Origin of the sequence: Citrobacter sp. TBCS-15, assembly GCF_005280815.1 — a bacterium.
GTDB classification, from domain to species: Bacteria; Pseudomonadota; Gammaproteobacteria; order Enterobacterales; family Enterobacteriaceae; genus Citrobacter; species Citrobacter werkmanii.
In genome coordinates, this window is record NZ_SZWK01000289.1 from 228221 (window position 1) to 343563 (window position 115343).

At 49.7% G+C, this 115343-nt stretch carries 96 protein-coding genes, 1 pseudogene and 1 riboswitch (2 of these 98 running past the window's edge); of the genes and pseudogenes, 33 read left to right on the forward strand and 64 right to left on the reverse strand.

The window, feature by feature from the left end:
• From gndA to FDW96_RS17110, 38 genes and pseudogenes are all read right to left on the reverse strand, one after another.
• Positions 1-1190: the 5' portion of an NADP-dependent phosphogluconate dehydrogenase gene (gene gndA / locus FDW96_RS16925; protein WP_048224404.1), read on the reverse strand. 217 nt of this gene lie to the left of the window's left edge; the window shows 1190 of its 1407 coding nt (coding positions 1-1190); its start codon is at positions 1188-1190; the stop codon falls past the left edge of the window.
• Between the two features lie 107 nt (positions 1191-1297).
• A pseudogene (locus FDW96_RS16930) lies at positions 1298-3214 on the reverse strand (polysaccharide biosynthesis protein).
• Between the two features lie 83 nt (positions 3215-3297).
• The gene (locus FDW96_RS16935) at positions 3298-4473 is read right to left on the reverse strand and encodes a DegT/DnrJ/EryC1/StrS aminotransferase family protein (protein ID WP_137365992.1); all 1176 of its coding nucleotides are present in this window, start codon (positions 4471-4473) and stop codon (positions 3298-3300) included.
• Positions 4474-4477: 4 nt separating this feature from the next.
• The gene (locus FDW96_RS16940) at positions 4478-5113 is read right to left on the reverse strand and encodes an acetyltransferase (RefSeq protein WP_137365993.1); all 636 of its coding nucleotides are present in this window, start codon (positions 5111-5113) and stop codon (positions 4478-4480) included.
• Positions 5100-5696, reverse strand: a complete 597-nt coding sequence (locus tag FDW96_RS16945) for a sugar transferase (RefSeq protein ID WP_137365994.1) — start codon at positions 5694-5696, stop codon at positions 5100-5102. Before FDW96_RS16945 ends, FDW96_RS16940 begins: the two co-directional genes overlap by 14 nt.
• Positions 5697-5915: 219 nt before the next feature.
• On the reverse strand, positions 5916-7133 hold the full coding sequence (locus FDW96_RS16950) for a glycosyltransferase family 4 protein (RefSeq protein ID WP_170974726.1): 1218 nt from the start codon (positions 7131-7133) through the stop codon (positions 5916-5918).
• Positions 7126-8955: a glucosamine 6-phosphate synthetase gene (locus tag FDW96_RS16955; RefSeq protein ID WP_137365996.1), complete on the reverse strand. Its 1830-nt coding sequence runs from the start codon at positions 8953-8955 to the stop codon at positions 7126-7128. Before FDW96_RS16955 ends, FDW96_RS16950 begins: the two co-directional genes overlap by 8 nt.
• A gap of 12 nt (positions 8956-8967) precedes the next feature.
• Positions 8968-10026: a non-hydrolyzing UDP-N-acetylglucosamine 2-epimerase gene (wecB, locus tag FDW96_RS16960; RefSeq protein ID WP_137365997.1), complete on the reverse strand. Its 1059-nt coding sequence runs from the start codon at positions 10024-10026 to the stop codon at positions 8968-8970.
• On the reverse strand, positions 10019-11137 hold the full coding sequence (locus FDW96_RS16965; protein WP_137365998.1) for a glycosyltransferase: 1119 nt from the start codon (positions 11135-11137) through the stop codon (positions 10019-10021). The genes wecB and FDW96_RS16965 overlap by 8 nt, the downstream gene beginning before the upstream one ends.
• Before the next feature lie 194 nt (positions 11138-11331).
• A complete protein-coding gene (locus tag FDW96_RS16970; protein WP_137365999.1) occupies positions 11332-12321 on the reverse strand; it encodes a glycosyltransferase family 4 protein in 990 nt (329 codons plus the stop codon).
• Between the two features lie 48 nt (positions 12322-12369).
• A complete protein-coding gene (locus FDW96_RS16975; protein WP_137366000.1) occupies positions 12370-13653 on the reverse strand; it encodes an O-antigen ligase in 1284 nt (427 codons plus the stop codon).
• Between the two features lie 13 nt (positions 13654-13666).
• Positions 13667-15082, reverse strand: a complete 1416-nt coding sequence (locus FDW96_RS16980) for a lipopolysaccharide biosynthesis protein (RefSeq protein ID WP_137366001.1) — start codon at positions 15080-15082, stop codon at positions 13667-13669.
• On the reverse strand, positions 15075-16259 hold the full coding sequence (locus tag FDW96_RS16985; RefSeq protein WP_212732923.1) for a glycosyltransferase: 1185 nt from the start codon (positions 16257-16259) through the stop codon (positions 15075-15077). The genes FDW96_RS16980 and FDW96_RS16985 overlap by 8 nt, the downstream gene beginning before the upstream one ends.
• Positions 16260-16313: 54 nt before the next feature.
• Positions 16314-17399, reverse strand: a complete 1086-nt coding sequence (locus tag FDW96_RS16990) for a DegT/DnrJ/EryC1/StrS aminotransferase family protein (RefSeq protein ID WP_137366003.1) — start codon at positions 17397-17399, stop codon at positions 16314-16316.
• 24 nt (positions 17400-17423) lie between these two features.
• Positions 17424-17999 carry an acyltransferase gene (locus tag FDW96_RS16995; RefSeq protein WP_137366004.1) on the reverse strand — a complete coding sequence of 192 codons (576 nt, stop codon included), beginning with the start codon at positions 17997-17999 and terminating at the stop codon, positions 17424-17426.
• An 80-nt stretch (positions 18000-18079) separates the two neighbouring features.
• Positions 18080-19354: a Vi polysaccharide biosynthesis UDP-N-acetylglucosamine C-6 dehydrogenase TviB gene (tviB, locus tag FDW96_RS17000; RefSeq protein ID WP_137366005.1), complete on the reverse strand. Its 1275-nt coding sequence runs from the start codon at positions 19352-19354 to the stop codon at positions 18080-18082.
• Positions 19355-19364: 10 nt separating this feature from the next.
• Positions 19365-20405: a Gfo/Idh/MocA family protein gene (locus tag FDW96_RS17005; RefSeq protein ID WP_137366006.1), complete on the reverse strand. Its 1041-nt coding sequence runs from the start codon at positions 20403-20405 to the stop codon at positions 19365-19367.
• A 625-nt stretch (positions 20406-21030) separates the two neighbouring features.
• A complete protein-coding gene (gene galF / locus FDW96_RS17010; RefSeq protein ID WP_137366007.1) occupies positions 21031-21924 on the reverse strand; it encodes a UTP--glucose-1-phosphate uridylyltransferase GalF in 894 nt (297 codons plus the stop codon).
• A 165-nt stretch (positions 21925-22089) separates the two neighbouring features.
• Positions 22090-23484: a colanic acid biosynthesis protein WcaM gene (gene wcaM / locus FDW96_RS17015; RefSeq protein ID WP_137366008.1), complete on the reverse strand. Its 1395-nt coding sequence runs from the start codon at positions 23482-23484 to the stop codon at positions 22090-22092.
• A gap of 11 nt (positions 23485-23495) precedes the next feature.
• Positions 23496-24716, reverse strand: a complete 1221-nt coding sequence (gene wcaL / locus FDW96_RS17020) for a colanic acid biosynthesis glycosyltransferase WcaL (RefSeq protein ID WP_061382014.1) — start codon at positions 24714-24716, stop codon at positions 23496-23498.
• The gene (wcaK, locus tag FDW96_RS17025; protein WP_079223545.1) at positions 24713-25993 is read right to left on the reverse strand and encodes a colanic acid biosynthesis pyruvyl transferase WcaK; all 1281 of its coding nucleotides are present in this window, start codon (positions 25991-25993) and stop codon (positions 24713-24715) included. Before wcaK ends, wcaL begins: the two co-directional genes overlap by 4 nt.
• Before the next feature lie 23 nt (positions 25994-26016).
• Positions 26017-27495 carry an MOP flippase family protein gene (locus FDW96_RS17030; protein ID WP_137366009.1) on the reverse strand — a complete coding sequence of 493 codons (1479 nt, stop codon included), beginning with the start codon at positions 27493-27495 and terminating at the stop codon, positions 26017-26019.
• A gap of 1 nt (position 27496) precedes the next feature.
• Entirely contained in the window at positions 27497-28891 is a 1395-nt protein-coding gene (gene wcaJ / locus FDW96_RS17035) for an undecaprenyl-phosphate glucose phosphotransferase (protein WP_042307472.1), read from the reverse strand.
• Between the two features lie 54 nt (positions 28892-28945).
• On the reverse strand, positions 28946-30316 hold the full coding sequence (cpsG, locus tag FDW96_RS17040; protein WP_137349939.1) for a colanic acid biosynthesis phosphomannomutase CpsG: 1371 nt from the start codon (positions 30314-30316) through the stop codon (positions 28946-28948).
• A gap of 105 nt (positions 30317-30421) precedes the next feature.
• Complete coding sequence (cpsB, locus tag FDW96_RS17045; protein ID WP_079223538.1) at positions 30422-31858, reverse strand: mannose-1-phosphate guanyltransferase; 1437 nt, start codon at positions 31856-31858, stop codon at positions 30422-30424.
• Positions 31858-33084, reverse strand: a complete 1227-nt coding sequence (wcaI, locus tag FDW96_RS17050) for a colanic acid biosynthesis fucosyltransferase WcaI (RefSeq protein ID WP_079223536.1) — start codon at positions 33082-33084, stop codon at positions 31858-31860. The genes cpsB and wcaI overlap by 1 nt, the downstream gene beginning before the upstream one ends.
• Positions 33081-33560 carry a GDP-mannose mannosyl hydrolase gene (locus FDW96_RS17055; protein WP_042307464.1) on the reverse strand — a complete coding sequence of 160 codons (480 nt, stop codon included), beginning with the start codon at positions 33558-33560 and terminating at the stop codon, positions 33081-33083. Before FDW96_RS17055 ends, wcaI begins: the two co-directional genes overlap by 4 nt.
• Positions 33561-33562: 2 nt before the next feature.
• Positions 33563-34528 carry a GDP-L-fucose synthase gene (locus FDW96_RS17060; RefSeq protein WP_137366010.1) on the reverse strand — a complete coding sequence of 322 codons (966 nt, stop codon included), beginning with the start codon at positions 34526-34528 and terminating at the stop codon, positions 33563-33565.
• 2 nt (positions 34529-34530) lie between these two features.
• Positions 34531-35652 (reverse strand): GDP-mannose 4,6-dehydratase, encoded by a 1122-nt coding sequence (gene gmd, locus FDW96_RS17065; protein WP_038641779.1) that lies wholly within the window; start codon positions 35650-35652, stop codon positions 34531-34533.
• Positions 35653-35676: 24 nt separating this feature from the next.
• Positions 35677-36231 (reverse strand): colanic acid biosynthesis acetyltransferase WcaF, encoded by a 555-nt coding sequence (gene wcaF / locus FDW96_RS17070; RefSeq protein WP_042307461.1) that lies wholly within the window; start codon positions 36229-36231, stop codon positions 35677-35679.
• A 9-nt stretch (positions 36232-36240) separates the two neighbouring features.
• Positions 36241-36987 carry a colanic acid biosynthesis glycosyltransferase WcaE gene (gene wcaE / locus FDW96_RS17075; protein WP_042307459.1) on the reverse strand — a complete coding sequence of 249 codons (747 nt, stop codon included), beginning with the start codon at positions 36985-36987 and terminating at the stop codon, positions 36241-36243.
• Between the two features lie 5 nt (positions 36988-36992).
• Positions 36993-38210: a colanic acid polymerase WcaD gene (wcaD, locus tag FDW96_RS17080; protein WP_042307457.1), complete on the reverse strand. Its 1218-nt coding sequence runs from the start codon at positions 38208-38210 to the stop codon at positions 36993-36995.
• The gene (wcaC, locus tag FDW96_RS17085) at positions 38185-39402 is read right to left on the reverse strand and encodes a colanic acid biosynthesis glycosyltransferase WcaC (RefSeq protein WP_137366011.1); all 1218 of its coding nucleotides are present in this window, start codon (positions 39400-39402) and stop codon (positions 38185-38187) included. Before wcaC ends, wcaD begins: the two co-directional genes overlap by 26 nt.
• Positions 39399-39887 carry a colanic acid biosynthesis acetyltransferase WcaB gene (wcaB, locus tag FDW96_RS17090; RefSeq protein ID WP_137366012.1) on the reverse strand — a complete coding sequence of 163 codons (489 nt, stop codon included), beginning with the start codon at positions 39885-39887 and terminating at the stop codon, positions 39399-39401. The genes wcaC and wcaB overlap by 4 nt, the downstream gene beginning before the upstream one ends.
• A gap of 2 nt (positions 39888-39889) precedes the next feature.
• Positions 39890-40732: a colanic acid biosynthesis glycosyltransferase WcaA gene (wcaA, locus tag FDW96_RS17095; protein ID WP_137366013.1), complete on the reverse strand. Its 843-nt coding sequence runs from the start codon at positions 40730-40732 to the stop codon at positions 39890-39892.
• Between the two features lie 77 nt (positions 40733-40809).
• Positions 40810-42972 carry a tyrosine-protein kinase Wzc gene (gene wzc / locus FDW96_RS17100; RefSeq protein ID WP_137366014.1) on the reverse strand — a complete coding sequence of 721 codons (2163 nt, stop codon included), beginning with the start codon at positions 42970-42972 and terminating at the stop codon, positions 40810-40812.
• Positions 42969-43418, reverse strand: coding sequence for a low molecular weight protein-tyrosine-phosphatase Wzb (gene wzb, locus FDW96_RS17105; RefSeq protein WP_038641798.1), 450 nt, complete (start codon positions 43416-43418; stop codon positions 42969-42971). Before wzb ends, wzc begins: the two co-directional genes overlap by 4 nt.
• 5 nt (positions 43419-43423) lie before the next feature.
• Positions 43424-44563: a polysaccharide export protein gene (locus tag FDW96_RS17110; protein ID WP_042307444.1), complete on the reverse strand. Its 1140-nt coding sequence runs from the start codon at positions 44561-44563 to the stop codon at positions 43424-43426.
• Between the two features lie 655 nt (positions 44564-45218).
• Here FDW96_RS17110 and FDW96_RS17115 point away from each other — a divergent pair.
• Positions 45219-46802 carry a TerC family protein gene (locus FDW96_RS17115; protein ID WP_137366015.1) on the forward strand — a complete coding sequence of 528 codons (1584 nt, stop codon included), beginning with the start codon at positions 45219-45221 and terminating at the stop codon, positions 46800-46802.
• 44 nt (positions 46803-46846) lie between these two features.
• Here the strand turns inward: FDW96_RS17115 and asmA are convergent, their stop codons facing one another.
• From asmA to udk, 3 genes are all read right to left on the reverse strand, one after another.
• Positions 46847-48700 (reverse strand): outer membrane assembly protein AsmA, encoded by a 1854-nt coding sequence (gene asmA / locus FDW96_RS17120; protein WP_137366016.1) that lies wholly within the window; start codon positions 48698-48700, stop codon positions 46847-46849.
• A 25-nt stretch (positions 48701-48725) separates the two neighbouring features.
• Positions 48726-49307: a dCTP deaminase gene (gene dcd, locus FDW96_RS17125; protein WP_003834269.1), complete on the reverse strand. Its 582-nt coding sequence runs from the start codon at positions 49305-49307 to the stop codon at positions 48726-48728.
• Between the two features lie 91 nt (positions 49308-49398).
• Entirely contained in the window at positions 49399-50040 is a 642-nt protein-coding gene (udk, locus tag FDW96_RS17130) for a uridine kinase (protein ID WP_003036776.1), read from the reverse strand.
• A gap of 315 nt (positions 50041-50355) precedes the next feature.
• Between udk and FDW96_RS17135 the strand changes: the two genes are divergently transcribed.
• Positions 50356-53685 carry a diguanylate cyclase gene (locus tag FDW96_RS17135; protein WP_042307987.1) on the forward strand — a complete coding sequence of 1110 codons (3330 nt, stop codon included), beginning with the start codon at positions 50356-50358 and terminating at the stop codon, positions 53683-53685.
• Here the strand turns inward: FDW96_RS17135 and alkA are convergent.
• A complete protein-coding gene (gene alkA / locus FDW96_RS17140) occupies positions 53653-54522 on the reverse strand; it encodes a DNA-3-methyladenine glycosylase 2 (RefSeq protein WP_042307985.1) in 870 nt (289 codons plus the stop codon). The two genes, FDW96_RS17135 and alkA, sit on opposite strands and share 33 nt — an antisense overlap.
• 136 nt (positions 54523-54658) lie before the next feature.
• Between alkA and yegD the strand changes: the two genes are divergently transcribed.
• Positions 54659-56011: a molecular chaperone gene (gene yegD, locus FDW96_RS17145; protein WP_137366017.1), complete on the forward strand. Its 1353-nt coding sequence runs from the start codon at positions 54659-54661 to the stop codon at positions 56009-56011.
• Positions 56012-56110: 99 nt separating this feature from the next.
• Here the strand turns inward: yegD and FDW96_RS17150 are convergent, their stop codons facing one another.
• A complete protein-coding gene (locus FDW96_RS17150; RefSeq protein ID WP_137350000.1) occupies positions 56111-56170 on the reverse strand; it encodes a type I toxin-antitoxin system Ibs family toxin in 60 nt (19 codons plus the stop codon).
• A gap of 279 nt (positions 56171-56449) precedes the next feature.
• On the opposite strand from FDW96_RS17150, the gene FDW96_RS17155 reads away from it, so the two are divergent.
• The 7 genes from FDW96_RS17155 (at position 56450) to yegQ (ending at position 68958) form a co-directional block, all read left to right on the forward strand.
• Complete coding sequence (locus FDW96_RS17155) at positions 56450-57697, forward strand: MdtA/MuxA family multidrug efflux RND transporter periplasmic adaptor subunit (RefSeq protein ID WP_137366018.1); 1248 nt, start codon at positions 56450-56452, stop codon at positions 57695-57697.
• A complete protein-coding gene (locus FDW96_RS17160) occupies positions 57697-60819 on the forward strand; it encodes an MdtB/MuxB family multidrug efflux RND transporter permease subunit (RefSeq protein ID WP_137366019.1) in 3123 nt (1040 codons plus the stop codon). The genes FDW96_RS17155 and FDW96_RS17160 overlap by 1 nt, the downstream gene beginning before the upstream one ends.
• Positions 60820-63900, forward strand: a complete 3081-nt coding sequence (gene mdtC / locus FDW96_RS17165; RefSeq protein ID WP_137366020.1) for a multidrug efflux RND transporter permease subunit MdtC — start codon at positions 60820-60822, stop codon at positions 63898-63900.
• Complete coding sequence (locus FDW96_RS17170) at positions 63897-65309, forward strand: MFS transporter (protein ID WP_042307431.1); 1413 nt, start codon at positions 63897-63899, stop codon at positions 65307-65309. Before mdtC ends, FDW96_RS17170 begins: the two co-directional genes overlap by 4 nt.
• The gene (gene baeS, locus FDW96_RS17175; RefSeq protein WP_137366021.1) at positions 65309-66712 is read left to right on the forward strand and encodes a two-component system sensor histidine kinase BaeS; all 1404 of its coding nucleotides are present in this window, start codon (positions 65309-65311) and stop codon (positions 66710-66712) included. Before FDW96_RS17170 ends, baeS begins: the two co-directional genes overlap by 1 nt.
• A complete protein-coding gene (gene baeR, locus FDW96_RS17180; protein WP_019077149.1) occupies positions 66709-67431 on the forward strand; it encodes a two-component system response regulator BaeR in 723 nt (240 codons plus the stop codon). The genes baeS and baeR overlap by 4 nt, the downstream gene beginning before the upstream one ends.
• Positions 67432-67596: 165 nt before the next feature.
• Positions 67597-68958, forward strand: coding sequence for a tRNA 5-hydroxyuridine modification protein YegQ (gene yegQ / locus FDW96_RS17185; RefSeq protein ID WP_042307426.1), 1362 nt, complete (start codon positions 67597-67599; stop codon positions 68956-68958).
• Between the two features lie 269 nt (positions 68959-69227).
• Here the strand turns inward: yegQ and clpA are convergent, their stop codons facing one another.
• On the reverse strand, positions 69228-71504 hold the full coding sequence (clpA, locus tag FDW96_RS17190) for an ATP-dependent Clp protease ATP-binding subunit ClpA (RefSeq protein ID WP_042307424.1): 2277 nt from the start codon (positions 71502-71504) through the stop codon (positions 69228-69230).
• Positions 71505-71534: 30 nt separating this feature from the next.
• Entirely contained in the window at positions 71535-71855 is a 321-nt protein-coding gene (gene clpS, locus FDW96_RS17195; protein ID WP_042307420.1) for an ATP-dependent Clp protease adapter ClpS, read from the reverse strand.
• 323 nt (positions 71856-72178) lie between these two features.
• Between clpS and cspD the strand changes: the two genes are divergently transcribed.
• Entirely contained in the window at positions 72179-72403 is a 225-nt protein-coding gene (gene cspD, locus FDW96_RS17200) for a cold shock-like protein CspD (RefSeq protein WP_003036813.1), read from the forward strand.
• 74 nt (positions 72404-72477) lie between these two features.
• Here cspD and macB read toward each other — a convergent pair whose 3' ends face one another.
• Both macB and macA read right to left on the reverse strand, forming a co-directional pair.
• Positions 72478-74424 carry a macrolide ABC transporter ATP-binding protein/permease MacB gene (gene macB / locus FDW96_RS17205; RefSeq protein WP_137366022.1) on the reverse strand — a complete coding sequence of 649 codons (1947 nt, stop codon included), beginning with the start codon at positions 74422-74424 and terminating at the stop codon, positions 72478-72480.
• Positions 74421-75536: a macrolide transporter subunit MacA gene (gene macA, locus FDW96_RS17210; RefSeq protein WP_042307415.1), complete on the reverse strand. Its 1116-nt coding sequence runs from the start codon at positions 75534-75536 to the stop codon at positions 74421-74423. The genes macB and macA overlap by 4 nt, the downstream gene beginning before the upstream one ends.
• 160 nt (positions 75537-75696) lie before the next feature.
• Between macA and FDW96_RS17215 the strand changes: the two genes are divergently transcribed.
• Positions 75697-76644, forward strand: coding sequence for a VirK/YbjX family protein (locus tag FDW96_RS17215; RefSeq protein ID WP_137366023.1), 948 nt, complete (start codon positions 75697-75699; stop codon positions 76642-76644).
• On the opposite strand, the gene FDW96_RS17220 is transcribed toward FDW96_RS17215, so the two are convergent.
• On the reverse strand, positions 76641-78299 hold the full coding sequence (locus tag FDW96_RS17220) for an ATP-dependent endonuclease (RefSeq protein WP_042307412.1): 1659 nt from the start codon (positions 78297-78299) through the stop codon (positions 76641-76643). The genes FDW96_RS17215 and FDW96_RS17220 overlap by 4 nt on opposite strands.
• Before the next feature lie 371 nt (positions 78300-78670).
• On the opposite strand from FDW96_RS17220, the gene aqpZ reads away from it, so the two are divergent.
• The 4 genes from aqpZ (at position 78671) to hcr (ending at position 83196) form a co-directional block, all read left to right on the forward strand.
• On the forward strand, positions 78671-79366 hold the full coding sequence (gene aqpZ, locus FDW96_RS17225) for an aquaporin Z (RefSeq protein ID WP_042307410.1): 696 nt from the start codon (positions 78671-78673) through the stop codon (positions 79364-79366).
• 143 nt (positions 79367-79509) lie between these two features.
• On the forward strand, positions 79510-80409 hold the full coding sequence (locus FDW96_RS17230) for a lysine exporter LysO family protein (RefSeq protein WP_042307409.1): 900 nt from the start codon (positions 79510-79512) through the stop codon (positions 80407-80409).
• Positions 80410-80564: 155 nt separating this feature from the next.
• Positions 80565-82217: a hydroxylamine reductase gene (hcp, locus tag FDW96_RS17235; RefSeq protein WP_042307407.1), complete on the forward strand. Its 1653-nt coding sequence runs from the start codon at positions 80565-80567 to the stop codon at positions 82215-82217.
• Positions 82218-82227: 10 nt separating this feature from the next.
• Positions 82228-83196, forward strand: coding sequence for an NADH oxidoreductase (hcr, locus tag FDW96_RS17240; protein ID WP_042307404.1), 969 nt, complete (start codon positions 82228-82230; stop codon positions 83194-83196).
• A 67-nt stretch (positions 83197-83263) separates the two neighbouring features.
• Here the strand turns inward: hcr and FDW96_RS17245 are convergent, their stop codons facing one another.
• Positions 83264-83698, reverse strand: a complete 435-nt coding sequence (locus tag FDW96_RS17245; protein WP_042307402.1) for a DoxX family protein — start codon at positions 83696-83698, stop codon at positions 83264-83266.
• Between the two features lie 153 nt (positions 83699-83851).
• On the opposite strand from FDW96_RS17245, the gene poxB reads away from it, so the two are divergent.
• The 4 genes from poxB to FDW96_RS17265 all read left to right on the forward strand — a co-directional run bounded on the left by poxB (position 83852) and on the right by FDW96_RS17265 (position 89160).
• Positions 83852-85570: a ubiquinone-dependent pyruvate dehydrogenase gene (gene poxB / locus FDW96_RS17250; RefSeq protein ID WP_042307401.1), complete on the forward strand. Its 1719-nt coding sequence runs from the start codon at positions 83852-83854 to the stop codon at positions 85568-85570.
• 36 nt (positions 85571-85606) lie between these two features.
• Entirely contained in the window at positions 85607-86608 is a 1002-nt protein-coding gene (ltaE, locus tag FDW96_RS17255) for a low-specificity L-threonine aldolase (protein WP_038641868.1), read from the forward strand.
• Positions 86609-86618: 10 nt separating this feature from the next.
• The gene (locus FDW96_RS17260) at positions 86619-88049 is read left to right on the forward strand and encodes an SDR family oxidoreductase (protein ID WP_137366024.1); all 1431 of its coding nucleotides are present in this window, start codon (positions 86619-86621) and stop codon (positions 88047-88049) included.
• Positions 88050-88146: 97 nt separating this feature from the next.
• A complete protein-coding gene (locus tag FDW96_RS17265) occupies positions 88147-89160 on the forward strand; it encodes an NAD(P)-dependent oxidoreductase (protein WP_079223497.1) in 1014 nt (337 codons plus the stop codon).
• Here the strand turns inward: FDW96_RS17265 and FDW96_RS17270 are convergent.
• Both FDW96_RS17270 and FDW96_RS17275 read right to left on the reverse strand, forming a co-directional pair.
• Positions 89157-89987, reverse strand: a complete 831-nt coding sequence (locus FDW96_RS17270; RefSeq protein WP_061382039.1) for an N-acetylmuramoyl-L-alanine amidase — start codon at positions 89985-89987, stop codon at positions 89157-89159. The genes FDW96_RS17265 and FDW96_RS17270 overlap by 4 nt on opposite strands.
• On the reverse strand, positions 89984-90307 hold the full coding sequence (locus FDW96_RS17275; protein ID WP_001160725.1) for a heavy metal-binding domain-containing protein: 324 nt from the start codon (positions 90305-90307) through the stop codon (positions 89984-89986). Before FDW96_RS17275 ends, FDW96_RS17270 begins: the two co-directional genes overlap by 4 nt.
• Positions 90308-90433: 126 nt before the next feature.
• Between FDW96_RS17275 and FDW96_RS17280 the strand changes: the two genes are divergently transcribed.
• From FDW96_RS17280 to yegS, 7 genes are all read left to right on the forward strand, one after another.
• Positions 90434-90949 carry a lipoprotein gene (locus FDW96_RS17280; protein WP_137366025.1) on the forward strand — a complete coding sequence of 172 codons (516 nt, stop codon included), beginning with the start codon at positions 90434-90436 and terminating at the stop codon, positions 90947-90949.
• Between the two features lie 227 nt (positions 90950-91176).
• A complete protein-coding gene (gene artP / locus FDW96_RS17285; protein WP_003027295.1) occupies positions 91177-91905 on the forward strand; it encodes an arginine ABC transporter ATP-binding protein ArtP in 729 nt (242 codons plus the stop codon).
• A gap of 16 nt (positions 91906-91921) precedes the next feature.
• Positions 91922-92653: an arginine ABC transporter substrate-binding protein ArtI gene (gene artI / locus FDW96_RS17290; RefSeq protein ID WP_003027298.1), complete on the forward strand. Its 732-nt coding sequence runs from the start codon at positions 91922-91924 to the stop codon at positions 92651-92653.
• Between the two features lie 6 nt (positions 92654-92659).
• Positions 92660-93376, forward strand: coding sequence for an arginine ABC transporter permease ArtQ (gene artQ, locus FDW96_RS17295; RefSeq protein WP_042307396.1), 717 nt, complete (start codon positions 92660-92662; stop codon positions 93374-93376).
• Positions 93376-94044 carry an arginine ABC transporter permease ArtM gene (artM, locus tag FDW96_RS17300; protein WP_003844364.1) on the forward strand — a complete coding sequence of 223 codons (669 nt, stop codon included), beginning with the start codon at positions 93376-93378 and terminating at the stop codon, positions 94042-94044. Before artQ ends, artM begins: the two co-directional genes overlap by 1 nt.
• A 178-nt stretch (positions 94045-94222) precedes the next feature.
• The gene (gene artJ / locus FDW96_RS17305; RefSeq protein WP_042307394.1) at positions 94223-94954 is read left to right on the forward strand and encodes an arginine ABC transporter substrate-binding protein ArtJ; all 732 of its coding nucleotides are present in this window, start codon (positions 94223-94225) and stop codon (positions 94952-94954) included.
• A gap of 129 nt (positions 94955-95083) precedes the next feature.
• The gene (gene yegS / locus FDW96_RS17310) at positions 95084-95983 is read left to right on the forward strand and encodes a lipid kinase YegS (protein WP_042307392.1); all 900 of its coding nucleotides are present in this window, start codon (positions 95084-95086) and stop codon (positions 95981-95983) included.
• Between the two features lie 21 nt (positions 95984-96004).
• Here the strand turns inward: yegS and fbaB are convergent, their stop codons facing one another.
• Positions 96005-97057 carry a class I fructose-bisphosphate aldolase gene (fbaB, locus tag FDW96_RS17315; RefSeq protein WP_006683855.1) on the reverse strand — a complete coding sequence of 351 codons (1053 nt, stop codon included), beginning with the start codon at positions 97055-97057 and terminating at the stop codon, positions 96005-96007.
• Between the two features lie 251 nt (positions 97058-97308).
• Between fbaB and FDW96_RS17325 the strand changes: the two genes are divergently transcribed.
• The 3 genes from FDW96_RS17325 to FDW96_RS17335 are packed head-to-tail and all read left to right on the forward strand — an operon-like array spanning position 97309 to position 100552.
• Positions 97309-98586 (forward strand): nucleoside permease, encoded by a 1278-nt coding sequence (locus FDW96_RS17325; RefSeq protein ID WP_042307390.1) that lies wholly within the window; start codon positions 97309-97311, stop codon positions 98584-98586.
• Complete coding sequence (locus tag FDW96_RS17330) at positions 98583-99587, forward strand: ADP-ribosylglycohydrolase family protein (protein ID WP_137366027.1); 1005 nt, start codon at positions 98583-98585, stop codon at positions 99585-99587. The genes FDW96_RS17325 and FDW96_RS17330 overlap by 4 nt, the downstream gene beginning before the upstream one ends.
• On the forward strand, positions 99584-100552 hold the full coding sequence (locus FDW96_RS17335; protein WP_137349912.1) for a PfkB family carbohydrate kinase: 969 nt from the start codon (positions 99584-99586) through the stop codon (positions 100550-100552). The genes FDW96_RS17330 and FDW96_RS17335 overlap by 4 nt, the downstream gene beginning before the upstream one ends.
• On the opposite strand, the gene FDW96_RS17340 is transcribed toward FDW96_RS17335, so the two are convergent.
• Genes FDW96_RS17340 through thiM form a run of 3 tightly spaced genes read right to left on the reverse strand, consistent with a single transcriptional unit; the run spans position 100526 to position 102899 of the window.
• The gene (locus FDW96_RS17340) at positions 100526-101272 is read right to left on the reverse strand and encodes a GntR family transcriptional regulator (RefSeq protein ID WP_042307383.1); all 747 of its coding nucleotides are present in this window, start codon (positions 101270-101272) and stop codon (positions 100526-100528) included. The genes FDW96_RS17335 and FDW96_RS17340 overlap by 27 nt on opposite strands.
• Positions 101273-101313: 41 nt before the next feature.
• Entirely contained in the window at positions 101314-102114 is an 801-nt protein-coding gene (gene thiD / locus FDW96_RS17345; protein WP_137366028.1) for a bifunctional hydroxymethylpyrimidine kinase/phosphomethylpyrimidine kinase, read from the reverse strand.
• Entirely contained in the window at positions 102111-102899 is a 789-nt protein-coding gene (gene thiM / locus FDW96_RS17350; RefSeq protein WP_042307380.1) for a hydroxyethylthiazole kinase, read from the reverse strand. The genes thiD and thiM overlap by 4 nt, the downstream gene beginning before the upstream one ends.
• 31 nt (positions 102900-102930) lie before the next feature.
• Positions 102931-103027: riboswitch (TPP riboswitch) on the reverse strand.
• 243 nt (positions 103028-103270) lie between these two features.
• Between thiM and FDW96_RS17355 the strand changes: the two genes are divergently transcribed.
• The gene (locus tag FDW96_RS17355) at positions 103271-103597 is read left to right on the forward strand and encodes an RcnB family protein (protein WP_032941982.1); all 327 of its coding nucleotides are present in this window, start codon (positions 103271-103273) and stop codon (positions 103595-103597) included.
• A 69-nt stretch (positions 103598-103666) separates the two neighbouring features.
• On the opposite strand, the gene FDW96_RS17360 is transcribed toward FDW96_RS17355, so the two are convergent.
• The 6 genes from FDW96_RS17360 to apbC form a co-directional block, all read right to left on the reverse strand.
• Positions 103667-104647: a fimbrial protein gene (locus tag FDW96_RS17360; protein WP_137360800.1), complete on the reverse strand. Its 981-nt coding sequence runs from the start codon at positions 104645-104647 to the stop codon at positions 103667-103669.
• An 8-nt stretch (positions 104648-104655) separates the two neighbouring features.
• Positions 104656-107133 carry a fimbrial biogenesis outer membrane usher protein gene (locus tag FDW96_RS17365; protein ID WP_137366029.1) on the reverse strand — a complete coding sequence of 826 codons (2478 nt, stop codon included), beginning with the start codon at positions 107131-107133 and terminating at the stop codon, positions 104656-104658.
• A gap of 12 nt (positions 107134-107145) precedes the next feature.
• Positions 107146-107829 (reverse strand): fimbria/pilus periplasmic chaperone, encoded by a 684-nt coding sequence (locus tag FDW96_RS17370; protein ID WP_042307377.1) that lies wholly within the window; start codon positions 107827-107829, stop codon positions 107146-107148.
• Between the two features lie 47 nt (positions 107830-107876).
• The gene (locus tag FDW96_RS17375; RefSeq protein ID WP_042307376.1) at positions 107877-108431 is read right to left on the reverse strand and encodes a fimbrial protein; all 555 of its coding nucleotides are present in this window, start codon (positions 108429-108431) and stop codon (positions 107877-107879) included.
• A gap of 277 nt (positions 108432-108708) precedes the next feature.
• Positions 108709-108990, reverse strand: a complete 282-nt coding sequence (locus tag FDW96_RS17380; RefSeq protein ID WP_042307374.1) for a DUF2574 family protein — start codon at positions 108988-108990, stop codon at positions 108709-108711.
• Between the two features lie 265 nt (positions 108991-109255).
• Positions 109256-110365 carry an iron-sulfur cluster carrier protein ApbC gene (gene apbC, locus FDW96_RS17385; protein WP_042307372.1) on the reverse strand — a complete coding sequence of 370 codons (1110 nt, stop codon included), beginning with the start codon at positions 110363-110365 and terminating at the stop codon, positions 109256-109258.
• 164 nt (positions 110366-110529) lie between these two features.
• Between apbC and metG the strand changes: the two genes are divergently transcribed.
• A complete protein-coding gene (metG, locus tag FDW96_RS17390) occupies positions 110530-112563 on the forward strand; it encodes a methionine--tRNA ligase (RefSeq protein ID WP_079223487.1) in 2034 nt (677 codons plus the stop codon).
• Positions 112564-112768: 205 nt separating this feature from the next.
• Positions 112769-113227, forward strand: coding sequence for a YehR family lipoprotein (locus FDW96_RS17395; RefSeq protein WP_061382051.1), 459 nt, complete (start codon positions 112769-112771; stop codon positions 113225-113227).
• Between the two features lie 44 nt (positions 113228-113271).
• Here FDW96_RS17395 and FDW96_RS17400 read toward each other — a convergent pair whose 3' ends face one another.
• The 3 genes in view from FDW96_RS17400 to FDW96_RS17410 are tightly spaced (at most 46 nt apart) and all read right to left on the reverse strand, a layout consistent with a single transcriptional unit that may run on beyond the window.
• A complete protein-coding gene (locus tag FDW96_RS17400) occupies positions 113272-113742 on the reverse strand; it encodes a DUF1456 family protein (protein ID WP_042307978.1) in 471 nt (156 codons plus the stop codon).
• 46 nt (positions 113743-113788) lie between these two features.
• Positions 113789-114508 (reverse strand): two-component system response regulator BtsR, encoded by a 720-nt coding sequence (gene btsR / locus FDW96_RS17405; RefSeq protein ID WP_137366030.1) that lies wholly within the window; start codon positions 114506-114508, stop codon positions 113789-113791.
• On the reverse strand, positions 114505-115343 hold the end of the coding sequence (locus FDW96_RS17410) for a sensor histidine kinase (protein WP_137366031.1). 847 nt of this gene lie beyond the right edge of the window; only the last 839 of its 1686 coding nucleotides appear in the window; its start codon lies beyond the right edge, outside the window — the gene reads right to left on this strand; the stop codon is at positions 114505-114507. Before FDW96_RS17410 ends, btsR begins: the two co-directional genes overlap by 4 nt.

Here is a 115343-nt window from a genome sequence, read left to right on the forward strand (position 1 = left end):
GCGATGTTTTTAAAGTACGGAGCCAGCAGCAGGTTGGCGATGCCTTTGTTTTCAGCATACGCGTCAGTGATTTTCTGCAGGAACTGTGCACGAATGATGCATCCTGCGCGGAAGATCTTCGCGATTTCGCCGTAGTTCAGATCCCAGTTGTACTCATCTGACGCAGCACGCAGTTGAGAGAAGCCCTGCGCGTAGGAGACGATTTTGCCCAGATACAGTGCGCGACGTACTTTCTCAACAAACTCAGCCTTATCGCCAGCCAGTTTAGCCTGCGGGCCGGACAGCACTTTAGATGCCGCCACGCGCTGGTCTTTCAGGGAGGAGATGTAGCGCGCGAATACAGACTCGGTGATCAGCGACAGTGGTTCGCCCAGATCCAGAGAGCTTTGGCTGGTCCATTTACCGGTGCCTTTGTTCGCTGCTTCATCCAAAATCACGTCAACCAGGTATTTACCGTCTTCATCTTTTTTAGTGAAGATGTCTTTGGTGATGTCGATCAGGTAGCTGCTCAGCTCGCCTTCGTTCCACTCGGTGAAGGTGGTGGCCAACTCTTCGTTAGACAGGTTCAGACCGCCTTTCAGCAGAGAATAGGCTTCAGCAATCAGCTGCATATCGCCGTATTCGATACCGTTGTGGACCATCTTCACGTAATGGCCCGCACCGTCAGCGCCAATATAGGTCACGCACGGTTCGCCATCTTCCGCCACTGCGGCAATTTTAGTCAGAATCGGAGCAACCAGTTCGTAGGCTTCTTTCTGGCCACCAGGCATGATAGACGGGCCTTTCAGTGCCCCCTCTTCACCACCGGATACGCCGGTACCGATGAAGTTAAAGCCTTCTGCGGAGAGTTCACGATTACGACGAATAGTGTCCTGGAAGAAGGTGTTACCACCATCAATGATGATGTCGCCTTTATCCAGGTACGGCTTCAGGGAATCGATGGCAGCATCGGTGCCAGCGCCCGCTTTCACCATTAACAGGATACGACGCGGGGTTTCAAGCGACTCGACGAACTCTTTCACCGTGTAATAAGGAACCAGTTTCTTACCCGGGTTCTCGGCAACAACTTCTTCAGTTTTTTCGCGGGAACGGTTGAAGATGGAGACGGTATAACCACGGCTTTCGATGTTGAGCGCCAGGTTGCGCCCCATCACTGCCATACCGACGACGCCGATCTGTTGCTTAGACATTACATACTCCTGTCAGGTGTGGTCACCACACGACTTGTGTGCGGCTTGAATGTGGTTTAGATGTTAACTCAGGATACTTGAAAGTAGTTAGCAGTTGATATGCTGATTCAGCATGTAACGTTAAAATGACTTTCCAATGCATTGTTTTTAGCATGCCAAACTAAATCACAAATCCCATCAGTTGGTTGAAATCCGGTTGGTATCTTGAGTAAAAGCTCGCGGATTTTATCGTGTTCAAAATTATTACACGCCTCATCCATCTGTTTCAGATAGATCTCAAGCTCTTGCCAGCTAAGCATATCTTCATGAGCAGTCATAATGCGCGGATGCGTTGTAGCTCAGACCTGCTCACCAATAAGCAACTCCTCATATAATTTTTCCCCCGGACGTAACCCTGTAATACAAATCTCAATATCACCATTAGGGTTAGATTCATCTTTAATTGTTAGACCACTTAGCTTAACCATTCGGGTAGCAAGATCATAAATGCGGACTGGATCTCCCATATCTAACACAAAAACATCACCGCCTCTCGCCATAGCGCCTGCCTGGATGACAAGTTGTGATGCCTCAGGGATAGTCATGAAATAACGAATGATATCTTTATGCGTTAAGGTTACTGGCCCACCTTGTTCAATTTGTTTTTCAAATAGCGGGACTACAGATCCTGACGACCCCAAAACATTACCAAATCTAACCATGCTGAAACATGTAACTGATTGTTCTTTAGCTAATGCTTGCAAAACTAATTCAGCGACACGCTTTGTTGCTCCCATCGTATTCGTAGGCCTCACAGCTTTATCAGTGGAAACCAAGATAAAAGTCTCAACCTGAGAAGAAATTGCTGCTTTCGCACAATAAAAAGTGCCATAGATATTATTACGCACACCTTCAACGACATTATATTCGACTAGCGGCACATGTTTATAAGCTGCTGCATGATATACAGTGTTAACATTAAAGACTCGCATAATAGTTTCCAGGCGGTGCAACTTTTGGACAGAACCCATAAGCGGAATGATCACAATATCATTATCACTTTTATTGACCGCCATTGAGAGCTCTTTTTCGATTGAATACAATGCGAACTCAGAGACCTCAAACAAAATTAAAATCTTTGGTTTTTGCGTAATAATTTGACGACAAATTTCCGAGCCAATTGATCCCCCAGCGCCTGTTACCATAACAACTTTACCACGAATATTTTTTGCTAAAAGTTGTTCGCTAGGCGCTACGGGTTCTCGACCAAGTAAATCGTCTATAGAGACTTTTTTCAAGGACATAATCTGAGCTTTGCCTTCTACCAAGTCGACCATTCCCGGTATAGACAAAACTTCACAAGGAAAATTTTCTAGATTTGTAATAACTTCTCTTCGTTTTTCAACGGATATCGACGGCATTGCCAGGAGAATTTTCTTTATCCCATAGCGAGGAATTAATTTCTCCAGACTCTTACGGGGATAAACTGTTACTCCATGAATAACTACTTTATTCAACAAAGGATTATCATCGACAAAGGCCACAGGGAAATACTCATCTACTTGTCTTAAAGCAGTTAGCAATTGTCTACCTGAAGCACCTGCGCCATAAATAATTACAGGTACTCTTCCGCGTACTGCGTAGGTGAGCATCATACGAAAGAAGAGTCTAGAACCACAAATAAACAACAAAGAAAACGCAAAGTAAATAATAGGGACAGCACGAGGAAGAAAAATATCAAAAAAATAAGCCATTGTTATTAAGAACAATGTTGAAATACACATACCAAACAAGACAGTAACAAATATTTTTGCCGTTACATATCTTAAGACTGTCCTATAAAGGCCCATTTTTATAAAGATAAAAACAGTAATGGCTATTAGACAAGCAAGTAACTTCCAGTGCTCGTAACTTGTATATGGTGCAGAAACATCCATCCGGATCCAAAAGGCACCCCAGAAAGCAATTAGCAATAAAACAAAATCTATTGCCACCATGATTATGCGTTTTATATTACGAGGCAAACTGAGCAGTTGCGTTAACATTCTTTACCACATCTAAATAGATACGAGGTGGTCAGGGAACCACCTCAAGAAGTTTATCCTATATCAACTATGAATCGTTGATGTTAGATTAATGCGTCACACAATACCTTACGTGCGACTTTACATGTTAATTCTATTTCTTCTGGCGTTAATGTCGGATGAACCAAAAACATCAAGCTGGTTTCGCCAAGCTCAACTGCGTTAACAAGCGGTGTTTGCGGGCGCCATGGGGTATTATCAAATGCTTTTTCAAGATAAATTTCTGAGCAACTACCTTGATAGCAAGGTACACCAGCAGTATTGATTTCTTCAATAATACGATCTCTACTCCACCCATTTTTCAGGCAAGACGGTTTGATGAAGATGTAATGCTTGTATTCCGCATGTTCAATGTACTCAGGTACATTAACAATCCTAACACCGGACAGATCTGCAAGCGCACTATCAATAGCTTTACCATTTTCCTGACGACGCTGAGTCCAGTCTTTCATTTTTCTAAGCTGAATGCGACCTATTGCGCCTTGCATTTCAAGCATGCGCCAGTTAGTACCGAATGATTCATGCAACCAACGAAATCCCGGTTTATGGTCCCGGTTATAAACGGCGTCATAACTTTTGCCATGATCCTTATAACTCCACATAGCAGACCACAACGTTTTATCATTCGTTGTCACCATTCCACCTTCACCGCCCGTAGTCATGATCTTATCCTGACAAAACGACCAGGCTGCAATATGCCCAATACTACCTACACTCTTACCTTTATAGCGGGCACCATGAGCCTGGGCACAGTCTTCAATAACATACAAGTTATGCTTCTGAGCCAGTTCCATAATGGGATCCATTTCAGCAGGCATACCTGCTAAATGAACAACAATAATAGCCTTTGTTTCTGGCGTCAGCACTGCGGCAATGCTTTCTGCCGTAATACATTGACTATTGAGATCTACATCGGCAAATATTGGGTTGGCACCCGCAGTTACAATGCATGAAGCAGAGGCCAGGAAGGTACGCGATGTTACGATAACATCATCTCCAGCCCCAATGTCTAAAGCCTTTAAAGCAACATCCAGTGCCAGTGTTCCATTACTCAAAGCAACGGCATACTTCGTGCCAACCCATTCAGCAAACTCTGTTTCAAAGTGACGACATTCATTACCGGTCCAATAGTTTACTTTATTGGATAATAAAACAGAGGAAACAGCTTCTGCTTCTTCCTGAGTAAATGATGGCCATGGAGAAAACAATGTATTAAGCACAATCTCATCCTTTCTTCTGTATTAATTTAGCGGGATTACCCACAACGATTGTATTAGGCTCAACATCAAATATTACATTCGTACCTGCACCAACGACGGCGTCATCTCCGATATTAATGCACTGAACTACTTGTGCCCCTACACCGATCATCACGCTCTCTCCCACTTTAACAGCACCTGATAAGTGTACTCCCGGGCATATATGCGAACCATTACTTACAACTGAATCATGATCAATGGTTGCTGCAGTGTTAACAATAACTGCATCGCCAATAGTCACAAAAGGGTTAATTGCAGCATGAGCCATAATTACGGAACCAATGCCTATTTGACTATAACGACTGATACAAGCAGTTGGATGAATAAATGATTGAAGTGGAGCATTTATCCTTTTCAATTCGTTAAACACATTAACTCTGATTTTATTATTACCTATTGCGACAATAACACCATCATAGCTATTTATATTTTCAATTAACGTAGCTAAATTTCCATTAAGTGGCCAATGTTCGTTTTTAAGCACAGAGGGCCACTGTTCATCAAAGAAAAAAACTTCATTATTACCAGATAATTCGATAATTTCTGCGACAACCTTTCCATGGCCTCCACCACCATAGACAGCAATTTTATTTTTCATCATTTCCCCTGAATGGTTCTACAGTTACGTGCCCTTCAGCAGATATACCATCTCTTTTATATGCTTTTTGAATTGTCAAAAAAAGTATCTTCAAGTCTAATAGTAATGAATGGTTATCTATATACCAAACATCTAAATCAAATTTTTCTTGCCAACTAATCGAATTACGACCATTAACTTGAGCCCATCCTGTAATACCAGGGCGAACTTCATGTCTACGCATTTGCTTTGTATTATACAAACTAAGATACTGCATTAGCAATGGACGGGGGCCAACCAAACTCATATCCCCACGCAGTACATTCCATAGCTCGGGAAGTTCGTCCAGACTCATATTTCTTAGCTTAGTACCAAAAACAGTCATCCGTTCATTATCTGGAAGTGGATTTCCATCTTTATCATAAGCATCACGCATCGTCCGAAATTTAATCATATTAAATGGTTTGCCATTTAGTCCAGGACGTTGCTGCTGAAACAGAACGGGATAACCTATTCTAGCTTTTATTTTATATGCAAGATATAATAATAACGGAGATAAAACAATTAATGCACAAAAGGAAATAATAATATCTAACAAACGTTTCATACATTAAAGCCTATTTGATATAATTCTGCTATTTGGTTGTGGAGTTATTACTGCTATCGCCATGTTTTCTAACTTAACTTTCAGCAAACCCAATGGCATTAATAATGATAAACCCAACATAATCAACCTGCATCTCATTTTTAATATTTTAAAACCGAAGACAGCAGGTTGATTACAAAACAAATGAGTTATAAGATTGGAAAATATTGATACTGACAACTATTCAAAAATAATATCAGCATAATAACGAGCTAGCTTATCATAATTTCTATTATGCAAGATCCATTCCCGACCGCTTTCCCCCATAGCATCTCTATCTTGTTTCGACATGTTTTTTAATAAAAGTATTTTCTCAACGACAGCATTTGCATTTTCAGAAGGAACGAAGAATCCTGACTCCGCTTCATTAATCATTGACTGATAACCACTGTAAGATGCGATGATTGGTCTTGCCACAACCATGTAGTCAATAATTTTATTCAATGACTGTCCATACTGCCAAACCTTAGAATCGAATGCCGATAAATAAAGAACATCAGCATTTTTTAGAACAGACTGGACCATAAGTCTTGAAACCTTTGGCATAAAACTTATATTATTGCAATGAGCATAACGCCTCATGTAATCGGATTTTAATGCGCCTTCACCTAAAATCACAAAATGGATGCTTTGATTATCCATTAGTTTTTCCGCCGCTTCGAATAAAGTATCCAAAGCATTGGTAATACCAATAGTTCCAGCATAAACCACATGGAACTTTCCATTTTTGAAATACTGCTTAACTATTTCTTCATCAACTTTTTCTTGAATAGAGAGTACATTTGGATCGAAACCCATTGGTACACAATATGTTGGTTTTTGAAAGCCTAAGATGTTATGAACATGTTCGCCCAAATTTGGCATTGTACCAACAATGACATCAGCAGTTTTGTATGCAAAACGTTCAAGTCTGGCCAGAAGCATAACAAAAGGATGTTTAGGGCTAAATCCACCTTCCTCAACTATCGTCAACGGCCAAATATCTCTGACTTCAAGTACTAGTTTACACCCATATTTTCGACGCAGCAGATATCCATTTATGATGCTAAAAAGAGATAAACTTGAAGCTATAACAACATCTGGGCGATGAAGTTCACTTTTATTAAGTTTAAACAGCAACCATTCAAAATGAAACCAACTTAATACTCTTTTAGCTGATTTTGGAATCGTGTATTTGTATGTTTTAAGCCAATAAATAACCAAATTATCTCTTTGATCTTTTTGAACAGCAGATGAGATTACTGGTACCTCACTGGCAGTATTAGAATCCGAGGCAATAACTGTGACATCAAAACCTAATTTGCCAAGTTCATTCATTAAAAACCAATCTCGACCACCGGCCGAGTTTTTGGTTTTAGCCGAAAAATACTTTGATATATACCAAATACTTTTACTCATGAAGACCTTCATATAAGCGAGGGATATTATTAATTACTTTAATAACATCAGAGAAATCCATTCCCAAAGCATCTAAATACCATCGGATATTCTCATATCTTGGCTGGTTCTCATCTTCCACAAGGGCAAGGGCTTCTTCTCTTGTAATTTGACCTTCTCTAATCTGATTGCTGCGGAATGTATCATGCTCAGTAAAGCCCGCAACTATATAATATATATAATTGTAAAATGCCGCTGTACCATCGCCAATTCGCCATGTAGTGCTTGTATCAACTGCCGTTTCCCAGTCATATTGGTTAATTAACGTATCATCAATTAATTTTTCATCCCAGCGCCAATAGTCAAAGATATGATAGTAATCTTTTTTCTCAGTAAAACTACGATAATATTCACCTGACAGCGTATCCCATAAGGAACTATTGAAATAGCCAGGACTTTGTAACATCGCTTTAAATCTAAGCTTTTGGTATTCAAGCTGCTTTTGCCAACCATGACTATAAACACGCTCTTCTGCAAAATCTGGAGGAACACCTAAAAAGCCGGATTTAAAATGCGTTACTTCGAGTGGGTTTACCCCCCAAAGATTAAGGTTAATTCCCGTTTGTCTCTTCACTGATTCAACATGACGGAAAAAATGCTTATCGCCAGCGGTAAGGATGCTGATCATACCAAGATGAGGGGATTTCAACCATGCTTTCAGGTTCATTGCTATATTACGTCTTTTTTTAGCAATATCATCAGCAACAATGATGTTTTCGACACCTAACTCAGCGCACATTCGGCTGATGTTTCGCCGTCCTAAATCAGTGACCATTCCCCAGTCGTAAGTATAAGTCACTGGTTTCATCTCCAGTTCTTTTACTATTAGATGTAAACCATAGCAACTATCACGCCCGCCCGAGAAAGGAACGATGCAATCTAACTTGCCATTACGGCGATATGGCTTAACTAATTCAAATAACTCTTCTTTTGGTTTTGGGTTATTTCTTGGCTTGTAACTGCGACAATAGTTACATACCCCATGCTCATCGAATGAAATGTAAGGCATAGTTTCAGGCAGAATACACTTCGTACAGCGGCGTAATTGCGGGTGAGGATACTCTAATAAATTAATCTCTGATTGTATTTTTACAAATTTTGGTATCAGGTTAAATTTTCGAGAGTTATCATCCTTAACAAGGATATGTTCTTCTGAAGGGATATCTAATATCACTTCCTCATTAATGATTTGTTTGATTTCATTACAGCCAAGATTAGTTAATGGGTATTGTTCAGAAGAGAAGTAAAAAGTATTGCCTTTGCTACCAACATACAGGCTACCGTTATTAGAAAACAAAATCATTTTCCCTAACTTAGGGACAACAATTGCAGTGGCCACTACCCCTTTGCATAGAGAAAGGACTTTATTTGATAAGCCTTCAAGTGAGAATTTTTCATTTATGTATTGTTCTGTGACTGCCGCGATAATCTCTGTATCAATTTCTTGACGACGATCTAATTTAAGATCTTCCCACAGAGATTCATAATTTACAACAATGCCGTTGTGGATAACGCATACGTCACCGCGAATAACTGGTTGATTATCAGAAAGGCCATTAGTAATCAGACGACTATGTCCCAGTGCAATCGTCGAGTCGGACACATTAATTCCTGACATTAATTTCTTAATATCATAGTCCGCTCGATAAACATTGTATTTATCAGCGGAATCAATTATAAGACCGCTGGAATCACGTCCTCGTTGCCTTGCATGTTCTGCGAGTAACTTAAGCTCTGATAAGATAACTTTTTGTTTTGAAATAATGCCAAAAATACCACACATATATAAACCCTATTAAACTAACGCCTGAACTATACTCACAGAAGCCTGACCACCGCCATATAATTGGTGTGGGTCTTGCACTTTCCGTCCAATGTTTCGAGTAACAGATGCGATAATTTTATCTTCATCAGCACCCACCAATTCATTGGCACCTATATTGACTAGCTCAATCCATTCTGTCTGATCACGCATTGTTACACAGGCTTTACCAAAGAAAAATGCCTCTTTCTGTACGCCGCCACTATCAGTAACAACCAGACTGCATGACTTGAGAAGCCATACCATCTCGAAATAGCCAACAGGGTCAATAATTTGAACATCAAGTCGTAAGTCTTGTTCCGCAATCAGCTTTCGAGTTCTCGGGTGCAGCGGTAAAACCACTGGTGCGATTGATGAATGCATTTTGTTTAATGCCGAAACTATTTGTGCTAAACGTTGAGGCCTATCTGTATTTTCAGCACGATGCAGCGTAGCCAGAATAAACTGTTTTGGTAAGTCAATATTGGGTTCAAGCGCATTTTGTGAAAAAAAGATTGCTGCATCTTGCATCACATCCCCTACCTGCAGGACTGTGGCTGGTTTATTTACAAAACCCTCATTATGCAAATTTTTTACTGCTGTATCCGTTGGACAAAAAAGTAAATCACTAATTTGGTCTGTAAGAATTCTATTTATTTCTTCCGGCATCTGCATATTAAAACTACGCAACCCTGCCTCGACGTGAGCTACCGGTATATGGAGTTTTGCGGCAGCCAGCGCACCTGCTAAAGTAGAGTTTGTATCTCCGAAAACTAACACTCTATCAGGTTTATTCTCTATTAATGCACGCTCAATTTCAGTCAACATCCGCCCTGTCATTTCCCCATGACAACCGCCATGTATATCAAGCTGAATATCTGGTTTTGAGATCCCTAGCTGTTTGAAAAAGATGTCAGACATATTTGCATCAAAATGCTGACCAGTGTGCAGTATAATTTCATTAAGACCCGAGGTTTGCGCAATTGCACGCGATACAACGCTAGCCTTTATAAACTGAGGGCGAGCTCCAATGATCGTCAATATTTTACTCATTTAAATTCCTTGAATATTTTGAAACTGTAGTATTGTAGACTTCAAGCATAGTCTTTATACAAGCGCTCCATGAGTAATTTTCAGCAACATGAATTTTTCCTGCATAACCCATTTCTTTACGTAAATTAGAATCCAATACCAACTTTTCTAGTGCAGCAGCAGCTGCGGAAGGATTTTCACGAGGAACGACCAGACCAGTAACACCGTTGATGGTTACTTCGGGTAAGCCTCCTGCATCCGAAACCACCACCGGTCGACCTGCAGCCCCCGCTTCAATAATTGCCACACCAAAACTCTCACTGTCCATGCGACTCAAGGCGACATAAATATCAAGGCGAGCAAGTTCTTGAGGTACATATGTATGGGGTACTTGCCCTATAAATTTGACGCTATCAGCAATCCCTAACTTTTCACTGAGCGCAATTAATTCTGTTGTTTGTTCACCGCCACCAACTAATCGTAACTCTAATTTTTTAGTATCTATTTCAGATTTAGATTGTAATGAATTTATTAAAATCGCAAAAGCCTCAATTAATGTATCTATCCCATACTTTGGCTTCATAGTTTTAACTGTGCCAATTATAATTTTATCAGTTTGTTTTTCGCCCCCAATATCAATAAATTGATAGGCGCTTAAATCAACCCCAAATGGAGTTATAGTGATATCTTTCAATTCAGGAGTTAACGTGCGGGTTTGCTCAGCCATGCAATGACTTGTAGAGACTACTCTATCAGCCGCGCGTAAATTCTTTTTTACTAACCACTTATGCAAAGGGGATTTATGCGGGAAATCATAAACATCACTTCCCCATACAGATAATATCCACGGGTGATGCCCCACTAGTCTTGCTGTAGTTCCATAGCCGCTAGCATAATGCGCATTAACAATATCAGGTTGTATTTTTTTTAATAGTTTACGGACTGCAGGCACTATGGTGAAATAACCTAACACCCCCCGAAATGGAAGAGTATATACTGAAACGGAAGGTAGAAAAGGATCAATATTTTCATGTTGAGAAATCACAAAAACTTCATGGCCAGCTTCACTTAGACCGTTTGCCCAGCGAACAGTATGGATAGATGATGCTGCTGAGAGTAATACTATCTTCATTTTTTCCCCGGTCTTGTTCTAGTGCTTAATTCGTAAATTAAATGTATAAGATATATTAAAATTGAGATTGCGAAACACCACATTTATTCTTTTAGTTAAATAACACTAAGTTAAGAACAATATTCACCTGCTTTTTGTATGTGCTTCAACATACAATATGGAAGAACAAACCCTGTAGTTTTAGAATTGTTGCATCACATAATAATTGAATTAAAATCACTCTCTTCCAGGATCTTCTCTCTTACGATTTGAATCATTTCTTTCTCTCCATGATATATGTCTGAATATTGATAGAAATAATCCTGAAAATTATTAGACTCATCGAAATAATCTAAATATTTTAGTTCTAAGGCCAGATAATCATATATTTTCGTTCCAAAATCATAATCTGGATCACGAATAATTGTGATGGCACAGAATGCGTTGTGCATTACATTATACATTTCGTATTTTGATAGTCTTCCTAGTAACTCAACATCGATATTCAGTAACTGTTTTTCTTTTAAATACCCTGCAATCCATTTATTTTCATTTACATCAGAACCTATGAGTTGAATGAGACATTTTTTGTCACCATAGCGTTCATTGATTATAGACAGTATTTTTTTAACTTTATCTTTACCATATTCAGAAAACTTGCCGGCACAAATAAATCTTCTGATATTTTCATTACTAGATAATGATTCGTTAACAAGAAGACTTTGAGCCATTAAATAGTCATCCTGTGATAACCCATTTCTCACCAAGTAAATTTTCTTCTTTGTTAATGAACTCAAATACTGTACCAAACCAGGCGTACAAGTAATAGTTGCATAACTTTTTTTAATGGCAAAGTATTCTATAAACTTAGCAAGTTTAGCCTTCTTTTTATTTGGCTCAAATACGCCGCCATAACCACTTTCAATCGCAATAGACCAACCATCCCTGAGATCTAAAATTATTTTAGCAAAGGGTAATAGAAAAATACTCCAGTTGCGAAACGGTGGCATAGTAATGAAAATATACGTCGGGTTACAGCGCACAATAGTAATTATTAGCTTTAAAAGATCTAATATTCCATCAGGCGACGCAATAATATTGACATGAAATCCTTTTCTTTTAAAGTAGTCAGAAAAGGAATTACTTCTCTCATATACAGGACTTCCTTCTGGACTTTCCGGTCTAATAATGATTATTTTCTTCATGATTACCTATGGTTTGGAGTATATATTGTGGCAAAAATAAAACATGGATTACATAATATTATTTACAGAACCCGTCTCAGTATTTACACTCTCTTTGTATATTAGGGCACAACAGAAGAAACAAAAGAATAAAAGAAAGTTAGAAATTACTGAAGAACTAATCATAGTAATCAATATGAAAGAAACGAAAACAAAAAAATTCAACATTGTACACTTTTTAATAAATAAGGAGATCATGAACATTAAAAATAAAGATAGGCCTAACCATCCCATCCAATAGCCTATCTCAACAATGAATGAGTGGGGGTTAACAGCCAATAGACTAAATTTCGCACCTAAGTGATTTACGAAAATGCCATAATCTCGAAATTTCATCGTCCCATACCCCAGACTATCCAGGTTATCGATAAAGTTGAGATACGATTCAAATCTGATACTCATTGAATTATCAGAAGAAATTCCGTTATTAAGTATGATAAATATCGTATCAACTCTTTGTTTAACCCGATTTAGAGCCTCAAAGCTATTACTGTAGTTATCGATAAGGTTATAAATTGATGCCAGGATCAATATAACAACCGGTAACAGTAATAGTACTTTCTTTTTCTTAACTTTTTTATTACAGAACCAGAAAACAATTATACTCATTGCAAATAGTAAAATTGACATTCGTGAAGCAGTTAATATTAGAATTACAAAAACCGCTATTAAGCCCAATCCTACTTTATAACCACGATAATGTTTTAGTAATAAGAAGAAAACGGCGATCATAGCAACTAAACTCGCTAGATCATTCGAATTCAAAAATGTTCCAGAAAGCATATTTTCATAATCAGCTTGATCAATGCCTGCAGTGTACTCTGCCGGAGTATTAAACCCTATTCCAGTTAACATTTTCATACTTTGCCCAATTATCACGAATAATTGGAAATAGATAAAGTAAAGGAAGAATTTATACGTAAAATTCAACCCTTCTTCGTTGTTTAAACGTCCCGCAACAATAAAGAAAAGAGGTAAGGAAAGGAAAAAGAAATTTTCCATTGAAAGTATACTAAGAACCCCCTTATCCCAAATCAAATATATTGAGGCAAGCAAACAAAAATAGGTAAGGAAAATTAATGGAACTAATTCATCTTTTTTAAGCTTTGTATTAATAAAAAGAAAATAAGCAATATACACAACTACACCAACAACTAATGGTGAAATTCGTATTATAAACATACTCGGCTGTGGAATAATAAAACTCAAAACATAAAAACAAAAAAAACAAAGCAAAAAAAACTTTGATATTAGAATATTATCCTTTAAGGGCGAATTATTATAGCGACCCACACACTTCTCCCAATTATCTAAATGCAACAGTGCGCACACTGTTCCATAAACTAGTAATTGTATTTTTAAACATATAAATACCTAGTAGCAGTAGGCATAGTGAAATCAAGACTTCAATCATGCTCCCTTTCAGACTCCATACATTAGTTAAGACATGTATGGTTAATATTGTCAGTATCAAGTAAGTTTTTCTTGTTGCAATGCCTCGCCAGACACGCTTGGAAAACTCTGTTCGCAGGACATAAAAGACAATAAAAGCCAACAGTGTAGACGTTGCAGCCCCTGACGCGCCGTAGAGAGGTACCAGTAAGTAGTTCCCTGCTAAATTGCATAACATTGCCACGACAGATGCCAACATTGAAAAGATAGTTCTTCTTGATATTGCAATTCCTACAGCTGTAACTTCAGATAGGGTATATAACAGTGGGGCAAAAAGACATATTGGTAGCAAGTATTCAATAGCTTTATATTGTGGCGGTAGCAGATATGGAACTATCCATGCAACAGCGCTACAGCCAACAATAGCAAAATATATCGCTGCCAGAACATGTTCGCCTATCTCGTCAATTTTTTCATTATCTATTTTATCTTCACTGAGCCATTTATAAACTAAAGGTGCCCAAATGGTATTAAAAATACCGGCAAAAAGTGTCGCTACAGCGGCAACGCTCATTGTTACTGAATAGATACCGAGTTCTGAAAAGCTAGAGTAATAACGCAGGAAAAATCTATCTGCTACATTCAAACCCCAAGAGGCTAAGCTGCCAAATACCAAAGGAAGTCCAAATTTAAAAAGTGAACTCATTTGATTTTTATCTACTTTTGTATTGATTGCGGGTAGCCAGTCTCGCCTTGTATTAACTAAATATACAATAAAGACTAAGCACGCTGATAATACATAAGCACTCAGAAGTTGATGTAGTGTTTTGTCTTTTCCTAATGCAACCCCTAACAGCAAAAATAAAAGAAAGAAAACTTTAGGTAATAATTGGCTCATCGAATATGCCATCGCACGTTCTTGCATACGAAGAATAAGTGATAAGAATCGAGCGATGTATTGAACAAAAAAACAGACAATCACCATAATACTAAGAAATTGACTTGATTGATCAAATATAAGTATTGAGAGCAATCTTGTATCGTATGCGGTAGCCAGTATGACTAATGCAGTCATTAATATGATGCCTGGCAGAACAACTTGCTTCAGTAGCCCTGGTTTATTCGCGCTACCATGATATTCACGAACAAAGGCCTGATCAAGTCCCAGACAAAAAACTAAGGTAGCAAGACTGGCGACGGCATTAAATATTGATATCTTTCCGACATCTTCAACCGAATAAAACCACGCTATTAAAGGAAGGCTTGCAAAACTAACTATTGCTGAGCCAATTGGCCCAATTGCATAGGCGACAATTGTTTTTTTATTCATAGGTTTTAGATCGCAAGATAGTATGGTAAATATGTAATAATTTGTCTGTCACTGCATCCTCTGAAAAATTTTGCTGGCAATACGTTCTTATTTTATTGGCATCAAGATTTTCACGATTGGCATATATCATTTCCATGCCATTACATAGTGCCGATACGGAATTTTTTTCTACCAATACGCCACTCTCATCGGTAACTATAGATTCTGGACCGCCGCATCGAGTTGCAACTACCGGCTTGCCTAAGGCTAGTGCCTCTATCAGAACTACACCAAATGTTTCATATTCACTCGATAAAACAAATGCATCAGCTTGGTTTATTTGAGTAAATACTTCATCGCGCGTGAGTGCACCTAAAAATTCAACTTTATTATCTGCATTCAGTTCAATGGCTAGTTCTTCCAACTCATTGCGACAGACGCCATCACCACCTATTTTTAACCGTATATTGTTATATTTTTTATTAAGTAGTGAAAACGCCTTAATCAGATTATCTACTCTTTTTTTCTCCGTAAGCATACATATATTTATAAAGGTAAAAATATTATCATTTTTCTCTTTTACCTCTGACGCTTCCAGAAACTTGTCAGAAACTATATTTGGCAAATAAACCCAGCTTGAGTTTGGGAAAGTACTATTTAGTAGCTCAGAAAATGGTTGACTAACAGCTAATTGTTTTCTAGCGGAACTTACCACATTCAAAAGCCTTTTCCTTTTCGATTCACTTATGAGAGATCTCGCAAAGGCTGTACTATGCTCAGTAACTATATAAGGTATATTATACTTTTTAGAAATCGCGTAGGCGAGAAAACCTGCCCTGTCGAGGGAGTGAACATGCATAACATCTGGCAGACCATACACTTTCTTGTATTCAAGAAAGAGTTTCATTCCTAACATTACCCACATTTTCTCGAACAGCCTTTCCATTCGTGGGATAACGTTTATTGCATGATATCTAAAGGTCGGTATACCTTCATCAATATTAGTATGTATGCCAAAAGGCTGTTGGAACACTTTTGCTGTTCGTAATGAACGGATGCATGGTGAAATAACACCGACTTTCACACCGCGTTTTTTTAACGCCAGAGCTTGTTCCCTAAAAAAACTCCCTCCGATATCAGAGGGAGATAATGGATACCAGGATGGGATAATTAACACATGTAACGGCTTTGACGACATCGTCATAAAATCCCTTATAAGTATCAAACAACCAGATGAATTTAAAATAAATTATTATAATGAGTTAACTAAAGCATTTACGACAAGTCGAATATCTTCTTCTGTCATATATGGATGCATTGGCAGACTAATAACTTCATCAGCAATTTGATCACCATAATGCAGTACAACACTGTCATCTGCCACTGCGGGCTGTTTGTTCAATGGAATTGGATAATGTACGGCAGTTGGAATTCCAGCCTGCTGCAGCTTTTGCTGCACGTGCGTACGATTTTTCACCAAAATTGTATACTGTGCCCACGCGCTAATATTATGTTCTTCTATATATGGAGTAGTTGTAATACCTGCATCATTAAGCAATTCACTGTAACGCTTCGCCACTTTATTGCGAAGTTGCATTTCCTCTTCAAATATCTCTAGTTTAGGTAGCAATATTGCAGCCTGGAGAGTATCAAGACGACTATTCACACCAACACGGATATGATGATAGCGACGATCCTGACCATGACGGGCTATTTGTCGAATTACTGTAGCAAGTTCGTCATCATTAGTAAAAATAGCACCACCATCCCCATAACAACCCAAAGGCTTGCTAGGGAAAAAACTAGTACAAGCCACGGTCGTTAAATTACATGACCGTTTGTTTTTATAACTTGCACCAAAACTCTGAGCAGCATCCTCAATCACAGGAATTCCGTATTTATCAGCAATAGCATTAATTGCATCGTAATCTGCACACTGGCCGTAGAGGCTGACTGGGATGATCGCTTTTGTTCTTGGGGTGATAGCTGCTTCTAATTTTTTAGGATCAAGATTATACGTTTTAGGGCAGACATCTACATACACTGGTTTAGCTCCCAGCAATGCCACCGTTTCCGCTGTCGCGATATAAGTAAATCCTGGGGTGATTACTTCATCACCCGGACCAATACCAAAAGCCATTTGCGCAATTTGTAGTGCATCTGTACCATTCGCAACACTTATGCAGTGCTTCGCACCTGTAAACTCTGCCAACTTAGTTTCAAGTTCGGCCACTTCTGGACCTAAAATATACTGACCATGTTCGAGTACTTTTTTAATTGCAGAATCGAGTTGTTCTTTAATACGATTTTGCTGCACGACTAAATCAATAAATTGCATTTCCGCACCTGATATTTTAGTGAATTAATTTTTTCTTAATTCTTTGCCGTCAAGATGATAGACACTGCCTGTATGCTGACAAGTAATACTTCCCTTACCTTCAATAGGTAAATCAAGTTGCTCGCCAAATTCACTCATCCAGCCTATTTGTTTAGCAGGTACACCGACCATTAGGGCATACGGTGGTACATCTTTATTGACTACTGCACCTGCACCGATAAAGGCATATTCACCGATCGTTACACCACAAACAATCGTGCAGTTAGCACCTAACGTTGCACCTTTATTAACAATGGTATCTCTATATTGATCTTTTCTTTCAATTAATGAACGGGGATTATACACATTGGTAAAAACCATGCTGGGACCACAAAAAACGCCCTCAGCTAAATGAACATTGTCATAAACGGATACATTGTTTTGAATCTTACAATGGTCCCCAATGGTAACTTTGTTGCCAACAAAAACATTTTGCCCTAGCGAAACTCCTTCGCCAATTTTTGCACCACCACAGACATGGGCAAAATGCCATACACGAGAGCCTGCACCAATTTGTGCTCCGTCATCAACGATAGCAGAATCATGCTTGTAATAATTCATTCCAATACTCCTGTCTGAGTGTATCAATACCTCGCGACAAATTGTTATTCATTACGAGGTATTATGATTTTAGAGAAACACTATAGACGTAGGTCCGATTCACCTAACGACAATACATGCTTAACGTCATATAAGACATGTTCTGACTTACCTAATGCACGAATAGCAGTGACGCCCATTTCTTTGGTTTCGCTATGATCAACCGCAAGAATGATAGCATCATATTTCCCTTGCTCCGGCTTTTGAATCAAATCAATACCGTACTCATGCTTCACCTCAGGGTGTGATGCCCAACTATCGTAGACATCAACGTTCATATTGAACTCTTTTAATTCCTTAATTATATCGATAATTTTAGTATTACGTACATCCGGGCAGTCACCTTTGAAGGTGAAACCCATTACTAATACTTTTGCTTCATCGATATTTATTTTCCTACGAGCCATATGCTTAACTAATTGTGTCGCGACATATTCCCCCATGCCGTCATTGATTCGACGTCCAGCCAAGATTACTTCTGGTCGGTAACCTACCTCTTGCGCTTTGTGGGTCAAATAATAGGGGTCAACACTGATACAATGTCCACCAACCAAGCCCGGTTTAAATGGCAAAAAGTTCCATTTAGTTCCAGCAGCCTTCAGTACCTCTTCTGTATCAATACCTAATCTATTAAAGATTTTCGCAAATTCATTGATAACTGCGATATTGAGATCTCTCTGAGTATTTTCTATAACTTTTGCTGCTTCAGCAACCCGAATAGAGGACGCTTTATGAGTCCCGACAGTAATAATCTGACGATATACCTGATCTACGTAATCAGCGACTTCAGTATTTGATCCTGAGGTGATTTTTACAATTGTCGTCAATCGATTAACTTTATCACCCGGGTTAATCCTCTCCGGACTATAACCTGCGAAGAAGTCTTGGTTAAAGATTAATCCAGATAATTTCTCAATAATCGGCAGACAGATTTCTTCCGTTGCCCCCGGATAAACGGTCGATTCAAAAACAACAATATCGCCCTTCTTAATAACTTTTGCTAACGTTTCTGAAGCTTTTACTAGTGGGGTAAGATCTGGTGTTTTATCATCCGTAATAGGAGTAGGAACTGTAACAATGTAAAAGTTGCATTGTTTTATATCTTCAAGGCTATCTGTGTAAGTTAAATGAATAGCTTCAGCCAATTCCTTTTCTTCACATTCCAGCGTTGAGTCTCTTCCTTCCTTCAGTTCACATACCCTATCACTTTTAATGTCAAAGCCGTACGTAGGGAATTTTTTACCAAACTCTACAGCTAACGGTAAACCGACATATCCTAAACCCACAATACCTATTTTCAAATCAGCGAGATTCATAAATAACCTATTAAATATTTAATGGCAAACCAACTTCTTTCCTATCTCTTGCAGAACGATAGATTGATATCAATAATTCGAGTGATTTTAATCCTTCACGGCCATCAGTTTCTGGCTCTGCTCTGCCGCGTAATACATCTGCAACATTTTGGAAGTAAGGGGGATGGCCAAAGCCATAAACAGATGTCGTTTCATAATTTGCCGATTCGACCTGGGCATCATAATCTTTAGGCTCCGAAAACGTCCACTCCTGAATATCGTTTACGGCTACCCCACCAATACGAACAGTCCCTTTTTCTCCCAAAATGGTAATAGACCCTTCATAGTTATTTGGATAAGTACACATCGTTACTGACATTGAACCCAACGCACCATTTCGCCACTTAATGTTAACTACCCCGGTGTCTTCAACTTCAATATCCCGGTGTGTAGAAAGCATTGAGTGAACTCTTTCAACAGGCCCTACTAACCAGTGTAATAAGTCAACATAATGCGTAGCCTGGTTCATAAACGCTCCGCCATCCATATCCCACGTTCCGGACCATTTTGCACGATCATAATATTCTTGTGGACGTGTCCAGAAAACATTCAACTGAACCATATGAATGTTGCCAAAGCGCTTCTCAGTAACAGCGCGTTTCAGCAACTGCAGCGTTGAATTGCGGCGGTTTTGCTTCACAACGAACAGCCTTACCCCGGCTTCATCGCACGCCCGAACCATTGCCAGTCCATCTTCCCATTTGGTCGCCATGGGCTTCTCAGTGATAACGTTTACGCCTGCTTTTGCAGCTTTAATCGTTTGGCTAGCATGTATCCCACTGGGAGTACAAATGGTTACCAGGTCTAACTTTTCACTTTTCAGCATATCGTCCAGTGACAAATAGCCCGGTACATTGTATTCCGCTTTATGTTTCTCTAGTACTTCAGAGTCATTATCACAGATAGCCACCAATTCATATTCATTTGATAGCTTGTCTATTGAACCAAAATGGTTTTTAGATATACGACCACATCCTACGACAGCGATTCTAATTTTTTCTTGTAATATCATAATTACTCCAATTAGATACATTGTCCGTTTTCCATAAACTATGCGAAAACGAACACTTAGATTTTGAGATATTGACTAACTATATATTTATATGATGTAAAAATCACAAAAAACGGAGAATGTTTTGCTTTCAAATTACGTTAGGATAATCTGTTGTACACAATAAAATTATTCTGACCGTTTAATACAACCCTGTGAATTGGTAGAACAGTGCAACTCTAGCAGCATAGAAGCATAGTTTTTTTAGTCCGTTACTTGTTCTTAACTCAACTTTAAAGCTAGTCAGCAAAAAAAAGACCATGTTGCATGCAATATTTGAATACTCCTTGCCAATATTCAAGTACGCTACCGCCCCTGGCTCAAAAGCTACCAGTGCACTGCTTATCACACAATTTTCCGCCTCCTTGCAGGAGGTCTAAATCTTCTCCCTAATTGTCTTACCAAATGCTACCAGAAACAAGGAAAAATCAACCCAATCCAGGATTAAACTTAGTAGGTTAACTCTTTGTTAGTGGTTGTTTTTCATAAAAAAACGACAGTAACATCCCACAGCATAAAGCATAGACACAGGGATGTTAGCTGCCGCTATTTTTTCTGGCTTACCGTCACAAAGACCTGTAAATATCTACTCGCTCAGTAGCTTCTCGATGCCCTTGCGGAACTTGGCACCTTCTTTCAGGTTACGCAGTCCATACTTCACAAAAGCCTGCATGTAGCCCAGTTTTTTACCGCAGTCGTAGCTGTCACCCGTCATCAGCATAGCGTCAACAGACTGTTTTTTCGCCAGCTCTGCAATAGCATCCGTTAACTGGATACGGCCCCAGGCGCCAGGTTGTGTATGTTCCAGTTCTGCCCAAATATCAGCAGAAAGCACATAGCGCCCTACGGCCATCAGATCGGAATCCAGCGTTTGTGGTTGATCGGGTTTCTCGATGAATTCAACAATACGGCTAACTTTACCTTCGTTGTCTAAAGGCTCTTTGGTCTGAATAACCGAGTACTCAGACAGATCGCCTTCCATACGCTTGGCCAGCACCTGACTACGCCCGGTTTCATTAAAACGAGCAACCATGGCAGCCAGGTTGTAACGCAGAGGGTCCGCACTTGCGGTATCAAGAACGACATCCGGGAGCACCACGACGAACGGGTTGTCCCCAACAATCGGGCGAGCGCAAAGGATTGAATGGCCCAGGCCGAGTAATTGCGCCTGACGAACGTTCATGATAGTGACGCCAGGAGGACAGATGGACTGCACCTCAGCTAATAACTGGCGCTTAACACGCTGCTCGAGCAACGATTCGAGTTCGTAAGAGGTGTCGAAGTGGTTCTCAACTGCGTTCTTGGACGCATGCGTTACCAGAACGATTTCTTTAATGCCAGCAGCTACAATCTCGTCGACAATGTATTGAATCATCGGCTTGTCTACGATTGGCAGCATCTCTTTCGGGATTGCCTTCGTGGCTGGCAACATGTGCATCCCGAGGCCCGCTACCGGAATAACTGCTTTCAAATTAGTCATTAAGTCATTCACCTATTCAATTGTTGCTGAATTATAGCTTTTTAGCTTGTTTTAGCCAGTATGAATTACATTGCACCGATACCGCGCATGTTACGCCGCTTATCTACAGAATGCAGTAATCTTAAGCTCAAGTAGGGTCAATTCGAGCCAGGAATGGTCGCAAAGTTACCTCCCCTGCTCCGGCAGTCGGAAATTCACCGCTTCTACATTCACCACCTGATGGTTTACCCGGTCAATGTCAACTGAACTTTGCCCGGTTTCGTTTACCGCATGGATATTCGCCAGTGATAGCAAGGTATCCTGTTTAGCCATAAATTTTCCGCGTACATCCTGGCGAAGATCAAAATGCATCTTGAGTGCGGGTCCCGTCGTGGATTGCTGCATGACCTTGATGTTGCGTAAGAAAAGGTGCTGCGGTTGGTTGTGCAACTCCAGCGTGGCGCGCTTCATCTCTAGATTAGTGATGGCCACAAAAGACGTGGCATTACCGGAGGAGATCTGGATGCCACGTAATTTGTATTCCAGTTTCGAGTTATCCAGATGAATATTATTTAACTTAAAATTTTGCGGAATGGATAAATATCGCCCTTTGATGACGCCATAGCCAATGAGCATACCTGCGCTATTCTCCATATTGATATTATCAATAACGAAATTATCACACCCATAAATCGCGACCGTCGCATTATCAATGCCCGCTTTCTTACTATAATCCGGAGTGATATTTCGCGCGGTAATATTACGGATAATAAAGTGTTTGCCGTTCTCCACATGCACTAGCTGCCGGCAGTCGGAACCGGTGATGTTCGCCACTACAAAGTTTTTTACCGCCAGTTCCTCGGGATAACTATTATCATAAGTACTCCCCGCCAGCCCGATACCGATGCCCCAGTTCACATTGCCGTTGGTACAGTTGATACGTTCGATGACATGGTCAGAAATGAGGATATTGCTGTCGTTTATCGCTACATTCCACTCGATAGCGTCCCCTTGTAAATCGCTAAAACGGCTGTTCGTGATCTTTACGCCGTCCATGCGGTTATGAAAGCCCTGACGCAGGATCCCATAATTAGCACGCGTAACGGTAATATCATCGATTGTCAGATTACGCATCAGCCTTGAGTTTTTGCCGCCAATATAGATTTGCGTTACCGGAGCAAAACCACTCATGGCAATCCCTTTTATTACGCAGTCCGACCCCCGCACATCGAGGGTAACATTCCTCAGGCTACCGCCCTGCTCACCTATCACCTTGCATCCATCCTGCAGAACAAAGCGCCCACGCCCACTGCCGCTTATGCGGCCTTGAACGGACAGCGTTTTGCCAGGTGGAATAACAATCGCAGTATTGATATTCTTACATTCCAGCCCTTGTGGTACGACTACAGTTTGCCCTTCTTCGAATGCCTGCCTGAAAGATGCGACCCAATCTTTTGGGTTGTAATCCTGAATATTGATGCGGCCAGATGATTCAAGCGCCCGACCAACGGGAGAGTGCAGCACGACAAGCGCAGAGCCTGCCGTCAGAAAAGCACGACGTGAGAGTTTTTTCTCTGACATACAACCTCGATTTACATCGTTTGCAGCAGGCTGGCTAACTGTTTATTAATCGCTAACTGATTAAATTCAGTTTCAATTTTTTCTCGCGCGCATTGCACAATCGGCTGCACCTGCTCACTGTCGAGCTGGCTGAATGCCGCCAACCGTTCAGCCAGCGCCTGGGCATCGTTTTCCGGCGCCAGCCAGCCAGATTTACCCGATTCCACCAGCTCAGGGATCCCGCTGTGAACCGTCGAAATAACCGGGATCCCCACCGCCATCGCCTCCATCAGCGCTACCGGGATCCCTTCCATATCACCATCCCTGCCGGTGATGGAAGGCAGCAGAAATACATCTGCCTGCTCAAGCATCTCCTTCACCTGATGGCTGGGTTTAAAGCCGGGCATCTCAATCACATCATCGAGTTGATATTGTTCAATCAGCGTCCGCAGACGACGCTCCCAGGGACCAATGCCAAGAATGCGATAGCGAAATAAGACGCCCTGCTCTTTCAACTGCCGACAGGCTTCGATGGCGACGTGCAGCCCTTTTTTCTCGGTTAAGCGCGCGACAGAAATAATCTCCAACGGCGCGGTTGGCGATTTCAATTGGCGGGGGGTAAAGCGCGTCATATCGATTCCCATACGCGAGACGGCAATTTTCTGCGGCGGACATCCCATGTTTTTTAACCGTCCGGCCCAGAGATTGCTGATGGGCAGCATCAAGTCACCGCGCTGAAACAACTGCTGATATTCGGGGGTATAGCGGGCCAAAACGTCCCGGTGTGAAATATCAACTCCATGAAATACCGTAGCTATTTTCCCGCGGATCATCCCAAGCTCACGCAGTTTGGCAGCCGTCACGCCTGCCGGGCCAAAGTGCGCAATAAAGACATCCGCCTGAAACGCCTGCGGATTTCCACCGCAAATAGCCGCCAAAATCAGATTGCGCGCCTCGTCGCCATAGCGAGAGGCATTCAGCGCTTTCCAGGTGGCCGCACGGGTGATGCCCTGCAATGCAGCAGCCGCCCTGAATTTCAGCTTTGCCAGTTTGCCGTCCGGTTCATTCAGCAGCCAGCGCGTTTTATCGCCCAATTGGTAGGCATTAAATGAGGCATGCGTATTTTCAAGATCGCCTTTATGCATAGCGACAATCTCCACCTCATAGCCCATATCGATAAACGCAGTGATCTGATTTAACACAAAGGTCTCTGAGGAGAGTGGAAATTTAAGCAGGAAAAAACCAATCTTCATTTTTCCCCCTCAATGCGCGTTAATACCGACTCCACCATGCGCACCCCACGTTCGCGTTCACGCATAACCGCATCCCCTACCCGTATGTTCAGTTCGGGAAGCTGTCCGAGAATATCGGCGACCTTGCCCTCCAGACTGCCATCTAAAAGATGGCGAATATCGACGGCCATTTCCGGTAATCCCAGTTGCTGCATGATCCCTGCCGACTTATGCTCGTAGTTAATAGCGATGGCTGGTGTCATAAAATTCATCGAAATGATGGCAGAGTGCAGGCGGGTGCCCACCGTCAGGTCGCATGCCCCGAGAATTTTACCCATCTCAAGGTCGTTGAGTTCATCCATGACCACGTGATAACGGGCCGGATCGTTAACATACTGACGCAGGTTCAACGCCACCATACGGTCATCTTTGTTGTAACTATCAATACCGGTACAGGTTGACAGCGCTATCACCTGGTATCCTTCAGCGAGAATGCGGTTCACTACCCCAGCAAAGGCTTGTTCATAGGCCTGTTGCGTGGTTCCCAGACGCTTATCAAAGGGCGCCAGTTCACGCAAAGTAATGGCCACAGTCTTCTGCTTTGCCGCCATGTGCAACCAGTGCTGTACGGCGTAGCCCGGCTCAAAATCCTGATGATGATTGTCGACCAGCCAGGCGGTATCCACACCTGCTTCCACTTTTTCCGTGGTTATTGCGCTACGTTTCATTAGATCCAGACTGATGGATTCTCGCAAAATCAACGCGTTACAGTGACCAAAAACGTAGTTAGCCAGTTGATTAAACTGCTCATCCTGGAATGGCCCCACGCTGTGCCCAATCATGTACAGCGGTTTTTTTGCCATAAATGAGCACAGGGCATGTTCGAACTGCGGCACACCATACAAATCGACAAAAAACGATCCGCCGACCTGGATAATGGCGTCGTAACGCGACAGTAAACGGACAAAATCGGTAAATCCCTGGGCGATAGCGATGTTGCGCAGATTACCGGAGTCCGTAACGCGCGAGAGCAACACCTGGTGCTGATAGCGACGGCGCAAGACCTTCTTCACCCGTCCCATGACGCCCGCAGCGTTGTTGTGTTGCTTCATCTGCGAATATAACGGATCGCCCATCACCGGACGGTTGAGTAACCATGAGGAGCTTACCGGGTAACGGCTCATAACATCGACTTCAGTCTCGGGACGCTGCGCGTTAATGGCATCCAGCAAACCGCGCAGAATAGCGCTATCCCCTCGGTTCCCGCAGGTATGGTTACCCAAAATTAATAGTTTCATTATGACCTCTTAAAGCGTTGTTCTTATCCTGCACGGAGCAAGGTTTTCATTTTTTCACTGCGACAGAGCTGGCGTTTTATTTCCACCACCAGCGGGTGGCGCGACAGCACAATCATCACCGCAAACGCCAGCGTTCCCGCCACGATTTGCAACCCCAGCACCGCGCTTAACGGTAGTTGGTTGCGCAGGGTAAAACCCAGCGCATAGCTCACAACCACGGTTGGCATGGAGAGATACAACGGTAGCCACAGACTGAGCATGTACTGACGGTAGCTGGGGCCGAGGACAGGTTTGATCATCACGAAATAGCTGAGGATGGTGTTAATCACCTGAACCAGCAAAAAGCCCAGCGTCACGCCTGTCGCCCCCGCCAGATGTCCGCCGATGAAAATGGCCGGAATAAACAGAAAGGTTTTGAACACATTGAATTTGAAGCTGATATCAACCCGCGCCTTCGCCATCAGCAGTGAACCGATCGGATTCCCGACAGAGCGCAGTAGCCCGACAATGCACAACAGTTGCAGGATGGGGACAATACCGTTCCACTTCTCGCCAAATACCAGCGGCACCAGATTGTTCGATACCACCATTAATCCCAGCAGCGCCGGAAAATTGATGATCCCGACCACCGACAGCAGCTTGTAAAAATTCACCCGCAGTTTTTCGCTGTCGTCCTGAATTTTGGCAAACGCCGGAAACAGAACGCGGGTAATGATCGGATTCAGTTTGATTGGTGGTACAACCGCCACGTTCCAGGCAAGATTGAACCCACCCGCGACGCCTGCCCCCAACGTTCTGGCTAACAGCAGCGTAGAAAGGTTGGTATTGATGTAATTAATGATGCTATCCGCCGTCAGCCATGCGCCGAAACGTAGGTTTGACGAAACGGAAGCCAGCGAGAAATGCGGCCCCGGACGGTAAATCTGGCGACCAAAATAGCCGAACAGCAGCGTACGTAGCGTACTGTTCACCAGATACCCCAGAATGGCCGTCAGTGCGAGCGGCCAGAAATGGGCACTGACCACGGTAAAGGTAAAACCGGCCAGCACCGAACTGGTCTCAATCATGCCGATTTTGTTAAAGGCCAGTTCTTTTTGCATCAGCGCGCGAAACTGCTGCCCGTGCGGTATTACCACAAACGCCAGTGATAACGCTTTGATGAGCGGCGCCAGTTCAGGATTATTGAGTACGCTGGCAATCGTCTCGCTAAGCAGAAACATCGTCACGCATACCCCAATACCGAGTCCAACATTGAGCCAGTACAGGGTGGTCAGCTCAAGGTAGCCAATCTCTTTACGCTGAATAATGGAATTGGCAATGCCAAAGTCAGACAACGTGTCGGCCAGCGCAATGATCACCAGCGCCACGGTTAACAACCCGAACTGATGATTATCAATAATCCGCGCCAGGACGGTCATCTGGATAAGCCCCAGACCTATAATGATCACCGTGGCAATCGCCGACCACTTCGCGCCATTCAGTGTTTTTTCTCGTAAGCTCATGTTAATACGCCGCTTTGTTCACAAAGCCTTTAAATATAGTCAGAAAAACAATTTTGATATCGAACCATAAGCTCCACTCGCGAATATATTCGAGGTCAAATTCCACACGTTTTTCCATTTTTTCCAGCGTATCGGTTTCCCCCCGCCAGCCGTTGATTTGCGCCCAACCGGTAATGCCCGGCTTCACTTTATGACGTAACATGTACCCTTCAATCAGTTGGCGATACTGTTCGTTATGCGCCACCGCATGTGGACGCGGCCCGACGATAGACATCCCTCCGGTCAGCACGTTAATAAACTGCGGTAACTCATCCAGTGACGTCCGACGCAGAAAATTCCCCACCGGCGTCACGCGTGGATCGTTTTGCGTCGCCTGCGTCACCACCGCGTCGTTTTCCATCACTTTCATTGAGCGAAACTTCCAGACTTTGATCGGCTTCCCATCCATGCCGTAACGGGTCTGGCGAAAAATTACCGGTCCTTTTGAGGTCAGTTTCACCAGTAGCGCAATACCGCACAGCACCGGGGAAATCAGCAGCAGGATCAGCGTGGCCAGCACGATATCTTCCGCACGCTTCAACAGACGGTTAATTCCCGAAAGCGGCGTGTCATACAGCGGCACCACCGGAACACCGTTCATCTCTTCAATCCGTGAATGCAGGATGTTGAAGGTAAAGACATCGGGGATGAGGATCACTGAGCAGGTGGTGTCGGCCAGATCACGTACCAGTTTTTTTACGCTGGCGCCATCGCTCATCGACATGGCGATATAGACGTTATGAATGCGTGAGGCTTTAGCGTCATCCACCAGCTGTTGCAGGTTCCCGGCCCAGTCGTGGGAGTTTTTGCCGGGGATAGGATCGTGATAGACGCCGGCCACTTCAAACCCCAGCCACGGTTCATGGCGAAAGCTGTCCAGCAGCATTTGTCCGGCAGGCAGGTCACCAGCCACCGCGACCCGGCGGGTGTTGTAACCGCGATTACGCAGCCATCCAGCGCCGTAGCGAATAAACGAACGACTCAACACCAACCCTACGCTTGACAGCAGATACCATGCCAGCCAGACCGCAAGACGGTTATCGAAATCATTATTAAAGGCAATTAAGCCTGCGCTAAAAATCAGGCTCAGCGTCCAGTTTTGCAGCAACAGCACCAGCTCAGTGGATATTTTGACGCCGCGCCAGGAGCGATAAAAATCCGTTATCCCGCCGAGCATCTGAAAAACCACCAGCGTGATCAACGCCACCAGCAGGTGCATGTACAGGAAAGGCAAACCGCTTAATTCGCAGATTACCCATAGCCCGCCAAACATGATGGTGATATCCGAAAAGCGTTGCACCATCGAAATTAACGACGCATTGGTTTTGGCGCGTTCGCGCTTCTTTAGATGTGTCATCGTGGTTCCTGTTAGTCGCCTTTGGCCCATCATCGGGCAAAGGAAGCACCGGCATTACTGATTCAGCAACGCCAGAAGAGTGCGCGTTCGCGCTTCCATCAACGGAATATCTCCGCGCGATTCCACGTTCAGGCGCACCACCGGTTCGGTATTGGAAGAGCGTAAATTGAAGCGCCAGTCGACAAACGACATGCTGATGCCATCCGTTCTGTCCACCGTCAGCGCCTCACGGCAAAAGTGCTGCTCCACCCGCGCTATCGCTGCCGTCGGCTCCGCCAGCGTGCTGTTTATTTCTCCACTCGCCGGGTACGCCGCCATCCGGTCACGGACCAGTTCGCCCAGTGACTGTCCTTTCAGGCACAGCAGTTCCGCCACCAGCAGCCACGGGATCATCCCGCTGTCGCAGTAAGCAAAGTCGCGAAAATAGTGATGCGCGCTCATCTCACCGCCGTAAATGGCATCTTCATGGCGCATACGCTCTTTGATAAACGCGTGTCCGGTTTTTGACATCACCGGTTTACCGCCGGCCGCCGTCACCACATCCACAGTATTCCAGGACAGGCGCGGGTCATGGATGATTTTCGCCCCCGGATTCTTCTCCAGAAATGCTTCCGCCAGCAGGCCGACAATGTAGTACCCCTCAATGAAATGGCCTTTTTCATCGAACAGGAAGCAGCGGTCAAAATCCCCGTCGAAAGCAATTCCCATATCCGCGCCGTGTTCAATCACCGCATTGCGCGTGTCAGCCCGGCATTCCGGCAGCAGAGGGTTGGGAATACCGTTGGGGAAATTGCCGTCCGGCGTGTTGTGAATTTTGATGAACTCGACCGGCACGCCCAGCGCCTTAAAACGGGCTTCAATGGCATCCACCACCGGACCTGCCGCACCGTTGCCGGAATTGAGCACCAGCCTCATCGGTTTCAGGTTGCCAGGATTGATGTAACCCAGCAGATGATCGATGTAAGCATCGCGAGGATTAATCCGCTGGTAGCGGCCACGTTTGCTCTCATCAACCGCCGGGAAGTCATTCGCTTCCGCCAGACGCTGTACGTCGCGCAGACCGGTATCACCACTGATGGGCCGCGCCCCTTCCCGCACCAGCTTCATGCCGTTGTAATCCAGCGGATTATGGCTGGCGGTCACTTCGATACCGCCATCAACGCCAAGATGGAAAGTGGCGAAATAAATCTCTTCGGTGCCCGACATACCAATATCCAGCACATCCACCCCTGCATCCTGCAGTCCTTTCGCCAGCGCCAGCTTTAGCGTCTCGCTGGTCAGGCGGACATCGCCGCCGAGGACGATGGTTTTTGGCTTCAGGAACTCGCCGTAAGCGCGGCCAATGCGCCACGCAATCTCTTCATTTAACTCTTCGCCCAGTCGGCCGCGGATGTCATACGCTTTAAAACAGGTCAGTTTTGTCATGATTTACCCTTTTTCAGGCAACAGGAGGCCCTGACTCTTAATGAGCCTTTTTAATGAGTGTTAAATGCATTGCCTGGTGCGCATCAGCGCATCAGGCATCAGGCATCAGGCGCGCCCGTATCTGTCCGCAAACCGCACCACATCATCCTCATCGAGGTAAGATCCGGAGCGTACTTCAATCAGATCGAGCGGAATTTTACCGGGGTTCTCCAGACAGTGGGTTGCCCCGAGAGGAATATAGACAGACTCGTTTTCAGCGAGCAGTTTGATATCATCATTAATTGTCACTTTCGCGGTGCCAGCAACGACAACCCAGTGCTCAGCCCGATGATGATGCATCTGCACGGACAATCCCTCGCCAGGCTTGACGGTAATTCGCTTGACCTGGTAACGGTCTCCGGCATCAATGGAGTCATACTTGCCCCACGGACGATAAACTTCGCGGTGAATGTGGTGTTCATGGCGTCCATCAGCTTTAATTTGCTCCACCACTTTTTTAACATCCTGTACTGCGTTGCGATCGGCAATCAGTACCGCATCTTTGGTCTGCACCACCACCAGATCTTTCACCCCAACGGTCGTCACCAGCCCGGATTCGGCATAGACGTAGCTGTTTTCCGTTTTGTGGCTAATGACGTCGCCGTGATGCACATTACCTTCAGCAGTATGGGCGCTGATTTCCCACAGCGATGACCAGGAGCCGACATCGCTCCAGCCTGCGTTCATGGGCATCACCACCGCATCGGCCGTACGCTCCATTACCGCATAATCCACAGACTCTTCCGGGCAGGCGAGAAACGCCTGTTCATCAACGCGAATAAAATCGAGATCGGGATCGACGGTACTCATGGCATTCTCGCAGGACTCAAGGATGTCGGGACGATACTTTTTCAGTTCCTCCAGGTAACGACCGGCCCGGAACAGGAACATACCGCTGTTCCAGTAATAGTCGCCGCTTGCCACATACGCCTGTGCGGTTTCCAGATTCGGTTTTTCAACAAACTGCGCCACCTCAAAAGCCACCGCGTCAGTATTCGACGGTGAAACCTCGCCTCGACGGATATAGCCATAGCCGGTCTCCGGCTGGTCCGGAACGATACCAAACGTCACCAGTTTACCCGCGCTGGCATACGGCATCGCATTGCGAACCGCTTCGCGAAATGCCTCTTCGTCGGCAATCATGTGATCCGCCGCCAGTACCAGCAGCAGCGGATCGTCCCCCGGACACTGACGTTTTGCCGCCAGCGCAGCCAGCGCTATCGCCGGCGCCGTGTTGCGTCCGGCAGGTTCGAGAATAATGTTCTCGGTCAGTTTGTGCAGTTGCCGTAACTGTTCCGCAACGATAAAACGGTGTTGTTCATTGCAGATAACCACCGGACTTTCGCACTCCACACCGTTCAGACGGCAAATTGTCGTCTGCAACATGGTGAGATCGCCTTTCAGACACAGGAACTGCTTTGGATACAGTACGCGAGACAGCGGCCATAGACGGCTCCCCGAGCCACCGGCCATCACTACCGGAAAGAGTTTGTTTTGACTCATCATGTACCCCGAATATCAGCAATAAATTGACTCAGCACGTTTTCTTTATCCAACGTGCGTTCGGCATACTCACGTGCCACCGTGTTAACTTTTGGCATGGTTAGCGCCTGTTGTATCCCGCCAACCAGCGCATTCACTGATTCAGGCTCGACACACACCGCGATGCCTGGGTGAGCGTTACACAACTGACCCAACTCGGTCTCAGGTTCGGCGGTAATCACCGCGTTACCGCCAACGGCAAGAATATTTGTCAGTTTGGACGGCAGTACCGCATCCGCCGCGCCACGCTTTTGTACGACCAGATGACAGTCCGCGAGCTTGAGCAGCGCAGGCAGCGCGTCATAAGATTGCAGCGGAAAGAACATTACGTTACGCAGGTCGCGTTCGCTGGCCATGGTCTCCAGCCGCGCTTTGCCCCCGCCCTGCCCGACGATCGCAAACAGCCAGGGTTGCTCACTCAACTGGGTCGCCGCCTCGATAACGCTCTCCAGCCCCTGCTTTTCACCGATATTGCCCGAGTAGAGAATGATTTTTTTATCTGCGGGCAATCCCAGTTTCTGGCGCAACGCCAGGACATCGGCGTCGGTCACGTCACGAAAGCGCGCCACTTCCGACCAGTTGGGAAAGAAAATAACCTTGCGTGGCGCAACACCTTTTTCCATGGCTTTGTGCATCATGGAACGGGAAATCGTCGAAACATTATCCATGTTGTGCAAACCACTGCGTTCAAAGGCGCTGGCCAGTTTCGCCACCATACCGCGCTTACCTTTGCCCGCCATACCAAGTCCCAACATGGCATCGACTTCATAATCCTGAATGTGGAGCAGCGTGCGTGCGCCGCTGAGTTTTGCCAGCAAGCGCATACCCGGCGTACAAAACAGCGTCGGCACCACGCCGATGATGCGATCCGGCTTCCAGCGACGTTGCGCCAGCAGCGGGAAGAAACTGCTCAGGGCGAAACTGCCCAAATGCAGCAGGCGCTTGAGCGTTGAGGGTTGCTCAGGCACATACAGCGGACAACGCCAGACAGTGGCATCCCCCTCCTCGCGACGATAGCGCCAGGATGAATAGCGACCATTAACTTTCCATTGCGGATAATAAGGCGGCGCGGTGATCACCCGAACGTCATGACCTTGTTGCGCCATCCACTCCACCATTTCACCGGTGTATTTGCCGATACCGGTCAGCTCCGGCGAGTAGTTGATGCCATACACCAGGATCTTCATAGCCCAGGCACTCCGGTCTGGCTTGCCGGGCAGAAGTAAGCCCGGCTGTTGGCGTGTACGCTGTCACTGGCCAGAATTTGCGTTACCGCCAGCCAGCGGTAGGCATCATGTTGGGCCTCAGGCAGTTGCAGGTCGTTTTCTAATACACGCAGACGAAATCCCAGCACGATGTAATGCGTTGAGAAATCATCCCCGGAAAAGTTGTCGTCATAGAAGTGCTGCCAGACACCATAAAACTCAGCGGCGGACAGCGGTAGACGCACCCCCAACTCAGCTTCAGTCAGCCGTTCAAAAGCCGCGTGGAGCGATTCATCTTTTTGCACACGACCGCCGGGAACGAACCAGTAGCCCTGCGCCGGACGATTGAGACGCTTACCGAGCAGAAACTCTCCCTCGGCATTTTCCACGATCAAATCGATAGAAATCAGCGGGGTTGAACGTACAACGGTGGCAAAATCCTCATGACGTAAAAACATGCTTACCCCCGATAACGCTGCTGGTTTTCAAGGAACCACTGCCAGGTGCTGGCAAGCCCTGCCTCAAGTGATATCTCGTGATACCAGCCCAACTGATGCAAACGCGTAACGTCGAGCAATTTACGCGGCGTCCCGTCCGGTTTACTGGCGTCAAACACCACGCGTCCCTTATAACCCACGACCTTGGCGATGGTCTGGGCCAGCTCACGGATGGTGCAGTCCACGCCGGTACCCACATTGATGTGCGACAGCATCGGCTGGGTATATTCCTGCCAGACTTCATGAGCCAGCTCCATTACGTGGATACTGGCCGCCGCCATATCATCCACATGCAGAAACTCGCGCATCGGCGTACCGCTTCCCCACACCACCACATCCGGCGCATTTTGCTCGCAGGCTTCGTGAAAGCGGCGCAGCAGCGCCGGGATCACATGCGAATTGCTTGGATGAAAGTTGTCATGCGGCCCGTACAAATTCGTCGGCATCACCGAGCGATAATCACGGCCATACTGACGGTTATACGATTCACACAGCTTGATGCCGGCTATTTTGGCAATCGCATACGGTTCATTGGTCGGCTCCAGTTGCCCCTGCAAGAGTTCGCTTTCGGCTATTGGCTGGGTAGCATGTTTGGGATAAATACACGATGATCCGAGAAACAGCAGTTTATTCACGTTATGCAGATGCGCCGCATGAATAATGTTGCTCTCAATCATCATATTTTCGTAAATAAAATCAGCGGGATAAGTGTTATTGGCTACAATTCCCCCCACTTTTGCCGCCGCCAGGTACACCTGGTCAATACGTTCAGCGGCGAAGAACTGACGCACCGCGTCTCCGTCCAGCAGGTTAAGCTCATCTCGGGTACGCAGCACCAGTTCAACATTATCTCGTTGGGCCAGCTGTCTTACGATGGCGGACCCCACCATCCCGCGATGGCCTGCCACAAAAATACGTTGTCTATTCATCCTCAGTACTCCAGCGCGATGGCAACCTCGTAACCGTGCGACTTCAGCAGGGAATGTTTCTTCGCTGCTTCAAGGTCGTTAGCGACCATTTCAGAGATCATCTGGCGCAGCGTAATCTCCGGTTTCCAGCCGAGTTTTTCATGCGCTCTGGCCGGGTCGCCCAGCAGCGTTTCTACTTCTGCCGGACGGAAATAGCGTGGATCGACGGCGATTATCACGTCCCCAGGTTTCACGCCTGGCGCATCGTGTCCGGTCACGGAAACCACAATGCCTTTTTCATTCACGCCCTCACCTTCAAAACGCAGTTTGATACCCAGTTGCGCCGCCGCCATTTCTACAAACTGACGCACGGAATACTGCACGCCGGTGGCAATGACGAAATCTTCCGGCTGATCCTGCTGCAGCATCATCCACTGCATCCTGACGTAATCTTTGGCATGCCCCCAGTCACGCAGCGAATCCATGTTGCCCAGGTACAGGCACGACTCCAGGCCCTGAGCGATGTTGGCAATGGCGCGGGTGATTTTACGGGTGACGAAAGTTTCACCACGGCGTGGAGATTCGTGGTTAAACAAAATGCCGTTACAGGCATACATACCGTAGGATTCACGGTAGTTAACGGTAATCCAGTAGGCGTAAAGCTTAGCTACCGCATAGGGCGAGCGCGGGTAGAACGGCGTGGTCTCTTTCTGCGGAATTTCCTGCACCAGGCCGTACAGTTCTGAGGTGGAGGCCTGATAGAAACGGGTCTTCTTTTCCAGACCGAGGAAGCGGATAGCCTCCAGCAAACGCAACGTACCAATTGCATCGACGTCCGCGGTGTATTCCGGTGAGTCAAACGACACCGCGACGTGACTCATGGCGCCCAGGTTATAGACCTCGTCCGGTTGGACCTCTTTTAAAATACGGGTCAGGTTGGATGAATCCGTCAAATCGCCATAGTGCAGATGGAATTTGGGGTTGCTTGAATGTGGATCCTGGTAGATATGGTCCACACGTTCGGTGTTGAATGATGAAGCGCGACGCTTAATGCCGTGTACTTCATACCCTTTTTCCAGCAGGAATTCTGCCAGGTAAGAACCATCCTGCCCGGTTACGCCAGTGATGAGAGCGACTTTTGACATGTTATTACCTCTTCAATGATCCCCTCAGGGAGTAACTTTCTCAACGCGTTCGCGCGTGACTACTGCGGGGTTTCCCCGACAAACGACATTTGCTGGCAGCGATTTAAATACGCTGCTTCGTGCTCCAACGACGGTGCCATCGCCAATCGTCACGCCTGGCGCGACAAAGACATCTGTCGCCAGCCAGCATTTATCGCCAACCACAATCGGTGTGGCGTTAATATCAAAATATTGGCTGGCGTAATCATGACTTCCGGTGCATAAATAACTTTTCTGCGAAATAACCGCATGGGCGCCAATCGTAATATTACCTAACGTGTATAAAACCGCGTCATCGCCCACCCAGGCATAATCTCCCAGGGTTAATTTCCACGGATAAGTAATTTTTACTGAAGGTCGAATAACTACGTTTTTTCCTATTTTCGCGCCGAACATTCGTAATAAAAACGCACGCCAGCGATACATTACCTGGGGTGACCAGCGAAATAGTGTTGCCTGTACCGCCCACCATAATTGCACTTTAATGACGCCGCCACCGCGAAAACCTTTCGGCACGTTAAAACCGCTTAAATCTTGCATAATGTGCCCTTACGTTTTGCCATATAAGGTTTTGGTTTTACCGGTTGTACGCAACCGTAAATATTCAGAAACCCCAGTGAAAAAACTTGGCATATGTAATATCTGCCGCTGCACTTTTTTTGCATCGCGGCATAATTCCAGATTATTCGTCGTTGACACCCCGCCCATCGAAAACTCGGACACCAGCCCGTCCAGTTTTTTGAAAGCGTAACCAGATTTATATAGCCTGGCAGCCAGCGCGTAATCGGACGATATTTTATATTGCAGATCATAACGCCAGATATTGAGTCCGGAGAGCGGAAAAAAGATGGCCTGATGACTGGCGGGCAGGCTGTGATAAATATACCAACCCGGCTTTGCCCGGCGCTTAATTTTGTTGCCATTGCCAAAATCCAGCAACGCGTCGCCGATCACCATGGCTTTATCGCTCTGCGTTTTTAGCTGGCGGATAAACTGGGCCGCATCGGCATGCAGAATATCGCCGGAATTGAGGAACAGTGCAAACCGCCCGCGCGCCATCGCAATGCCTTTGTTCATCGCATCATAAATGCCGTTATCCGGCTCACTGACAAACCGTAACCGGTGCTCTCCACCGAGTCCTTCAAGAAACGCCGACGTACCGTCAGAGGAGCCCCCATCGACAACAATCCACTCAAAACTGATATCGCCTGCCTGCGCCAGCTGTGCCAGCGAGGCGTGAGTTTTGACGATCCCTTCCAGATTGCGAAAGGCGACGGTAATAATACTGAGCAGCATGTGATTTACCTCGCGATATTCAGCGCCTTGCGCAAAATAAACGGACATACAATTAAAAAAGCGTATTCCGGACTAAATACTGACCCTGTAAAAAACAGCGACAGCGGCGTAAAAAGATAAAGCTGCACCCGAAAATTCTGATTATCACCAAAAGCAGTGATCATCATCTTGATAACTTTCCCCATGTACCACAGGGTTAATATCACGGCGAACCATGAAAAATAAATAATCAGCAGATACAAACCATTGTCTATCGTTTTACCCACATCCGCACCGTTAAAAATTCCGAATGACGCGACATATTCATAAAGCGAACCGAATCTTACTACACCATCAACATGCATTAGCGAATAACCGACCATTACTAACGGACCTACGATTCGATAATACGATGATGAACCCTCGGTTCCTAAATCTCCAAGGCGCGTTGCGATGTACGGAAACGCGAATATCACACCGACTAAAAACACGCTTAATGAGATTATCGCCAGCGGCAACTTCTTTTTTATCGCATCCTTATTCAGGTACTGGAACGCCCACTCCAGGAGATAAAACAAAATAAACGTCATTACCCCTGAAAACGATCCTGATAATATTATCCCTGCCAGAATCATAGCATCGGACTTAGGCGTTTTGATACCAAACTGTTTGATACTGAGCCAAATTGAGATTAACGCCAGAGCGAAGAATGCCGGTTCGAAATAAAGTGCGGTGGTGCGTTTTCCGCCAAACTTAATAAAGTTCAGAACATAGCTGTTACTGTAAATAAGATATTTCGAAATAACTTCCATTAAACTGCTACCGCCGCTGAGAATGATCTGTGCCATTTCAACTGCCGCTAACCCCACTACCAGCCCAACGACCAGCCAGAAAAAGCGCAGGATCTTAATGTAGTTATGCGGCGAAATGGTTTTGAAGCGAATGCTCCACACCATGCCAATAATCACCACGGTATAGACAAACAGCATCGCGGACGTGACGTACTTACTGGCATCCAGCGATTGACCGAACAGGTAGTTAAACGCCGTCAATCCTCCCCCCACGCCCAGCGCTATCATTAATTTTTTAATATTGATGCGCTCGACAAACAGCAACAGCAGAACGGGCAAGAATGTGACAATCGTTATTGGGAAGCTCTCGCCAAGCTGGGCAAGTTTGACGTTAACCAGCAGATAAAGCAGCGGTAGCAGCAGATAGCTACAGATTCTGATAGAACGAGACATATTCCTCCAGCATCTGTTGCCCACTGTATGCCACCCGGCTGCGCTGGCTGAACTCGGCAAGCGACGTGTCGAATACCGCCTGTGCGATGTCTGATTTTTTCAGTTGTACCAGCCGCAGTACATCCGCTTCACTGAACGTTTTACCGCCCGCTTTCGCCAGCACCTCCCGTGCAGCCTCGCTGTGCGTAGCAATCACCGGTACGCCGATGGAAAGCGCTTCGCACAGAATCAGCGGGTAATTATCAACGCGGGAGCTGAACACCAGTCCATCCATCTCGTTAAGCGCATTCATCAACGTTCGCTTATCGCTTTCGAAGCCATGATTGATAACGTTATCGCCAACAAAGGGCGAAAATTTGCCGAAGGTATGCAGCTCAATTTTTTCTCCCAACGCCATCATCTCCTGCACCAGTTGCTGATTGGTTTTACCGTCATAGCGCAGGTCATGAGCCACTACAGCGATTTTCGGTCTGCCGTGTGGCTCATATTTGGCGGGCAGGTCGGCAAGAATGGCTTCGGTTGCCACATCAATACCGTTGTTAATAATGCGGCAGCGCCCCACGCCATACAGGCTGTTGAACGCGTCGGCCACATGCTGGCTGGGAGAGATAAACTGGCAGCCAAGCGCTAACATGTCGCGAAACATCTGCCGTTTTCCGGGCAATTGCTGATGGGCTTTGTCAATTTTTACCGGCGGATAGTTACTTAGCGTCGGGCATTTCTGGCAGCCCGTTTTCCAGCTTTCACAACCATCGGTGAAAGCACAGCGTCCGGTCACGCTCCAGTGATCATGCAACGTCCAGACAAAGGTGATGTCCGGTTTATGCGCCTTCACCTTTTGGCAAAAGGCCACCACCTCTTCCAGATTCAACCAGTAGCTGTGCAGCACATGAAAATGCAGCACCAGCGGGCCGGAAGTGCGGGTCACCGTACGGTATAAATTATTGAGATTGCCGAACAGATCGCGGTTAGCGAAACGAAATAGCGCAATATTCGCCACCGATGTCAGACGCGGCGTATGTTTGATAACATGCGGATAATCCCTGTGGCTGGCGCTTTTCTTGCCACCTTTGCCATAGCCGTACACAAAGCGCGACGACAGTCCTTTCTCCAGCGCGCGAAGATGCAGATCTAAGGCTACGCCTGCCGCTCCACCTTCTGCGAGTCGCACATTAAATTGCAAGATATTCATTTTGTTACCTTCACTCGTGCTTTCTCGCCCACCACCAGCGTGTTGTCAGGGATGCTATCCACCACCACGCTCCCGGCGCCAATGGTCACGTTATCGCCTATAGCGACATTGCCGAGCACAGTGACGTTAGCCCCCAGCTCGACACCGTTACCGATGACCGGACAGGACAGATCTTTGTCGCCAGGATTGCCAATGGTGACACCGTGGCGCAGGGTTAAATCGTCCCCTGCCACCACGTGTTTATTGATCACCACGCCATAACCATGATGGATGGTCAAACGACGACCGATAGATGCAGCGGCCTGAATTTCATAACCAAACAGGCATTCAGTGATCAGGCGATACAGCACCAGCACCGGCGCAGCCCACAGGTTGTTCACGATATTTTTTTTACGCCAGACGGAGCAAAAATGGGCAATCCGATAGGCCACTACCATGCAGCAGGGGCGCAGACTCCAGCCGTTCGCGCGTAAATCTTCCAGCATACTTAGCGTCCTCGCAGTCCGTCGGCCAGACGCTTACTGTTGCGAATCGAAAGCAACGTCAGCAGCGTGCGCCAGTTCATTCGTTTATTGCGGATCTGGTAGAGCGTAAACAGCTGATATTTCTTACTCGCCCGGTCAAATTTACCTTTGTGCTTACGATAGAACTGAAAGTAGCCGGAGAATTTATGCGGTGATGAGGTAATGCGCATCTCACCGTGGTTCACATGCAGGATCTGCGTCGCCTCTTTGACCTTCCACGGTTTGCCGTACGCCACCACCATCCTGAGGAAAATGTCGTAATCCTGCGCGGCTTTCAGTGTGGTATCGAACAGGCATGCTTTAAAACGCCATGCCCATGTAAATACCTGATTACCAATAATATTGCGCTTATAAAACTTGCGTCGGGAGTAAACTGACTTCGGATAGAGCGGCAGACTGGTTGGTTGCGAATACACTTCGCCTTCGCAAACATAATCATTGGCGTACAGAAACGCGCGCGTGACCAGTTGATGACGATGTTGCAGAAACACGCTCAGGCGATTCGGCGTCCATTCATCATCATCATCAATACCCGTAATATATTGCCCACTGGCCTGCATGATGGCCTGATTGCGCACCGCACAGGCCCCGGAGTTCGTCGCGTTATGCGTATAGCACACGCGTGGGTCGTTGAGTTCCTCAACGAACTGCTGCAATTGCTCATACGAGGAAGAACAGTCATCAACAATGATCATCTCCCAGTGAGGATAGTCCTGACGCAACACCGATTTAATCGCCCGAATGGCCAGCTGTTGGCGATTCCAGGTTGGCATGTAAATTGAAATTAGTGGGTTTTCTGTCGTCATTTTCGTTTCCCAAATAAAGTTGCCTGATGGCGCTACGCTTATCAGGCCTACATTCGATATGCGTTGCTGTTCGTTATCTATTTCGAATCCGACGTGTACTCGTATTCGTAGTAACCGTAATCCTGATACCCACTGGCACGGCGGAAGATAGAGTTCAGGATCACCCCCTTCACCTGAATGCCATTTTGCTCAAACCGACTCAGGCTGGTTTCCACCTCTTTCAGCGTATTGACCGCATAACGCGCCACCATCAGCGTGGTGCCGACATGACGGCCAACAATCGCCGCATCGGTCACCGCCAGTATTGGCGGGGGATCTATCAGCACCAGGTCATAGTGCTCGCTGGCCCACGTAATCAGTTCGCCAAAGCGTTCACTCATCAGAAGCTCTGAAGGGTTAGGAGGGATTTGTCCGCGAGGGATCAGATCAAAATTCGCAATGGAGGTCGGTTTCGCGCAGGAGGTAATATCTCCCTTACCGACGAGGAGCTCGGACAGACCGTTGACGTTATTGGTCCCCAGCAGTTCGTGGGTATAGCCTTTGCGCATGTCGCAGTCGATCAACAGCACGCGTTTATGAGTCTGGCTAATGACCGCCGCCAGGTTAGCGCAGACAAATGTTTTACCTATCGACGGGCTGACGCCGGTCAGCATCAACACGTTGTTGCGCGCCTGCATCATGGCGAAGTGCAAACTGGTACGCAGGCTGCGGACCGCTTCTATGGCGAGATCCGTTGGATTCCCCACCGCCAGTAACTGGCTTTGTTTGTAGCGCTTCACACCTTTAATGGTCTGAACGTTATCACGCGCTTTTTGCCATTCTGAAAGCGGGATGCTGGCATACACGCTGATGCCATGCTCTTCCAGCGCCTGCGGGCTTTCAATGCCGCGATTAAACAGGGAACGTAGCAATACGCCCACTACCGACAGCATCAAACCAAGAATAATACTACCGAGAATAATCAACGCCTTTTTCGGCTTCAGCACGCCTGGCTGGGCAATCGCGGGATCGACGATGCGCACATCTCCGACCGTACTCGCTTCGGTGATCTTCAGTTCCTGTTGCTTATTTAACAGCTGCATATAGACCTGCTGACCGGACTCCACATCGCGGGTCAGCCGGACAATTTCCTGCTGCGTTTTCGGCATTGCCGTAACACGCCCGTTCAGCCTACTTTTTTCATCTTCCAGCGCCTGGCGTTTTTCCAGCAATGTGCGGTACGCCGGGTGCGCTTTGGTGAATAACTTGGAGATTTCCGCTTCTTTAAAGGTCAGTTCGTTGAGCTGCGCATCGATATTTACCATGGAATCCAGCACCGCTTTAGCTTCCAGCGGCAAATCCACGGAGTCTTTATCCTGACGGAAGGCATTCAGCTTGTTTTCAGCAACGTCCAGACGGTTACGCACCTCAGGCAACTGTTTTGCCAGAAACGCCAGACTTTTAGCGGCCTCTTCTGACTTACGCTCTACGTTTTGTTGCAGATAGTTGCGGGTAATACTGTCGAGGATCTGGCGGATTTGTTCGCGGTCTTCGCCGGTAAAAGTCAGGCTCAATACGCCAGTATCTTTGCCGGTTTCTGTCACCATCAGGTTATTTTGCAGGGTGTTAATCATGCCCAATGTGGAAAATTTGCTGACGGTAAATTGGCTCTCAGGGCTGGCATGAATCGCCTCAACCAGCATCGTCACGCCATCGCGATTCAATAATTGCCCAACCTGACCGCGGGCGCTAAATCCCCCATCACTGACTAATTGATAACTTTTGTCGTTCAGCACGCTTAGCGTAAAGGTCTGTTCCTTCATCGCCTTTGGCAACGTGAAGGTGGTGACATTAACGGTTTCATTCTGACGACCCATCAACCGATCCCAGCCGGCGCCAAAAATCGGAAACGTATCTTTCGTCACCGCGATATCCAGATTGAGATCGTCTACCGTTTTTCCCAGTACCAGCCGTGACTGAATGAGCTGAATTTCCGCTTCCGAGGCCGGCGGTTTATTCGACAACGCCGAGCCAATATCCTGCACCAGGGAATTCCCGGTATTTTGCTCAATTTGCACCAGCGCATCCGCACTGTAGATCGGCGTGGCAAACAGCGTGTAAACCGCCGCACACACGGCAAAAGCTGCGGTAATCCCAAGTACCCACCAGCGAGCTTCCACCACTGTCCCTACCAGACGACCAATATCGATTTCATCATTGCCCGTAACCGGCGCGGCAGACTGTTTTACTTTTTCTGTCATTGTTTTCCCTGCTCCGCGTTCAATGCCTGAGCCCATTGGCGGGCAGACCGTTCAAGTAATGCGTACACCGCGTCAAACGCATCTCGACTTTTACGGTACGGGTCGGGAATTTCGCGTTCGCTGTCCCAGTGACCAAAGAGCATCACTTTGCCGCGCATCTCCGGCACCATTTCGCACAGGGCTGAGATATGGCGTTTTTCCATGGTCAGGATCAGGTCATACTCCCGGCACATGCGTCCCGAGATCTGCCGGGCACAATGATTTTCCAGTGACAGGTTGTGCGCCTGCGCGACGCTGATAGCACAAGGATCCGCGCCTTTACCCACCAGCGCCCCGAGACCCGCAGAAGAGACCGTCAACGCCGGATGAAACTTCCTTAACAAGCGTTCCGCCGTTGGGGAACGGCAAATGTTCCCCACACAGACAACTAATATTTTGTTAAACATGACGATTACCAGTTGTGAAGGTCGCTGGCCGTGTCCGTCATATAGCGAACACCGCTAATGGTCGGCAGCAACTGATTGATCAAACGGTTCCAGCGGGCAACCGGTGCGGTCGTGACATACACCACATCGTAAGGCTGGAGTCGGAATGACGTCGCCATCACCAGCGAAGTCGCATCGGACATATCAAGCTGATAGATATTCGCGATCTTGCCGTTGTTCCCGCTTTCGCCTTTCAACGGACGAATAACGAAAATGCCGCTGGCGTTGGAGGTAGTCAGATCGATACCTTCCGCATTGCCAAGCGCTTCGGTGAGCGTCATACCGCTGAAGTCCATTTTGAGGGTGCTCTGCTTTTTCACTTCCCCCATCACGAAGACTTTCAAATCGTCATTACGCGGAACAAACAGAATGTCGCCAGGATAGAGCAGACGGTTCTGGCTCAGATCGCCATTTTGCATCAGCGCTTGCAGTGAAATACGTTGCTCCTGCCCTTTGTGAGTCAGTACAACATTGCGCCAGTCAGCCGCCTCGGTGAGACCGCCTGCGGCGTTAATGGCATCAAGAATGGTAAGCGGTACGTTGGTGATGGCCTGCTGGCCAGATTTGTTCACCTGCCCGGAGACATAAGCCTTCTGCGAGCGGAAAGCGGCGATATTAACGTCCACCTGCGGGTCAGCGATGTACTTCGCTAAGCGCCCGGTAATATCACTACGAATTTCGGCTAACGTTTTTCCCACCACGCTGACTTTGCCAATATAGGGGTAAAACATGGTGCCATCCGGCTGCACCCAGTTGCCGGTATCGCTTGAGCTACGATACTGCCCGGCCGGGGTTGTAAGTTCAGGATGATCCCAGACGGTCACATTCAGGACATCGCCCGGACCGACCCGATACTGATATCCTGCAATCTCCTGCTCCAGCGACATGTTAGGCTGCGCAACATTAGGACGAGGACGTAATTGCTCGACCAGTCGCGGGGTCAGTGGATAAACATTCACCATCCGGTTGATATCAAAATCAGCGTCCTGCTGTTTAATCACATCTTTGCCCATCGTAGACATATTGCTGCCCGGAAGCACGGTACAACCGTTTATCAAGATTACCGATACCAGGACTGGTATCAATTTAAGTTTGGAGTTCATCATTGATTATTTATCACTTTGGCAGAGTAATTATCACGTGCGTTCTAAATAGCGGCTTCGCCTGTACACATTTACCTTGCCGTTAATTGAAAAGGAATTTAACTGGCATCAATCCTAAAAATAATGGATTCATCTGCGGTCTCTTGACAGAATAATTCAGGCTTGTTTTCAGGTGACCAGACACGCTACCGCCCCTGGCTTCATTAGCTACCAATGCACTGATTAATTTAAATTTTTATCTTCTCCTTTATTTTCATCACATTCAGAGCGGCAACGCATCGGGAATAACGTCACTGGTTGATGAGGAAATATTTATCTTTTGATTATTACCGGAAGAATTGTTGCAGCTAAGTGAATAGCAGGCAAGATAACAAGCCTCCGCCCACTTGCTTTTAAGAATAATATTAAGACTATGATTTATATATTTTTAGGATTTTATCGATATTGACAGCGTTGCTAAATAAATACACCACCTGCGATATTTCCTAAATACAATTAGCTAAAGAAAATTATTTCCTGTAGTTACATTATGGCTATTTCCCGCTGGTATCCTGATATAACCACCAGAGAAATCCCTTTCCGGCATTGCATTTTCCGCCAGTTTTACCCATGATCGAATTGTGACAATTGTCATACAACTATGGGTATAGCACTTACTATGGAATGGATTGCCGATCCGTCAATCTGGGCCGGACTCGTCACGCTAATCGTGATCGAACTTGTTCTTGGCATTGATAATCTTGTTTTTATTGCCATCCTCGCGGAGAAACTCCCTCCTGCCCAGCGGGATAAGGCGCGTATTACCGGGCTCCTGCTGGCGATGGTCATGCGACTGCTGCTGCTGGCATCAATATCCTGGCTGGTGACGCTGACTACGCCACTGTTCAGCATTCGCGGCCTCAGTTTCAGCGCGCGCGATCTGATCATGCTGTTCGGCGGTTTCTTCCTGTTGTTTAAAGCCACAATGGAGCTAAACGAACGGCTGGAAGGAAAAGACAGCGACAATCCCACCCAGCGTAAAGGCGCTAAGTTCTGGGGGGTGGTCGCGCAAATAGTGGTGCTGGACGCCATATTCTCTTTGGATTCAGTCATTACAGCCGTCGGGATGGTCGATCACCTGGCGGTGATGATGGCGGCGGTGATTATTGCCATCAGCCTGATGGTGCTCGCCAGCAAGTCGTTGACTCGCTTTGTCAACAGCCACCCAACCATCGTTATTCTGTGCCTGAGCTTCCTGCTGATGATTGGTTTCAGCCTGGTCGCCGAAGGGTTCGGTTTCCATATCCCGAAAGGTTATCTGTACGCCGCTATCGGCTTCTCGGTCATGATCGAAGCCTTGAACCAGCTGGCAATCTTTAACCGTCGTCGCTTCCTGTCAGCCAATCATACCTTGCGCCAGCGCACCGCCGAGGCGGTGATGAGGTTGCTGAGCGGTCAAAAAGAAGATGCCGAACTGGATGCCGAAACCGCTGCTATGCTGGCGGATCACCAGGAGGGTCAGATTTTTGCGCCTCAGGAACGGCGGATGATTGAACGCGTACTGAATCTTAATCAGCGTACCGTCAGCAGCATAATGACCTCACGCCACGACATTGAACACGTCGATCTCAACGCACCCGAAGCAGAAATTCGCGCTTTACTGGAAAAAAACCAGCATACGCGTCTGGTCGTTACCGGGGAAGACGAGCAGGAAGAACTGCTGGGCGTAGTGCATATCATCGATCTGCTGCAGCAGTCTCTGCGCGGTGAGCCGCTCGACTTACGCGTTCTGATTCGTCAGCCGCTGGTGTTCCCGGAAACGCTGCCGCTGCTTCCGGCGCTGGAGCAGTTCCGTAATGCCCGCACGCACTTCGCTTTTATTGCTGATGAATTTGGTTCTGTAGAAGGGATCGTGACGCTCAGTGACGTGATGGAAACCATCGCCGGTAATCTGCCAAATGAAGTAGAAGAGATTGATGCCCGCCATGATATTCAAAAAAATGCTGATGGTTCGTGGACGGCTAACGGTCACATGCCGCTGGAAGATCTAGTGCAGTACGTCCCTATTCCGTTAGATGAAAAACGTGAATATCACACCATTGCCGGGCTTTTGATGGAATATTTACAGCGTATTCCGAAAACCGGAGAGGAAGTTCAGGTTGGCGACTACCGACTAAAAACCTTGCAGGTGGAAAACCATCGCGTGCAAAAAGTCCAGTTGATACCGCTACACGGTGAAGAAGAGATGGATTACGAGGTGTAAATCACCCGCCGGATGGCGCATCAGCCGCCATCCGGCAATTTGAATCAGAGTTTATCCAGCAACTTCTTAACATCTTTACCGTTGCGGGAGTCTTTATTGCGATCGGCCCAATCGTTCAGACGACGTTTCGCTTCATCCTGCAGATGCTTACGCAACAGCTGATCAACCTGCAAGTTATAGTTCAGCGCCTGCCACTGGCCATAAACCCTGAGAGGAACCGGCGTGGCTTTCAGGAACTTAATCAGCTTGCTTTCGCCATCCCAGCCGCCCAGCACGCGAATGTTAAACTGCGTGTCGCAATTCTGCTTCACCAGATCTAACGTCCCCTTGCCCGTCAGCGCAAGCATCGCAGACTCACCGGCCATGTTATCCAGCGTAACCTCGCCGTTATCCAGCGTCAGATCGGTTACAAAGCGATCCAGTCGGGTGACGTTATCCAGGTTTTGCTGTGATTTAACATCACCGCCGCTGCGTTCTACGGCTTGTTGTATCATCTGCTGGAAGTTCATCCCTTCCATTCGCGTATCGCTCATTTCGACATGGGCCTGGCCTTGCCAACTATGGCGAAACGCCTGGGCGTCAATATCTGAGCCGGAAAAATCTCCCGCCAGTGACAGCTTACCGGTCAGCGCGATTGGGTAGTTGAAGGCTTTCAGGATTGTGCCAATTTCTACACCTTCCAGTCGCGGATGAAAGACTGCTCGCGGCTCATCTTTTCTGGCGTCCAACGTACCGGGAAGCGAAACATGTCCACCGTCATTTTTCCCTTCCAGTTGCGCGACCTTCAGTAAGCCGAACTGGTTATCTATTTTTGCCGAGACATTCTCAAACGCCATTTTACGCCACAATACCTTGTCAGCCTGTAACGTGATGTCTGCCGAGAATCCCTTGAGTCCCTGGTAAGAGACAGCATCAACCTGCGAAGCAATGACGGGACGCGCCAGCGTCGCCTGACTCTGACCTTGCTGAACCTCACCGTTTGTCGCTGCCACGGCATCGCGTTGCACAATCAGATTGTCCAGATTGAGCTGACCAAATTTCAGGTCGACGAGCCATTCGGGTTTATCTAACAACGACACCTGGGCTTGCCCGGCGAGAGAGCTGTCGTTAGCGGTCAAATGAATCTGGCTAAACGCGAGCTGTTTTTTCTCTTCCAGCCACTGCGCCTGAAGCTGCCCCTCACCTTTAATTCCCTGCGACGGTAGATCGGCCCCCTGTAGTTGCCAGCTTAACTGCTCAATATTAGCGGACAAATTATGCGGGTAGTCGGAGGCATCGACGGTGCCGTTTAAGGATAACGCAAGGTCACGCTGATCGCGGTTCACGCGCCCGGAGAAATCAAACGTACCACGGTGTTGGCTATCCTGTTCCATCTCCAGACGAATATCGCGAACCGTAACCTGCTCGTCGTCTTCATGCTGGAATACCAGAACGCTGTCGGCCACGCGCAGACTGGCGATATCAAACGACCATCCTTTGTCTTCCGCCAGATCGGGCAATGTATTGTCTTTGGGAGCAACGGGCGCATCTTGTCCACGCACCGCCTCAGTTTGCGGGGTCAGTTGAATCACAGCCCCCTTGAGCATCACCTGCTTCACGCTGAGCTGATGACTCAACAACGGCCACAACGCGACGTCGAGACGCATATTGTCGGCACGAATCAGGGGTTCACTGGCACCTTCTGCGGTTAACACCATGCGTCCCGAGAGGATGCTCAGCTGAGGCCATACGTGCCAACGCAGAGGACCATCCAACTGCAGCTGATATCCGCTACGCACAGCAACCTGCTTGACCATATACGCACGGAAATCATTCGGATTCACCAACAGTACTAACGCAGAAAAACCGGCCACCAGCACGACCAGCAGGATCATCAGCGTTGTCAGAAATCGTCTCATGCTATCCCCAATGGACTGAAAACATTCAGTCTTTATCGATCCGGCTGGCAACAGCGCCCTGCTGATCGCGATACTTTGCATCCTGACGACGGTTGTAAGGTCGCGCAGCCGGACCGGAAAGCGGTTCGAAACTCAACGCGCCAATCGGCATGCCCGGGCGCAGGGCCAGCGGTAATTTTCCGGAGTTGTAAAATTCCAGTACGATGCACCCTGACCAGCCCGGATCGATACGGTGTGCGGTAACGTGTACCATCAGTCCCAGACGCGCTAATGAAGAACGTCCATCTAACCAACCGACGAGATCGGAAGGCAACGTCACGGATTCGAACGTCACCGCCAGCGCAAGTTCACCCGGATGCAGGAAAAATGCCTCGCCGTCCTTGAGGACGATTTCATCGCTCATTACACGATCCAGCGCGGCGCTGACTTCATCTTTCGGTCCACTCAAATCGATATACGCCGCCGTATGACCGCGGAACGTACGGAATTTGTTACCAAGACGCACATCTACCGTGGCGCCATTGATTCGCTCGACAGGAGGGCGTGGAGTGATCGACAGGCGACCTTCATCCAACCAGGCTTCAATATCTCGGTCACATAAACGCATGGCACTTTCTCCTTTCGTGCTTCAACCCCTTAATGCCAGGTGCGTTAAGGGTGAACCAGGTTATCACTGAACGGTACACAATTCGCTGAACTTATTCAAAGAACTGGCTGATTTTAGCCTTCAGAATATCGATGGCGATGCGGTTTTTACCCCCGCGCGGCACGATGATGTCGGCGTATTGTTTTGAAGGCTCAATAAATTGCAGGAACATTGGACGTACGGTTTTTTGGTATTGCGCCATCACCGAATCCATAGAACGACCACGCTCGTTCACATCCCGTTTAATACGGCGCATCAGGCAAATATCCAGCGGCGTATCAACAAAAATAGAGAAGTTCATCTCGTCACGCAAACGCGCGTCTGTCAGCAGCAGAATGCCCTCCAGGATGATCACTTTCTTGGGTTCGATATGAATAGTGTCTTGCGTGCGCGTATGCTCAACATAGCTGTAAACGGGGAGTTCAATGGCGCTTCCGCGTTTAAGCGTTTGTAGATGTTGAAACAACAGGCTGTGATCCATCGCGTTCGGATGGTCGTAGTTGGTTTTTACACGTTCTTCCATCGACAGATGGCTTTGATCTTTGTAATAGCTGTCTTCGGGAATAACGCCAATATGTTCGTCACCGACTTGTTCACGTAATTCGCGATAAAGCGTGCTGGCAATAAGACTCTTGCCGGAAGCCGATGCGCCGGCGATGCCGATAATGACGCACTGATGGGACTGATCAGTCATAAATTTAGCGACCTGATTAACCTGGATGTAAGGAAGGGCGGCGTCGAAACGCCAAACGCGGCAATTATAGGGATTTCAGCGGCGCGATGCCAGTCCAGCCTGCACCAATGCTTTCCTTGTCGCAAATTAAAATGATCAGTTTTAAAGCAGGTGCTAAATTTATCTATCAGCCTTAGGAATTAATAGCTTGAGAGTGTTAATTTATGAGCAGCTGGCGTATAAATTGTAAATTGTTTGTACTAGCATAATCGCAGATTAAACATGATGTATCCGGCATATCTCCCGGACGACATCGGCTATTTGGGTAGAGTGGTAATGAGTAAACAATCCCAACATGTTTTAGTTACCTTACCTCATCCTCTACTGCGCATGGCCAGTTTAGGTCTGGTGGCTTTCATTTTTACGCTATTCTCGCTGGAACTGTCACGTTTCGGTGCGCAACTGGCCCCGCTTTGGTTCCCAACGTCAATCATGATGGTGGCTTTTTACCGTCATGCGGGAAAGATGTGGCCGGGAATCGCGCTGGCTTGTTCATTTGGTAATATCGGCGCGTCCTTACTCTTCTTCCCCGGTGAATCGCTGAGCTTCACCTATACGGCCATCAACATTATTGAGGCTGTCGTTGGCGCAATGCTATTGCGGAAACTGCTGCCCTGGTACAACCCCTTACAAAATCTTAACGACTGGGCGCGCCTGGCATTTGGCAGCGCCGTGGTTCCCCCTGTGTTGGGCGGCTTGTTACTGTGGTTATTGCTGCCAAAGGAAACCTCGTTAAATACTTTTCTTATTTGGGTCCTGTCAGAATCCATCGGCGCGCTGGCGCTGGTGCCGTTAGGTTTGCTGTTTAAGCCCCATTATCTGCTTCGCCACCGCGACCCGCGGTTACTGCTGGAAACCGTCATCACACTTCTGGTGACCTTGACGTTCAGTTGGCTGTCCATGATGTATCTTCCATGGCCTTTTACCTGCGTTATCGTCCTGTTGATGTGGAGCGCTGTTCGCCTGCCGCGAATGGAGGCATTTTTAATTTTCCTCAGCACCGTGATGATGGTCTCGATGATGTTGGCCGCAGACCCTTCTCTGCTCTACATCCCCAAACCCAACTTAATGACCAGCCTGCCGTGGCTGCCGTTTTTGATGATCCTGCTGCCGGCCAATATGATGACGATGGTGATGTACGCGTTTCGGGCCGAACGCAAACATATCTCTGAAAGCGAATCGCGCTTTCGCAATGCCATGGAATATTCCGCGATTGGTATGGCGCTGGTGGGGACCGAAGGGCAATGGCTCCAGGCGAATAAAGCGTTGTGCCAGTTTCTGGGCTACAGCCAGGATGAGCTACGTTCGCTAACCTTCCAGCAATTAACCTGGCCGGAAGATCTGAACAATGATCTCGAACAGCTGGATATGCTGGCGCGCGGAGAAATCAACAGCTACTCCATGGAAAAACGTTATTACACGCGCTCCGGTGATGTCGTCTGGGCCTTGCTGGCCGTTTCGTTGGTGCGTCATAGCGACAATACCCCCCTCTACTTTATTGCGCAGGTTGAAGATATTAACGATCTGAAGCATACCGAGTGGATTAACAAGCGGCTGATGGAGCGCATTACCCTCGCCAACGAAGCCGGGGGAATCGGAATCTGGGAATGGGAGCTACAGCCTGACGTAATCAGTTGGGATAAGCGCATGTTTGACCTCTATGAAGTCCCTGCGCATATCAAACCCAGTTGGCAAGTCTGGTATGACTGCGTTGTGCCCGAAGATCGTGAACATGCTAAAAATGTCATTCGCGATTCGCTGGCCGCACGGGCCCCCTTTAAGCTCGAGTTTCGTATTGCGGTCAAAGATGGCGTGCGGCATATCCGCTCACTGGCAAACCGGGTACTGAATAAAGACGGTGAAGTTGAACGCTTCCTTGGCATCAATATGGATATGACCGAGGTGAAGCAGCTTAACGAAGCGTTGTATCAGGAAAAAGAACGTCTGCACATTACACTGGATTCGATTGGCGAAGCGGTGATTTGTATTGATGTTGATATGAACGTGACCTTTATGAATCCGGTCGCAGAGAAAATGAGCGGCTGGCAGCAGGAAAGCGCCATCGGCATTCCGCTGCTGACGGTACTACGTATTACTTTCGGCGACAACGGTCCGCTGATGGAAAATATCTACAGTGCTGACATGTCGCGTACGGCCATCGAGCAGGAAGTCGTTCTGCATTGTCGCAACGGCAGCAGTTATGACATTCAGTACAGCATCACCCCCCTTAGTACTCTCGATGGCGGCAGCATTGGCTCGGTGCTGGTGATTCAGGATGTCACCGAATCACGTAAAATGCTGCGCCAGCTTAGCTATAGCGCCTCGCATGACGATCTGACGCAGTTGGCAAACCGCGTCAGCTTCGAAAATCATCTAAAACAGTTATTGCATACGGTTCACGACACGCACCAACAGCATGCTTTGGTTTTTATCGATCTCGATCGTTTTAAAGCCGTAAACGATAGCGCCGGTCACGCCGCAGGCGATGCCCTGCTACGCGAACTCTCTTCACTGATGCTAAGCATGCTGCGTTCCAGCGATATGCTGGCGCGCCTTGGCGGCGACGAGTTTGGTCTGTTGCTGCCGGATTGTAATATCGAAAGCGCCCGCTTTATCTCAGGTCGCATCATCAGCGCCATCAACGATTATCATTTCATGTGGGAAGGCCGCTTGCACCGTATTGGCGCCAGTGCGGGGATTACGCTCATTGATGAAAAAAACCATGTCGCCAGCGACGTCATGTCTCAGGCGGATATTGCCTGTTATGCGGCGAAGAACAGTGGGCGTGGGCGAGTCTGCGTGTATGAACCCCAGCAAAGCGAGGCTCATGCTGCGCGAAGCCAACTGTCATTGGATGAACAAAGACACACCATTACGCACAATCCAATGTTAATCATCGCCAGGGGCGTGGCCTCCCCGCGTATACCAGAGACGTTTAGCTTCTGGCTCCTCTCGCTGCGTTTAGGGACAGCTGAAGGGGAGATTATTGAAGAACACGCTTTCCGTGCCGGGCTGGTCGATCCTACATTAAATCAGGCGCTTGACCGCCGGGTATTCACCGAGTTCTTCCAGAGTGCTGCCCCGGCCGTCGCCAGTAAGGGACTCAGCATTGCCCTGCCCCTTTCCGCCGCCGGGCTGCTGAATACAGAACTTGTTGACGAACTGCTGGGGCAACTGCAAAGAAGTCCGTTACCACCACGACTACTGCACCTGACCGTTCCGTCTAACGTGATAAAAACAAACCCAACGCAGGCTATATCCACATTACATCGACTGCGTCAGTGCGGATGTCGAATTATTTTAAGTCATGTCGGTCGCGATTTAGAGCTGTTTGACAACCTGAAGTATCGCATGGTTGATTACCTGCTGCTCGACAGCGAGCTAAGTGCCAGCGCCCACGGTAACGTGATTGACGAAATGTGGGTGTCCATTATCCAGGGCCATGCTCAGCGTCTGGACATTAAAACCATCGCCGGCCCGGTGCAGTTGCCGCTGATCATGGATGCGCTTTCTGGCATCGGGATTGATATGATTTATGGCGATATCATTGCCGACGCCCAACCGCTGGATCTGCTACTGAATACCAGTAATTTCGCCATCAACTGACGGCTGCCAGCCATCCGTATACCAGATATGTAATAACGCATAGGAGCGCCAGGGTTTCCAGCGCTCTGCATACCGCCGTATCTGGGCGGGCGTCATGCCGGCAAAACGTTGTTTAATCAGATAGTCATCCGGCAGAAAAACATCTTTCGCCTGCCAGCCCCGCAGCGCAAAGTAGTTGGCGGTCCAGCGCCCTATTCCGGGGAACGTTTGCAGATGTTTGACGCCTTGCTCGATATCGGCAGGCGCTTGCGTCGCAAGCGTTCCATCCAGCGTCGCGCGAGCCAGATGAATTAACGCTTCAGCGCGTTTGAGCGGCATCCCTAACGCTTTCAGGTGTAATGGTTCAGCATCAGCGAGCGCTTCAGGGGTAGGGAAACACACATACTCTGGGGCATCCTCCAGCGTTTGCCCATAAGTATGCGCCACTTTCGCCGTCAGTTTCGCCGCCATAGCCACGCTGACTAACTGCCCTAAAATCGCTCGTACTCCTTGTTCAAAAGCATCGACACTGCCCGGCAAACGCAGTCCCGGACGCGCTGCTCCAAGGCTTCCCAGCGCGCTGGCTATTTGCTGCGGGCAACAGGTAAGATCGAATAAACGTGTCATTTTAGCCAGACACTCTGCGGCCACCGGCTGTAGCCCCTGACTCAACGTCACGTGTAGTTGATGGGTGTGTAGATCCGGTATCACGCGCACCAGACCACGATGATTCCCGACGGACAGGCTTCTGACATAACGCAGATCCCCCACGGTTTCTACCCCTTCCACCGCACGGGCGGCCAGGAACCCCAGCATCCAGGGCCAGTCGTAAGGCGGTTGCCAACTCAGCGTGAACATTGCATTTTCCTTTTCCAGCAAACCTACAGCATAAACGGTATTCAAACGATACGCCTTGCTTTCATATTCCAGTTGTCGGGACGTCAACATTTCGTTAAAGTCACGCCCCTTCTTCACTGGCATGGGGATTTTTACGGTGTTTATTGGTTTTGACTACGGTACGGCAAACTGTTCAGTGGCCGTTATGCGAGACGGGCAGCCACAGTTGCTCAAAATGGAAAATAACAGCACGCTTCTGCCCTCAATGCTTTGTGCGCCAACACGCGAAGCGGTCAGCGAATGGCTGTATCGGCATCACGACGTTCCAACCACGGATGATGAAACGCAGGCGTTACTGCGCCGTGCGATGCGCTATAACCGCGAAGAAGATATCGATGTTAATGCCAACAGCGTGCAGTTCGGTCTGGCTTCGCTGGGTCACTATATTGACGATCCGGAAGAGGTGTACTTCGTTAAATCACCAAAATCCTTTCTCGGTGCCAGCGGTCTGAAACCGCAGCAGGTTGCGCTGTTTGAGGATCTGGTCTGTGCCATGATGCTGCATATTCGTAATCAGGCACAAAGCCAGTTGCCGGAAGCCATCACCCAGGCCGTTATTGGTCGCCCAATCAACTTCCAGGGTTTAGGTGGCGATGACGCCAATATTCAGGCGCAAGGTATCCTTGAACGTGCGGCAAAACGCGCTGGTTTTCAGGATGTCGTCTTTCAGTACGAACCGGTAGCAGCTGGTCTGGATTACGAAGCCACGCTGCAGGAAGAAAAACGCGTATTGGTCGTGGACATTGGCGGGGGTACAACCGACTGTTCATTGTTGCTAATGGGACAACAATGGCATCAACGCGCCGATCGCGAAAACAGCCTGCTGGGGCACAGCGGCTGCCGCGTAGGCGGGAACGATCTGGATATTGCGCTGGCATTTAAACACTTGATGCCGCTCCTCGGCATGGGTGGAGAAACGGAAAAAGGCATCGCCTTACCGATTCTGCCCTGGTGGAACGCGGTCGCGATTAACGATGTCCCCGCGCAAAGTGAGTTCTACAGTAGTGCCAACGGACGCTTATTAAACGATCTTGTACGTGACGCCCGGGAAGCCGATAAAGTCGCGCTGTTGCTCAAAGTCTGGCGCGAGCGTCTGAGCTACCGCCTGGTGCGCAGCGCAGAAGAGAGCAAAATCGCGCTGTCCGACCAGAACATAGTTACGGCGGCAATACCGTTTATCAGCGAAACGCTGGCCACCGATATCAGTCAACACGGACTGGAAACCGCGCTTAATCAGCCCCTGGCGCGCATTCTCGAGCAGGTGCAACTGGCGCTGGAAAACGCGCAGGAAAAACCGGACGTGATTTACCTGACCGGCGGCAGCGCGCGTTCGCCGCTGATCAAAAAAGCTCTCGCAGAGCAGCTTCCGGGGATCCCAATTGCCGGTGGCGATGATTTCGGTTCCGTTACCGCCGGACTGGCCCGCTGGGCTGAGGTTGTTTTCCGCTAAGCCGCTCGCAAGCTGAAAGGTGTGCATATTGACATCACCGTTGCTGTGGCTTATTTTCAGGAGTGAGGGTTAGGGAGGGTTTCCCCTCCCCCTGGTGTCTTAGTAAGCCGCGAAGCTAATGACTAAGAATATCACCAGTATGATGACGTGCTTCATCATAACCCTTTCCTTATTTTGGCCCCTTCCTCGGGAGGGGCTTTCCCGTTCCAGCGTCCCGCTGAAATCTCTGGCTTACCTCCTTTTTGCCTTGAACGCACTCTAACGCACTATTTCTTGTTCGCCGTTTTCAGCGCTAAATGTTGCGTAACGCCTCGCAAAGCCGCATCAGTATTCAGACGAATCCCGACAGTGTTTCATAATTCCTCCATTTTTCTCCCTTGTTCGCTGGCTAAACTAGTATCATTCCGCGAATCGTTTCAGGATGAGAAACCCATAACAATGAAAGGCAGTAACAAATCCCGCTGGGTGATAGCAACTGTGATCGTCGTGACCGCCATCGCCGCATTCTGGTTCTGGCAAAGCCGCAGTGAACCCCAGGGCACCGCACCCGGCGCGACCAAACCAGCGCAGCACTCGCCAGGAGCTGGGCGTCGTGGTATGCGTTCCGGGCCGTTGGCTCCCGTTCAGGCCGCCACCGCCACCGAGGAAGCCGTTCCACGTTATCTGACGGGGCTAGGCACTATTACTGCCGCCAATACCGCTACGGTGCGAAGCCGGGTAGATGGCCAGCTCATCGCGTTACACTTCGAGGAAGGGCAACAGGTAAAAGCCGGCGACTTGCTGGCAGAGATAGACCCCAGCCAATTTAAAGTTGCTCTGGCTCAGGCGCAGGGGCAACTGGCAAAAGATAAAGCCACGCTGGCGAATGCCCGTCGCGATCTTGCGCGTTATCAGCAGTTGGTAAAAACCAATCTGGTCTCCCGCCAGGAGCTGGATGCCCAACAGGCGCTGGTAAATGAGACGTTAGGGACAATCAAAGCGGATGAAGCCAGCGTCGCCAGCGCCCAATTGCAGCTCGACTGGAGCCGTATAACCGCGCCTGTCGATGGACGGGTCGGTCTGAAACAGGTGGATGTTGGCAACCAGATTTCCAGCGGTGATACCACCGGCATCGTCGTCATTACACAAACCCACCCCATCGACTTGATATTCACCTTACCCGAAAACGACATCGCCACCGTGTTGCGGGCGCAAAAATCGGGGAACCCGCTGAAGGTCGAAGCCTGGGACCGTACTAATTCGCAAAAACTCAGCGAAGGCGTCCTGCTGAGCCTCGACAATCAAATCGACGCAACCACCGGAACCATCAAAGTTAAGGCCCGGTTTAACAATCAGGATGATGCCTTATTCCCAAATCAGTTCGTTAATGCCCGCATGCTGGTCGACACGGAACAAAATGCCGTTGTTATCCCCACAGCAGCCCTGCAAATGGGTAATGAAGGTCACTTTGTCTGGGTGCTTAACAGCGACAATAACGTCAGTAAACACCTGGTTAAACCGGGTATCCAGGATAGCCAGAAAGTGGTGATTGCCGCCGGACTGTCCGTGGGCGATCGCGTAGTGACCGACGGTATTGACCGCCTGACGGAAGGGGCCAAAGTTGAAGTCGTAGAGGCGCACGACACCTCTGTAACAGACGAAAAAACTACGCCGCGCGGCTACGGAAAAAAAGGAGCTAACTCCTGATGCAGGTGTTACCTCCTGGCAACTCAGGCGGCCCATCGCGCCTGTTTATTCTGCGCCCCGTCGCCACCACGCTGCTGATGGTCGCCATTTTATTGGCAGGTATTATTGGTTATCGCTTCCTGCCGATCGCCGCTTTACCAGAAGTGGATTACCCCACAATTCAGGTCGTAACGCTCTACCCCGGTGCCAGCCCGGACGTTATGACTTCGGCGGTGACCGCGCCGCTTGAGCGTCAGTTTGGACAAATGTCCGGCTTAAAACAGATGTCCTCGCAAAGCTCCGGCGGTGCTTCGGTCGTCACGTTGCAGTTTCAACTGACGCTCCCGCTGGATGTCGCCGAGCAGGAAGTTCAGGCCGCCATTAATGCCGCTACCAATTTATTACCGGGCGATCTGCCTAACCCGCCGGTCTACAGTAAAGTAAACCCGGCGGATCCACCGATCATGACGCTGGCTGTCACCTCCAGCGCGATGCCGATGACGCAGGTGGAAGATATGGTCGAAACCCGCGTCGCCCAGAAAATCTCTCAGGTTTCCGGCGTGGGTCTGGTGACGCTTTCCGGTGGGCAACGTCCGGCTGTCCGCGTGAAGCTTAATGCGCAGGCCATTGCCGCGCTCGGTCTGACCAGCGAAACCATCCGTACGGCCATTACCGGCGCCAACGTCAACTCGGCTAAAGGCAGTCTTGATGGCCCAACGCGTGCCGTCACGCTCTCAGCTAACGACCAGATGCAGTCTGCGGATGAATATCGTCAGCTTATTATTGCCTATAAAAACGGCGCGCCGGTTCGTCTGGGCGATGTCGCAAACGTTGAGCAAGGGGCAGAAAATAGCTGGCTGGGCGCATGGGCCAATAAGCAACAAGCCATTGTGATGAATGTTCAGCGCCAGCCGGGGGCAAACATCATTTCCACTGCTGACAGCATCCGCCAAATGTTGCCGCAGCTCACTGAAAGCCTGCCTAAATCAGTAAAGGTCAGCGTGCTTTCCGATCGTACAACCAATATTCGTGCATCCGTAGCCGACACCCAGTTTGAGCTGATGTTGGCGATTGCACTGGTTGTTATGATTATCTACCTGTTTCTGCGCAATATCCCGGCAACGATTATACCCGCGGTCGCCGTGCCGCTGTCGCTAATTGGCACCTTCGCGGTGATGGTTTTTCTTGATTTCTCTATCAATAACCTGACCTTAATGGCGCTAACCATCGCCACCGGCTTTGTGGTGGATGACGCCATCGTGGTGATTGAGAACATTTCACGTTATATCGAAAAAGGCGAAAAACCGCTGACCGCCGCCCTGAAAGGTGCGGGCGAGATTGGGTTTACCATCATCTCTCTGACATTTTCACTGATCGCCGTGCTGATCCCGCTGTTGTTTATGGGGGATATCGTGGGCCGGTTGTTCCGCGAGTTTGCCGTTACGCTGGCCGTGGCGATTCTGATTTCCGCCGTCGTATCACTTACCCTCACGCCGATGATGTGCGCGCGTATGCTTAGTCAGGCCTCGTTACGTAAGCAGAACCGCTTTTCCCGCGCTTCGGAGCGAATGTTTGATCGCATTATCACCGGGTACGGGCACTGGCTGGCTAAAGTGCTTAACCATCCGTGGCTGACGCTCAGCGTGGCGCTTGGCACGCTGGCGCTAAGCGTCATGCTGTGGGTCTTTATTCCAAAAGGCTTTTTCCCGATACAGGATAACGGCATCATCCAGGGCACGCTGCAGGCACCGCAGTCCAGCTCGTTTGCCAGCATGGCCCAGCGTCAGCGTCAGGTCTCAGATGTCATCCTGCAAGATCCGGCGGTTGAGAGCCTGACCGCTTTTGTTGGCGTGGACGGCACCAATCCGGCATTAAACAGCGCACGTATGCAAATCAACCTTAAGCCACTGGATGAACGCGACGATCGCGTGCAGAAAGTGATCGCGCGGTTACAAGAGGCAGTAAACAACGTTCCCGGCGTCGACCTCTATCTGCAGCCTACGCAAGACCTGACGATTGATACTCAGGTCAGCCGGACGCAATATCAATTCACGCTGCAAGCAACCTCCCTGGATGCGCTCAGCACCTGGGTTCCCCAACTGTTGGAAAAGCTACAACAGCTACCGCAGGTGTCTGATGTCAGCAGTGACTGGCAGGACAAAGGGCTGGTAGCCTATGTGAACGTCAATCGCGACAGCGCCAGCCGTTTAGGTATCAGCATGGCAGATGTCGATAACGCCCTGTACAACGCCTTCGGCCAACGCCTGATTTCAACCATCTATACGCAGGCAAACCAGTATCGCGTCGTGTTAGAACATGACACCGACACGACGCCAGGGCTTGCGGCTATGGAGACTATTCGTCTGACCAGTAGCGACGGTGGCGTGGTGCCGCTCAGCGCTATCGCCAGCATTGAACAGCGTTTTGCTCCGCTGTCGATTAACCATCTCGATCAGTTTCCGGTGACAACCATCTCGTTCAATGTGCCAGACGACTATTCATTGGGCGATGCGGTACAGGCGATTCTGGATGCCGAAAAAACGCTTAACCTGCCAGCGAACATTACCACCCAGTTTCAGGGCAGTACGTTGGCCTTCCAGGCCGCGCTGGGCAACACTATCTGGCTGATTGTGGCGGCGGTTGTCGCGATGTATATCGTACTCGGCGTGCTGTATGAAAGCTTTATTCACCCGATTACCATTCTCTCCACGCTGCCCACGGCAGGCGTTGGCGCACTGCTGGCGTTAATGATTGCCGGCAGCGAACTGGACGTCATTGCGATTATCGGCATTATTTTGCTCATCGGTATCGTCAAGAAAAACGCCATCATGATGATCGACTTTGCCCTGGCCGCAGAGCGCGAACAGGGTATGGCGCCGCGTGAAGCTATTTTCCAGGCCTGTCTGCTGCGTTTTCGCCCGATCCTGATGACCACGCTGGCGGCGCTGCTGGGCGCATTGCCCCTGATGTTAAGCACCGGCGTGGGCGCAGAGTTACGCCGTCCATTAGGGATTGGCATGGTCGGCGGTCTACTGGTAAGCCAGGTATTAACCCTGTTCACCACCCCAGTGATTTATCTGCTGTTTGACCGTTTATCGCTGTATGTGAAAAGCCGCTTCCCACGTCAGGAAGAGGAAGCGTAAATGAAATTTTTCGCGCTTTTCATTCATCGTCCGGTGGCGACTATTCTCATTTCTGTGGCCATCACTCTGTGCGGCATACTGGGCTTTCGTCTGCTACCGGTGGCCCCGCTGCCGCAGGTGGATTTCCCGGTGATTATGGTCAGCGCCTCATTACCCGGCGCGTCTCCCGAAACGATGGCCTCCTCTGTCGCCACCCCGCTGGAACGCTCTCTGGGCCGCATCGCGGGCGTGAACGAAATGACTTCAAGCAGTTCGCTTGGCAGCACACGCATTATTCTCGAATTTAAATTCGACCGAGACATCAACGGCGCTGCGCGAGACGTTCAGGCCGCAATCAACGCCGCACAAAGCCTGCTGCCTAGCGGAATGCCCAGTCGCCCAACGTACCGCAAAGCTAACCCTTCCGACGCGCCGATCATGATCCTGACGCTCACTTCTGATACGTATTCCCAGGGTGAACTGTACGATTTTGCGTCGACCCAACTGGCGCAAACCATCGCGCAAATCGACGGCGTGGGTGACGTGGACGTGGGAGGAAGTTCTCTGCCTGCCGTGCGCGTAGGACTCAACCCACAAGCGCTGTTTAACCAGGGCGTATCGCTGGACGACGTGCGTAGCGCAATCGACAACGCCAACGTGCGTAAACCGCAGGGAGCTATCGAGAGTGAAACCCATCGTTGGCAGGTACAAACCAACGATGAGCTGAAAACGGCAGCCGAATACCAACCGATTATCATCCACTACAATAACGGCGCTGCGGTGCGGTTAGGTGACGTTGCGTCTGTGAGCGACTCGGTACAGGACGTGCGCAATGCGGGGATGACCAATGCCAAACCGGCCATTCTGCTGATGATCCGCAAGCTGCCGGAAGCCAATATCATTCAGACGGTAGACAGCATTCGGGCTAAATTGCCGGAATTACAAACGCTGGTCCCGGCCTCCATCGATCTGCAAATCGCCCAGGACCGCTCGCCGACCATTCGCGCCTCGCTGGAGGAAGTTGAACAGACGCTGATTATCTCCGTGGCGCTGGTTATCCTGGTGGTCTTTGTCTTTCTGCGTTCCGGACGTGCAACACTCATCCCCGCCGTCGCGGTTCCGGTCTCGCTAATCGGCACATTTGCCGCCATGTATTTGTGCGGATTCAGCCTGAACAACCTGTCGTTAATGGCGCTAACCATTGCCACGGGTTTTGTCGTCGATGACGCCATCGTGGTACTGGAAAACATAGCCCGCCACCTCGAGGCGGGAATGAAACCACTTCAGGCCACGCTACAGGGCACGCGCGAGGTGGGCTTTACGGTTCTCTCCATGAGCCTGTCGCTGGTCGCGGTATTCCTACCGCTGTTGCTGATGGGCGGCCTGCCGGGGCGATTGCTGCGCGAATTTGCTGTCACGCTGTCGGTGGCAATCGGCATTTCCCTGCTGGTGTCACTGACATTAACGCCAATGATGTGTGGCTGGATGCTCAAATCCAGCGCCCCGCGCGAACAAACGCGTAAGCGGGGATTTGGTCGCGTGTTAGTGGCGCTGCAACAGGGCTACGGCACATCGCTTAAATGGGTGCTGCGCCATACGCGGCTGGTGGGCGTGGTATTACTCGGCACCATTGCGCTGAACATTTGGCTCTACATTTCCATCCCAAAAACCTTCTTCCCTGAGCAGGATACAGGCGTATTGATGGGCGGGATCCAGGCTGACCAAAGCATCTCTTTCCAGGCGATGCGCGGCAAACTGCAAGACTTTATGCAGATCATCCGCGACGATCCGGCGGTGAATAACGTCACTGGCTTCACCGGTGGTTCCCGGGTCAATAGCGGGATGATGTTTATTACCCTCAAACCACGCGATGAACGCCGTGAAAGCGCGCAACAGGTGATCGACCGCCTGCGCGTCGCGCTGGCCAAAGAGCCGGGCGCGAATCTGTTTCTGATGGCGGTGCAGGATATTCGCGTCGGTGGACGCCAGGCCAACGCCAGCTATCAGTACACACTGCTGTCCGACGATCTGGCGGCGCTGCGTGAATGGGAACCTAAAATTCGCAAGGCGTTAGCCGCCCTGCCCCAACTGGCGGATGTCAACTCCGATCAACAGGACAATGGCGCGGAGATGAATCTGATTTACGATCGCGACACCATGTCGCGTCTGGGAATAGATGTTGCCGCCGCCAACAGCCTGTTGAATAACGCTTTCGGACAACGGCAGATTTCGACAATTTATCAACCGATGAACCAGTACAAAGTGGTGATGGAGGTTGATCGACGTTACACCCAGGACATCAGCGCGCTGGACAAAATGTTCGTCATCAACAATGACGGTAAGGCGATCCCGTTATCGTACTTTGCCAAATGGCAACCGGCGAATGCCCCGCTGTCGGTGAATCATCAGGGCTTGTCCGCCGCGTCAACGGTGTCGTTTAACCTGCCGACAGGCTCTTCACTTTCTGAAGCGACGGAGGCCATCAACAGAACGATGACCCAGCTTGGCGTTCCCTCGACGGTTCGCGGCAGTTTTGCCGGTACGGCACAGGTCTTCCAGGACACCATGAACTCGCAGGTGATCCTGATTATCGCCGCCATCGCAACGGTCTACATCGTGTTGGGCATGTTGTATGAAAGTTATGTTCACCCGCTGACTATTCTTTCCACACTGCCTTCAGCGGGCGTTGGGGCTTTACTGGCGCTGGAGCTGTTCAATGCCCCGTTCAGCCTAATCGCCCTGATAGGGATCATGCTATTAATTGGCATTGTGAAGAAAAACGCCATCATGATGGTCGATTTTGCGTTGGAAGCGCAGAGAAACGATAAGTTGCCACCGGAGGAAGCCATTTTCCAGGCTTGCCTGTTACGCTTTCGCCCAATAATGATGACCACGCTGGCTGCGCTGTTTGGCGCGCTGCCGCTAGTGTTATCAGCAGGTGATGGCTCCGAACTGCGCCAGCCTTTGGGGATCACCATCGTCGGCGGGCTGGTGGTAAGTCAACTCCTGACGCTGTACACCACACCCGTGGTCTATCTCTTTTTCGACCGTCTGCGTCTGCGTTTTTCACGTAAAAATAGCAAACCGGTAGCAGAGTTATGACAGAACTTCCCGACAGCACCCGCTGGCAACTTTGGATTGTGGCATTCGGCTTTTTTATGCAGTCGCTGGATACCACCATCGTCAATACCGCGCTTCCTTCGATGGCCGCCAGCCTCGGAGAAAGCCCGTTACATATGCATATGGTCATTGTGTCATATGTATTAACCGTTGCCGTAATGCTGCCCGCCAGCGGATGGCTGGCGGACAAAGTTGGCGTGCGCAATATCTTCTTCACCGCCATCATCCTGTTTACGCTTGGCTCGCTGTTTTGCGCCTGGTCCAGCACGCTCAACGAGCTGGTGATGGCGCGCGTCTTACAAGGCGTTGGTGGCGCGATGATGGTGCCGGTTGGCAGACTAACGGTGATGAAAATCGTCCCGCGTGAGCAATATATGGCGGCGATGACGTTTGTCACGTTACCCGGCCAGATTGGCCCATTGCTGGGTCCGGCGTTAGGCGGCGTTCTGGTTGAGTATGCCTCCTGGCACTGGATATTTTTGCTGAACATTCCGGTTGGCATTGTCGGCGCGATAGCAACGTTAATGCTGATGCCCAACTACACCATGCAAACGCGACGCTTCGATCTTTCGGGATTCGCGATGCTGGCGGTCGGCATGGCGGTGCTAACGCTGGCGCTCGATGGCAGTAAAGGAACCGGCATCTCCGGTATCACGCTGGCGGTGCTGGTTATCTGCGGGGCGTTGGCTATTGCGCTATATCTGAAACACGCCCATCGTAATCCACGCGCGCTGTTTAGTCTGAATCTGTTTCACACACCAACCTTCTCGTTAGGTCTGCTCGGCAGTTTTGCCGGACGCATCGGCAGCGGTATGCTGCCGTTTATGACGCCAGTGTTTTTACAGATTGGACTCGGTTTTTCACCTTTTCATGCCGGGCTGATGATGGTCCCGATGGTGCTCGGCAGTATGGGCATGAAGCGCATCGTGGTACAGGTCGTTAACCGCTTTGGCTACCGCCGCGTACTGGTCACTACCACGCTTGGCCTGTCGCTGGTCAGCCTGTTGCTGATGACCACCGCGCTGCTCGGCTGGTATTACGCCCTGCCCTTTGTGCTGTTCTTACAGGGAATGGTCAACTCAACGCGTTTTTCATCCATGAATACCCTGACGCTAAAAGACCTGCCAGACGATCTTGCCAGCAGCGGCAACAGCCTGCTGTCGATGATCATGCAATTGTCGATGAGTATCGGGGTGACTATCGCTGGCCTGTTGCTAGGTATGTTTGGTCAGCAGCATATCGCTATCGACAGCGGCAGTACGCATACCGTCTTTATGTATACCTGGCTGTGCATTGCATTCATTATTGCGCTGCCCGCCATTATTTTTGCCCGCGTGCCGAACGACACGCAAACTAACGCGGTGATCTCACGGCGCAAAAGGAGCACCTGATGAAGTTCTGGCGGCCCGGTATCACCGGCAAACTGTTTCTGGCGATTTTCGCCACCTGCATTGTGTTGCTGATCAGTATGCACTGGGCCGTACGCATTAGCTTCGAACGTGGTTTTATTGACTATATCAAACACGGTAATGAGCAGAGGCTGCAAATGCTCAGCGACGCGTTGAGCGAGCAGTATGAGCAGCATGGCAACTGGCGGTTCTTACGCAATAACGATCGCTTTGTTTTTCAGATCCTGCGCTCTTTTGAACACGACAACGACGATGATAAACCCGGTCCCGGCATGCCGCCGCACGGCTGGCGTACCCAGTTTTGGGTTGTTGATCAAAACGCTCGCGTGTTGGTCGGTCCGCGCGCTCCGGTCCCTCACGACGGTATGCGCCATCCAATCCGCGTCAACGGTAGCGAAGTGGGTGCCGTGATTGCTTCTCCCGTAGAGCGCTTAACGCGAAATACGGATATCAATTTCGACATGCAGCAAAGACGCTCCAGTTGGCTTATCGTCGCGCTCTCCACGATTCTGGCGGCGCTGGCAACGTTTACGCTGGCGCGCGGCCTGTTGGCCCCGGTCAAACGACTGGTGGAAGGCACGCATAAACTGGCTGCAGGCGATTTCACCACCCGCGTGGCGCCGACCAGTACCGATGAGCTGGGCAAACTGGCGCAAGATTTCAACCAGCTCGCCAGTACGTTGGAAAAAAACCAGCAGATGCGGCGTGATTTTATGGCCGATATTTCTCACGAGCTGCGTACGCCGTTGGCGGTGCTACGCGGCGAGCTGGAAGCTATTCAGGATGGCGTACGCCAGTTTACCCCCGACTCCGTGACCTCTTTACAGGCCGAAGTCGCAACGCTCACCAAACTGGTGGACGATCTTCATCAGCTCTCCATGTCCGATGAAGGCGCGCTGGCCTACCAGAAAACCTCGCTGGATCTGATTCCCCTTCTGGAAGTAGCAAGCGGCGCATTTCGTGAACGCTTCGCCAGCCGTGGACTGACGATACAACTTTCTCTCCCGGACAGCATGACGGTATTTGGCGACAGGGATCGTCTGATGCAGCTGTTCAACAATCTGCTGGAAAACAGCTTGCGCTACACCGACAGCGGCGGCGGGCTGCATATCAGCGCTGAACAACGTGAACGAATGGTGTTATTAACCTTCGCTGATTCCGCTCCCGGCGTGAGTGAAGAGCAGTTGCAGAAGCTGTTTGAACGGTTTTATCGCACTGAAGGCTCGCGTAACCGCGCCAGCGGAGGTTCCGGCTTGGGGTTGGCGATTTGCGTCAATATTGTACAGGCGCATAATGGCCTGATCCGCGCCGCTCATTCGCCTTTTGGCGGGGTTAGCATTACAGTAGAGCTACCGCTGGAACGCGATTTACAGAGAGATGTATGACAGAGTTACCCATTGATGAAAACACGCCGCGTATTCTGATCGTGGAAGACGAGCCCAAGCTGGGACAACTGCTTATTGACTATCTGCGGGCGGCAAGCTACGCGCCTACGCTCATCAGCCATGGCGATCTGGTCCTTCCTTACGTACGTCAAACGCCGCCCGATCTGATCTTGTTGGATCTGATGCTGCCCGGCACCGATGGCCTGACACTGTGTCGGGAAATTCGCCGTTTCTCTGAAGTTCCCATCATGATGGTAACCGCAAAAATCGAAGAGATTGACCGTCTGCTGGGACTGGAGATTGGTGCGGATGATTATATTTGTAAACCCTACAGCCCGCGCGAAGTCGTTGCTCGCGTGAAGACGATCCTGCGCCGTTGCAAGCCACAGCGCGAACTGCAACAAATGGATGCAGACAGCCCGTTGATCGTCGACGAAGGTCGTTTTCAGGCGTCGTGGCGGGGGAAAATGCTCGACTTAACGCCTGCGGAATTTCGCTTACTCAAAACGCTGTCACACGAGCCGGGAAAAGTGTTCTCCCGCGAGCAGTTGCTCAATCATCTGTATGACGACTACCGCGTCGTTACCGACCGCACCATCGACAGCCACATTAAGAACCTGCGACGTAAGCTGGAGTCGCTGGATGCAGAGCAGTCCTTCATTCGCGCGGTGTATGGCGTAGGGTATCGCTGGGAAGCCGATGCGTGCCGAATTGCGTAATCAGCGATAGTCCAAATGATATCGGGTAAGGCGAAGCAACCACCAGCACAATGACTTTACCTGCCCGCCCCTCAGCGCTACAATGCCCGCCCTTAATATGGGGGCACTCCCCTAACCGCCTCATTAAGTGAGGCGAGTCTGACCTGTCATCAGAACGAGATAATTATGTTTAAACCGGAACTCCTTTCCCCGGCGGGAACGCTGAAAAATATGCGTTACGCTTTCGCCTATGGCGCAGATGCTGTGTATGCGGGCCAACCGCGTTATTCACTGCGCGTACGCAACAACGAATTCAACCACGAAAACCTGCAGCGCGGCATTAATGAAGCCCATGAACTGGGTAAAAAATTCTATGTGGTGGTTAACATCGCCCCGCACAATGCCAAGCTGAAAACCTTCATTCGTGATCTGAAACCGGTGGTGGAAATGGGGCCGGATGCGCTGATCATGTCGGACCCGGGTCTGATTATGCTGGTGCGCGAGAACTTCCCTGACATGGATATTCACCTGTCGGTGCAGGCTAATGCCGTTAACTGGGCGACGGTCAAATTCTGGAAGCAGATGGGGCTGACCCGCGTGATCTTGTCTCGCGAACTGTCGCTGGAAGAAATTGAAGAGATCCGTACCCAGGTGCCCGATATGGAGATTGAGATCTTCGTTCACGGTGCATTGTGCATGGCCTATTCCGGGCGCTGCCTGCTCTCTGGTTACATCAACAAGCGCGACCCGAACCAGGGCACCTGCACCAATGCCTGCCGCTGGGAATACAACGTGCAGGAAGGGAAAGAAGACGTGGTGGGCAATATCGTACATAAGTACGAGCCGATCCCGGTACAAAACGTCGAACCCACATTGGGTATTGGCGCGCCGACAGATAAAGTCTTTATGATTGAAGAAGCCCAGCGACCAGGTGAGTACATGACCGCGTTTGAAGACGAACACGGCACTTACATCATGAACTCGAAAGATTTGCGTGCTATTGCCCACGTTGAGCGTCTGACGCAAATGGGCGTGCATTCGCTGAAGATCGAAGGCCGTACCAAGTCATACTATTACTGCGCACGTACCGCGCAGGTTTATCGCAAAGCAATTGATGATGCCGCTGCCGGCAAACCGTTCGACCCGCAACTGCTGGAAACGCTGGAAGGTCTGGCGCATCGCGGTTACACCGAAGGGTTCCTGCGCCGCCATACGCATGACGACTATCAGAACTACGAATACGGCTTCTCTGTGTCAGAGCGTCAGCAGTTTGTTGGCGAATTTACCGGCGAACGTAAAGGCGAACTGGCAGCCGTGCTGGTGAAAAACAAATTTACCGTCGGCGACAGCCTGGAATTGATGACCCCACAGGGCAATATCAACTTTACCCTTGAGCAGATGGAAAACGCGAAAGGCGAAGCCATGCCGGTTGCTCCGGGCGATGGCTACACCGTGTGGATGCCGGTACCTGAGGATATCGATCTGAATTATGCCTTGTTAATGCGTAATTTTGCCGGTGAATCCACGCGCAACCCGCATGCTAAGTAGTTAATTACGGTTATTTTTCAGCGTTCGGAAGATTCTTAGAAATCGATCACATACCGTTTCGTTCATTAAGGGTATTATCCCACCCGCTGAAAAACATAACCCATAAATGCTAGCTGTACCAGGAACCACCTCCTTAGCCTGCGTAATCTCCCTTACGCAGGCTTATTTTTTGCCTGCCGTTTAAACTCCCCCGAATATCCCAATTCAAATCACTTTTATCAGGCGAAAAAAAACCGGGCATTACGCCCGGCTGATTAGGTGATTAAAGATTAATGTGCGGCTTCTGGCTTGTGCTTTTGCGCACTCTGGAAACCATAGGTCAGCTCATTTTTCTCTTTATCCAATTCAACGGTTACCTGACCACCATCCACAAGCGAACCGAACAGCAGTTCGTTGGCCAATGGTTTTTTCAGGTTGTCCTGAACAACACGCGTCATCGGACGTGCGCCCATTGCGCGGTCATAGCCTTTCTCAGCCAGCCAGTTACGTGCTTCCTGGCTTACTTCCAGCGAGACGCCTTTCTGATCCAGCTGTACCTGCAACTCGACAATAAACTTATCAACAACCTGATGAATCACCTCAGTAGAGAGGTGATCGAACCAGATAATGTTGTCGAGACGGTTACGGAATTCCGGCGTAAACACTTTTTTGATTTCGCCCATCGCATCAGTGCTGTTGTCCTGATGAATAAGCCCAATCGATTTACGTTCGGTCTCACGTACCCCGGCGTTGGTGGTCATGACCAGCACCACATTACGGAAGTCTGCTTTACGGCCATTATTGTCGGTCAGCGTACCGTTATCCATTACCTGCAGCAGCAGGTTAAAGACATCCGGGTGCGCTTTTTCGATTTCATCCAACAGCAGGACCGCATGCGGGTGTTTAATGACCGCGTCGGTCAGCAAACCGCCCTGGTCATAACCGACATATCCCGGAGGCGCCCCAATCAGACGACTGACAGTGTGACGTTCCATATACTCAGACATATCAAAACGCAGCAGCTCAATGCCGAGCGCTTTGGACAGCTGCACCGTGACTTCGGTCTTACCAACGCCAGTCGGTCCGGCAAACAGGAATGAACCGACAGGTTTATGCTCATGTCCGAGACCGGCACGGCTCATTTTGATCGCTTCAGTCAGCGCCTCAATGGCTTTATCCTGTCCGAATACCAGCATTTTCAGACGGTTACCCAGATTTTTCAGCGTATCACGATCGCTCTGCGACACGCTCTTCTCCGGGATACGCGCGATGCGGGCCACCACGGACTCAATATCGGCTACGTTAACGGTTTTCTTGCGTTTGCTGACCGGTAACAGACGCGCACGCGCGCCCGCTTCATCGATCACGTCAATGGCTTTATCCGGCAGATGACGATCGTTGATGTATTTCACCGCCAGTTCGACCGCGGCACGTACCGCTTTAGCGGTGTAGCGAACGTCATGGTGCGCTTCGTATTTCGGTTTCAGACCGTTGATGATCTGCACGGTCTCTTCTACCGACGGCTCAGTGATATCAATTTTCTGGAAACGGCGCGCTAACGCCCGGTCCTTCTCAAAAATATTGCTGAATTCCTGATAGGTTGTGGAACCTATTACACGGATTTTACCGCTGGAGAGCAGAGGCTTGATTAAGTTAGCCGCATCCACCTGGCCGCCCGAAGCCGCACCCGCACCGATAATGGTGTGGATCTCATCAATAAACAGGATGCTGTTGGTATCCTGTTCCAGCTGTTTCAACAGCGCCTTAAAGCGTTTTTCAAAATCGCCGCGGTATTTGGTGCCCGCCAGCAGCGACCCGATATCCAGAGAGTAAAGGGTGCAGTCCGCCATGACTTCCGGCACGTCGCCCTGGACAATGCGCCAGGCAAGACCTTCGGCAATCGCGGTTTTACCGACGCCAGATTCCCCCACCAACAGCGGGTTGTTTTTTCTGCGACGGCACAGTACCTGAATGGCGCGCTCCAGCTCTTTGTCCCGGCCAATGAGCGGATCAATCCCGCCCACACGGGCAAGCTGGTTAAGGTTAGTCGTGAAGTTCTCCATACGGTCCTCCCCGCCAGCTTGCTCTTCGTTATTTGGCTGATTCCCGGAGTCAGAAGACTGACTTGGTTCGTCTTTGCGCGTGCCATGAGAAATAAAATTCACCACGTCCAGACGACTCACTTCATGCTTACGCAGCAGATAGGCCGCCTGAGATTCCTGCTCGCTAAAGATAGCTACCAGAACATTTGCGCCGGTAACTTCATTGCGCCCGGAGGACTGAACATGGAAGACCGCACGTTGCAGTACACGCTGAAAACTCAACGTTGGCTGCGTGTCGCGCTCTTCTTCACTGGCAGGCAATACGGGTGTGGTTTGTTCAATGAAGGCTTCGAGTTCCTGACGGAGCGCCACCAGATCCACAGAACACGCTTCCAGCGCTTCGCGGGCCGATGGGTTACTGAGCAACGCCAGTAACAAGTGCTCGACGGTCATAAACTCATGTCGGTGCTCGCGCGCTCTGGCGAAAGCCATGTTTAAACTGAGTTCCAGTTCTTGATTGAGCATAGGCACCTCCCCCAATATTTATGCCTGCATTCAGGCTTTTTCCAGCGTACACAGCAACGGATGCTCGTTCTCCCTCGCATATTTGTTCACCATCGATACTTTGGTTTCAGCCACTTCGGCAGTGAACACGCCGCAAATAGCTTTACCTTGATAGTGAACTGCAAGCATCAGTTGCGTTGCACGTTCTACATCATAAGAAAAGAATTTTTGTAACACGTCAATAACAAACTCCATCGGAGTGTAATCATCATTGATTAATATCACTTTATACATAGATGGCGGTTTTAGCGCGTCGCGCAATTTGTCTTCCGCCAGCAGATCGAAATCCAGCCAGTCGTTCGTCTTACTCATTGTCAGTCGTCATCTTCAGTTACGGTTTCCGGCAGAAAATGTTGCCGCTGACAAGCAGCCTATGCACACACTCAATCTACCTCAAGTATTAGATAACTATCATCTATTAGTGTCATCCGCGACATCTGTCACAGAACCGACAATAGCGTTAACTGCTTCAAATTTTGATGCATTTTTACCCTATTCCATCCGTCTGACGCTTGACGCCCCGCCTGATTTCTCTAAATTGTAGTTTCGAGAGTTGGCGAGGTTTTGAACAGCCCCCACTCCGCAACCGGTTCATTCCATCTTACTTATATAAGATCTACGAAGGATGTCGAAGTATGGAAACGGGTACTGTTAAGTGGTTCAACAACGCCAAAGGGTTTGGTTTCATCTGCCCCGAAGGCGGCGGCGAAGACATTTTCGCCCATTACTCCACCATTCAGATGGATGGTTACAGAACGCTAAAAGCCGGACAGTCTGTCCAGTTTGATGTCCACCAGGGGCCAAAAGGCAACCATGCCAGTGTCATCGTGCCTGTCATTGAAGCAGAAGCCGTCGCATAACCCTTCTGTCTCATTGTGTACATCCCGCAGTCAAAATGCCAGCCCTTACGGCTGGCATTTTTATCTCTGCAGTATTATTCCCGCGCCAGCGCATCTACCGGATCAAGCCGGGCCGCATTACGCGCCGGTAACCAGCCAAACAAAATTCCGGTAGCAGTTGAGCACAGGAATGCCGTGAGCAGCGCAACGGGTGAGAAGCCAATTTCCCAGCCGGGCAGGAATAACTGTAGCGTAAAAGCGATCAGCATCGACAACGTGATGCCCAACGCGCCGCCAACCAGACATACCAGCACCGCTTCAATGAGGAACTGTTGCAGCACATCACTGGCGCGCGCGCCAACCGCCATACGAATGCCAATCTCGCGCGTTCGTTCGGTTACCGAAACCAGCATAATATTCATCACGCCGATTCCACCTACCACCAGCGAAATGACCGCCACCAGCGTCAGGAAGAGTTGTAATGTACGTGTGGTCTTTTCGGCGGTTTTCAAGACGCCGTCCATATTCCAGGTAAAGAAATCTTTCTTCCCATGGCGTAACGACAACAGGCGGGTAAGCTGCTGTTCAGCCTGAGCGCTATCAAAACCGTCCTTCACCCGCACGGTGATTGAGTTCAGCCACGATTGCCCCATAATTCGCCCGGACATGGTGCTGTAAGGCAGCCAGACCCGCAGGATCTTACTACTGCCGAACATCGACTGTTTCTCCTCTGCAACGCCAATCACCGTAGCAGGCATATTTCCCACCAAAATGACTTCGCCCACCACCTTCGCTTTATTGGGGAACAACTGACGTCGGGTATTACTGTCGAGCACCACCACCTGCGCCCGCCCGGCCAGCTGCTCAGCGTTAAAGGTGGTCCCTTCGCTAAACGTCATGCCATAGACATTGAAATAGTCGCCGCTAACGCCGTTCGCACTGGCAGCCACGTCAATATTACCGTAGCGTAGCCGCAGGTTCTTCGACACCGCAGGCGTCACCGAACTTACCCAGGGCTGTTTCTGCAGCGCGGTTAAATCGTCATATTTCAGCGCCTGTTGATACTGCGGATCGTCATCGCCGAAATCTTTGCCGGGATAGATATCAATGGTATTGGTACCGATAGCGCGAATGTCTGCCAGCACCAGCTGTTTTGCCGCATCCCCCACCACCACAATCGAAACCACCGAAGCAATACCGATGATGATCCCTAGCATGGTCAGCAGCGTACGCATCTTATTCGCAGCCATTGCCAGCCAGGCCATGGTGAGCGCTTCGCGAAAACCACTGATAAACTGACTCCAGCCCGACACTGTTTTCACTGTCGGCACGGAGATTTCGCGTCCGCCAGGAGATTTGTGCGGCGGCGGGTTGCGTACAATCTCTCCGTCGCGAATTTCAATTACGCGCTCGGCCTGCGCGGCCACCTGCGGGTCGTGCGTAACGATAATCACCGTATGTCCGCGATCGCGAAGCTGATGCAAAATCGCCATCACCTCTTCGCCAGAATGGCTATCCAACGCCCCGGTGGGTTCGTCGGCAAGAATCACCTGCCCACCGTTCATCAACGCACGCGCAATGCTGACCCGCTGCTGCTGGCCACCGGAAAGCTGGGATGGCTGATAATCAATCCTGTCGCCCAGCCCCAGCCGCTGGAGTAATTCCTGCGCACGAGCCAGACGTTGCTTACGTTCTGTCCCGGCATAGACCGCTGGCACCTCAACGTTTTGCGCGGCGGTCAAATGCGACAGCAAATGATAACGCTGGAAGATAAAACCAAAATGCTCGCGTCGCAGTTGCGCTAACGCATCGCTATTGAGGGTGGAGACATCGCGCCCGGCCACCCGATACGTGCCGCTGGTAGGCTTATCGAGACAGCCGAGAATGTTCATCAGCGTCGATTTACCCGAACCAGACGCGCCGACAATCGCCACCATTTCACCGGCCTGAATGCTCAAGGAAACGTCCTTTAACACCTCGACTTGTCCTTCGCCTGACGGGTAACTACGGCGGATATTGCTTAGCTCAAGCAATGCCGTCATTTCGCTGCTCCAGGATTGCCCTCGCCAGTAATGACTTCATCTCCCTCTTCCAGCCCTTTCACAATCTCCACATCGGTGTCATTGCGCGCGCCGATCACCACCTCACGCTCGCGGGTTTCACCGTTACGCAGCAGCCTGACGTTATAGCGATTATTGCCAATAGGATCGCCCAGCGCCGATAGCGGGATGGTCAGGACATTTTTGACATCCGTGAGCTGAATATGGACCTGTGCGGTCATATCCAGACGCAGGATCCCTTTCGGGTTAGGCACTTCAAAGCGGGCATAGTAGAAAATCGCGTCATTCACTTTTTCCGGCGTCGGCAGGACATCTTTCAGCGTACCTTCGTAGCGCGTCTGCGGATCGCCGAGGACAGTGAACCAGGCTTTTTGTCCGGGATGCAGGTGAATAACATCCGCCTCGGAAACCTGCGCTTTCACCAGCATGGTACTCATGTCTGCTAACGTCAGAATGTTAGGTGCCTGCTGGGCGGCAATAACGGTTTGTCCTTGCAGAGTGGTTATTTGCGTAACCTCACCCGCCATTGGCGCTACAATGCGGGTGTAATCAAGGTTGGTCCTGGCTGTATCAAGAGAGGCTTGATTACGCTTAATCTGTGCATCAATGGTGCCAATTTGCGCCTGTTTGACCGCCATCTCGGTAGCCGCGGTATCGAGATCCTGTTGTGAAACCGCCTGGGTTTTCGCCAACTGCTGCTGACGGGAAAGCGTCACTCGCGCCAGCTTCCACTCGGCTTCAGCTTGTAAACGCTGGGCGCGTAATTCCATCAGCGTCGCTTCAACCTCTTTGATCTGGTTTTGCGCCTGTTCAGGATCGATAACGCCAAGCAGTTGATCTTTTTTTACTTTATCGCCAATCGCGACCGACAGCGTTTTTAACTGCCCACTGACCTGCGCCCCGACGTCAACTTTACGCAGCGCATCCAGTTTTCCGGTAGCCAGTACACTCTGCTGGAGATCGCCGGGACGAACAATTAACGTTTGATACTGAGGTAAAGGCGCATTAAGCGTACGCCATAGCGCAATTATCGCCACAATAAGGATGATGGCGAAGATAAAATAGCGTTTTTTGATTTTTCCCTTGAGCTTCATAAATGTCCCAATTTCCCCCAATACGTCCATCAGAGTGGAGTGTTAAACATCAACGTTAAATAAATAGCCGTTGAAAAGCGCAAGAATAACAGAGTTATTGATGAATGGTTAAGATCCACTGTGCTGAAATTAATGCCAGGGTATCAATCGGATTTATATTATGAGTCAACTAACTGAAAGCGTTTTTCTTTCTGCCAAACCCATCACCAGCCTTGGTCTTTTTTACAGCCTGAGCCGCGGTCAGTTACGACCTGCACAGTGTTGGGATAAACGGAGCTTTCGGCGTAAGTTTATCTGGCGTTCATTACTGATACCTCGCCTTACCCGGGAATGGATGACTGAACTGGCGCAGTGGCCGGAGCTTGAAAACGTGCTCGCCCGTCAACCCCGGCTACCCGTTCGTCTGCATCGTCCTTACCTTGCCGCCAACTTCGATCGTAGAATGCGATTAGATGCGGTGCGTTTTCATTACCATGTTATCCGCAATGCATTCTTACCTGGTGAATTTAACGCCTTATTAAGTAATGACGGCTTACAGTTGGCGCAAATTGAAGGCAAAGATAACGAGAAATTTACCGTGACCATGATGATGTTTCCGGTACTCGATAAAGAGGGTGAAAGTACTATTCTGGTGCGAAATGGCGAGGGTGACGAACTGACTAAAATGACATTTACCTTCTGCGAATATAATGGGAAAAGTACATTATTTATCGGCGGCATGCAGGGCAATTCACAACTTCCGCACGAAGCAACACAAAAAGCGACCAAATCCTGCCACGGAATATTCCCCAAACGCATTGTTATGGAAGCCATTTGTCGTCTGGCAGAACAATTGAATATCGAAAAGGTAATGGCTGTCAGTAATGAACAGCATATCTTTCGCAGTCCGCGTTACCACGATCAAAACAAAGTGATTCTTTCCGACTACAACGCATTTTGGGCGTCGCTTGGCGGCGAGTGCGACAACCGCGGGTACTATCATATTCCGCGTGCGCTGGCTCGAAAAAGCGAAGCGGAGATTGCCAGTAAAAAACGCGCAGAATACCGCCGTCGCTATCAGCTACTGGACAGCATCCACGCGCAGCTGTCGTCAATGTTTCGCCACTAATCCGCTCTGCCGCGTGCCAGCCACAGTACGCGGGAAAACATTTTACGCAGCAAAGTAGGGACGGCGTCTACGCCACGCCGCCCTGCTTCCATCGCCACCTCGATCGCCAGATCCGGTTTTGACGACCGATGAATCGCCTTGGAGATAATTTTGCGCATATTCATTGGTACATTTTCCGGGATCTGCGCAACACGATGAAAGACATCGGCGAACCCCTGGCGATACATAAAGTGTTCCATATCCAGCGCGGGGAGCATGGTTAAATGATCGCGCTCCTCCTCTCGGTCGTTATTCAATAAACCGCGCACCGTGGCGGCATACTTTTTCCCGGCTTCATCGCCATCGACCAGCACGTGCCATTCAATTCCCATCCGGCGGGCAAACTTAACCAGTGGTTTAAGACCTGACTGAGCAAATTCAATGACTTTAATGCCTTCCGCATCAAAATGGTGTCCGCACTGGCGGGCCAGCTCGTTAATGACCCAGGTTTCCGTTTCGCCTTCCACCAGCAGCCAGCAGCGGGCAAACAGCGAAGATGCACGATTGAAACGAATATGGAAAGCGATACGCCGACCGTCCTCCGCGCTGATCCCACCCGGTCCCAGCCGCCAGGCGGCTACCCGGGATGATTCACGTACCAGACGGACAACATGTTCCACCGGCGTGAGAGACAGCAACTCACCGGAGTTGGTGGTCGCCACCCGCTGGAGAGGAAGTAGATTCAGCAAGTGCCAGGCAACCGACAACATGATGGGATGTAAACGCGTTTCCGGGTCTTCTATCAGCAATAAAGGCCGGGCATCTTTATCCAGCCTTAACGTGCCTTTGGCCTGCAACAGCGTCGAGAACAGTCCTAACAGAATAACGCGATGCGTTCGTCCGCCGGGCTTATCAATCATGCGGTTAATGATATCCAGATAGCGCCAGCTACGTTGTTCGTTATTGGAGCGGCGACGCATCAGGCGATAGCGGGACTGACCAGAACCCTGCTCAGAAAAATAGTGCTCCAATAGCTGCACCATAGCCGACAGCCCCTGACGAATCTGCCCATCGGTTAGGTTTTGTGGTCGGGTAGCCAGTTCACGCGCCAGAAAATCCAGCTGGCGGGCGGTCACTTCAACATCTGCCGAATCCGGTACCGTACCGTTACGAATGCGTCGCATAAAACGTGCATCACGCAGACGCAACACAGGCATCAGACGCACGAGATGCCGCGCCAGGTCGTTAATGTCGTCGAGATCTAACGGATGACCATCGCCATCAAGAAAACTTCGTAGCGTCAGGACAGTCCCGTCATCCGCACACTCGCCCTCCAGACGATAGAATATACGGTGATAACTATCGTTACACGGCGTCCAGCAGGCTTCCAGAGGACGGTACCGACGAACCCGATGACGACCTGGTTGAGATTCTCGAAACGTCAGGATAATGTGCAAATGATGTTCCCGGCCCTGTATATCCCCCGGCGGGAACCAAAAATCCTCACGATCAAAATGGTACAAATCAGATTCCGGCGACAGCAGCAAGGTTAGAGCATCCAGCAGACTGGACTTACCCCACGCGTTCTCCCCAATCAGCACGTTACTCTGCTCAAGCATCAACGACAGGCGGTTAATACCACGAAATCCAACAATCTCAACGCGTTCGAGAATCATATAGCCTCCGGAAATGCTAACTTTTTCCTTCAAGTTATCAGGAGTATAACGTTAACCGGGCGCTCAGAGCACCCGATATCATCAGGAGGTTAATCGCAGAAACCCAAAAAATTAAGAATATTCTTCTTATGTTTCCCTGTGATTATAATTTCTAAGCTCAATCATCATTTTTAGCTAATTGAACTATGCTTCATTCATCGAATATTCAAAAAGGAATCACGACATATTGCCTTAAATCAAATTTTTTCATCAATTTAACTGGCGAAGGGATGATGTTTTTTTCTAAAATACCCGCTCTTTCATCATCGTCCCTTTAAGCGATGAATTACCGGGCAAGGAACACAAACCCGGAACTTTTAATTGAGGTGGTTATGTTCAGGAAATTAGCAGCCGAATTCTTCGGTACGTTTTGGCTCGTCTTTGGTGGGTGCGGTAGCGCAGTACTGGCCGCAGCATTCCCGGAATTGGGAATTGGATTTGCCGGTGTCGCATTGGCATTTGGTCTGACCGTATTAACTATGGCCTATGCCGTAGGCCATATTTCAGGTGGCCATTTTAACCCGGCAGTGACCTTCGGTTTATGGGCTGGCGGTCGCTTCCCGGCGAAAGACGTTATTGGATATGTTATTGCTCAGGTTGTGGGCGGTATTGTTGCAGCAGCGGCCCTGTATCTTATTGCCAGCGGTAAAGCAGGTTTTGATGCAACCGCCAGCGGTTTTGCCTCGAACGGCTTTGGTGATCATTCACCAGGCGGTTATTCCATGCTTTCTGCTGTTGTAATTGAAATTATTCTTACCGCTGGCTTCTTATTAGTGATCCACGGCGCGACCGACAAACATGCTCCGGCAGGTTTTGCACCTATTGCGATTGGTCTGGCGTTAACATTAATCCACTTGATCAGCATTCCAGTCACTAATACCTCCGTAAACCCGGCACGTAGTACTGCAGTTGCCATCTTCCAGGGCGGCTGGGCATTGCAACAATTGTGGTTCTTCTGGGTTATGCCGATTATCGGTGGGGTTCTCGGCGGTCTTATTTACCGCACTCTGCTGGAAAAACGTGATTAATCGATAACAAAAAGGCCTGGCGAAAGTCAGGTCTTTTTTTTCCTCTCTATATTTCCTTTTATTTGCAACTTTACTCCCCTCTTTGCATTGAGTAGTGTGTGCTGGCGCATTTCGTCTTACATCTCAGCAAGGATCGGGCTTTCATGTTTTCAGGGCTGTTAATCATTCTGGTTCCCCTTATTGTGGGCTACCTTATTCCACTTCGGCATATGGGCGCATTAAAACTCATCAATCGTCTGTTGAGTTGGATCGTCTACCTTATTCTCTTTTTTATGGGCATCAGCCTGGCGTTTCTGGATAATCTCGCCAGCAACCTGTTAGCCATACTTCATTATTCTGCTGTCAGCGTGACGGTCATTTTGCTGTGTAATATCGCCGCGCTATTCTGGCTGGAGCGTTCACTGCCCTGGCGGCATAACCACCAGCAAGAGAAACTCCCGTCGCGAATCGCGATGGCGTTTGAGTCGCTCCAGCTTTGCGGGGTTGTTGTGGTGGGTTTCCTGCTGGGTCTCACCGGTCTTTCCTTTTTGCAGCACGCCACCGAAGCCAGCGAATATACATTAATCTTTTTACTGTTCCTGGTGGGGATTCAACTTCGCAACAGCGGCATGACCCTCAAGCAAATCGTGTTGAATCGCCGGGGCATGATTGTGGCCGTCGTCGTCGTCGCCAGTTCGATGCTGGCGGGGGTTATCAATGCGTTGATCCTCGGCCTGCCGGTAAAAACCGCGCTGGCGATGGCGTCAGGTTTTGGCTGGTATTCGCTGTCCGGTATTCTGTTAACCGAGTCGTTCGGGCCGGTGATTGGGAGTGCCGCCTTTTTTAATGACCTGGCGCGTGAACTGATTGCCATTATGTTGATTCCCGGCATGGTGGGCCGCAGTCGCTCTACCGCGTTGGGGCTATGCGGGGCCACATCGATGGATTTCACCCTGCCAGTTTTACAACGCAGCGGCGGACTGGAAATGGTTCCGGCAGCCATCGTGCACGGTTTTATCCTGAGTCTGTTAGTCCCTCTGCTGATGGCATTTTTCTCCGCCTGACCCTCACTCAAATACCTCTCTGGCGGTAGTCAGCTACCGCCAAAATTGCGCTAAATCAATCTCCTTGCAAGTTGTAGCAGAAATCCCTTTTATCCCTGCGCGCACAGGCATAACCTTAAACATGTATATTAAATATAACTTTAAAAGGTGTGACCATGTTTTGTGTGCAATGTGAACAAACCATCCGTACTCCGGCAGGGAACGGCTGCTCTTACGCGCAGGGTATGTGCGGTAAAACGGCTGAAACCTCCGATTTGCAGGATCTGCTGATTGCTTCCCTACAAGGTCTGTCTGCATGGGCTGTTAAAGCGCGTGAATACGGCATCATCGACCATGAAATTGATAACTTTGCCCCGCGCGCGTTCTTCTCTACCCTGACCAACGTTAACTTCGACTCCCCGCGTATCGTCGGCTATGCCCGCGAAGCGATTGCCCTGCGTGAAGCGCTGAAAGCACAATGTCTGAACATTGATGCGAACGCAGCGGTCGACAACCCGATGGCGGACCTGCAACTGGTCAGCGACGATCTGGGCGATCTGCAACGTCAGGCAGCGGAATTTACCCCGAACAAAGACAAAGCGACGATTGGCGAGAACATTCTCGGCCTGCGCCTGCTGTGCCTGTACGGTCTGAAAGGTGCGGCGGCCTATATGGAACACGCGCACGTTCTCGGCCAGTACGACAACGACATCTATGCTCAGTACCACAAAATCATGGCGTGGCTGGGAACCTGGCCTTCCGACATGAACGCTCTGCTGGAGTGTTCTATGGAAATCGGCCAGATGAACTTCAAAGTAATGAGCATCCTGGACGCCGGTGAAACCACCAAATACGGTCACCCGACGCCGACTCAGGTCAATGTTAAAGCAACCGTTGGTAAATGCATCCTGATCTCCGGTCACGACCTGAAAGATCTTTACAACCTGCTGGAGCAGACTGAAGGTACCGGCGTTAACGTCTATACCCACGGTGAAATGCTGCCAGCACACGGCTACCCGGAACTGCGTAAGTTCAAACACCTGATCGGTAACTACGGCAGCGGCTGGCAGAACCAGCAGGTTGAGTTCGCTCGCTTCCCAGGCCCAATCGTGATGACCTCTAACTGCATCATCGACCCGACAGTGGGTGCTTACGACGACCGTATCTGGACCCGTAGCATCGTCGGCTGGCCGGGCGTGAGCCACCTCGAAGGCGACAACTTCGGTCCGGTTATTGCTCAGGCGCAGCAGATGGCTGGCTTCCCGTACAGCGAAATCCCGCACCTGATCACCGTAGGTTTCGGTCGCCAGACGCTGCTGGGCGCTGCTGATACCTTAATCGACCTGGTCAGCCGTGAAAAATTGCGTCACATCTTCCTGGTCGGCGGCTGCGACGGCGCGCGCGGCGAACGTAACTACTTCACCGACTTCGCCACCAGCGTACCGGACGATTGCCTGATCCTGACCCTGGCGTGCGGTAAATACCGTTTCAACAAACTGGAGTTCGGCGATATCGAGGGTCTGCCGCGTCTGGTCGATGCCGGTCAGTGTAACGATGCTTACTCTGCCATCATCCTGGCGGTCACTCTGGCAGAGAAGCTGGGCTGCGGCGTAAACGATCTGCCGCTGTCTCTGGTGCTCTCCTGGTTTGAACAGAAAGCGATTGTGATTCTGCTGACCCTGCTGTCGCTGGGCGTGAAAAACATCGTCACTGGCCCGACTGCGCCTGGCTTCTTTACGCCGGATCTGCTGGCTGTGCTCAACGAAAAATTCGGCCTGCGTTCCGTAACCACCGTTGAAGAAGACATGAAGCAGCTGCTGAGCGCGTAAGGAGTAAAGAATGACAATGCCAACTCATCAGTGCCCATGGCGGATGCAGGTGCATCACATCCATCAGGAAACGCCGGATGTATGGACAATTTCGTTGCTGTGCCACGACTATTATCCGTACCGCGCCGGGCAGTATGCACTGGTCAGCGTACGTAATTCAGCGGAGACCCTGCGTGCTTACACCATTTCATCTACACCGGGAGTAAGCGAGTACATCACGCTGACTGTTCGCCGGATTGACGATGGTGCAGGCTCACAGTGGCTGACCCGCGACGTGAAGCGCGGCGACTATATCTGGCTGTCCGATGCCATGGGTGAATTTACCTGTGAAGATAAGGCGGAAGATAAGTTCCTGATGCTGGCTGCCGGTTGCGGCGTTACGCCAATCATGTCAATGCGTCGCTGGTTGGCAAAGTACCGCCCACAGGCCGATGTGCAGGTGATCTTTAACGTTCGTTCACCGCAAGATGTTATTTTTGCCGACGAATGGCGCGAATATCCGGTGACCTTAGTCGCTGAAAACAATGCCACCCACGGTTTTGTTTCTGGCCGACTGACGACCGATCTGCTGAAAAGCGTGCCGGATCTGGTCTCTCGTACCGTGATGACCTGCGGCCCGGCGCCGTATATGGATCTGGTCGAAAAAGAAGTCAAAGCGCTGGGCGTGACGCGCTTCTTTAAAGAGCAGTTCTTCACGCCGGTTGCCGAGGCCGCCACCAGCGGTCTGAAGTTCACCAAGCTGCAACCGGCAAAAGAGTTTTACGCGCCGGTGGGCAGTACGCTGCTGGAAGCGCTGGAAAGCAATAAAGTGCCGGTCGTTGCCGCATGTCGTGCGGGCGTTTGCGGCTGCTGCAAAACCAAAGTGGTTGACGGTAACTACACGGTCAGCAGCACCATGACGCTGACGGATGCAGAAATAGCCGAAGGCTATGTACTGGCCTGCTCCTGTCATCCGCAGGGTGATTTAGTACTCGCTTAACCTATAAAATACCCCTTCGTAGCTGCTCCAGGCCGGATAATGCGTTTACGCCATATCCGGCCTTTTTTTACCGCCAGGCCGAATTCCTTGCCACCGAGAAACGCCCCGCCCCTAAAAACGCGACAGCCAGCGCACCGATAAAAAAGTACACCAGACTCTCAATCGCCCATGCGCCAGTTTTATCCAGTGACCAGGTTTCGCCCATCCCGACCATCAGCCATGCCACCACCATCGTAAAGGCCAGCCCCAACGCCGCCGGACGGGTCAGGATCCCAAGGATAATCAGGCAAGGCGCAACGACTTCCCCCAACAGAACGCCGTAAGCAATAAAGCCCGGAAAACCTTTCGCTACCAGCATGCCGCTGATGCCATCAATACCGGAGAACAATTTATGTAAGCCATGAAACAGCATCAATCCACCAACGGCGATGCGTAACAGAAACTTGCCAAAGTCTTCATGAGTCAGCGTTCGGTTAACTGCATTTAATAGTTTAGTAACCATTTGAATTCATTCCTTGTTTCACCATGCCAGATATCAAACTACGCGTTATCTGCTCGAAATGTAAGCTGCCGAAAATAAGGGGGAAATGAGAAGCATAACTATCATCTTCATCTAAACTTGTAACCGGTATCACATTAAAGGAGATGGAAAACCATGAAACAAACGGTTGCCGCTTTTATTGCTAAAACCCTCGAACAAGCTGGCGTTAAACGCATTTGGGGCGTAACGGGTGATTCATTAAATGGCCTCAGTGACAGTCTCAACCGCATGGGAACGATTGACTGGATGCCGACCCGTCATGAAGAAGTTGCCGCCTTCGCCGCTGGCGCAGAAGCGCAACTAACCGGCGAACTGGCCGTCTGTGCCGGTTCATGTGGACCGGGCAACCTACACCTGATCAATGGTCTGTTTGATTGCCACCGCAACCATGTTCCGGTCCTGGCGATTGCCGCACATATCCCTTCCAGTGAGATCGGCAGCGGTTATTTTCAGGAGACCCACCCGCAAGAGTTGTTCCGCGAATGTAGCCACTATTGCGAGCTGGTTTCCAGCCCTGAACAGATCCCGCAGGTACTCGCCATTGCCATGCGTAAAGCCGTATTAAATCGTGGCGTCTCGGTGGTGGTATTACCCGGCGACGTCGCGCTGAAGCCCGCGCCGGAAAGCGCCAGCACGCACTGGTATCATGCGCCACTCCCGGTCGTCACCCCGGAAGAAGAAGAACTCAGAAAACTGGCGCAACTACTGCGTTATTCCAGCAATATCGCCCTGATGTGCGGCAGCGGCTGTGCCGGTGCGCATCAAGAACTGGTAGAGTTTGCGGCAAAAATCAAAGCGCCGATTGTCCACGCCCTGCGGGGTAAAGAGCACGTCGAATACGACAACCCGTACGACGTCGGTATGACCGGGCTGATTGGCTTTTCATCCGGATTCCACACCATGATGAATGCCGACACGCTGATCCTGCTCGGCACCCAGTTTCCCTATCGCCCGTTCTACCCTACCGACGCCAAAATTATTCAGATTGATATCAATCCGGCGAGCATCGGCGCGCACAGTAAAGTTGATATGGCGCTGGTGGGCGATATTAAATCCACTCTCCGCGCCCTGTTGCCGTTGGTGGAGGAAAAAACCGAGCGGAAGTTTTTAGACAAAGCGCTGGAGCACTATCGTGAGGCGCGCAAGGGTCTGGATGATTTAGCCAAACCGAGCGATAAAGCCATTCATCCGCAGTATCTGGCGCAGCAGATCAGCCATTTTGCCGCTGACGACGCTATCTTTACCTGCGATGTTGGTACCCCAACGGTTTGGGCTGCACGCTATCTGAAAATGAACGGCAAACGTCGCCTTCTCGGGTCGTTTAATCACGGGTCGATGGCGAACGCTATGCCACAGGCACTCGGCGCACAAGCGACCGAACCGGGACGCCAGGTCATCGCCATGTGCGGTGACGGTGGTTTTAGCATGCTGATGGGCGATTTTCTGTCGGTTGTCCAGATGAAGCTGCCAGTAAAGATTATCGTCTTCAACAACAGCGTACTGGGATTTGTGGCGATGGAGATGAAGGCTGGCGGTTATCTGACCGACGGTACGGAGCTGCACGACACCAACTTCGCGCGGATTGCCGAAGCCTGCGGCATTACGGGCATTCGTGTGGAGAAATCCTCAGAGGTCGATGAGGCACTGCAAAGGGCGATGTCGATTGACGGTCCGGTACTGGTTGATGTGGTGGTGGCGAAAGAAGAGTTAGCCATCCCGCCGCAGATCAAACTCGAACAAGCGAAAGGTTTTAGCTTGTATATGTTGCGCGCAATCATCAGTGGACGCGGTGATGAAGTGATGGAACTGGCGAAAACTAACTGGCTCAGGTAAAACAGAGGGCATTACCTCACTAAAAAAGGAATGCCCGTGATTGATTTACGCAGTGATACCGTAACCCGGCCAAGTCGCGCCATGCTGGAAGAGATGATGGCGGCCCCGGTCGGGGACGACGTATACGGAGATGACCCTACCGTTAACGCTCTCCAGCAATACGCTGCTGAGCTTTCTGGCAAAGAAGCTGCTATTTTCTTACCTACCGGCACTCAGGCTAACCTGGTTGCGCTGCTCAGCCACTGCCAGCGCGGTGAAGAGTATATCGCAGGCCAGGGCGCACATAACTATCTCTACGAAGCGGGTGGCGCTGCGGTGCTCGGCAGCATCCAGCCGCAGCCTATCGATGCCGCGCCGGATGGCACCTTACCGCTGGACAAAGTGGCGGCAAAAATCAAAGCGGATGATATCCATTTTGCCCGCACACGTCTGCTTAGTCTGGAAAACACCCACAACGGCAAAGTGCTGCCACGCGAGTATCTGAAAGATGCCTGGGAATTCACTCGTGAGCGCAATCTGGCTCTGCACGTTGATGGCGCGCGTATTTTTAACGCCGTCGTTGCTTACGGCTGTGAGCTGAAAGAGATCACGCAATACTGCGACTCGTTCACCATTTGTCTCTCCAAAGGTCTGGGGACGCCGGTAGGCTCACTGCTGGTCGGTAGTCACGACTACATCAAACGTGCTATCCGCTGGCGTAAAATGACCGGCGGCGGAATGCGTCAGGCCGGGATTCTGGCTGCGGCCGGACTGTATGCGTTGAAAAATAACGTGGCGCGTTTACAGGAAGACCATGACAATGCGGCCTGGATGGCGGAACAGCTGCGCGAAGCAGGCGCAGACGTCATGCGTCACGATACCAACATGCTGTTTGTCCGCGTTGGCGAAGAGCACGCTGCTGCGCTGGGCGAGTATATGAAGGCGCAAGGCGTACTGATTAACGCCTCCCCAATTGTACGCCTGGTGATGCATCTGGACGTATCGCGTGAACAACTTGCCGAAGTCGCCGCCCACTGGCGCGCTTTTTTAACTCGCTAAGGAGATGGGCGTGCCGCAACGGATTTTGGTTCTTGGCGCCAGTGGCTACATTGGTCAGCATCTGGTACAGGCGCTCAGCCAGCAAGGGCACCAGGTGCTGGCTGCGGCACGCCGTATTGAACGTCTGGAAAAACTGCAACTGGCTAACGTCAGTTGCCACAAAGTCGACTTAACCTGGCCTGATAACCTGACGCCGCTGCTGACGGATGTTGATACGGTTTATTACCTGGTCCATGGCATGGGTGAAGGCGGTGATTTTATCGCTCATGAGCGCCAGGTCGCGATGAACGTGCGTGATGCGCTACGTAGCATCCCCGTCAAACAGCTTATTTTCCTGAGCTCATTACAGGCTCCGCGACATGAACAATCCGATCATCTGCGTGCGCGGCAGATAACCGCAGACATCCTGCGCGAAGCAGGCGTGCCGATGACCGAATTACGGGCAGGCATTATCGTCGGGGCGGGTTCCGCCGCTTTTGAAGTGATGCGCGATATGGTCTACAACCTACCGGTACTTACGCCTCCGCGCTGGGTACGTTCGCGTACCACGCCCATCGCGCTGGAAAATTTGATGTACTATCTGGTGGCGCTGTTGGACCATCCCACAAGCCATCACCGCGTACTCGAAGCCGCAGGGCCGCAGATATTAAGCTATCAGGAACAGTTCGAGCATTTCATGGCCGTCAGCGGCAAACACCGCTTGTTGATCCCTATCCCGTTTCCGACCAGTTGGATTTCGGTGTGGTTTTTGAATGTTATTACATCGGTACCGCCCACTACAGCAAAGGCGCTGATACAAGGCTTAAAGCATGACCTGCTGGCCGATGACGCTGAGCTACGCGCGCTGATCCCGCAAAAGCTGATCGCCTTTGATGACGCAGTGCGCAGCACGCTGAAAGAAGAAGAGAAGCTGGTTAACTCCAGCGACTGGGGGTATGACGCTCAGGCATTCGCCCGTTGGCGTCCCGAATATGGCTATTTTGCCAAACAGGCTGGCTTTAGCGTCGACACCTCCGCCAGTCTGAAAGCGCTGTGGCAAGTGGTGAACCGACTCGGCGGGAAAGAAGGCTATTTCTTTGGCAATTTTTTGTGGAAGACGCGCGCCGCGCTGGACCTGCTGGTCGGCCATAAGCTGGCAAAAGGCCGCCCGGAAAACCCGTTGTTGCAGGTTGGCGATGCCGTGGATAGCTGGAAAGTGATCATCGTTGAGTCAGAAAAACAGCTCACACTTCTGTTTGGCATGAAAGCGCCGGGATTAGGCCGTTTAAGCTTTACACTGGAAGATAAAGGCGATCATCGGCGCATCGATGTACGCGCCTGGTGGCATCCGCACGGCATGCCCGGTCTCTTCTACTGGTTGTTGATGATCCCGGCTCATCTGTTCATTTTCAGAGGGATGGCAAAGCGTATCGCCAAACTTGCAGAACAAATCACAGACTAATGACAAAAAGAGACTGTATTCTTTCACGTTTCCCATTGCATACAGGCGTATTTCACGGAAGAATGCGCACGATGTTTTTTAAACACAGTGGATTGATATGAAGGTACTGGTTACCGGAGCCACCAGCGGCTTGGGCCGAAATGCGGTTGAGTTTCTATGCAGCAAAGGCGTCAGCGTCAGAGCCACCGGTCGCAACGAAGCGATGGGCAAGCTGCTGGAGAAAATGGGCGCAGAATTTGTGCATGCGGATTTGACCGAACTGGTCTCTTCGCAGGCAAAAGTCATGCTCGCAGGTATCGACACGCTGTGGCACTGCTCCAGTTTTACCTCACCATGGGGAACGCAGGAAGCCTTCGATCTGGCCAACGTTCGTGCTACCCGCCGTCTGGGCGAATGGGCCGTTGCCTGGGGCGTACGTAACTTTATCCATATCTCCTCTCCGTCGCTCTATTTTGACTATCACCACCATCGGGATATCAAAGAAGACTTCCGACCACATCGCTTCGCCAATGAATTCGCCCGCAGTAAAGCGGCTGGTGAAGATGTGATTGCGCTGCTCGCACAGGCTAACCCGCAGACCCGCTTCACAGTATTGCGCCCGCAAAGTCTGTTCGGACCTCACGATAAAGTTTTTATCCCCCGTCTGGCCCACATGATGTACCACTACGGCAGCATCCTGTTGCCGCACGGTGGAAGTGCGCTGGTGGATATGACCTATTATGAGAACGCGGTACACGCGATGTGGCTGGTAAGCCAGGAAGCCTGCGATAAGCTGCCGTCAGGCCGCGCATACAACATTACTAACGGCGAGCATCGAACGCTGCGCAGTATCGTGCAGAAGCTGATCGACGAGTTGAATATTGATTGCCGAATCCGCTCGGTGCCCTACCCGATGCTGGACATGATTGCCCGCAGCATGGAGCGTCTGGGCAATAAATCGGCGAAAGAGCCAAAGCTTACGCACTACGGCGTATCGAAGCTGAATTTTGACTTTACTCTGGATACCAGCCGCGCACAGGAAGAGTTAGGTTATCAGCCCATCGTCACGCTGGATGAAGGGATTGAGCGTACCGCGGCCTGGCTGCGCGACCACGGTAAGCTACCACGTTAACCCTGCCCGTATTTCTCCAGCAAGGCCTCCGCAATCGCCTGCGTTTCTGCATCCGCCACGCCGTTCCACAACGTCGGGCGGAAGTGCATCTGGAATGCCATAATCACTCGCTGCTGTTCACGCGGCGTCATTTCGGGTTTCACCTCATAACCATAGCGCGACAGCAGATCGAGTAACGATGCAGTGTCTACCGGTGTAGACGGCGCTCTCCCGTTGAGATAAAACGCCACGCGCTGAGCATCAGGCCATGCGCCGATTCCCTGTGCAGCCAGCTGTTTCCATGGAAACAATGGGCCAGGATCGTCCTTACGCTGCGGTGCGACGTCCGCATGAGCCACCACGTTTTGCGGCTTGATGTCGTAGCGAGCAATAATGTCCTTCGCCAGTGGGATCAACGCCTGAATCTGCGCTGGCTCAAAGGGGGAAAAATATTTCGTTCCCGCCGCTTTTTGCCAGCCGCGGTTTTCCAGCTCAATGCCAATCGAGGTATCGTTAATCCGCGTCGCGCCGCGCCAGAAGCTAATCCCGGCATGCCAGGCCAAATCTTTTTCCGGCACCAGTTGCCAGATACGTGGCTTGCCATGGTAGAGCGGCGGCACAGCCGGGATCAGATAGTGCGAACTGACGTTTTTATCGGTCAGCGTAGCCAGAGAAGCGTCAAAATCATCGGCCGTGTAATGGATAACCAGCACTTTAATGCGCGGGTAAGCGGCCTGCGCCTGACGGCGGGTATCCAACTGATATCCGTCTTTATCGACAATCCCTTTTTCGCCAGCACAGCCCGCCAGCAGCAGCGTCAATGCCAGCAGCCACAACAGACGCTTCATCGGCGAGTTTTCACCGCAGTACCGCTGACGCTCACCATCAACATGCTGCCATCTTTACCCACGGTTTCGTAATCAATGTCGATACCGACGACCGCATCAGCACCCAGCGCTTTCGCCTGTTCACCCAGCTCCTGAAAAGCAATTTCGCGCGCTTTGCGCAACTCTTTTTCATATGCGCCGGAGCGGCCGCCGACAATATCGCGAATGCCAGCGAAGAAATCACGGAAGATATTCGCGCCTAAAATGGCTTCACCCGTCACCACACCGCAGTATTCCACGATGCTCTGCCCTTCAAGCGTAGGGGTAGTTGAAAACTGCATGGTTAATCTCCTTTTTGCGCTAAGAGCACGATCTCAAAAGCATTATCGAACCGATCCACTATCATTGAAAGGATATATTCTATCAACGTAGAACACTAATAGTAGAAAGCTAATAAGGAAATCATTATGCGCTACTCGAAACTCTCACTGCTGGTTCCATGTGCACTACTTCTCAGCGCCTGTACAACCGTGACCCCGGTTTATAAAGATAACGGCTCTCGTAGCGGTGCATGCGTAGAAGGCGGGCCAGACAGCGTGGCTCAACAATTCTATGATTACCGTATTCAGCATCGAAACAATGACATTACCGCCCTTCGTCCATACCTCAGCGACAATCTGGCTAAACTGCTGACCGATGCCAGCCGTGATAACGCGCATCGCGATCTGTTTAACAGCGATCCGTTCTCTAGCCGCTCTACGTTACCAGATAGCGCCAGCGTCGCCAGCGCATCGACTATTCCGAATAGTGATGCACGCAACATTCCGCTGCGCGTAGAGCTGAAACAGGGTGACCAAAGCTGGCGTGACGAAGTGCTGATGATCCGCGAAGGCCAGTGCTGGGTAGTAGACGACGTCCGCTATCTGGGCGGCAGCGTACACGCGCCAGCCGGGACGCTGCGCCAGTCTGTGGAAAACCGCTAGTCGCCCCCATTCACCCGCCTGTTTCATAAACCCCATAAATTGTCTGGCATTCTGCATAGAATGCCGACAATTATTCTTGCCCACTGGTGGCCCCGCTATTTTGTGCTATGTTTAGATAAGAATGCGGTTTGCATTTAACTTTTAACGCATAAATATTGCATAACTATTCTGTCAAAGGTAGTATCTGCGGCTTCAATAGCTATCAGACTGCCAGCATACGAGTGTCAATGAGTATTCAATTAAACGGCATTAACTGCTTCTACGGCGCACATCAGGCGCTGTTCGATATCACGCTGGATTGCCCTCAGGGTGAAACACTGGTGTTACTTGGCCCTAGTGGAGCCGGGAAAAGCTCGCTACTGCGCGTACTCAACCTGCTTGAGATGCCGCGCTCGGGCACGCTCTCTATTGCGGGTAACCGTTTCGACTTCACGAAAACGCCGTCAGATAAAGCTATTCGCGATCTGCGCCAGAACGTGGGTATGGTTTTTCAGCAATATAATCTTTGGCCGCACCTCACGGTTGTACAGAATCTGATTGAAGCGCCCTGCCGTGTGCTCGGTCTGACAAAAGAGCAGGCAATGGCGCGCGCCGAGAAACTGCTCGAACGTCTGCGTCTGAAGCCCTACAGCGATCGTTATCCGCTGCATCTCTCCGGCGGCCAGCAGCAGCGTGTGGCAATTGCCCGCGCGTTGATGATGGAACCACAGGTACTGCTGTTTGACGAACCGACCGCCGCGCTTGATCCGGAAATTACCGCGCAAATCGTCAGCATCATTCGTGAGCTGGCGGAAACCAACATTACTCAGGTGATCGTCACCCACGAAGTGGAAGTTGCTCGTAAAACGGCCAGTCGTGTGGTGTATATGGAAAACGGTCATATCGTCGAGTTTGGGGATGCGAGCTGCTTTGCCAACCCGCAAACCGAAGCGTTTAAAAACTATCTTTCTCACTAAGATTCGGGACAATACAATGAAAAAAGTTCTGATTGCCGCGCTAATCGCAGGTTTTAGCCTTTCCGCTACCGCAGCCCAAACCATTCGTTTCGCTACCGAAGCGTCTTATCCTCCGTTTGAATCTATCGATGCGAATAACAAGATCGTAGGTTTTGACGTTGATCTGGCGAACGCGCTGTGTAAAGAGATCGATGCTACCTGTACGTTTACCAATCAGGCATTCGACAGCCTGATCCCAAGCCTGAAATTCCGTCGTTTTGACGCAGTGATGGCAGGCATGGACATCACGCCTGAGCGTGAAAAACAGGTCCTGTTTACCACCCCTTACTACGACAACTCTGCGCTGTTTGTTGGCCAGCAGGGTAAATACACCAGCATTGATCAGCTGAAAGGCAAAAAAGTTGGCGTACAAAACGGGACTACGCACCAGAAATTCATCATGGATAAGCATCCGGAAGTGACCACCGTACCATATGACAGCTATCAGAATGCCAAACTCGATCTGCAAAACGGTCGCATTGACGGTGTATTCGGTGATACCGCAGTGGTAACCGAGTGGCTGAAAGACAATCCAAAACTGGCTGCGGTTGGCGACAAAGTAACGGATAAAGATTACTTCGGTACGGGTCTGGGCATCGCGGTGCGTCAGGGCAACACTGAGCTGCAGCAGAAATTTAACGCTGCACTGGAAAAAGTGAAGAAAGATGGGACTTACGAGACCATCTACAACAAATGGTTCCAGAAGTAATATTTGATGAATGAATTTTTTCCGTTAGCAAGCGCCGCCGGGATGACCGTCGGCCTTGCGGTTTGTGCGCTAATCATTGGCCTCGCGCTCGCCATGTTTTTTGCCGTCTGGGAGTCCGTAAAATGGCGTCCGGTGGCATGGGCAGGTTCAGCGCTGGTTACCATTCTGCGCGGGTTACCAGAAATTCTGGTGGTTCTGTTTATCTATTTCGGCTCCTCGCAACTGCTGCTGACGCTGGCCGATGGTTTTACGATTAATCTCGGGTTTGTAGACATCCCGGTACAGATGCAGATCGAAAACTTCGACGTCAGTCCGTTCCTGTGCGGTGTGATTGCGCTGTCGTTACTGTACGCCGCCTATGCGTCGCAAACGCTGCGTGGCGCATTGAAGGCCGTACCACTCGGACAATGGGAATCGGGTCAGGCGTTGGGTTTATCTAAAACCGCGATCTTCTTTCGCCTGGTGATGCCGCAGATGTGGCGTCACGCTCTGCCGGGACTGGGTAACCAGTGGCTGGTATTGCTGAAAGATACCGCGCTGGTCAGCCTGATCAGCGTGAACGATCTGATGCTGCAAACCAAAAGCATTGCCACGCGTACCCAGGAGCCATTTACCTGGTACATTGTGGCGGCGGCTATTTACCTGGTGATTACGCTGGTGAGTCAGTACATTCTCAAACGCATTGACCTGCGCGCGACACGTTTTGAGCGGAGACCAGGCTGATGCTCGAGTATTTACCTGAATTGTTGAAAGGGCTGCATACCAGCCTGACGCTGACGGTCGCCTCCATCGTGGTTGCTCTGGTGCTGGCACTGATTTTCACCGTCATCCTGACGCTAAAAACGCCGGTACTGGTCTGGCTGGTCCGCGCCTATATCACGCTGTTTACCGGTACGCCGTTGCTGGTGCAAATCTTCCTGATCTACTACGGGCCAGGACAGTTCCCGACGCTGCAGGAGTATCCGGTACTGTGGCATCTGCTCTCCGAACCGTGGCTGTGCGCGTTAATTGCGCTGTCGTTAAACAGTGCGGCTTACACCACGCAACTGTTCTACGGCGCTATCCGCGCCATCCCGGAAGGCCAGTGGCAGTCATGCGGTGCATTGGGGATGAGCAAAAAGGATACGCTGGCGATTCTGTTGCCATATGCCTTTAAACGCGCCCTCTCCTCGTATTCCAACGAAGTGGTGTTGGTGTTTAAAAGTACCTCACTGGCTTACACCATCACGCTGATGGAAGTCATGGGTTATAGTCAGCTGCTCTATGGTCGCACTTATGACGTCATGGTCTTCGGCGCGGCGGGCGTGATTTACCTGATCGTCAACGGTTTGCTGACGCTGATGATGCGCTTAATCGAACGTAAAGCGCTGGCGTTTGAACATAGAAATTAAGCCGATAACTGCATAAAGCGAAAAACAAAAGACGGGCAAGTCTAACAACCGCCCGTCTTTTTTTATACCAATAAAATACTTAATCATTTTTATTGCATATAAATTCATTAAATGGCATTGTTAATTCACGCCGCAGACACGGTAAATCATCATAAGATTGACAGACGGGAGTTCCACCATGAAAAAGTTAGTACTGGCCGCATTACTGGCTACTTTCGCCGCTGGCGCCTCAGCCGCTGATAAAATTAGCTTTGGTGTATCAGCGACTTATCCGCCATTTGAATCGCTGGACGCAAGCAACAAAATTGTTGGTTTTGACATTGACCTGGCAACGGCGCTGTGCAAACAAATGCAGGCGGAATGTACTTTTACCAATCATGCTTTCGACAGCCTGATCCCCGCGCTGAAATTCAAAAAATATGATGCAGTGATTTCCGGAATGGATATCACGCCTGAGCGTAGCAAACAGGTTGCGTTCACTCAGCCTTACTATGCTAACTCCGCGCTGGTTATTGCCAAAAAAGATACCTATAAAACCTTTGCCGATCTGAAAGGAAAACGCATCGGTATGGAAAACGGCACCACGCACCAGAAATACCTGCAGGACAAACATCCTGAAGTGAAAACCGTGGCCTATGACAGCTATCAGAATGCGATTATCGACCTGAAAAATGGCCGTATTGATGGCGTATTTGGCGATACCGCCGTCGTTAACGAGTGGCTGAAAACTAACCCGCAATTAGGCGTGGCTACCGACAAAGTGACCGACCCACAATACTTCGGTACCGGTCTTGGCATTGCGGTTCGCCCGGATAACAAAGCCCTGCTGGAAAAACTGAATAACGCGCTGGCCGCCATCAAAGCGGACGGCACCTACCAAAAAATCAGCGATCAGTGGTTCCCGCAGTAATTTCCGCTCAATCTGAAAAGCCGCAACCGCGGCTTTTTTATCTCTTCTCCTGCGCTTTCAGTCAGTTCTTACGCCAGAAATGCATTCATGGCATACACTAATTAAAACGATAAAGAATGAGGCATAAGGATGATAGCGTTTCCTGCCAGCTTGCTGATCCTCAATGGAAAAAGTGCTGATAATCTTCCCCTACGTGACGCCATTGCAAATCTGCGTGATGAGGGTGTGGAAATCCATGTTCGCGTTACCTGGGAAAAAGGCGACGCTCAACGTTACGTGGATGAAGCGCGTCGATTAGGCGTTGCAACGGTGATTGCCGGCGGCGGCGACGGCACGATCAACGAAGTCTCGACAGCGCTAATCCAGTCACAGGGGGGCAATATTCCCGCCCTGGGTATTTTACCGTTGGGAACGGCGAATGACTTTGCCACCAGCGTGGGTATACCCGACGACCTTGATAAAGCGTTAAAGCTGGCTATTGCCGCAAATGCCGCTGAAATAGATATGGTACAGGTCAATGATAAAACCTGTTTTATCAATATGGCGACCGGCGGCTTCGGTACACGCATCACCACCGAAACGCCAGAAAAACTCAAAGCCGCGCTGGGCGGCGTATCGTATTTTATTCACGGTTTAATGCGCATGGATACGCTCAAACCCGACGTCTGCGACATCCGTGGAGAAGATTTTCACTGGCAGGGCAAAGCGCTGGTGATTGGGATTGGTAATGGCCGCCAGGCCGGTGGTGGACAACAGCTTTGCCCGACGGCGCTGATTAACGACGGTCTGCTGCAACTGCGCATTTTCACCGGCGAGGAGTTGCTGCCTGGGCTGCTTTCAGCGTTAACGCAATCTGAAGACAACCCTAATATCATTGATGGCGCTTCATCGTGGTTTGATATCCGCGCCCCACACGAAATTACCTTTAATCTTGATGGCGAACCGCTCAGCGGACAGGAATTTCATATTGAAATCCTGCCCGCGGCGCTACGTTGCAGACTGCCGCCGGGTTGCCCGTTGTTGCGCTAACAAAACGGCACCCCGCCGGAATCAGGCAATGGTGACTTTGCTATCCAGATAAACATCCTGCACGGCGTTAATCAGCTTAACGCCGTCGGCCATGGTTTTCTTGAAAGCTTTGCGTCCAAGGATCAGCCCCATACCGCCAGCGCGTTTATTAATGACCGCCGTACGTACCGCATCGCTCAGATCGGTTTCTCCACCGGCAGCGCCGCCAGAGTTAATTAATCCAGCGCGCCCCATATAGCAGTTCGCCAACTGATAGCGTACCAGGTCAATCGGGTTATCGCTGGTCAGCTTGCTGTAGACGCGATCGTCGGTGTAGCCAAAGTTAACGGCTTTGTATCCGCCGTTATTTTCCGCCATTTTCTGCTTCACAATATCCGCCCCAATGGTGGCTGCCAGATGGTTAGCCTGACCGGTGAGATCGGCGGAGACGTGATAATCCACGCCGTCTTTCTTAAACGCGGAGTTACGCAGATAAGCCCACAGTACGGTGACCATACCCAGTTCATGGGCACGCTCAAACGCGGCAGAAATCTCTTCAATCTGACGGCGAGACTCCTCAGAACCGAAATAGATTGTCGCCCCGACCGCAACCGCGCCCATATTGAACGCCTGCTCGACGCTGGCGTATAGCGTCTGGTCAAACGTATTGGGATAACTGAGAGTTTCGTTGTGGTTAATCTTCACAAGGAACGGAATGCGGTGCGCGTAACGGCGGGAAACAGAAGCCAGCACGCCATAGGTCGATGCCACGCAGTTACACCCTGCTTCGATTGCCAGTTCCACGATATTCTTTGGATCAAAGTACAACGGGTTAGCCGCAAACGATGCCCCGGCAGAATGCTCCACGCCCTGGTCCACCGGAAGAATCGACAGGTACCCTGTTCCGGCCAGACGGCCCGTGTTATACAGCGTCTGCATATTACGCAGTACGGCTGGCGGACGGTTGTTATCAACCATTACGCGATCGACGTAATCATGTCCTGGCAGGTAAAGTTGGTCAGAAGGAATGGTCATACAACGATGCTGTAAAAGGCTGTCGGCATCTTTGCCAAGCAACTGCGCAATATCAGTCATAGCTATGCTCCCGTAAGTTCCGATTAATAATCGGAATGTGAATTATCCTGACCCGCTTTTTGCGGGCAGCAATAAGCCTGGTACCGACTGCGCTTTTTTTCCATCTTTAGCGCACTTTTCAGCGATTTCCGCTGGAACGATTCAGGAAGAAATTGTGTTAAGGCGGTCAAATTTAGACCGCAAAGGTATTTTAAAGGTATTACCAAATGGTACTATCAACGCGTACCTTACCTGTCATGAAGGATTTAAAGATGAAAACTACAGTTAAGCTGTCGTTCATGATGTTTGTTGAGTGGTTTATCTGGGGCGCCTGGTTTGTCCCACTTTGGCTGTGGCTCAGCAAAAGTGGCTTTACCGCGGGTGAAATTGGTTGGTCTTACGCCTGTACCGCCATTGCCGCGATCCTGTCGCCGATTCTGGTTGGCTCTATCACTGACCGCTTCTTCTCAGCGCAAAAAGTCCTCGCCGTGTTGATGTTTGTCGGCGCTATCCTGATGTACTTCGCCGCGCAGCAAACCACCTTCAGCGGATTCTTCCCGCTGTTACTGGCCTATTCACTGACCTACATGCCGACAATTGCGTTAACCAACAGTATCGCTTTTGCCAACGTACCGGACGTTGAGCGTGATTTCCCACGCATTCGCGTGATGGGCACCATTGGCTGGATTGCGTCTGGTTTGGCCTGCGGGTTCTTGCCGCAAATGCTCGGCTATAGCGATATTTCCCCCACCAATATTCCCCTGCTTGTCACGGCCGGAAGTTCCGCGCTGTTAGGCGTTTTTGCGTTCTTTTTACCGGATACGCCGCCGAAAAGTACCGGCAAGATGGATTTCAAAGTCATGCTGGGGCTGGATGCGCTGATCCTGCTGCGGGATAAGAACTTCCTCGTCTTTTTCTGTTGCTCATTCCTGTTTGCCATGCCGCTGGCGTTTTATTACATCTTCGCCAACGGTTATCTGACAGAAGTTGGGATGAAAAATGCCACCGGTTGGATGACGCTGGGCCAGTTCTCTGAAATCTTCTTTATGCTGGCGCTGCCGTTCTTCACCAAACGCTTTGGCATTAAAAAGGTATTATTGCTTGGTCTTATTACGGCGGCTATCCGCTACGGATTCTTCGTTTACGGCGGTGCGGAAGAATATTTCACTTATGCCCTGCTGTTTCTCGGCATTCTGCTACACGGCGTCAGTTACGACTTCTACTACGTTACGGCCTATATCTATGTCGATAAAAAAGCGCCGGTACACATGCGCACCGCAGCGCAAGGGCTTATCACGCTCTGCTGTCAGGGATTCGGCAGCCTGCTGGGTTATCGCCTGGGCGGCGTAATGATGGAAAAAATGTTTGCCTATAAGGAACCGGTTAATGGTCTCACCTTCAACTGGGCGGGCATGTGGGGATTTGGCGCGATCATGATCGCCGTCATTGCCGTGCTGTTTATGATTTTCTTTCGCGAATCAGACAAAGAAATTACCGCCATTAAGGTGGACGATCGCGATGTAGCGTTGAAACAAGGGGAAGTGAAATGAAAGCAGAACGTATTCTCGGTGCTCTTTATGGGCAGGCGTTAGGGGATGCGATGGGCATGCCGTCGGAACTGTGGCCAAGAACCCGGGTAAAAGCACACTTCGGTTGGATCGACCGTTTCTTGCCTGGACCTGCGGAAAATAATGCCGCCTGCTATTTTAACCAGGCGGAATTTACCGATGACACATCCATGGCCTTGTGTCTGGCTGATGCCCTGCTTGAATGTGACGGAAAGATAGTCCCAGACGTTATTGGCCGCAATATTCTGGCCTGGGCCGAACGTTTCGATGCTTTTAATAAAAACGTGCTTGGTCCAACATCAAAAATTGCGCTAAATGCCATTCGCAACGGCAAACCTGTTGCCGAACTGGAAAATAATGGCGTCACTAACGGGGCGGCAATGCGCGTTTCGCCGCTGGGATGTCTGCTGCCCGCGCGCGATCTCGATACCTTTATTGATGACGTGGCACTGGCCTCCAGCCCGACGCATAAATCGGATCTGGCTATCGCCGGCGCAGTCGTCATCGCATGGGCGGTGTCGCGTGCTATCGACGGAGGAAAATGGTCGGAGATTGTTGACGCGCTACCTGCCATTGCCCGACATGCGCAGCAAAAACGGATCACCACCTTTAGCGCCTCGCTCTCTGCCCGCCTTGAACTGGCGCTAAAAATCGTCCGTCATGCCGATGGTATAGAGTCCGCCAGCGAGCAGTTGTACCAGGTCGTTGGGGCCGGAACCAGCACCATTGAGTCCGTGCCCTGCGCCATCGCGATGGTCGAACTGTCGCAGACCGATCCTAACCGCTGCGCCATTCTGTGCGCGAATCTTGGCGGCGATACCGACACCATCGGGGCAATGGCGACCGCCATTTGCGGTGCGCTGCATGGCGTAAGCGCGATTAACCCGGCATTGAAACAGGAACTGGATGCGGTAAATCAGCTGGACTTTACCCGCTATGCCAGCGGATTACTGCGACTGCGCGGACAACGGGAGGCGCTATGAACAGCACCTCGCGTCTGCAACAACTTATCCCGCAGTTAGGTTCACACAGGCCGGTCACGGTGGTGGGGGCAGCGGTCATTGATGTCATTGCCGATGCGTATGCCCTCCCATGGCGCGGATGTGATATCGAGCTTAAACAGCAAGGCGTTAACATTGGCGGCTGCGCGCTCAATATTGCCGTTGCGCTTAAGCGATTAGGTATCAACGCCAGCAATGCGCTACCGCTGGGTCAGGGGGTATGGGCCGATATTATCCGCAACCGGATGGCAAAAGAGGGATTGCATAGCCTGATCGACAACGCGGAAGGCGATAACGGCTGGTGTCTGGCGCTGGTGGAACCGGATGGCGAACGTACCTTTATGTCTTTTAGCGGCGTCGAAAACCAGTGGAACGCCGACTGGCTGGCGCGTCTGAACATCCCGCGTAACAGCCTGGTCTATCTGTCAGGCTATCAGTTAACCTCTCCATGTGGCGAGCTGCTGGTACAGTGGCTGGAAGGTCTGGAAGACGTGACGCCATTTATCGATTTTGGTCCGCGAATCGGCGATATTTCAGACGACTTAATGGCGCGAATCATGGCCTGCCGCCCGCTAGTATCGCTCAATCGACAGGAGGCCGAAATTGCCGCCGAGCGGTTTGCATTAAGCCAGGATGTAGAGGGTTTTGGAGCAGAGTGGGTGCGCCGTTTCGCCGCGCCGGTGGTGATACGCCACGATAAAGACGGCGCGTGGTATTTCAGCGCGCAAACATCCGGTTGCGTGCCAGCATTTAAGACCACCGTCGTTGATACCATTGGCGCGGGCGACAGCCACGCTGGCGGCATGCTGGCCGGACTGGCGTCAGGCTGGCCGCTGGCTGATGCGGTACTGCTGGGCAATGCGGTGGCTTCCTGGGTAGTCGGGCATCGCGGCGGCGATTGCGCCCCCTCGCGAGAGGCGTTACTCCTCGCACACAAAGACGTATAGATCGCTTCGGCAATAGCTGATGCTGTATTCAATGGGCCGTTGCTGCTGGTCAAGCGCTACCTGCTTGATCACCAGCACCGGCACTTTGCTGTCCATTTGAATGTGAGCCTGGAACTCCGCGTCTGGCATCCGGGCGCTGACGCGTGAACGCGTACGCTGCGGGAAGATATGCTGGCTGCGAAAATAGTCGTACAGCGAAACGCCGATGGCATCCACATCATGGATTAGTTGGGCCGGTACCCATGACTCTTCAATAGAAACGGCTTCTTCATCGACATAGCGAATACGTTTGAGCAGGAAGACCTCACTCCCGACAGCAACAGCCAACTGCTGCGCCACCTCTTCCGGGCAAGGCACAATGCGCTTGTTGACCCACAGCGTATCTGGTTTTTTGCCGCGTAAAACAACCTGCTGCGAAAAACCCCGCGCTTCTTTGAGCGAATACTCGAAGATGTTGTTGATCTGCGTCCCGTAACCGCGGGCGCGTGTCACCACGCCTTCTTCCTCCAGAGCCTGCATCGCCTTGCGTACCGTAATCCTCGACACGCCGGTCAACTGGCTGAGATCACGCTCGCCGGGCAGGATATTGCCATGCTCCAGAATCCCGCTGCGCACAGCGTTTTTCACCGTTTGCGCAAATTTCATATACAGCGGCGTGTTATCTGCCGCTGCAATGCGTTCATTCAGTTGCGCGATAAGCTGGGTATGCGCTTGTTCCATTTATCTTTTTCCTGCAGCCGTTTCTGCAGCCAGTATACTCATTACCACCACGCGTGGAAATGATGCACCGGACCAATTCCCTCACCCACTTCCAGCGTGTCAGCCTGTGCCAGCGCCGCCGAAAGCCACAGTTTGGCTTCCTGTACCGTATCAGCCCAATTGTTATGCCGTGGACGCAGCGCCGCCAGCGCTGCGGAAAGAGTACAACCGGTACCGTGGGTATTTTTGGTCATCACCCTTGGCGCAGTAAAACGCTGTTCGCCATCACGGGTAAACAGCCAATCCGGGCTTTGCACATCCTCCAGATGACCGCCTTTCATCAGCACCGCCTCACAGCCCAGCGCTCGCAGCTCCCTTCCCTGTTCTAACATCTCCTGCTCAGTTTGCGCATGCGATGCGCCGAGCAATGCCGCTGCCTCCGGCAAATTTGGGGTGATAATTGAAACCTGCGGCAACAAACGGGTACGCAGCGTTTCTACCGCCGCAGGCGACAGTAACGGATCGCCACTTTTCGCCAGCATCACCGTATCCAGCACCACATTTTGCACCCGATGGCGGTGCAAACGTTCGGCCACCGCTTCAACAATATCCGCTTCCGCCAGCATGCCGATTTTGGTGGTATCGATACGTACATCGCTGAACACCGAGTCCAGTTGTGCGGCAACAAAGTCAGGTTCAATGCGATACACCGACTGCACCCCGCGCGTATTTTGCGCCACCAACGCCGTGATCACCGAACAGCCGTAAGCGCCAAGCGCGGAGAAAGTTTTTAAATCGGCCTGAATACCCGCGCCACCGCTGGGATCGGTTCCGGCGATCGTTAATGCGTTAATCCGTTTCATGCTTGCTCCTGCGCGTTCAGGTTATAGAGGGCGTCGAGAAATGCCGGGACAAAACTGCCCGGTCCGGTCGATTGTTGCGTGGCGATTTGTCCGGCCTGTTTCATCCAGCTACAGGCGGAAGCGACGTTATCAAGCCGGTCGCCGGGCAAGGCACAGCTGGCCGCAACGACCGCAGATAGCGCGCAACCTGTGCCGACCACGCGCGTCATCAATATATCGCCGCCATTCACGCAGACGGTACGCTGAGCATCGGTAACATAGTCCACTTCGCCGGTCACCACGACGATGGTCCCTACCTCACGAGCCAACGCCTGGGCCGCGCCAAGCGCAGCGGTTGGCGTATCGGTCGTATCCACGCCACGCCCCCCGCCGTTCATCCCCGCCAGCGCCAGTATTTCCGAGGCATTACCGCGAATTACGGCTGGCTGTAGCGACAGTAAATCCAGACAAAAGCGGCGGCGAAACTCAAGAGCGCCCACGGCAACGGGATCGAGCGCCCAGGGGGTTTTAGCAAGGTATGCCTGCTCAACGGCAGCGCGCATCGCCGTGGCCCGGTCACGAGTAAGCGTGCCGACGTTAACCAGCAACGCGCTGGCGATAGCCGCAAACTGGCTGGCTTCCTCGGGCTCAATCACCATCGCAGGTGATGCGCCTAACGCCAACAGCGTATTGGCGGTAAAGTTTTGCACGACCTCATTGGTCATACAGTGTACAAGTGGGGAAAGCGTTCTAAATTGGTGTAAGGCGTGGGCCGCGAGCGCGCGGCTGTGCAGGTCAGGCTGCATGGTTCAGCTCCTGCCCGCGCGAAGAAGGGACACGAGCAGTGTCAGACTTCCCTACGCTGGCATTATCCAGATCAGGTGGTACGGGTATTTCTCAGCCTTCACCAGGAAGGGCACCCCGAGTCGTTGAAACACAAACGTAATATGCTGGTTTCAGCAACAGGATACTGTCTGTGTCTGATGATGTAAATCGGCACGGCACGCTGATGGTTCGCCGCTAAACCTCTGGTCACAGTTGCCTGATTTCTGTACTTTCATTTACACTTTTTACGAAATTACTGGAGTGATAACAAAATAGTGCTTGTCAGATGTCCTGTTAGCCAGGAATCATACATGACTGATTTTGATGACCCGAACAGGTAGAGAGGATGGGTATGAAGAAGAAAATGTTGCTGGGTGCGCTGTTGCTTGTAACCAGCACCGTCTGGGCCGCGCCTACAGCTACTGCTGCCGCAAAGGGTATTGATCAATATGAGCTAAAAAGTTTTATTGCTGACTTTACCCATTTCAAACCCGGTGACAAAGTTCCACCACTGTATCTCACCGAAGAATACACCATTAAGCAATGGAATCTGCGCAACCTGCCCGCACCGACCGCAGGCACCCACTGGACCTATATGGGCGGCGCGTATGTGCTGGTCAATGATGCCGATGCTAAGATCATTAAAGCCTACGATGGCGAGATTTTTTATCATCGATAATGGTATTTAATTAAAATGAAGAACACGTACTGTCCAAGAGGCAATTCGTGTTCTAAATTTCATGAAAAATCAATCATATGTAATAGTAAAAACAACCTTGCTTTGCACTTTCCCTGTTCGTAACGGTTCATTATTAATTCGTGCATACCTGGCACTAACTATAAAATTATAATATTTATCAACCGCCCCCATCTTTTCTATTCTTTTTAAAACAGATCCGTTTTTTAAGGGGACACTGGTATCTGAACCACTGTAGATATTAAATCCCACTCCTTGCGCACCATCAGGTAAAGTGTTTTTCAGGGTAAGTCCATCATCCGACCAATCGCCAGAAGAAACTTTAAGTGTTACAGGATTTGTTGCTACACTATACACACCGTTACATTCTAGCTTGAGAGTATCAGAAACATTTTCTCCATATCTACCAGCCTGTAAATCTTTCATAGAAATATTCGGTAAAGTAATAGCATAATCAGACTGTAAAAACTTACAGGTTGTCGGTTTATGCGTTATATTGAAGGTTATTTTTTGCGAAAATGAAGCATTCAGACCTAGTAAACATGCTAAAATATTTGTCAAACTACAGCTGGAATTTGATGAAAATATAATCGCATCATCAATAGTAAAGGTGCTGGTGTTAGAAAACCGCTGTTTTACATTACCAGGAGCGTCGACATATTCAACCTTAAGTTGAATATCTTTTGTATTAAACAGATCTGCTGCTGAATAATCACGACTGGGAAATACTGAACCTGGCGTAGGTATTGGCGATTCCCCCCCGACAGAAGCATTTAATTTAATATATATAGATTTCCCGCCTGAAGAATTTTGCAATTCAACTATATAATCTTGTAGGCTATTGGCTATATAAATTTTATCTCCAGAGCTATAACAACTAAAACTCCCATCAAAATTCGTATTGAAATTTTTAGTCTCCCCTTGGTCCGTTAATGTGAAACTAATGTTAGCATCTTTTTCTTGCGTTCCCGAGCAAGTTGCGTAAGACATCATTGGAAATAATAAAACCAACATTATGTAATACTTTTTCATGTATCACCTCACCGACAAATATAAACTTTACTTTCATCAATCGTTTTATCGAAGGTGATTGCGCATGAAAGTCCCTGTTGTTTATCGACCGCCACTTTTATCTCCGGCGGTACTTGGTTGGTACGAATAAAAAGCTGACTTCCCTGACCTACCACACCAATATTTTGTCCATGGCTGTCTTCAACTTCATAGCCAAACGTCAGCGGTGAACCATCTGGACGCAACGCACGAATAAACCATGGCTGACGTTGATCGGTCTCAAATTTAACCAACACCACGGCACCCCGATAGGGAGCGGTACTGTGTCGATTCCCCATCAACTCGGTTTCACTGTTCGTATTTGAAATATCCAGCATCAGGTTATTTTCCCGATAGGGGGTAATAGTATCGTATAACACTACACCGTTATGGTTCGTGGTACGGTATCGTTGCCCGTTAACATAGGCCCCTTCCAGTCCCGGAGCCTGAAGAATAGCAAAGGTATCTGAGAGACGATTAGCCAGATTCACTCCGCCAGACCATGCCAACACCCCGCCTGAAATATTGCCGCTGGCTTGCATATATTTATTTGACTGGCTATAGTTGCCGTTTAGCGTAGCAAGCGGTGCATTCCACGTTAGGTTGGCACCAGCCATCGTTTCGCTGTCCTGACGCTGATGACTCAGGTTGACACCGTAGTTAAACTGGTCGCGATCGCCAATCGTTCCTGAAAGCCCGGTCGTATTTGAGGCAAAGCCGTCATCATCAAAAGTTGTTGAATTGGATACATATAAACGTCGGCTTCTTGAAGTAATATCATCTCCCCATTCAAACGGAATAGAGATAAAAAAGTTAAACCGCTTATCTTCGCGATGATTTTCATCATAAGTCTGACTGGCAGAAAACGTATAACTGATCCGTTGCCATGTATTGGAATAACTCAACTGATAATCTTTATTGCTGCCGCTACGCCCCCAATAATCGCGCCATAGTGTACTCAGTGACACAGACCCCCAGCCGACTGGTAAAGATTGGTTGATGTTTGCAGAAAAACTATTTTTACGGCCAAAATCATTCTGGTAATAATCTGCAATGTCATAAACATCATTTTCATCACGATGATAGCTGTCTTTATTATTAGCCCAAACGTGATCGTTAAACGTTCGGTAATCCCGTGATGAGTATCGATAGGCAGCAAGGCCAAAACGCGTGGCGGTTTGTGTTAAATATTTATTATAAGCAATTTGATAGCTTTGCCCATCAAATACATCGCCATTATCCTGTTTACTGTGCGAACGCGTCGCATCCACGGAGATGGCGCCAATTCGGGTATTCCAGCCAGTCCCTAACGTAAACGAATTGTAGTTATCAGCGAGCATCGTACCGGCGTATAACGTCAAGAGGTTATTCCACCCATATTGATAACTTAGCTGGGTAAAATCGGTTTGGTTACTTGCACCCTCAATATGGCTGCGACCAGCGACAAAATCATATTTGGATACACCAGGTTGCAGCATATTCGGGACAGAAGAGAACGGTACCAGATAGGTCGTTACTGACCCATCGGCCTCTTTAATACTGACATCAAGATCAGCACCACCGCCCGCCAGTTGTAAATCAGCGATAGAAAACGGACCTGGCGGTACCTCTTTTTGGTAAACCACAAAGCCGTTCTGCTCAATAGTCACTAACGCATTACTCTGTGCAATCCCCTGAACCAATGGCGTAAAATTTTGCCTTGAGTTCGGTAACATCTGCATATCACGGTACACTCGCACTCCGCGAAAGCGCACAGAGTCAAAAATATCAGACGATGTGTACATATCCCCGACACGCAGAGTACCGAGAATTTGCGAGATCCCACGCTCAAGGTAAAAAGTATTACTTTTCCACTCACCGCTACTGTCTTGAGCTTTGGTATAGCTGGCATCTGAATGTAACTGCCAGCCCAGCAGATTCAGTCCACTGTTAAAACGAGCATAGGTGCTTTTACTATTACCAGAATTTTTATAGTCGCTGTAGTACTGACTAAGGTAATAAGAAGTATAAAGAGCATTAATTCCACGGTCCCAGTTTTCTGGGGGAACATAACCATTTTCCAATTCATCTACATAAGCCTGGGGTACGCTAAGGTTTAACTGAAATTTTCCTATATTCCAACTATAGCTTCCTCCTTGAACCATTTGCTTAAGCGTCAGACATGTCTGGGTTTTATCGATCTCATCAGTATTAATTCCTAAACGCGAAATCGTATCGCGGGACAGACAAGTTTCTTCAGGGGTGTCTTTAACAGTAATCTCATATTTACCGCGCCATTGAGTATTGACATAGATATCAACATCATACTGCCCTGGCAATGGATGGTTATCATCAATACGGAAATCAGAAACCTTCGCCCCCTTCATACCACCAGTCATAAAATTGGTATCGAAGGTCTCTTCAGCATAGGTAGTAATACTCCATAACGAAATTAATATCGCAGAAGCAAGCGGGGTCATCCTTAACATAATCAGCTCCTGTTATTTCAAGCTGACGCTATCACTTATAAAGCTGCCATAATCATTGATAATGGTTAATTTATATTGGTTAGCGTTACTACTTTTAACCATGACGGGTTCACTAGAGAATGGTGCGACCATCACTGATTTATCATTTATTTTCACACTGCCAAATTTTATCTCAGCTACCGTAACCCAATTAGCATTGTCATTTTTTATGATAAAACTCTTACCATTGCGTACCAAAACTATTTTTTTGAAAGTCGCACTATTAACTGGTGCAATACCTGACGGACGGTAAAATAATTTAATACGATTCTGCATCGCAAACTTTATAACATTCTTGCCAGCATTTACTGGGTTATTAGGCGGAATATCCAGTACATTAAGATAAAACAGGCTCTCTTTATTTTTCGGCAACGTATTGGGCATTTTTTTGATTTTGAGCTGTTGACCTGAATTGCCCGGCACCCTGACCACTGGAGGCGTTAATAAAAAGGGAACCTGAATCTTCTCTGGCGGTAATGATGTATTACCATCATCGATCCAGGCCTGAACCAGAGAGGCATTTTGTTCCTGGTTCATTAACTGCAGCGTTATTTCACTTTTTTCCGCGGGGTAAATAACTCTTGTGCCATAAATCACTATCCCTGCATGAACTGGTGTAACAACTGATAATGTGATTACCGCACATAGCATCTTCATTTTTCATTCCTTATTTTATGCCGGCAACCAAGGTTGCCGGCATAACATTATTCCTGGATGACCATCAGTTTTACAGTTCCGTTTACCTTACCCTCAGAAACGTTAGTTGCTGCTTTTGCATACCGCGCAGAAAGAAGCAACTCATATTTATTATCGCCTAATGATTTAAGATCAGAAATAGCAAGCGTTGAGTTTCCGTCTTTTTCAATTAACTTATTTTTATGGTATAATTTAAAACCAACACCGGTAGCACCACCAGATCCCTGAGCCACTGTGTTTTCGATAACATCATTATAATCGAAAGCAGCACCATCAACTTTAATAATTACATCTTTGGTTGGATCGCATACCAAAATCATTGGTGTTGTCGCTTCATTTTCGCCAAATGGAACATCAACGCCAACATCGTAACCTTGAAATGCCGAAGCAGGTACATTTCCTAATTCAATTGCAGAAACGTTATTCCCATTATCGAATCGACAAGCGGTACCTGTTACTTCGCCAGTAATTGTCAAAGTTCCTTGTTCCTCTGCAGGAGCAGCATAAGCCCCACCACTCAAAAATACGCCAGCCAATACAGCAGCAATAATTGAACGATTCATAGTATCTTCCTTAATCAATATATTTAGATTTGTTACGCGGTGTTATTCCTGTAACTAGAATCTACACGTTTAAATCGTTACCGCAATGTAAACGGAATGTTTTTTTGATTTAAAACAAGTTACTCCGTGCAATATAATCGCAACAAATAGATAGAAACCAAACTTATTTGCACAATTAATAAGTTAGCGTAATTTACCATTCATATTTATTTTTAGGATAAATAAAAAAGCCCATATCATTCATGAAGGTGATATGGGCTATATGAAAGAGAATATTCTAGTCGTAGCGATTGAGGATAATTTGACGATTATCGCTCCCCGGAATAGCCACCAGTTCCGTTGTTACTCCCCTCGCCACCGACGTGACAGTTTGTTCGGTACTGGAAACGTGGGTGGTGTTGCCGCAGCGCTGTTGAAGTTGAGCATTTACCACTTCAGTACTGCAGGTCGGCGCGACAACGGTGCCGCTAATAGTTAAGGTTGCGGTATCTGCGCCCAATGTGGGAAGACTTAATCCATAAGCCAGAACTATAATTCCCAGCGACAAAGTTTTTTTCATCTAAATGTCGTTCCTGTATTAAACCCGATTTAACATGCAGGGTGGTTATTTGGCGCAATGATAGATGTACTATCACGCGAAAACCAATTGAAATACTAAATCAATGAGATAGGCATGATCAATTTAAATGATGAATAACGGATTTAATTCAGAAAAAATCATGTTTTATTAAGGTAGGATAAACAATACTCTATTTTCCCTTCATCTTATATATTCACCACATCAATATATAATTGATGCGGTGAATAATATTTAACGCGATAAATTACACCGCGCGGAAGGCAATCTCGCCAGGAATAACTTCACCCTGCCAGTACAGCTGCGCTGCTACGCGCCCTGCAAGGTCACGGTAAATGGCAGTAAATTCGCTGTCTGGGCGGCTGATAACCGTCGGTGTACCGCGATCGAGGTCTTCACGCAGAGAAATATGCAGCGGCATTTGTCCCAGCAGTTGGGTGTGGTACTGCTCGGCCAGTTTCTGCGCGCCACCGGTGCCAAAGATTGGCTCATGGTGACCGCAGTTGCTGCAAATATGCATACTCATATTCTCAACAATACCCAACACCGGCACTTCGACTTTTTCGAACATCACAATGCCTTTTTTCGCATCGATCAGCGCAATATCCTGCGGCGTGGTCACTACAACCGCCCCTGTTACCGGAATGTTCTGCGCCAGCGTCAGTTGGATGTCACCGGTGCCCGGCGGCATATCCAGTACCAGATAATCAAGATCCGGCCATAAGGTTTCCTGCAGCATCTGCAACAGCGCTTTACTGGCCATCGGGCCGCGCCACACCATGGCGTTATCGTCAGTGACCAGATAGCCAATGGAGTTGGTCGCCAGACCGTGAGACATAATCGGCGCCATATGAGTGCCGTCCGGCGAAGTTGGACGCTGGTTTTCCGCACCGAGCATTGTCGGGATGGACGGGCCATAAATATCGGCGTCAAGAATGCCCACCTTCGCCCCTTCCGCAGCCAGCGCCAGCGCCAGGTTCACCGCGGTCGAGGATTTGCCTACGCCACCTTTGCCCGAGCTAACGGCAATGATGTTCTTCACACCATTAATACCCGGCTGGTTTTTCACGCGCTTCAGCGTCGCGATGTTATGCGACAACTTCCAGTCAATCGCCTTCGCGCCGGTAATACGCAGCAGATCGGCACTGCATTGCTCTTTTAATGCTTCAAACGCGCTATGCCAGACGAAGGGCATGACCAGCTCGACGTGCAACGTGTCATCCATCCAGGCGACGTGGTGCAACGCTTTAAGCGTCGTCAGATTATGCTTCAGGGTTGAATGCTGAAAATTCGCCAGCGTCCCGGCGACCATCGCGCGCAGGGTTTCTGGTGATTTGGCCTGGGATTGTGGGTTCATCCCGACTCCTTTTTGTTGTTCTGAAAATACAATAGTCACCAGGTAGTTTACTCCAACCGCAACAATTATTCATTTACGTATAAATGCCCTTATCGCTTGGCGCAGTAATTACCATTTTGGTACTATCAAAGCCCTTTTCACTACAAAAGAAGTAATTGCCCACTATGACTCAAGTCGCGAAGAAAATTCTGGTAACGTGCGCGCTGCCGTACGCCAACGGCTCTATCCACCTCGGCCATATGCTGGAGCACATCCAGGCTGATGTCTGGGTCCGTTACCAGCGAATGCGCGGCCACCAGGTAAACTTCATCTGCGCGGACGACGCCCACGGTACGCCAATCATGCTGAAAGCACAGCAACTTGGGATCACGCCAGAGCAGATGATCGGTGAAATGAGTCAGGAGCATCAGACTGATTTTGCAGGTTTTGACATCAGCTACGACAACTACCACTCTACGCATAGCGAAGAGAACCGTGAGCTGTCTGAGCTGATTTACACGCGCCTGAAGGAGAACGGTTTTATTAAAAACCGCACTATCTCCCAGCTGTACGATCCGGAAAAAGGCATGTTCCTGCCTGACCGTTTCGTTAAAGGCACCTGTCCGAAATGTAAGTCTCCGGATCAGTACGGCGATAACTGTGAAGTCTGCGGCGCAACCTACAGCCCGACCGAACTTATCGAGCCGAAATCCGTCGTTTCCGGCGCAACACCGGTGATGCGTGACTCAGAACACTTCTTCTTTGACCTGCCATCGTTCAGCGAAATGCTGCAGGCGTGGACGCGCAGCGGCGCGTTGCAGGAGCAGGTCGCCAACAAAATGCAGGAATGGTTTGAATCTGGCCTGCAGCAGTGGGATATTTCCCGCGACTCACCGTACTTCGGTTTTGAAATCCCGAATGCGCCTGGCAAGTACTTCTACGTCTGGCTGGATGCGCCAATTGGCTATATGGGATCGTTCAAAAACCTGTGCGACAAGCGCGGCGACACGACCAGTTTTGATGAGTACTGGAAAAAAGACTCCGACGCCGAGCTGTATCATTTCATCGGCAAGGACATCGTCTACTTCCACAGCCTGTTCTGGCCTGCCATGCTGGAAGGCAGCAACTTCCGTAAGCCGACCAACCTGTTCGTACACGGTTATGTGACGGTGAACGGCGCGAAGATGTCCAAATCTCGCGGCACCTTTATTAAGGCCAGCACCTGGCTGAAGCACTTCGACGCCGACAGCCTGCGTTACTACTACACGGCGAAGCTCTCTTCACGTATTGATGACATCGACCTGAACCTGGAAGACTTTGTCCAGCGCGTTAACGCCGACATCGTCAACAAAGTAGTCAACCTGGCCTCCCGTAACGCTGGCTTTATCGCCAAACGTTTCGACGGCGTGCTGGCGGCTGAACTGGCCGACCCGGCACTGTATAAAACCTTCACTGATGCCGCTGCAGTCATTGGCGAAGCGTGGGAAAGCCGTGAATTCGGTAAAGCTATCCGTGAAATCATGGCGCTGGCCGACGTGGCAAACCGCTACGTTGACGAACAGGCCCCGTGGGTTGTGGCTAAACAGGAAGGCCGCGATGCGGACCTGCAGGCAATTTGCTCAATGGGCATCAACCTGTTCCGCGTTCTGATGACTTACCTGAAACCGGTACTGCCGACGCTGGCTGAACGCGTTGAAGCCTTCCTGAACAGCGAACTGAACTGGGATGCTATCGAGCAGCCGCTGCTCGGTCACAAGGTCAACACCTTTAAGGCGCTCTACAATCGCATCGACATGAAGCAAGTTGAAGCGCTGGTTGAAGCGTCTAAAGAAGAGGTGAAAGCCGCGGCCGCACCGGTTACCGGCCCGCTGGCGGACGATCCGATTCAGGAAACCATCACCTTTGACGATTTCGCCAAAGTTGACCTGCGCGTCGCATTGATTGAAAACGCTGAGTTCGTAGACGGTTCTGACAAACTGCTGCGTCTGACGCTGGATCTCGGTGGCGAGAAGCGTAACGTCTTCTCCGGTATTCGTTCTGCTTATCCGGATCCGCAGGTCCTGATTGGACGCCAGACCATTATGGTTGCCAACCTGGCACCGCGTAAAATGCGCTTCGGTATTTCCGAAGGTATGGTAATGGCGGCAGGTCCTGGCGGGAAAGATATCTTCCTGTTAAGCCCGGACGAAGGTGCAAAACCTGGCCAACAGGTGAAGTAAGATATATCAAGCGCTGCAATGGCAGCGCTTTTTTTTGCGTTAGCTTTTCCCCTAATCTTAAGCTCGTCATATCACTCCATTTTCGGACTGCTCAGTTATCACGATTAGATTTATTCTATACTGCTTTGCTATTAAGGTCGTACGGGCCCATTAAATTCACAGGCTCTATTATTTTGCATCCAATATTCATGAAATGGAGTTTTACATGAAAGCGTTACAAAAATTACTTTCACTCGCCGCGGCATCTGTTCTGGTTTTTTCCCTCGCGGGTTGCGGTGATAAAGAAGAGACGAAAACTTTCAATGCCAACCTTAACGGCTCGGATATTACCGTGTCTTACACCTATAAGGGCGATAAGGTTCTGAAACAAATTTCTGAAAGTAAAATCAGCTATGCGTCTGTCGGTGCCAGCAATAAAGAAGAAGCAGCAAAAGTTTTCGACGCCTTAAGCGCTAAATATCAAAACATCCCTGGTATAGAAGAAAAGCTCACCTATTCAGACACCTACGCGCAAGAAAATGTCACTATCGATATGGAAAAGGTCGATATAAAATCGTTGCAGGCCATCTCCGGGATGAAGCTATCTGAGAATGCCGATAAAAACATCAGCATGAAGCAAATGCAAACGGTAATGGAAGCGGCGGGTTTTAAAGAAGTGAAATAAACGACCGGCGACCCGATTTTAATCGTGGTCGCCCGTTTTTCTCGTTATGCTTTCGCGTTGTGTACGCGAGAGGTCAAACCGCGCAGGAAATAACGCAGGAACTGATCGCCACATTCGCGATAGTTTTTATGATCTGGCGCGCGCATCATGGCGGTAATTTCCGGCATCGACACGCGAAATTTCTGCTCGGTCATAATGGCCAGAATATCATCGGTTTTCAGCGAAAAGGCGATACGCAGCTTTTTCAGCACCGTATTGTTATTAACACGACGCTCAAGCGCCAGTTCCGGCGCTGAATCATCTTTCCCGCGCAGATGATAAATCAGACCGTTTAAAAAACCGGAAAGAATGATATCCGGGCAGCGCACAAACCCATCTTCATCTTCTTTTGTCATCCAGGTATCAAAACCCGCAGAGGTGGATTCCATGTCAGCAAGCGCAAGAATACGCACCATGTCGTTATTGTTCGCTTTCAGGGTGTAGCGCAGGCTACGAAGAATATCGTTACTTAGCATAGAGCCTTCAACAGTCGGTGATGCAATGGCGCGCAGTGTATCAGTTTTACAGTCCAATCGCCTCTTTTAGACTTTTAAGATAACGACGGCTCACCGGAACGGTCAGCCCGTTACGCAAAATCAGCTCGGCCTGGCCATTATCTTCCAGCCGGATTTCCTGCAACTGCGCTAAATTCACCAGATATTGGCGGTGGCAGCGCAGTAGTGGCGTACGACTTTCCAGCGTTCTGAGCGTCAACTCTGTAAACCCCTCTTTACCATCGCTACTGGTGACATACACGCCGCTCATACGACTACTGATAAATGCTACATCATCCATTTGCAGCAAATAAATACGGCTATGACCGCTGCACGGAATAAACTTCAGCGCCTGCTGATGCTCGGGCAGTAGCGATACATCCTGCTTCGTGCGTTCCTGACGCAAACGGCTCAGCGTTTTTTCCAGCCGCGCCTCTTCAATCGGCTTGAGCAGATAATCAAACGCATGTTCTTCAAAGGCTTTAACCGCATACTCATCAAAGGCGGTCAGGAAAACAATGTACGGGCGATGCTCAGGATCAAGCATACCGACCATTTCCAGGCCGCTGATACGCGGCATCTGAATATCGAGAAACAGGACATCCGGGCGCATTTTATGTACCGCGCCGATGGCTTCCACCGCGTTCGAACATTCCCCGACAATCTCGATGTCGCTTTGCTCCTGCAACAGGATCCGCAGATTCTCCCGCGCTAACGGTTCGTCATCGACAATCAGCACTTTGATCATGCCTGTTCCTCCAGAGGAAGTCGTAATGTGATTCGGGTAAAGCGGTCAGGTTCACACACTACGCTGATGCCAAAATCATCGCCAAACCGCTCGCGCAGTCGTTTATCGACCAGATTCATACCCAACCCGCTGGCCTCAGACGTTGGCTGATACAGTCCGGCATTATCTTCAATATCAAGCATCAGATACTGCCCTTCGCGACGGGCGGTAATCGACACCTCTCCGGTATCCAGTAACTGAGAGGTACCGTGCTTAATGGCATTCTCCACGATGGGCTGCAGGGTAAAAGCCGGTAATTGCTGATACGAAAGTTCATCAGGCACCGTTAAGGTCACCTGCAGCCGCGACTGGAATCGCGCCTTTTCAATTTGCAAATAGGCGTTCACGTGCTCAATTTCATCGGCCAGTGTGACAATCTCCGACGGACGCTTTAAGTTTTTGCGAAAGAAGGTCGACAGATACTGCACCAGTTGACTGGCCTGCTCGCTATCACGGCGGATCACGGCTTTGATGGTATTGAGCGCATTGAACAGAAAATGAGGATTCACCTGGGCATGCAGGAGTTTTATTTCTGACTGCGTAAGCATTGCTTTTTGCCGCTCGTACTGTCCAGCCAGTATTTGCGCCGAAAGTAGCTGAGCGATCCCCTCCCCCAACGTGCGGTTGATCGAGCTAAAGAGGCGGTTTTTAGCCTCATACAGTTTGATGGTCCCCATCACCCGCTGGTTTTCACCCCGCAGCGGAATCACCAGCGTCGAGCCTAATTTGCATTGCGGATGCAAAGAACAACGGTATGGGACTTCATTCCCGTCGGCATACACCACCTCTCCGGTTT

What these genes read in the sequence shown, in the direction of transcription:
- FDW96_RS17365 (WP_137366029.1), bottom strand. Translation starts at nt 107,133, where the DNA reads ATGTTAAGGATGACCCCGCTTGCTTCTGCGATATTAATTTCGTTATGG.
- FDW96_RS17360 (WP_137360800.1), bottom strand. Translation starts at nt 104,647, where the DNA reads ATGAAAAAGTATTACATAATGTTGGTTTTATTATTTCCAATGATGTCT.
- wzb (WP_038641798.1), bottom strand. Translation starts at nt 43,418, where the DNA reads ATGTTTAACAAAATATTAGTTGTCTGTGTGGGGAACATTTGCCGTTCC.
- baeR (WP_019077149.1), top strand. Translation starts at nt 66,709, where the DNA reads ATGACAGAGTTACCCATTGATGAAAACACGCCGCGTATTCTGATCGTG.
- yegS (WP_042307392.1), top strand. Translation starts at nt 95,084, where the DNA reads ATGATAGCGTTTCCTGCCAGCTTGCTGATCCTCAATGGAAAAAGTGCT.
- wecB (WP_137365997.1), bottom strand. Translation starts at nt 10,026, where the DNA reads ATGAGTAAAATATTGACGATCATTGGAGCTCGCCCTCAGTTTATAAAG.
- FDW96_RS17330 (WP_137366027.1), top strand. Translation starts at nt 98,583, where the DNA reads ATGAAAGCAGAACGTATTCTCGGTGCTCTTTATGGGCAGGCGTTAGGG.
- tviB (WP_137366005.1), bottom strand. Translation starts at nt 19,354, where the DNA reads ATGAATCTCGCTGATTTGAAAATAGGTATTGTGGGTTTAGGATATGTC.
- artI (WP_003027298.1), top strand. Translation starts at nt 91,922, where the DNA reads ATGAAAAAAGTTCTGATTGCCGCGCTAATCGCAGGTTTTAGCCTTTCC.
- FDW96_RS17155 (WP_137366018.1), top strand. Translation starts at nt 56,450, where the DNA reads ATGAAAGGCAGTAACAAATCCCGCTGGGTGATAGCAACTGTGATCGTC.
- metG (WP_079223487.1), top strand. Translation starts at nt 110,530, where the DNA reads ATGACTCAAGTCGCGAAGAAAATTCTGGTAACGTGCGCGCTGCCGTAC.
- udk (WP_003036776.1), bottom strand. Translation starts at nt 50,040, where the DNA reads ATGACTGATCAGTCCCATCAGTGCGTCATTATCGGCATCGCCGGCGCA.
- FDW96_RS16995 (WP_137366004.1), bottom strand. Translation starts at nt 17,999, where the DNA reads ATGAATTATTACAAGCATGATTCTGCTATCGTTGATGACGGAGCACAA.
- wcaD (WP_042307457.1), bottom strand. Translation starts at nt 38,210, where the DNA reads ATGTCTCGTTCTATCAGAATCTGTAGCTATCTGCTGCTACCGCTGCTT.
- artP (WP_003027295.1), top strand. Translation starts at nt 91,177, where the DNA reads ATGAGTATTCAATTAAACGGCATTAACTGCTTCTACGGCGCACATCAG.
- thiM (WP_042307380.1), bottom strand. Translation starts at nt 102,899, where the DNA reads ATGCAGCCTGACCTGCACAGCCGCGCGCTCGCGGCCCACGCCTTACAC.
- apbC (WP_042307372.1), bottom strand. Translation starts at nt 110,365, where the DNA reads ATGAACCCACAATCCCAGGCCAAATCACCAGAAACCCTGCGCGCGATG.
- FDW96_RS17325 (WP_042307390.1), top strand. Translation starts at nt 97,309, where the DNA reads ATGAAAACTACAGTTAAGCTGTCGTTCATGATGTTTGTTGAGTGGTTT.
- FDW96_RS16940 (WP_137365993.1), bottom strand. Translation starts at nt 5,113, where the DNA reads ATGATGAAAAATAAAATTGCTGTCTATGGTGGTGGAGGCCATGGAAAG.
- wcaF (WP_042307461.1), bottom strand. Translation starts at nt 36,231, where the DNA reads ATGCAAGATTTAAGCGGTTTTAACGTGCCGAAAGGTTTTCGCGGTGGC.
- FDW96_RS17280 (WP_137366025.1), top strand. Translation starts at nt 90,434, where the DNA reads ATGCGCTACTCGAAACTCTCACTGCTGGTTCCATGTGCACTACTTCTC.
- cpsB (WP_079223538.1), bottom strand. Translation starts at nt 31,858, where the DNA reads ATGAGTCAAAACAAACTCTTTCCGGTAGTGATGGCCGGTGGCTCGGGG.
- wcaB (WP_137366012.1), bottom strand. Translation starts at nt 39,887, where the DNA reads ATGCTGGAAGATTTACGCGCGAACGGCTGGAGTCTGCGCCCCTGCTGC.
- galF (WP_137366007.1), bottom strand. Translation starts at nt 21,924, where the DNA reads ATGACTAATTTGAAAGCAGTTATTCCGGTAGCGGGCCTCGGGATGCAC.
- hcr (WP_042307404.1), top strand. Translation starts at nt 82,228, where the DNA reads ATGACAATGCCAACTCATCAGTGCCCATGGCGGATGCAGGTGCATCAC.
- FDW96_RS17115 (WP_137366015.1), top strand. Translation starts at nt 45,219, where the DNA reads ATGGAATGGATTGCCGATCCGTCAATCTGGGCCGGACTCGTCACGCTA.
- FDW96_RS17275 (WP_001160725.1), bottom strand. Translation starts at nt 90,307, where the DNA reads ATGCAGTTTTCAACTACCCCTACGCTTGAAGGGCAGAGCATCGTGGAA.
- aqpZ (WP_042307410.1), top strand. Translation starts at nt 78,671, where the DNA reads ATGTTCAGGAAATTAGCAGCCGAATTCTTCGGTACGTTTTGGCTCGTC.
- gmd (WP_038641779.1), bottom strand. Translation starts at nt 35,652, where the DNA reads ATGTCAAAAGTCGCTCTCATCACTGGCGTAACCGGGCAGGATGGTTCT.
- yegQ (WP_042307426.1), top strand. Translation starts at nt 67,597, where the DNA reads ATGTTTAAACCGGAACTCCTTTCCCCGGCGGGAACGCTGAAAAATATG.
- FDW96_RS17355 (WP_032941982.1), top strand. Translation starts at nt 103,271, where the DNA reads ATGAAGAAGAAAATGTTGCTGGGTGCGCTGTTGCTTGTAACCAGCACC.
- artJ (WP_042307394.1), top strand. Translation starts at nt 94,223, where the DNA reads ATGAAAAAGTTAGTACTGGCCGCATTACTGGCTACTTTCGCCGCTGGC.
- cspD (WP_003036813.1), top strand. Translation starts at nt 72,179, where the DNA reads ATGGAAACGGGTACTGTTAAGTGGTTCAACAACGCCAAAGGGTTTGGT.
- artQ (WP_042307396.1), top strand. Translation starts at nt 92,660, where the DNA reads ATGAATGAATTTTTTCCGTTAGCAAGCGCCGCCGGGATGACCGTCGGC.
- alkA (WP_042307985.1), bottom strand. Translation starts at nt 54,522, where the DNA reads ATGTTCACGCTGAGTTGGCAACCGCCTTACGACTGGCCCTGGATGCTG.
- FDW96_RS17030 (WP_137366009.1), bottom strand. Translation starts at nt 27,495, where the DNA reads ATGAGCTTACGAGAAAAAACACTGAATGGCGCGAAGTGGTCGGCGATT.
- asmA (WP_137366016.1), bottom strand. Translation starts at nt 48,700, where the DNA reads ATGAGACGATTTCTGACAACGCTGATGATCCTGCTGGTCGTGCTGGTG.
- FDW96_RS17005 (WP_137366006.1), bottom strand. Translation starts at nt 20,405, where the DNA reads ATGATATTACAAGAAAAAATTAGAATCGCTGTCGTAGGATGTGGTCGT.
- clpA (WP_042307424.1), bottom strand. Translation starts at nt 71,504, where the DNA reads ATGCTCAATCAAGAACTGGAACTCAGTTTAAACATGGCTTTCGCCAGA.
- macB (WP_137366022.1), bottom strand. Translation starts at nt 74,424, where the DNA reads ATGACGGCATTGCTTGAGCTAAGCAATATCCGCCGTAGTTACCCGTCA.
- FDW96_RS17375 (WP_042307376.1), bottom strand. Translation starts at nt 108,431, where the DNA reads ATGAATCGTTCAATTATTGCTGCTGTATTGGCTGGCGTATTTTTGAGT.
- FDW96_RS16955 (WP_137365996.1), bottom strand. Translation starts at nt 8,955, where the DNA reads ATGTGTGGTATTTTTGGCATTATTTCAAAACAAAAAGTTATCTTATCA.
- fbaB (WP_006683855.1), bottom strand. Translation starts at nt 97,057, where the DNA reads ATGACTGATATTGCGCAGTTGCTTGGCAAAGATGCCGACAGCCTTTTA.
- FDW96_RS17220 (WP_042307412.1), bottom strand. Translation starts at nt 78,299, where the DNA reads ATGATTCTCGAACGCGTTGAGATTGTTGGATTTCGTGGTATTAACCGC.
- FDW96_RS17245 (WP_042307402.1), bottom strand. Translation starts at nt 83,698, where the DNA reads ATGGTTACTAAACTATTAAATGCAGTTAACCGAACGCTGACTCATGAA.
- wcaJ (WP_042307472.1), bottom strand. Translation starts at nt 28,891, where the DNA reads ATGACACATCTAAAGAAGCGCGAACGCGCCAAAACCAATGCGTCGTTA.
- wcaC (WP_137366011.1), bottom strand. Translation starts at nt 39,402, where the DNA reads ATGAATATCTTGCAATTTAATGTGCGACTCGCAGAAGGTGGAGCGGCA.
- FDW96_RS17395 (WP_061382051.1), top strand. Translation starts at nt 112,769, where the DNA reads ATGAAAGCGTTACAAAAATTACTTTCACTCGCCGCGGCATCTGTTCTG.
- FDW96_RS16985 (WP_212732923.1), bottom strand. Translation starts at nt 16,259, where the DNA reads ATGTCGTCAAAGCCGTTACATGTGTTAATTATCCCATCCTGGTATCCA.
- FDW96_RS16950 (WP_170974726.1), bottom strand. Translation starts at nt 7,133, where the DNA reads ATGAGTAAAAGTATTTGGTATATATCAAAGTATTTTTCGGCTAAAACC.
- clpS (WP_042307420.1), bottom strand. Translation starts at nt 71,855, where the DNA reads ATGAGTAAGACGAACGACTGGCTGGATTTCGATCTGCTGGCGGAAGAC.
- FDW96_RS17400 (WP_042307978.1), bottom strand. Translation starts at nt 113,742, where the DNA reads ATGCTAAGTAACGATATTCTTCGTAGCCTGCGCTACACCCTGAAAGCG.
- artM (WP_003844364.1), top strand. Translation starts at nt 93,376, where the DNA reads ATGCTCGAGTATTTACCTGAATTGTTGAAAGGGCTGCATACCAGCCTG.
- poxB (WP_042307401.1), top strand. Translation starts at nt 83,852, where the DNA reads ATGAAACAAACGGTTGCCGCTTTTATTGCTAAAACCCTCGAACAAGCT.
- FDW96_RS17170 (WP_042307431.1), top strand. Translation starts at nt 63,897, where the DNA reads ATGACAGAACTTCCCGACAGCACCCGCTGGCAACTTTGGATTGTGGCA.
- FDW96_RS17270 (WP_061382039.1), bottom strand. Translation starts at nt 89,987, where the DNA reads ATGAAGCGTCTGTTGTGGCTGCTGGCATTGACGCTGCTGCTGGCGGGC.
- btsR (WP_137366030.1), bottom strand. Translation starts at nt 114,508, where the DNA reads ATGATCAAAGTGCTGATTGTCGATGACGAACCGTTAGCGCGGGAGAAT.
- thiD (WP_137366028.1), bottom strand. Translation starts at nt 102,114, where the DNA reads ATGAAACGGATTAACGCATTAACGATCGCCGGAACCGATCCCAGCGGT.
- mdtC (WP_137366020.1), top strand. Translation starts at nt 60,820, where the DNA reads ATGAAATTTTTCGCGCTTTTCATTCATCGTCCGGTGGCGACTATTCTC.
- wcaK (WP_079223545.1), bottom strand. Translation starts at nt 25,993, where the DNA reads ATGAAACTATTAATTTTGGGTAACCATACCTGCGGGAACCGAGGGGAT.
- FDW96_RS16965 (WP_137365998.1), bottom strand. Translation starts at nt 11,137, where the DNA reads ATGAAGATAGTATTACTCTCAGCAGCATCATCTATCCATACTGTTCGC.
- FDW96_RS16980 (WP_137366001.1), bottom strand. Translation starts at nt 15,082, where the DNA reads ATGAATAAAAAAACAATTGTCGCCTATGCAATTGGGCCAATTGGCTCA.
- FDW96_RS17215 (WP_137366023.1), top strand. Translation starts at nt 75,697, where the DNA reads ATGAGTCAACTAACTGAAAGCGTTTTTCTTTCTGCCAAACCCATCACC.
- FDW96_RS16945 (WP_137365994.1), bottom strand. Translation starts at nt 5,696, where the DNA reads ATGAAACGTTTGTTAGATATTATTATTTCCTTTTGTGCATTAATTGTT.
- baeS (WP_137366021.1), top strand. Translation starts at nt 65,309, where the DNA reads ATGAAGTTCTGGCGGCCCGGTATCACCGGCAAACTGTTTCTGGCGATT.
- hcp (WP_042307407.1), top strand. Translation starts at nt 80,565, where the DNA reads ATGTTTTGTGTGCAATGTGAACAAACCATCCGTACTCCGGCAGGGAAC.
- FDW96_RS17230 (WP_042307409.1), top strand. Translation starts at nt 79,510, where the DNA reads ATGTTTTCAGGGCTGTTAATCATTCTGGTTCCCCTTATTGTGGGCTAC.
- wcaL (WP_061382014.1), bottom strand. Translation starts at nt 24,716, where the DNA reads ATGAAGATTGGTTTTTTCCTGCTTAAATTTCCACTCTCCTCAGAGACC.
- wzc (WP_137366014.1), bottom strand. Translation starts at nt 42,972, where the DNA reads ATGACAGAAAAAGTAAAACAGTCTGCCGCGCCGGTTACGGGCAATGAT.
- FDW96_RS17110 (WP_042307444.1), bottom strand. Translation starts at nt 44,563, where the DNA reads ATGATGAACTCCAAACTTAAATTGATACCAGTCCTGGTATCGGTAATC.
- FDW96_RS17055 (WP_042307464.1), bottom strand. Translation starts at nt 33,560, where the DNA reads ATGTTTTTACGTCATGAGGATTTTGCCACCGTTGTACGTTCAACCCCG.
- wcaI (WP_079223536.1), bottom strand. Translation starts at nt 33,084, where the DNA reads ATGAAGATCCTGGTGTATGGCATCAACTACTCGCCGGAGCTGACCGGT.
- FDW96_RS17380 (WP_042307374.1), bottom strand. Translation starts at nt 108,990, where the DNA reads ATGAAAAAAACTTTGTCGCTGGGAATTATAGTTCTGGCTTATGGATTA.
- FDW96_RS17265 (WP_079223497.1), top strand. Translation starts at nt 88,147, where the DNA reads ATGAAGGTACTGGTTACCGGAGCCACCAGCGGCTTGGGCCGAAATGCG.
- FDW96_RS16970 (WP_137365999.1), bottom strand. Translation starts at nt 12,321, where the DNA reads ATGAAGAAAATAATCATTATTAGACCGGAAAGTCCAGAAGGAAGTCCT.
- FDW96_RS16990 (WP_137366003.1), bottom strand. Translation starts at nt 17,399, where the DNA reads ATGCAATTTATTGATTTAGTCGTGCAGCAAAATCGTATTAAAGAACAA.
- wcaM (WP_137366008.1), bottom strand. Translation starts at nt 23,484, where the DNA reads ATGTCAGAGAAAAAACTCTCACGTCGTGCTTTTCTGACGGCAGGCTCT.
- macA (WP_042307415.1), bottom strand. Translation starts at nt 75,536, where the DNA reads ATGAAGCTCAAGGGAAAAATCAAAAAACGCTATTTTATCTTCGCCATC.
- FDW96_RS17335 (WP_137349912.1), top strand. Translation starts at nt 99,584, where the DNA reads ATGAACAGCACCTCGCGTCTGCAACAACTTATCCCGCAGTTAGGTTCA.
- FDW96_RS17160 (WP_137366019.1), top strand. Translation starts at nt 57,697, where the DNA reads ATGCAGGTGTTACCTCCTGGCAACTCAGGCGGCCCATCGCGCCTGTTT.
- FDW96_RS17060 (WP_137366010.1), bottom strand. Translation starts at nt 34,528, where the DNA reads ATGAATAGACAACGTATTTTTGTGGCAGGCCATCGCGGGATGGTGGGG.
- dcd (WP_003834269.1), bottom strand. Translation starts at nt 49,307, where the DNA reads ATGCGTTTATGTGACCGAGATATTGAAGCCTGGTTGGATGAAGGTCGC.
- wcaA (WP_137366013.1), bottom strand. Translation starts at nt 40,732, where the DNA reads ATGACGACAGAAAACCCACTAATTTCAATTTACATGCCAACCTGGAAT.
- FDW96_RS17340 (WP_042307383.1), bottom strand. Translation starts at nt 101,272, where the DNA reads ATGGAACAAGCGCATACCCAGCTTATCGCGCAACTGAATGAACGCATT.
- wcaE (WP_042307459.1), bottom strand. Translation starts at nt 36,987, where the DNA reads ATGCTGCTCAGTATTATTACCGTCGCCTTTCGCAATCTGGAAGGGATC.
- FDW96_RS17135 (WP_042307987.1), top strand. Translation starts at nt 50,356, where the DNA reads ATGAGTAAACAATCCCAACATGTTTTAGTTACCTTACCTCATCCTCTA.
- FDW96_RS17370 (WP_042307377.1), bottom strand. Translation starts at nt 107,829, where the DNA reads ATGAAGATGCTATGTGCGGTAATCACATTATCAGTTGTTACACCAGTT.
- cpsG (WP_137349939.1), bottom strand. Translation starts at nt 30,316, where the DNA reads ATGACAAAACTGACCTGTTTTAAAGCGTATGACATCCGCGGCCGACTG.